The following is a 115,343-nucleotide window of genomic DNA, read 5'->3' as shown; positions in this document are numbered from 1 at the left end:
CCTGTGCGAATAGGTTTTTCTGACGCTCCATTCTATATTTCTGATATAAATCGACCTTCGGCTGATTATGATGCGCTCTCTCTGGATGATTTGCCATTTTGGCTTAGATGTCCGCCTGGGTCTGATTTGCCTGGTCAATAGCGTCTGTAAATTGAATTTTGCAGTTTCGCTCCTCAAAGCGTATCCACCAGCATTCACTTCTCACTAATCACAGTGATCACCAACTCACGATCCCGCACAGTGATGCGCAGCTTGCAGCCGATGGCGAAGCCCAACTGCTCCAGCCAGCGGCCACGCAGGCGCAGTGCGGGGACGGGCTGATGGCTGTCGGGGTAGTATCCGTAACCCATGGTGCACTGTTGCGTTGGACGCACGCGTCGCGGTGGACGTTGTTTGCGTGCAAGCTCGGCAGCATTCAGGGCCTCGGCCTGCTCGCACGTCATCATGGGGCTAGGAGTCGGTTCTACAAACTTCCATTGCAAATCGGTGCATGGTGTCGCTTTGCTTGGCGAACGCTTGTTTGTTGTCGTACTGCTGCGCGATGAAGGTTGACGCATGGCAAATGCCTCCTCGGTGTGCGAGAACCGCCGCCAACGGCAACGGGATGTCGGGAGGTTAGAAACCGCACAGAGCCGGCGGGCGTATTTCCCCGAAGGGTGTTGTATTAGCCGCCCTCCCGACGCAGGCATTGCGTCGGTTTGCACCTGCGAACAGGCACAAAAAACCCACCAGTTTGACGGAGGTGGGTACCGCTCTGTGAGGAGTTTCTACGCTCCTTGGTCGAGAGATTGCGGTCGGTTGTGTTCGATGTCAACTGCGGTGGTGGACCAACGCACGCGCAAGAGCGGGTTGCTGTCGAGCAAGACGACGACCACGCACGACGAGAGCCACGACAGCCTCGCGGTGACGAGCAGCCTGAGTGGCGACACGGTGCAGATCGCGGCGGGCAACGACCTGTTGTCGCAAGGCGCGCAGATCGTCGGCACCGGCGACGTGGTGCTGGCCGCCGGCAACAACCTCACCCTGGAAACGGCACAGAACACGCACAGCGAGGAGCACGACAGCCAGCGCAAGAAGAGCGGCCTGTTCGGCAATGGTGGCCTCAGCGTCACCTACGGCAAGCAATCGCTCAAGACCGATACCACCAGCAGCACGCTGACCCACACCGGCAGCACGGTGGGCAGCCTGGACGGCAACGTGACGCTGGTGGCGGGCAACACGCTGGCGATCACCGGCAGCGATGTGATGGCGTTGCAAGGCGACATCACCGCCAAGGCCAAGGACATCGCGATTACCGAGGTACATGACACCCGCGACAGCACGCAGAAGACGGCGTTCAAACAAGGCGGGTTGACGATGTCGGTGACCTCGGCGGCGCTGAACCTGGCGCAGGGGGCGGTGCACAGTGCGCAGGCGGGCAGCCAGGCCAAGGGCGATGCGCGGATGCAGGCGCTGGCCGGGGCGTCGGCGGCGTACAGCGCGTATGGGGCGGGCCAGGCGATGGGCAAGCTGCTCTCGGCCGATAGCGCCAAGGACGCTATGCAAGGAGCGGGCATCAACGTCGCCATCACCGTGGGCGGCAGCCGCAGTCATAGCGAGAGCACACAACACAGCGACACCAGCAAGGGCTCGACCCTGCACGCCGGCGGCAACGTCACCCTGATCGCCACCGGCGGCGGTGACGACAGCAACCTCTTGATCCGTGGCAGCGACGTCAAAGCGGGCAACAACCTGTTGCTGGCGGCCGACCACGACATCACGGTGGAGTCGGCACAGGACAGCAGCGAGCAGCACAGCCGCAGCAAGAGCGGCAGCGCGGCGATCGGCGCGGCGATCAGCTATGGCGCCAAGGGGGCGGCGATGGGCTTCACCGCCAACGCCAGCACCGCGCATGGTCAGGGCGATGGCACGGACGTGACCCAACGCAACAGCCACCTGTCGGCGGGCAACACCGCGACCATCCTCAGTGGCAACGACACCACGCTGGATGGCGCGGTGCTGTCGGCGAACACGGTGATGGCGGATGTGGGGGGCGACCTGCACATCCACAGCGAACAGGACACCAGCCACTACGCCAGCCACGACACGGCTGCCAGCGCCAGTGTCACCGTGGGTATCGGCGCAAGCGGCAGTGCGAGTTATAGCCACTCCAAGGTGGATGGCGACTTTGCCAGCGTGCGGGAACAAAGCGGCATCCAAGCCGGCGATGGCGGGTTCGACATCACCGTGCACGGCAACACCGACCTGAAGGGCGCAGTGATCGCGAGCACGCAAGCGGCCATCGACCAAGGCCGCAACCAACTGACCACCGGCACGCTGACGGTGGCCGACATCACCAACACCAGCCACTACAAGGCCACGGGCGTGAACCTGTCCGGGGGTATGCGGCGGGCGGTAGCAATGGCAAGAGCGATGGCAAAAGCGACGGCAGCAGTGGCGACACGGCCAGCAGCCAAATGCCCCCGACGGCGAACCAGGGCAGCAGTTGGTCCTGGCAGAACCAGGGCAGCGGGGCGAGGGGAACGGCCGCTGGCTACGACAGCAAGAGCGGCAGCCAGACCTCGATCACCCACAGCGGGATCAGCGGTGGCGACCTGACGATCACCGATGCAGCGGGGCAACAAGCCAAGAGCGGGAAGAGCATCGCCGACACCCTGGCCGCGCTGAACCGCGACGTGCATACCGGGGACAGCGGTAATGGATTGGTCAAGGACTGGAACGGGCAACAACTGCAACAGCAAGTGACCGCTGGTGCGGAAATCATGGCGACGTTCGGGCAGCAGGCCAGTAAGGCGATTGGGGATTACGCCGAGCACAAGACGAACGAAGCGGCGGCCATGCGGCTGCAAGCCGCTAACACCACCGACCCGGATCAGAAAGCGCAATTGATCGCGCAGGCCGACCAACTGGACAGCCAGTGGGGTGCCAATGGCACGCTGCGGGTGCTGGCGCATACGGCGGTGGGAGGATTGACCGGTGGAGTAGGCGGCGCCGCAGGCGCGGCGGCGGGCACGCTGACGGCCCCGGCGGTGGCCGATGCGCTACGCAATGCCGGCGTGACCGGGCCACTGGCCGATGCGTTGACGGGCCTGGCATCGACAGCGGCGGGTGCTGTGGCCGGTGGTGCATCGGGCGCGGCGACGGCAGGGAATGAGGTGGCGAATAATTATTTGAACCACCAGCAAATTACTCAGCTGCAAAGTGAGTTAGCATCGTGCTCAATAACCGGGGGATGCGACGAGGTAGTGCAGAAGTACGTTGCCCTCTCGAAAAGCAACGACCTCGCGCTACAGCAGGCATGTTCCCAAGACCCTTCGGGAAGCGCTTGCCAGCAGGGTGTGCGCGAGGCGCTCAGTTATGTGGGGGATCAGTCTTGGAAAAGCTATGCTTCTTTTTTAACTGGTGCGCCTTACCGTGCTCCATTGACGCAGATGGATGGTGATATTAAAGATTCTCGCAAGAGTACCTTGGATCTAGTCTTCGGTGATCGCCAAGTCTATGCGGCAATCAACGATATTATTCCGCGTGCGGATTTCTTCGGGGCGATGGCGAGGCAGACGGGGGCAGTATGGTTTGCTGTGGCTGAAAATCAATCCAGAACGAATTTGAGTGGTCCAATTTTTGGGTTGGGAGATTCTTACAACAAGTTTTGGGTAGGCACCGTCATGGAAGATTGGAGGTCTGCCGCAGGTAATGAGATTATGTCTCATGGTTATGATAGTTTCAATAAAATATATATGGATCGATCCGTCGATCCTGTTCAGTGGAGTCTTGCCCAGATAGGTAATGAACAGCGTGATCCTGTATTGCAAAAAATACACGAGAATTATATTAAAAAAATGGCCTGGCCTTCTGTTGAATTAATGCAAAAAATTGGAGGGGTTGAAAATATTTTTGACCCCGAATCCAGAGTCGATACTGGGTGCAGAAATATGGGTTTTTCAAATGGTTGCGCTGGAAAGGCTCCAGGCAAATAATTATTTAAATTGGCGCAAGACGGAGCATTTGTATATGACGGTCGGCGGATTTGGGTGGGAGTTTTTATTTTTATTTTTAGGCTTGATTGTTTCTGCTATATCTTTGATTGTAATTCCAGTATCATTTTTATTTAAATTCGATAGATTTGCCATTAGAATTTTATTTAACATCCACGGTGTTTTATGTGTGGGACATGCATATCTTTTTTTAAAAATAGTAAAAAGTTTTTTTGATGGTTATGTGAAATCTATTTTTGATTTCGTCTTTCTGTGGGCATTGGCGGGTACAGTTTATTTTTTTATTTTAATTCTTAGTTCATATTTGTATTGCAGAGGGCGAAGCACTCCAAATTTTTATTACTATATTACGTTTATTTCATGCGGCATATTTCCTTTCATGGCGATCGTGGTCATGAATTTAATTAAGATTTTTAATTAATTCCCGCTGAAAAATCTGTAGATTAAACCGTACAACAAGCTGGCGGCCACTACTCTGTTAAATGAATTTTTAACCTCGGCCTTCACGTTTCGTCCACTGGAATGCACTCCTCACCAACCACCGTAATAACCAACTCACGATCCCGCACAGTGATGCGCAGCTTGGAGCCGATGGCGAAACCCAACTGTTCCAGCCAGCGACCACGCAAGCGCAGGGCGGGCACGGGTTGATGGCTGTCGGGGTAGTAGCCGTAACCCATGGTGCATTGTTGCGTCGGGCGCGCACGTCGCGGCGGACGTTGTGTGCGTGCAAGCTCCGCAGCATTTAGCGCCGCCGCCTGCTCGCGCGTCATCATGGGTGTGGGGATTGGTTCCACAAACGTCCATTGCAAATCGGTGCATGGCGTCGTTTGGCATCGCGAACGCTTGGTTGTTGTACTGCGACGGGATGACGGTTGACGCATGGCACATGCCTCCTCGGTGTACGAGAACCGCCGCCAACGGCGACGGGATGTCGGGAGGTTCGAAACCGCACGTAGCCGGCGGGCGTATTTCCCCGAAGGGTGTTGTATTAGCCGCCCTCCCGACGCAGGCAGTGCGTCGGTTTGCGCCTGCGAACAGGCACAAAAAACCCACCGGTTTGACGGAGGTGGGTACCGCTACGTGAGGAGTTTCGAAGCTCCTTGTGGAAGAGATTGCAGTCGGTTGCGTTCGATGTCAACTGAGCGCGCGCTCAGCGGCGATGGACAAGTGCAATCCCAGGGCGATCTGGGCCTGAGCCTGCACGAGAGCCTGACCAATACCGGGCAACTGATCGCCAACGGCAATCTGTCCGTGCACACCGATGGCGATCTGCTCAACCAGGGCGTGCTGCGCGCGAACAATCTGGATCTGGCCGCGGCCAATCTCGACAACACCGCCAGCGGCGAGATGAGCAGCCAGGGCGTTACCCACGTCCAGGCCAGCGGGCAACTGACCAATCGCGGCCTGATCGACGGCGCGCTGACCCAACTGCAAGCGGCGACCGTGGACAACGTGGGCACCGGACGGGTGTATGGGGACCACGTCGCCATCGCCGCCGGCACCTTGCTCAACCGTGCCGAGAGCGTGGCCGGGGTGACCCATGCGGCCACGGTGGCCGCGCGCCAGCGGCTGGACATCGGCGTGGGCCAATTGACCAACACCGACAGTGCCTTACTCTACAGCGATGGCGATGCGGCCATCGGCGGTGCGCTGGATGGCAACAGCCAGGCCACCGGCAATGCCAATCGGGTGGACAACCTCGGCTCCACTATCGAAATCGCTGGCACGCTGGCGCTGCATGCCAGCGCGCTCAACAACATCCGCCAGAACGTGGTCATCACGCAGACCACGACCACCGCCGCGCCGGTGCGGCTGGATCAACCGAGCTGGCGCAACAACGGCCAAAATGCCCACAACGATCTGCGCTCCACCAGCAACTACAGCGCGTACGAGGTCTATTACCTCAACCCGCAGGACATCCTGCAAGACACGGTGTACACCACGCCCGATGGCTATCAGGTGCACCAAGCGACGATCCGGCTCACGGCGCAGACCAGCGCGTACTTCTTCGCTCGTGGCGCGATGTACTCGGCCACCGGCGAGCGCTCGCGGCTGGACCCGCGCACGGGCACGGTGACGATCTACTACTCCAGTCGCCAGGACAACCAGGTCAATCCGGACCAGGTGAGCAGCGGCGCCAGCGATCCCTTCGCCGCCGTGTCCGCCGACGAACCCGGCGCCCCGCCGTTCCACTACGAGAGCGACACCCTCACATACTCCAACGCGTATGGCACCTGCACGCGCAACTGCGTGCGCCTGATCGCGCAATACGCCTACACCGATCCAAACCACATCCTGAGCCATCCGCAAGGCACCGGCGGCGGCGGCCTGGACGACAACGAGCAATACCGCATCGCCACGCGCACCACGGTGCAGGACGTGCTGCAACCGGGCGCGGGTCCGGATGCGGTGATCCACTCGGGCGGCGCGATGCATATCGTCACCGACAACCTGCACAACACCTATGCGCGCATCGCCGCCGGCGGCGACCTGAGCATCGACGGCATCACCGGCGCGGCCAGCGTGACCAACCAGGCGCAGACGCTGTACCGCACCGACAGCTTCAACAACGTGTCGCACGCGTACAACGGCACCACACGGCAGTGGAGCAATCCATCGATCTCGGTGCAGACCGGCCAGATCGGCGGATCGATCACCAGCGGCGGCACGTTGCACATCGACGTGGGCAATCTGAGCAACCTCAACCAGGGCCGCGCCGCGCCCAATGTGCAGGACGGGTCGGTGCTGGCCAACCTGGGCGTGCAGGGTGCGCAGGGCGCGGTGAGCGGTGGTGGGGTCGGTCCGCTGCACGGCCCGGGCGGAGTGTCCGGGAGCAGCGCGGCGCAGGCGCAATCCAGCGGTGCCCAGCGCGCCAGCACGGGCAACGCCAGCGCCATGGGCGCGGTGAGCGGGCAGGGTGCGGTCGGCGGCAGCGTGGCGGTCAACGCAGCGGGCGGTTCGTCGGACCGCATCGTGATGGGCACGCCGAACACGCAGCTGCCCAGCGCCAGCTTGTTCAGCGTGCAGCCCAACGGCGGCCACGCACTGGTGGAGACGGATCCACGCTTCACCAACTACCGGGTGTGGCTGAGTTCGGACGCGCAACTGCGGCAACTGGGCTACAACGCCGACACCATGCAGCAACGCCTGGGCGATGGGTACTACGAACAGAAGCTGGTGCGCGAGCAGATCGGGCAATTGACCGGGCGTCGCTTCCTGGAGGGGTATAGCAGCGACGAAGCGCAATACCAGGCGCTGCTGGAGGCCGGCGCGACGGTGGGCAAAGCCTGGGGCCTGCGCCCGGGCGTGGCGTTGACGGCAGCGCAGATGGCGCAATTGACCAGCGACATCGTGTGGCTGGTGGCGCAGACGGTGACGCTGCCCGATGGGCGCACCACCACCGCGCTGGTGCCGCAGGTGTACCTGCGTTTGCATCCGGGCGATCTGGACAGCGGCGGGGCACTACTGGCCGGTGCCAATGTCGATGCACATGTGAGCGGCACGCTGACCAACACGGGCACCATCGCCGGTCGTCAGTTGGTGTCCTTGGAGGCGGGTCGGATCGAGCACCTGGGCGGCAGCATCAGCGGCAACCAAGTGGCGTTGAGCTCGGCCAGCGACATTGACATCCATGGCGCCAGCGTGAGCGCGGTGGATGCGTTGAGTGTCCGGGCGGCAGGCAACATCGACGTGGCCTCCACCGTGGAGACGCTGCAAGGCGGCGGACATCAAGAGGCGGTCACGCGCGTGGCCGGGCTCTACGTCACCGGAGCCAATGGCAGCGGCATCCTGTCGGTGGTGGGTGGCGGCGACGTGACCTTGCAGGGCGCACAGGTACGCAACGCCGGCACCGATGGGGTGACCCAACTGGTGGCCGGTCACGACCTGACCCTGGGCGCGCAGACGCTCACGCACAGCACCGACGCCACGCACGATGCACGCAACTACCAGCGCAGCAGCGAGACCACGCATGCGGTGAGCAGCGTGCAAGGCGCGGGCGACGTGGTGCTGGCGGCGGGCCACGATGTGACCTTGCAAGCGGCGCAGATCGGCGCCGGCAAGACGCTGGCGTTGCAAGCCGGTCACGACATCGACAGTCAGGCGCTGGTGGACAGCAGCACGCAGTCGAGCAGCAACGTGGGCAAACGCCACTCGCTGGTCGCCTCCAGCCACGACGAGCAGGTGCAAGGCACGCAACTGAGTGCTGGTAGCGACATCGTGATGCGCGCAGGCAACGACCTGACCCTGGCATCGACGGCGGTCGCCAGCCAGAACGGGGCCATCGCCCTGGCCGCCGGCCACGACGTGGCGCTGACGGCGACGCAGGAACAACACGACAGCGTGGTTGACGAGCAAACGCGCAAGAAAAAGTTCCTCTCCAGCAAGACGACGACCACGCACGACGAGAGCCACGACAGCATTGCGGTGACGAGCAGCCTGAGTGGCGACACGGTGCAGATCGCGGCGGGCAACGATCTGTTGTCGCAAGGCGCGCAGATCGTCGGCACCGGCGACGTGGTGCTGGCCGCCGGCAACAACCTCACCCTGGAGACGGCGCAGAACACGCACAGCGAGGAGCACGACAAACAGCGCAAGAAGAGCGGCCTGTTCGGCAGTGGCGGGGCCAGCTTCACCATCGGTGCGAGCAAGCAGACCAATACGCTCGATACCACGCAAGTGACCCACACCGGCAGCACGGTGGGCAGCATCGACGGCGCGGTCACAATGACGGCGGGCAATGCGCTGGCGATCAGCGGCAGCGACGTGCTGAGCAAGACCGGCACGGCCATCGTGGGTAAGGACGTGACCATCTCGGCAGTGGAAGACACCGTGGACACGGTGGAGACCTCCAAGCAGCACAGCGCCGGCATCAACGTGGGGCTGACCGGCGCGGTGGTGCAGGCAGCTGAAGCGGCGTATGGCATGACCCAGCGTGGCGGCCAAGTGAGCGATGACCGGCTCAAGGCGCTGTACGCGGTCAAGGCGGCGTATGCGGCCAAGGACAGCGTGGATGCTTATCAGGCTGCCACCGCGCAAGGTGGATCGATGGGGGGCGTCAGCGTGCGCATCGGCATCGGCGCCAGCAGCGCATCGAGCAAGAGCACCACGCATGAGGAGAGCACGGTGGGCAGTCGCATCCAGAGCGAGGGCAACGTCACCATCGCGGCCACCGGTGGCGACCTCAACGTGATCGGCAGCAAGATCGACGGCGAGAATGTCGCGTTAGCTGCGGCGCACGACCTGAACCTGCTGAGCCAGGAGGAACGCAACACGCAGAAGTCGGACAACAAGAACGCCGGTGGGGAGATCGGCGTGAGCGTGGGCACCACCACGGGTGTGTACGTGACCGCCTATGCGGGCAAGGGCAATGCCAAGGGCAACAGCACGCTGCACACCGAGAGCGTGGTTTCCGCGAAGGACACGCTGAGCCTGGTCAGCGGCCACGACACCACGATCAAGGGTGCGCAGGCGATCGGCAACCAGGTGCTGGCCCAGGTTGGCGGCAACCTGCTGATCCAGAGCGAGCAGGACACCGGCGACTACAAGAGCAAGCAACAACAGGCGGGCGCGACGGTGGTGTGGGGGTTCAGCGGGAGCAGCGCCAGCTATAGCCAGCAGAAGGTCAACAGCACCTACACCAGCGTCAAGGAGCAGAGCGGCATCCAGGCCGGCGATGGCGGGTTCGCGATCCATGTGGGCGGCAACACTCACCTGATTGGGGGGGCCATTGCGAGTACGGCCGATCCGGCGTTGAATCATCTGTCAACCGGGAGTTTGACGGTGGAAGACCTGCAAAACGTATCGAAGGCCAGTGCGTCCGGCACGAGCGTGACGGTGGATTCGAGCATGTTAAGCGGGAGCAAATATGCGGCGTCCAAGGGCGTGGCAAGCAACGCACTGGGGAGCGGAAGCTCCAGCGAGCATCACACGAGCACGACGCGCAGCGATATCGCCGCTGGTGCGGTGGAGATCCGCAACAATGATGATGCCGCGCTGGCTGGCCTGGCGAGAAAGGCGTCTGTCTTGGATGGTAACGGTGTTGTGGAAGTTGATCAGAAAAAGCTGCAGGAGGACGTGGAGTTCCAGCAGCAGGCGAAGCGGTTGGTTTATGATCGGGTGGTCAAGGTCACGGATGAGGCTTATGCTGATATGTTCGTCAAGGATCACACGTTATATAAAGTTGCAAAGGATGCACATAGTGAATTGGTCCCCGGGCAGGAGGTGACTGGAGATGAAAAGGAGAACCTTCAGCCTGCATCTGATGGTAGGGTGCATATTGCGGACAATGGTATCTTCAATGGAAAAAGTGGTAACGATGAACCAGCAGAGAGTTACGCAAACCAACACGATACTGCTGTAGGTCCACAATATTATATCCATTTCCCTCAGGCGGATAGCCGCTTGGCTGAGTTGTTAATTGCGGGCTACCAGAAATATTTGGAGAATGATTTTTGGGGGTTGACTAATTCCACGAAGGAAACAGAAAATTTAATGTTGAAGTATGGTGAAACAGGACTTCATTTTGATGGACATAGCCGTGGTTCAATGACGATAGGCAATGCCCTGGAGTCGATTGCAAAGATGGATGATGCAGCTGGATTGCTGAGCAAGACCACGATCTCCTTCTTTGGTCCGGCGTATAATGCCAAGAAAGCAGATGATATCTTGAGTTTCCTTCAGAATCGCGAGGCGCAGGATGATCCACAGTCCATGGTGCTGACATTGCAGAATCATATAGCTGACCCTGTCGGTCGTTTGATCGGTGGAAATCCAGCGACAGGCGGAACTATTCCTGATGGGAGTAGTTTTATTGCTGAAATGATGCGTGCGCTTGGCGGACGTGGCACATCACATAATTGCTATGGTGCTGGTTCGAACGATAGATGCTCTAAGCTATGGCAAGATGTAAATTCCGGGAAGCCAATATCTTATCAAATTAATAAAACAGGGGAGTGAGAGTGGGATGAGAAAAATTATTTTTCTTTGCGCATTTGTAATTATTTCTGGCTGTTCTGATTTTGTGCCTTTTCAGCCAAATCCTTATGAATATGAAATGTGGTCGGCGCCAGGTGTGTCTAAAATTGATGTAAAGAAAGCTATGCTTGAGTGTGGCTATCCAACTCCATTAGGTATTGCGGATAGAGATTTAAATTTATTTCCTTCTAGTAATGAGGTTGCCTTGATGGGGCGTTGCATGGAAAAAAGTGGATTTATTTATATTGATAAAAATGATAGTGCCTGTAAAGGATTTAAAGGGCTTCCTGCTTGTCGGCCAGATGCGATTATCCCGCGTCGTGAATTGAGTAGACGAATTAATAGTCTATTTTGTAAGAAATACACAGAAGCAGATGCATGCACGCCTTGATTCGTAGCGTAGGGTTGCCGAACCATCGGTGTAACCAAGGTTCTCAAAGCCCGTCTATCAGCATGTCCTATTCATCAGTAACCGCGATCACCAACTCACGATCCCGCACAGTGATGCGCAGTTTTGACCCGATGGCGAAGCCCAACTGCTCCAGCCATCGGCCACGCAGGCGCAGGGCGGGCACGGGTTGATGGTTGTCAGGATAGTAACCGTAGCCCACGGTGCATTGTTGCGTCAGACGCATGCGTCGCGGTGGGCGTTGTGCGCGTGCAAGCTCGGCTGCATTCAGTGCTTCCGCTTGCTCGCGCGTCATCATGGGAGTGAGCGTCGGTTCCACAAACGTCCATTGCAGGTCCGTGCATGGCTTCGTTTGGCATGGCGGACGCTTGGTTGTTGTACTGCGGCGTGATGAAGGTTGACGCATGGCACATGCCTCCTCGGTATACGAGAACCGCCGCCAACGGCGACGGGATGTCGGGAGGTTCGAAACCGCAGACAGACGGCGGGCGTATTTCCCCGAAGGGTGTTGTATTAGCCGCCCTCCCGACGCAGGCATTGCGTCGGTTTGCACCTGCGAACAGGCACAAAAAACCCACCAGTTTCACGGAGGTGGGTACCGCTGTCTGAGGAGTTTCGAAGCTCCTTTTCGAAGAGATTGCAGTCGGTTGCGTTCGATGTCAACCGATCATCTGCGCAATACATACGTGCGCATTGCCGCCATGGACGCGGTGAGCGGGCAGGGCGCGGTCGGCGGCAGCGTGGCGGTCAACGCGGCGGGCGGTTCGCCGGACCGCATCGTGATGGGCACGCCGAACACGCAGCTGCCCAGCGCCAGCCTGTTCAGCGTGCAGCCCAACGGCGGCCACGCGCTGGTGGAGACCGATCCACGCTTCACCAACTACTGGGTGTGGCTGAGTTCGGGCGCGCAACTGCGGCAACTGGGCTACAACGCCGACACCATGCAACAGCGCCTGGGCGATGGGTACTACGAACAGAAGCTGGTGCGCGAGCAGATCGGGCAACTGACCGGTCTACGTGATGGGCGCCGAGCGTGACAGCATGGACCGCAGCTTCGCGCAGGCTTGCGATCTGCGTCTGTCGATTCCTGGCAGTGGCGCGCTGGAGAGTCTTGGTGGAGAGTCTTAATGTCGCCGCCGCCGCTGCGGTGTTGCTGGGGACGTGGTGCGGCCTCCACTCATTGCAGACAGATCGACAGCGAGGCGTTTGAGCAAAGACGTCCGCAACATGGGCATGTATCCTTGCGTCTGGATTGTGTGACGACGCTCTCGATCATGCATTGATGTCATGCGTTGTTCAACGTCGTCGTAGCGACGGCAGCGCGTGGCATCGGCAGTTGGTGCGCGCTATGCATGAACTCATTCCAGATGATGATGTGATTTTGTGAAAGAAATCAGGATTTCGTGTTTGCACATCTTGCTATAGCGAGGTAGGGTGCAGTTGCGCGAGTCGCCTTGCAAGCGAATCTCTACGCGCTGTCAACATAGCTGTAAACGATGCAATCGCACGCCCGAAAGGGCAATTCTTTACTTTTGTGATGATGCCGTTCATGAAGCTAATGCTTACTATCAAGGAATTGCTTTCTTCCAACAAGAAGAGCTTGAAGTCCTCTGCTTGGGCTTTATACATCTCGTACTGATCGCCATTGCTGCCACTTGCAGTTGCTGCATAACGTGACAATCACCCTCCCTAAAGGGCAATCCTTTACTTCTACGATATGCGGTCGGTGAAAGGAACTTCATGTCCTTAACCAGGCATGGGGTTCCTGTTCGATGATGGTATTCATTGGGTGGTTTGCGCCGCACGTTCTGCTCTGCGTCGCTTTTTGCATGTAATACGCCCTATGTCTGTGGATGCTGAGTGCCAGGGATCGGTTTTCCCAACTAGGAGATAGTTCGGATGCCCGCCATCCTGGCTGATCGCGAGTCGCGAACGACAATCTTGCAGCCGCGTTTGCAGGCCTTGTTGCACGAGCATCTTGGGCAGGATTTATTCCGTTTGGAAACGAATATGCTCGGCGTCGCTGGTCCGACGCTGATTGATCGTGTGCTCGCGGCCCGGCCCGCGACGGAGCACGAACGCCCGACGTTCAAACCCCTGCGAGGTCGCTCGATCCCGCGCACCGAAGCATCGAAGCTGATGCAGGCGATCGGCTCCGATGTGCGCGAGGCGCTGAAACGCCCGGTTCCCGTAACGCTCGATCTGTCCGGTTCGTGGCCGCATGTCGGCCATGTCTATCTGCGCGACCTGTTGCTCCGCGTGGACCCATGGCGCTTGCGCGTGCTGATGGACAGAGCCTTGCAATTGACTCCTATGCTGACCTGGATGGTCATTGCCGCAGGTGCGGTATTGCCTCTGACGCCGCGGGAGGATGCTTCGGCGCTGGCCAAGCTGATCGCTGCCAAAGGCGCCAGTTGCTACCGCGAGCGCCGCTACGCCATGGGCCTGTACCGGCGCGCGGCTGCGTCGGTGTGCTTCGCCATCTCCACGCTTGTCGCCAACGCGCTGTGGCTCGGCTCGCCGTTCGATGCGGCGGCGTCCAATCGCAACATTCTCTACGAAGCGATGCGCTTGCTGCCCCCGTCCTGGAGTCTGATGCGCAACGCCTCGCCCGAATACGTCGCCTTGGACCCGCGCATCGGCGTTGCCGACGACGTGCTGATACTGCCCTTTCTCAGTCATCGCGACCCGGCACTGTGGGAGGATCCCGAAGTGTTCCGTCCAGAACGTTGGAATGGATTGGATCCCGATGCGCTGCCTGGCTATCTCCCGTTCGGACACGCATCCGAACGGTGTTGGGGCCGGCACATGGTCATGCCGTTGGCCGAGCATTTGCTGGAATTGCTGCGTGCCCAGGAGCTTGTGGTCAACCCGAAGCAGCGCCGTGCCAGGGTGCCGTTAGACGGGTTGCTGGGTGTGTTCGATGTCCAGGTCGTCCGTCAGGGCCGTGGATGATGCGATGCCGCAGTTGTGTGATCGCCATGGCGGTGGCTCGTTCAATGTCTTGCCGCCTCGCGCTATCGTGTGAAGGGCTGCGTTAAGTCAACACGCGTGGTCCTGCCGGTGGCGCGGTGGAGCCGCGCGACACCAGCGTATACGTCATCACTTCGTGGATGCCGCGATGCTCTACGTGACCGGAGCCAATGGCAGCGGCATCCTGTCGGTGGTGGGTGGCGGCGACGTGACCTTGCAGGGCGCACAGGTACGCAACGCCGGCACCGATGGGGTGACCCAACTGGTGGCCGGTCACGACCTGACCCTGGGCGCGCAGACGCTCACGCACAGCACCGACGCCACACACGATGCACGCAACTACCAGCGCAGCAGCGAGACCACGCATGCGGTGAGCAGCGTGCAAGGCGCCGGCGACGTGGTGCTGGCGGCGGGCCACGATGTGACCCTGCAAGCGGCGCAGATCGGCGCCGGCAAGACGCTGGCGGTGCAGGCCGGCCACGACATCGATAGTCAGGCGGTGGTGGACAGCACGACGCAGTCCAACAGCAGCGTGAGCAAGCGCCACTCGCTGGTCACCTCCACCCACGACGAGCACGTGCAAGGCACGCAACTGGGTGCAGGTGGCGACATCGTGATGCGCGCAGGCAACGACCTGACCCTGGCATCGACGGCGGTGGCGAGCCAGACCGGCGGCATCGCCCTGGCCGCCGGCCACGACGTGGCGCTGACGGCGACGCAGGAACAACACGACAGCGTGGTGGACGAGCAAACGCGCAAGAAAAAGTTCCTCTCCAGCAAGACGACGACCACACACGACGAGAGCCACGACAGCATTGCGGTGACGAGCAGCCTGAGTGGGGACACGGTGCACATCGCGGCGGGCAACGACCTGTTGTCGCAAGGCGCGCAGATCGTCGGCACCGGCGACGTGGTGCTGGCCGCCGGCAACAACCTCACCTTGGAAACGGCACAGAACACGCACAGCGAGGAGCACGACAGCCAGCGCAAGAAGAGCGGCCTGTTCGGCAATGGTGGCCTCAGCGTCACCTACGGCAAGCAATCGCTCAAGACCGATACCACCAGCAGCACGCTGACCCACACCGGCAGCACGGTGGGCAGCCTGGACGGCAACGTGACGCTGGTGGCGGGCAACACGCTGGCGATCACCGGCAGCGATGTGATGGCGTTGCAAGGCGACATCACCGCCAAGGCCAAGGACATCGCGATTACCGAGGTACATGACACCCGCGACAGCACGCAGAAGACGGCGTTCAAACAAGGCGGGTTGACGATGTCGGTGACCTCGGCGGCGCTGAACCTGGCGCAGGGGGCGGTGCACAGTGCGCAGGCGGGCAGCCAGGCCAAGGGCGATGCGCGGATGCAGGCGCTGGCCGGGGCGTCGGCGGCGTACAGCGCGTATGGGGCGGGCCAGGCGATGGGCAAGCTGCTCTCGGCCGATAGCGCCAAGGACGCTATGCAAGGAGCGGGCATCAACGTCGCCATCACCGTGGGCGGCAGCCGCAGTCATAGCGAGAGCACACAACACAGCGACACCAGCAAGGGCTCGACCCTGCACGCCGGCGGCAACGTCACCCTGATCGCCACCGGCGGCGGTGACGACAGCAACCTCTTGATCCGTGGCAGCGACGTCAAAGCGGGCAACAACCTGTTGCTGGCGGCCGACCACGACATCACGGTGGAGTCGGCACAGGACAGCAGCGAGCAGCACAGCCGCAGCAAGAGCGGCAGCGCGGCGATCGGCGCGGCGATCAGCTATGGCGCCAAGGGGGCGGCGATGGGCTTCACCGCCAACGCCAGCACCGCGCATGGTCAGGGCGATGGCACGGACGTGACCCAACGCAACAGCCACCTGTCGGCGGGCAACACCGCGACCATCCTCAGTGGCAACGACACCACGCTGGATGGCGCGGTGCTGTCGGCGAACACGGTGATGGCGGATGTGGGGGGCGACCTGCACATCCACAGCGAACAGGACACCAGCCACTACGCCAGCCACGACACGGCTGCCAGCGCCAGTGTCACCGTGGGTATCGGCGCAAGCGGCAGTGCGAGTTATAGCCACTCCAAGGTGGATGGTGACTTCGCCAGTGTGCGGGAACAAAGCGGCATCCAAGCCGGCGATGGCGGGTTCGACATCACCGTGCACGGCAACACCGACCTGAAGGGCGCAGTGATCGCGAGCACGCAAGCGGCCATCGACCAAGGCCGCAACCAACTGACCACCGGCACGCTGACGGTGGCCGACATCACCAACACCAGCCACTACAAGGCCACGGGCGTGAACCTGTCCGGGGGGTATGCGGCGGGCGGTAGCAATGGCAAGAGCGATGGCAAAAGCGACGGCAGCAGTGGCGACACGGCCAGCAGCCAAATGCCCCCGACGGCGAACCAGGGCAGCAGTTGGTCCTGGCAGAACCAGGGCAGCGGGGCGAGGGGAACGGCCGCTGGCTACGACAGCAAGAGCGGCAGCCAGACCTCGATCACCCACAGCGGGATCAGCGGTGGCGACCTGACGATCACCGATGCAGCGGGGCAACAAGCCAAGAGCGGGAAGAGCATCGCCGACACCCTGGCCGCGCTGAACCGCGACGTGCATACCGGGGACAGCGGTAATGGATTGGTCAAGGACTGGAACGGGCAACAACTGCAACAGCAAGTGACCGCTGGTGCGGAAATCATGGCGACGTTCGGGCAGCAGGCCAGTAAGGCGATTGGGGATTACGCTTCGCAAAAGGCGTTGGAACTACGTGCGCAGGGCAACGAAGCGGAAGCGGCCAAATGGGATGAAGGCGGGGCTTACCGTGTGGCGGCGCATGCGGCGATGGGCGCATTGGGCGGCGGTGTGCAAGGCGCGTTGGGCGCGGGCGCGGCCGCCAGCGCGGCGCCGAGGTTGAACGAACTGACCAAGGACCTGCCCGATGGCGTGCGTGAAGCGGTGGGTGCGGGCTTGGCAGCGGGATTGGGGTCGGTCACCGGCGGTGCAAGCGGTGCGGCGACGGCGTTCAACGAGGATACGAATAATCGGCAGTTGCATCCGGACGAAATCAAGAAAATCAATGAGAACGCAGCCAACTTCGCTGCGCTGCAATGTGGTGACTCATGCACTCCGGAGCAAGTGGAGGCAGCCAGACAACGCCTGATAATCCAGGCGATGCGTCAAACAGACAGTAGGTGGAACGAGATACTAGGCATGGGTGGGCAAGTCGCTCAGGACGGCCCTGCATTAAGCTTCCTGGACAGCATCAATCAGACAAATAGGACGTACACGGACTTCGCTGCCGACTGGGGGCAATACAACGATCACTCGATGTTTGCCGACACGCTACGTGGCACAACGGCGCTCAACCAAGTGTACGGAGCAGTGTTGAATAAAGCTGTCAGCAATGATGATGGGCGTTTCTTATTGCAAGCACTGAATCGCACGAGTAGTGGCTGGGCGAGCGATTATGTCGGCGGAGTCATGAGTCGTGATGCATGGATTGGGGCTACAACGTTCAGTGGTGATGTTGGCTTTGCGGCAGATGTGACAAAGAAGCTGGTTAATGGAAATATAAACGGCGCATTGGATAGTGTTGCCGGCGCAGTGATTCTTTCCAAGTTTGGTGAAATTGGAGGGGATGTTGCCGGAAAGGCGATAAAATCTATTAAGGAAACGCTGAATTCTTCCGGTTACACGCTGGGATTTGTGACCAAGGAGATGCGTGCTGGCGCTGCTGATGCGCAGGTATTTAAGTATGGGGGCGGATTTTATTCTGGTTCTGCCTTGGTCGATGCGGAGTCTGGCGGCTTTTCGATGTATGATCAATTCAAGAAGCCTGATGGTAGCGCTTGGGATTGGCCAGAGAATCTTGGATTTGCAGGGGAACGTGTTGAAACTACTTTGAGTGTAGGTACAAAATTGGATAGATATGGCGATCCTGAAGGAAGATTTTTATCGCCTAATGGGGTGCCTTATGAGCAAAGAGCCTTGGCGCCAGGTTCACGAAGTGGTGGATACTATGAATATGAAGTCATAGAGCCACTGCCAGTGATTCAAGGAAAGATAGCGCCTGCATTCGGTCAGCCTGGAGGAGGTGTGCAAATTTTACCGAGATTCCCTTATAGGGTTGATGTGCAATGGTTATTGGACAATGAATTCTTAAAAAGAGTAAATTAATGAAAGAAGAGATAGTAAAAATACAGAATGAATTAATTTTTCTTGGGAGGAAAATTGGTGCGCCGGAGAGTTTGCTTTTTATCAGGACGGGCCCTGGAACTGATGGGGAGAAATTTTTAATATTCGAGGATGGTAAATTTATTTGTGCGCGTGATGAGAGGGGGTGTCAAATATTTAGGAGGGAGACTTTTTCTAGTGATGAGGTCCTTCATTGGATTCTTGATGGAATTATATCTAGAATTATTACGGATTCCGAAGATTTCAGGGAGATTAATGATGTCAATTGCGGCAGGAAAAAATTTCTCATGGAAAGAATTAATTTAATGGAGCGCCTGAGTCCTGTTTGGGGTAAAAAAGCTAGAGAAGAGTCTGACGAGGAGCTTAAGATGCTGGATTCTGTAATAGCAGCCAAAAAAACAAAATCGGACACTGCATCAGTGATGGAAAGGTTGCACTCATGGCTCGTGGCAAAGGGATTGCTGCCGCGTCGTGGAAGTGGATCGAAACGCTAATTTGGTCTGTCAACTGAACTGTGTAGCCTTGGCCCTCAAGGCTCGTTCACTCGCATTTACTCCTCACCAACCACTGCGATCACCAACTCACCATCCCGCACAGTGATGCGCAGCTTGGAGCCGATAGCAAAGCCCAGCTGCTCCAGCCAACGGCCACGCAGGCGCAATGTGGGCACGGGCTTATGGCTGTCGGGATAGTAGCCATAACCCATGGTGCACTGCTGCGTCGGACGCACGCGTCGCGGTGGGCGCTGTGCGCGTGCAAGCTCGGCGGCATTAAGTGCTTCCGCCTGCTCGCGCGTCATCATGGGGCTGGGCGTCGGTTCCACAAACGTCCATTGCAGGTCCGTGCATGGCATCGCTTGGCATGTCGAACGTTTGCTTTTTGTACTGCGACGGGATGACGGTTGACGCATTGCAAAAGCCTCCTCGGTGTGCGAGAACCGCCGCCAACGGCGACGGGATGTCGGGAGGTTAGAAACCGCAGACAGACGGCGGGCGTATTTCCCCGAAGGGTGTTGTATTAGCCGCCCTCCCGACGCAGGCATTGCGTCGGCTTGCACCTGCGAACAGGCACAAAAAACCCACCGGTTTGTCGGAGGTGGGTACCGCTGTCTGAGGAGTTTCTACGCTCCTTGGTCGAGAGATTGCGGTCGGTTGGGTTCGATGTCAACTGCGGTGGTGGACCAACGCACGCGCAAGAGCGGGTTGCTGTCGAGCAAGACCACGACCACGCACGACGAGAGCCACGATAGCCTAGCGGTGACGAGCAGCCTGAGTGGCGACACGGTGCACATCGCGGCGGGCAACGACCTGTTGTCGCAGGGCGCGCAGATCGTCGGCACCGGCGACGTGGTGCTGGCCGCCGGCAACAACCTCACCTTGGAGGCAGCGCAGAACACGCACAGCGAGGAACACGACAGCCAGCGCAAGAAGAGCGGCCTGTTCGGCAATGGTGGTCTCAGCGTCACCTACGGCAAGCAATCGCTCAAGACCGATACCACCAGCAGCACGCTGACCCACACCGGCAGCACGGTGGGCAGCCTGGACGGCAACGTGACGCTGGTGGCGGGCAACACGCTGGCGATCACCGGCAGCGATGTGATGGCATTGCAAGGCGACCTCACCGCCAAGGCCAAGGACATCGCGATTACCGAGGTACATGACACCCGCGACAGCACGCAGAAGACGGCGTTCAAGCAAGGCGGGTTGACGGCGTCGGTGACCTCGGCGGCGCTGAACCTGGCGCAGGGGGCGGTGCACAGCGCGCAGGCGGGCAGCCAGGCCAAGGGCGATGCGCGGATGCAGGCGCTGGCCGGGGCGTCGGCGGCGTACAGCGCGTATGGGGCGGGCCAGGCGATGGGCAACCTCTCGGCCGACAGCGCCAAGGGCGTCGCGCAAGGAGCGGGCATCAACGTCGCCATCACCGTGGGCGGCAGCCGCAGTCATAGCGAGAGCACACAACACAGCGACACCAGCAAGGGCTCGACCCTGCACGCTGGCGGCAACGTCACCCTGATCGCCACCGGCGGCGGTGACGACAGCAACCTCTTGATCCGTGGCAGCGACGTCAAAGCGGGCAACAACCTGTTGCTGGCGGCCGACCACGACATCACGGTGGAGTCGGCACAGGACACAAGCGAGCAGCACAGCCGCAGCAAGAGCGGCAGCGCGGCGATCGGTGTGGCGGTGAACTATGGCGCGGACGGCGCGGCGATGGGGGTGACTGCCAACGCCAGCACCGCGCACGGTCAGGGCGATGGGACGGACGTGACCCAACGCAATAGCCACCTGTCGGCGGGCAACACCGCGACCATCCTCAGTGGCAATGACACGACGCTGGATGGCGCGGTGCTGTCGGCCAACCGGGTGATGGCGGATGTGGGGGGCGACCTGCACATCCACAGCGAACAGGACACCAGCCACTACGCCAGCCACGACACGGCTGCCAGCGCCAGTGTCACCGTGGGTATCGGCGCAAGCGGCAGTGCGAGTTATAGCCACTCCAAGGTGGATGGCGACTTTGCCAGCGTGCGGGAACAAAGCGGCATCCAAGCCGGCGATGGCGGGTTCGACATCACCGTGCACGGCAACACCGACCTGAAGGGCGCAGTGATCGCGAGCACGCAAGCGGCCATCGACCAAGGCCGCAACCAACTGACCACCGGCACGCTGACGGTGGCCGACATCACCAACACCAGCCACTACAAGGCCACGGGCGTGAACCTGTCCGGGGGGTATGCGGCGGGCGGTAGCAATGGCAAGAGCGATGGCAAAAGCGACGGCAGCAGTGGCGACACGGCCAGCAGCCAAATGCCCCCGACGGCGAACCAGGGCAGCAGTTGGTCCTGGCAGAACCAGGGCAGCGGGGCGAGGGGAACGGCCGCTGGCTACGACAGCAAGAGCGGCAGCCAGACCTCGATCACCCACAGCGGGATCAGCGGTGGCGACCTGACGATCACCGATGCAGCGGGGCAACAAGCCAAGAGCGGCAAGAGCATCGCCGACACCCTGGCCGCACTGAACCGCGACGTGCATACCGGGGACAGCGGTAATGGCTTGGTCAAGGACTGGAACGGGCAACAACTGCAACAGCAAGTGACCGCTGGTGCGGAAATCATGGCGACGTTCGGGCAGCAGGCCAGTAAGGCGATTGGGGATTACGCCGAGCACAAGACGAACGAAGCGGCGGCCATGCGGCTGCAAGCCGCTAACACCACCGACCCGGATCAGAAAGCGCAATTGATCGCGCAGGCCGACCAACTGGACAGCCAGTGGGGTGCCAATGGCACGCTGCGGGTGCTGGCGCATACGGCGGTGGGAGGATTGACCGGTGGAGTAGGCGGCGCCGCAGGCGCGGCGGCGGGCACGCTGACGGCCCCGGCGGTGGCCGATGCGCTACGCAATGCCGGCGTGACCGGGCCACTGGCCGATGCGTTGACGGGCCTGGCATCGACAGCGGCGGGTGCTGTGGCCGGTGGTGCATCGGGCGCGGCGACGGCAGGGAATGAGGTGGCGAATAATTATTTGAACCACCAGCAAATTACTCAGCTGCAAAGTGAGTTAGCATCGTGCTCAATAACCGGGGGATGCGACGAGGTAGTGCAGAAGTACGTTGCCCTCTCGAAAAGCAACGACCTCGCGCTACAGCAGGCATGTTCCCAAGACCCTTCGGGAAGCGCTTGCCAGCAGGGTGTGCGCGAGGCGCTCAGTTATGTGGGGGATCAGTCTTGGAAAAGCTATGCTTCTTTTTTAACTGGTGCGCCTTACCGTGCTCCATTGACGCAGATGGATGGTGATATTAAAGATTCTCGCAAGAGTACCTTGGATCTAGTCTTCGGTGATCGCCAAGTCTATGCGGCAATCAACGATATTATTCCGCGTGCGGATTTCTTCGGGGCGATGGCGAGGCAGACAGGGGCAGTATGGTTTGCTGCTGCTGAGAATCAATCTAGAACGAATTTGAGCAATTGGCTTTTTGAAGGGGGAGCTTATTACAATAAGTTTTTTGGATCTGGTAACGTCATGGAGGATTGGAGATCAGCGGCTGGAAACGAGATAATGTCCAGTGGTCATGATAGCTTTAGTGAAATATATTTCGGAGGTGGCGCAATGGATTCGAGGCAGTGGAGTATCAGGCAGCTAGGTAAAGAGCAGCGCGATCCTATTCTTCAGGAGATACATGTTAAGTATATGGGTAAAATGGTTCGCGGCACTGTTTATGGCATGGAAATTATAGGTGGAGTTGACGATATGCTTGATCCGGAGGGGCGTATTAATACTGGATGTAGGAGTATGGGTATGCAAAATGGCTGCTCTGGAAATTAATTTTAATTTAACCATGATTTTTCGCGGAGATGTGCCTTGATAATGGGAGGATTTGGGTGGGAGATTATTTTTTTCTTGGCTAATGTCCTTATTGTGGCCGCCTCGATTGTAGTCATTCCAATTTCTTTATTTTTTGGCAATCTGAGGAAGGTCGTGAGATTTTTCTTCATTTCATACGGACTTAGCTGTGTTGGTGATTTTGGGATGTTGGTAAGGACTTGCTTCCATGTTTTTTCATATGGCTGGAAAGCTAAGGACATAATTTACTATTTTTACTTCACGATCGAGTCGGTTTTATTTTTTCTGACAATAGTTGAGATTTTATTCATCTTTCGTGGACGTGCATTTTTGTCTCGATATTATTTCATTTTATTTATATTTCTTGCTGTAATTCCTTGGTCTTTAGTATTTTTTACATCTCCACGATTTCATTAAGAGTCTGTCAGGGTCTGTCAACTGAACTGCGCAACCCACTGTCTTCATGGTTCCTTTAATGGTATGCACTCTTCACTAACCAACGTGATAACCAACTCACGATCCCGCACAGTGATGCGCAGCTTGCAGCCTATGGCGAAGCCCAACTGTTCCAGCCAGCGGCCACGCAGGCGCAGTGCGGGTACGGGCTGTTGGCTGTCGGGATAGTAGCCATAACCCATGGTGCACTGCTGCGTCGGACGCACGCGTCGCGGTGGGCGCTGTGCGCGTGCAAGCTCGGCGGCATTAAGTGCTTCCGCCTGCTCGCGCGTCATCATGGGGCTGGGCGTCGGTTCCACAAACGTCCATTGCAGGTCCGTGCATGGCATCGCTTGGCATGTCGAATGTTTGCTTTTTGTACTGCGGCGGGATGATGGTTGACGCATGGCATATGCCTCCTCGGTGTACGAGAACCGCCGCCAACGGCGACGGGATGTCGGGAGGTTAGAAACCGCACGTAGCCGGCGGGCGTATTTCCCCGAAGGGTGTTGTATTAGCCGCCCTCCCGACGCAGGCATTGCGTCGGTTTGCACCTGCGAACAGGCACAAAAAACCCACCAGTTTCACGGAGGTGGGTACCGCTGTCTGAGGAGTTTCGAAGCTCCTTGTCGAAGAGATTGCAGTCGGTTGCGTTCGATGTCAACCGATCATCTGCGCAATACATACGTGCGCATTGCCGCCATGGACGCGGTGAGCGGGCAGGGCACGGTCGGCGGCAGCGTGGCGGTCAACGCAGCAGGCGGTTCGCCGGACCGCATCGTGATGGGCACGCCGAACACGCAGCTGCCCAGCGCCAGCTTGTTCAGCGTGCAGCCCAACGGCGGCCACGCACTGGTGGAGACGGATCCACGCTTCACCAACTACCGGGTGTGGCTGAGTTCGGACGCGCAACTGCGGCAACTGGGCTACAACGCCGACACCATGCAGCAGCGCCTGGGCGATGGGTACTACGAACAGAAGCTGGTGCGCGAGCAGATCGGGCAACTGACCGCCCAAGCTGTCGTGCGGGATCTGTTGGTTGTAGTCGGCCAACCAGTGTTCGGTCTGTTCGCGGACCTCGCTGAGTGTGCGGAAGATATGCATGTCCAAGACACCACGCCGGTAGCTGCCGTCGAAGCGTTCTATGAAGCCGTTTTGCATCGGACGGCCCGGCTCGATGAAGTCCAAGGCGATGCCCTGGCGCTCGGCCCACTCCGCCAAGGCCAGCGCGACAAATTCCGGCCCGTAGTACCTGTGGAAGCATGTTCGATTGGGCAGCCACCATTGAGCGGATCATCCTGAGGGTTCTCACACGCCACAGGAGATCGTCAATGATGACTGCCCGACAAGAGGTTACGCCTGCTGCCACATACGTGGCGATCGACATCGCCAAACGCACTCACGCGGTTTTGATCGAGACGTCCGACGGCAAACAGCGGCGTTTCAGGATGGCAAGCACGCACGAGGACCACCAGCGGCTGGTCGATCTGCTGCGTACCTGTCCGGCACCGGTTCGCGTCGCGATGGAGGCAACCGGCGATTACCATCGCACGCTCGCATACCGCTTGCTGCGGGAGGGTTTGGAGGTATGCCTAGTTTCTTCGATGGCCGCAGCGCGGTACCGGGAAGCCGTATTCAACTCGTGGGACAAGAACGATCCAAAGGACGCGGGCGTCATCCTGGCGTTGTTGAAGCAAGGTATCACGCAACGTTTCGTCGACCCACTGATGGCTGGACATCACGGGCTCCAGGAGCTGTCCAAGACGCACTACCAGATCAGCCTAGCGCGGACACGTTTGCAACACAGTCTGTTGACGCATTACCTGCCGCTGTACTTTCCCGAAGTCGAGCGTTACTTCTGCACCACGCAAGCGGCATGGTTCGCGCAATTCCTGCTGCGCTTCCCGACCGCCGCGTCGATCCGCGTGTTGTCGTTCGAGGCCTTCGAGCGCGAGGCCTGGGGCATCGTGGGCCGGAAGGTCAACAAACGGGCATGGATCCGGGAACTGTATGACGCTGCCTGCACCAGCGTAGGCCTACCGATCGCCGATGACGACATTGCGCTCGACACGTTCCGGTTGCAACTCCGGCGCTATCAGCAACTGATCGAGCAGCGCGACACCTTGGTCGAGACCGCACGCGGAGTACTGCAGGGTCGCACGGACTACGAAGCATAGTGTTCCCTGCCTGGTGTAGGCCCTGTGCTCGCTCTCACAATCCTCGCCGAGGCCGGCGATCTGCGGCGCTTTGCACATCACCGGCAGTTCCTGAAGTACTGCGGGTTGGACCTGGCCAAATGCCAGTCCGGTCAGTTTCGCGGTCAGGAGAAGCTCTCCAAGCGCGGCAACGCACGCTTGCGTTTCGCGTTCTGGTTCGCGGCTACGGTTGCAGTGCGTATGCGCGAGAACAGCTTCAGAGAAAAGTACGAGCGCTACATCCGGTCCGATCCGCTCAATGCTGATCGCAAACGTAAGGCACTCACGGCCGTGGCGGCCAAGATGGCGCGGGTCGCCTACAGTCTCGTCAAACACCAATCCAGCTACCGCTGCTACTTCGAAACGAGTTTACCCCCCGTGGATCGACCCCTCTCTGTTGGGCCGTCGGGACCGCTTAGGATCCTGTAGATAATGTTCGGGCCTTCCACGGGACCCCATGCTGTTTTAGGTACGGTCGAGGCCGTTCACTGGACCTCGTGTTCATTATGTTCAGATCAGGGGATCTTCTTGATCGTGGAAGCTCACGGGCGCATTTCGACAGTAGCGGATGCCGCGTGCAAAGGACGTCCGAGACGGCCTCGTTTGCTTGCGCCCGTAAGTCGAGACTTGACTCCACAGTTAGAACGTTGTCCAAACGAAGCTTGTTCGGATAACCGCGCCATGCCGCGATGCGCTCCAATGTGCGGATGACGCGGACAGCCGGGAGATTGAGGTCGACTTCGATGGCCAAGGCTTCCCGACTGAAATCGTCGATGACATTGAACGTGCGGAACCGTCGACCGTCCCACAACGTATCGGACTGAAGTCGATCGACCATCCCGCATTGGGTCGCTGTGCGCATGCCAGTGGCTGTGGATGCCGCGTCGGGACCCGGCGCCTGCTGGGACGCTGTTGATTGAGCTTCATCAGGCAATACATACGCCAGACCCTCTTGTGGTTCCACACATGTCCGCGACGGCGGATGAGCTGAAAGAGCTTTCCAAACCCACGCTCGGGAAAACGCTCCGCCAACTCGGACAGCAGCGCAATGACCTCTTCATCCCGATCAGGACGGCGCCGATAGCGTGCCGTCGAGCGAGCCACGCCCAGCACCGAACAGGCCGGGCGCTCGCTCCAGCTATGCGGCTCGATGAGCCAGGCAAGAAGCGGGCGCTTATGCGCCGGGTCTACAATGTTTTTGCGATGACATCCTTCAATGCATGGTTTTCCATCGCAAGCTCGGCATACATTCGCTTGAGCTTGCCGTGTTCGGTTTCCAGGTCCCGAAGGCGCTGCACCTCAGCAGCCTCCATGCCGCCGTACTTGGACTTCCAGACGTAGTACGTCGCCTCGGAAATGCCCAGCTCACGGCATACATCCTTGACCTGGCGACCGCCCTCCACCTGCTTCAGCGTGGCGACGATCTGGCTCTCGGTGAACTTGCTCTTGCGCATCGTTGGTCTCCTCGGTGGCTAGTGCGCACGGAGACCTCTAGCTATGGCTGGATCAATTTTACGGGAGGCTGACACACCCTTGCATGTCTTTGCGTTCCTGTCCACGATCACGGGCAGCGTTAACGCCGCGCGCGTGCCGCAGCGAGTGGCGCGGTGGAGCCGCGCGACACCAGCGTATATGTCATCACTTCGTGGATGCCGCGATGCGGTAGGCCGTTGCGGTGCTGGCGGATTTCGTCGAGCAGCAGCGTCACGGCGGTCCGGCCCATCGCGGTGACCGGTTGGTGGATGGTGGTCAGCTCGGGCCAGATCGTGGTTGCGACTGGCGTGTCGTCGAAACCGGCGATCGATAAATCCTCGGGCACGCGCAGGCGCAACCCGTGGGCCACGGCCACTGCAGCGGCGGCCATGTCGTCGTTGCTGCACAGGATTGCGCTCGGATACGGCGTTGTCTGCAATAGGTTACTCGCGGCGAGCAGTCCGGAGCGATAGGTGAACAGACCTTCGGCCAGACGTGTTGGCTCCACCGTCAGTCCGCTTGCGGCCATGGTGTCGAAGAAGCCGCGGCTGCGTAGCGCGCTCGGGGTGTGACTGGGATCGCCGCTGATGAAGCCGATATCGCGGTGGCCCAGTTCCAGTAGATGCCGGGTGATTGCGCACGCGGCTTGGTAATCGTCGATGCGCACCGAGCTGACGCCGCGCATTGGTGCGCCGGTGGCCACCGCCACGAGTGGGATGCCGCGTGCGTCCAGCGCTTCGATGGTCTGATACGCATCGCATACTGACGGCGGCAGGATCATCCCGTCGGCACCAGCGGCGAGCAGGCGCTCGGCGGCAGCGTGCTGGTGATCGCTGTCCTCGCTTTTTTCCACCAGAACCTGACTGCCCTCCAGGCTGCTTTGCTCCAATATGCCGAGCATGAACTGGTTGAGGTAGGCCGCGCTGGGATTACTGTAAAGCACGCCGATCCGCGCCAGACCGGCGGTACGTAGCGAACGTCCGGCCAGATTGGGACGGTAACCCAGCGTCTTGATCGAGGCTTCCACGCGCTCGCGCATGCTGGCGCCCACGCGCGGATGACGATTGATTACACGCGAAGCGGTCATTGGTGACACACCCGCATGGCGGGCCACATCCAGCAGCGTCACCGCTGAGCCCACGCGACGTTGTCGTGTGGTCATCAAATGTCCTTGCGTTGTTGCGAAGGGGACTTCGGTTTGTCATCTGTTGGGTATAAAAGCTTACGCCTGTGCGGCGCCGCTGTCTCGGCTTGGCGTCGACCAATTGGCTCCCTGACCGCGATTGGCTTGGTCAAATGCCTAGCCTGGGTGGCGAGGCCGTGTCGCGCAGGTTAGGCGGGTGCCTCAGTGGGGTGTCGTGTCGTGCTTGAGGGAGTCACGGATCTCGCGCAGCAATAGCACTTCCTCGCTTGGGGCCTTGGCTGCCGGCGGTTCCTTGCGGGCGATGCGGTTGACCGCTTTCACCAACATGAAGATGGCGAAGGCCACGATCACGAATTGGACGATGGTATTGAGGAAGTCCCCGATGCCGATCACCACCGCCTGCACCGGCTTGCCGGCCGCGTCCACCGTCGCCGCTTTCAACGTCAATGCCCAATGTGAGAAATCCATGCCGCCGACGAGCAGTCCGATCGGCGGCATGATGATCTTTTCCACCAGCGCGGTGACGATTTTGCCGAACGCGGCGCCCAGCACCACGCCGACTGCAAGGTCCAGCACGTTGCCACGCATGGCGAATTCCTTGAATTCGCGGATCATGCTCATCGGAGCTTCCTCTTCTTTGACGCGGGCCGGTCGCCGCAGCGCTAGCCTAGCGCAGTCGGCGGCGTGCTCCGATCACGTCGGCACAGGCGCTGCGAGGCTGCGCTGCCGGTCAGCCGACGATGGTGCCGTGGCGCTCGACCACATTTTCCAGGCGCGCGCTAAAACGGTCGCCGGGTTGCAGCGCGGCCACGCCGGCCGGCGTGCCCATGAACACGAGGTCGCCAGCGCGTAGCGCGAACAACATAGACAATGCGTGCAGGATCTCCGGCACGTCCCAGATCATTTGCTCCAGTCGCGATTGTTGGCGGATCTGGCCATTGACTTCCAGCGACAGCGTGCGTGTTTCCAACGCGCCGACTTCGCTGGCCGGGACCAGTTCGCTGATCGGCGCGGAGTGGTCGAAGCCCTTGGCGATATCCCAGGGCAGTCCCTTTGCTTTGGCCGTTGCCTGCAGGTCGCGGCGGGTCAGATCCAGGCCCACGCCGTAAGCGAGCACCAGCGCGGTGGCGTTTGCCACCGGTAATACCCCGGCTGGTGCGTTCTGCCCCAATGCCACCACCAGTTCCACCTCGTGGTGCAGCTCCTGGGTCGCTGGGGGGTAGGGGATGGTCTCGGTGCCGATCACCAGCGCATCGGCGGGTTTCATGAAGAACGTTGGCTGGCCGCGCTCGGCCTTCGTGGCCGGGACACTGGCGCCCATCTCGCGCGCATGGTCGGCGAAGTTGCGGCCGACGCAGTAGATGCGATGCACGGGGAACAGACCCTGTCCGCGCACGGGAACGCGCGGAGTCTCGGGGGCGATGAACAGGTCGCGCATGCACGAACACCCTGGCGGCGATAAGGATTGCGGCAGTGTAGCGCCGATGCTTGCGTGCAGAGCGAGGAACGAGCGCGCGCAGGGACCATGCGCGCAGCGCACGCGATGGCTATTTACAGCGGCAGTGCGGGCTTGCGCACCACGCGGTATTCGCCATCGACGACCTGATGGCGCGTGGTTGCCGGACGCTTGCCGCGTTGGCTCACTAATTTAATCGCGATGCCACCGAGGATCATGGCCGCACCCACGAACACGCTGACGAACACCAGCCCGGCCAGAATTGCCAAGCCAATCAGGCCAAGCACCAGTTTGACCAGCGGATGGCGTGGCTTACGCGGCGCGAACACCTGTCGGAGATGGTCGAAATTGTAGATGCGATCACGCATGGCAGACGTCTGTGTCAATTGGAACCGATGGCGCGCAGTATCGGCGCTGTTTTATCTGACGGAGTGAAAAATTCGTTAATAGAAAAATTAACGCTTGCCGCTCAATCGGTTGTATGTCTCGCCTGGGTGAAATGGGCACGCGGCTGCCATTGGGGTCACCATGCAAGAATGGGGGTCTTGTCGCTGCCCGCTCCACGTTCCATGTCCGATTCCCCTGCCGTGCTTGCGTCCTTGCACCATCTAGTCCCCGGCGAACTGATCGAGGTCGAGGCTAGGCTTGGCAGCGAGTCCGAGTCGCTGCTGCTGTACCGCGATGGCGACGATGTCCGGGCCTGGTTGAATGTCTGCCCGCATGCTGGACGACGTCTGGATTGGGCACCGGGTCAGTTCTTGAAAAGTCGCGAAGGCCACTTGGTGTGTGCTGCGCATGGCGCTGCGTTCGACTTGCAGGCGGGCCAATGCGTCTCTGGCCCGTGTCGCGGGGAGAGCCTGCATGCCGTGCCGGTGACCGTGCGCGCCGGGCAGGTGGTCTTGCTTTAAAGCGCGCCCCACCAGTGCATCGACATCAGGTTGACCATCAGAACCACCACTAGGGTATAGATCAGCGACAACGGCCCACCCACACGCCATAGTTCGCGCGGCTGGTAGTTGGCCGGGCCTGTGATCATCGAGATCACCGGGTTGGAAGCGGTCATGAGGTTGTTGGAGGCCGACAGCGCCACGATGAGTGCGAACGCGGTGGGATTGCCACCCGCCGCCAGCGCCAGGTTGACGGCGATCGGCACCATCACGATGGTGGCGCCGACATGGCTGATGACCAGCGAGAATGCGGTGGTGAGCAAGCCCAACGCGATTTCCAGAACCCACACGGGCATGCCCTCGGGTAGCCGCGCAATGGTGTGGCCTGCGACCCAGGCGGCGGTGCCGCTGCTGTCCATCGCCCAGCCCAGCGGGATCAGCCCGGCCATCAGAAAGATGGTCTTCCAGTTGATTGAAGCGTAGGCCTCCTCCATGCGCAGCACGCCGGTCAGCAGCATGCCGGCGACGCCGGTCATCAGGGTCAGTGCCACCGGCAGTTTGGAGGTGAGTGCGATCAAGATGGTCAAGGCGAAGATCGTCATCGCGATCTTGAATTTGTGCGGGCGATGCTCGCCCTTCGGATAGTCGGTGACCACCACGAAGTCGCGGCTTTCCGAGGCCTGTGCCAGATCCTGCCAGATGCTGTGGAATACCAGCATGTCGCCGGCGTACAGGGGCACTTTGCGGACATCCTCGCGGATCACTTGCTTGTTGCGGTTGATCGCCAATAGACTGATCCCGGCCTGCTTGCGCAGGCGCAGTTCGGCCGCGCTCTTGCCGATGAAGCGTGAGGTCGGTGGGATCACCGCCTCGGAGATGCCGGCGCGGCTGGGGTTGAATAGATCCCCTAGGTGACGCAGGCGCGAGGACATGCGCAGGAAATGGTTCTGCGCGAAATCGGTTACCTGCTGGCGCGTGCCCATGACGCCGAGCACACTGCCGACCCAGATACGCATCTCCGTCGGCGGTGCCAGCCGGGTATCGTTGCCGGTTTTCAATGCCAGTAGCAGCGGGGCGTTGTGGATGGTCTCGGCTTCGCCCAGGGTCATGCCGACCAATGGGCTGTCGGCGCTGACGATCAACTCGAACACGTCGCCCTCGATGCCGTAGGTGTGGGCGAAGTAGCTCTCGGTGCGTGCAGGAGTGACGCCGTTGTTGATTAGCTGTTCCTCTTCCGCCAGCACCTTGTCGCCGCGCATCCTGAAGTAGATCAGCGAGGCCAACAACAGCGCCACGCCGATCGGTAGCGGCGCGAACATGCGCAGTGGTTCGATTGTGGCCATGCCCGAGGGCAGGTTGTTGTTGGCCGATTGCAGCAGGTCGTTGAGCAGGATCAGTGGCGAGGTGCCGACCATGGTCAGCGCGCCTCCCATCACGATCGCCGCGGCGATCGGCAGCAGCAGTCGTTGCAGGGTCAGGCTGGTGCGTCCGGCCAGCCGCGCGGCCACCGGCAGGTACAGTGCCATCACCGATGGGTTCTGCATGAACGAGGAATTGAGTCCGGCGATGGCGGTGGTGAACAGCATCAGTCGTTCCTCCACGCCGCGCGCACGGCGCAGCAGCCACGAGGCCAGCCGGTTCAGCGCGCCGGTGCGTTCCAGTCCCGCACCGAGGATGGTGGTAGCGATGATGCTCATCACCGCGTTGCCGGAGAAGCCGCTGAACAGTTCCTCCGGCGCGATCAGGCCGGTGACGCCCAGGACCACCAAGACCACCAGGGCCACCACGTCGGCGCGAATGCGTTCGAACACGAACATTGCCATCGTGAAGCCGACTAACCCGAGAACGAGTTTCATGTCGTTGGTCAGGGTCAGCGCGGTGTCCATGCGGGGTTGTGCTCGGAGATTGTGGTCAGGCGCAATGCGACCGTAGGCGCGATGCGCATGCGGCAGTGTAGGTCGGCAGCGGGATCATGGAGCAGACGCGCGTCATACCTGTGCTGTGGCTCCTGTTTCGGCTTTGTCGTACAGCATGTCCCACACGCCATGGCCCAGGGTTTGACCACGTGTCTCGAAGTGGGTCTGCGGTCGCCAGTCCGGACGCGGCACGTGGCCGCGTGGCCCGGCGCGGTTGACCAGGCCAGGGGTGGCGTCGAGCACGTCCCACATCTGCTCGGCGTAGTCGGCCCAGTCGGTGGCGCAGTGCAGCCGGCCGCCGTCGCGCAGCTTGCGAACCAACAATTGGGCGAATGTCGGTTGCAGCAGGCGTCGTTTGTTGTGGCGCTTTTTGTGCCATGGGTCCGGGAAGTAGATGCGGATTTCGTCCAAAGCCGCGTCGTCGATTTCGTGCTGCAGCACTTCCACGGCGTCGTGGTGGTACAGGCGCACGTGCTCGGCGTTGTCTTCGTCCAGGGCATTGAGCAGGCGCCCTACACCGGGCGCATGCACCTCGATGCCGATGTAGTCGCGTGCTGGGTCGTGGCGGGCGGCATGCCGTAGCGCGGTGCCGTTGCCGAAACCGATCTCCAGCACTCTGAGGGCGTCGCGTCCGAACAGCGCCTGTAGATCGCGCGGCCGACCCTGGTAGTCCAGGCCGAAGCGCGGCCATAACGCATCGAAGGCACGCTGCTGGGCCGGGGTGAAGCGGCCCTGGCGCAAGACGAAACTCCGCACTTGGCGGCGGCCTTCCTCGACCGTGAACGGCTTGGGCGGTGTCTTGGCGCCTGCGCTGGAAAACGGATCGGTCATGCGCGTGCTTTCATCCGATCAGCCCGTCGACAGGCGAGGACGCGCTGGCGTAACGCTTGCGTGGGATACGCCCGGCCAGGAACGCTTCGCGTCCGGCTTCCACGGCCTTGCGCATCGCGCTGGCCATCAGCACCGGGTTGCGCGCCCCGGCGATGGCGGTGTTCATCAGGACGCCGTCGCAACCCAACTCCATCGCGATCGCCGCGTCCGAGGCAGTGCCGACGCCGGCATCGACGATGATCGGCACCTTGGCGTTGTCGATGATCTCCAGCAGGTTGTAGCGATTCTGGATGCCCAGCCCGGAGCCGATCGGTGCGGCTAGCGGCATCACCGCCACGCAGCCGATTTCTTCCAGGCGCTTGGCCAGAATCGGATCGTCGCTGGTATAGACCATCACCTCGAAACCCTCGGCGACCAGGATCTCGGCCGCCTTCAGAGTCTGCACCACGTCCGGGAATAGGGTGCGCTGGTCGCCCAGCACTTCCAGCTTGGTCAGGTTGTGCCCGTCGAGCAACTCGCGCGCCAGCCGACAGGTGCGTACCGCGTCTTCGGCGGTGTAGCAGCCGGCGGTGTTGGGCAGGATGGTGTAGCGCTCCGGCGGCAGCACGTCGAGCAGATTGGGCTCGCCGGGACTCTGACCGATATTGCTGCGACGGATCGCGACGGTGACGATCTGCGCGGCGGCGGCCTCGGTGGCCAGGCGGGTTTGTTCGAGATCGGCGAATTTGCCGGTGCCGGTGAGCAGGCGCGAACGATAGGGTTTGCCGGCGATGACCAGCGCATCAAGTGGGGCGTGAGCGTTCATCGGCGGATTATCGCCCATCGCACATGCGCTGCCGAGTTCGCGATGCGTCGTGCGCCATCGCGATTCAGCCGCCGCCCAGCGCGTGCACGATCTCGACACGATCGCCATCGTGCAGCACGTGGTCGGCGTGTGCGCCTCGCGACACGATCGTGCCATTGACTTCGACCGCGACCCGACGTTGTGCGAGGTTTTCCTCGGACAACAGGGTGGCGACGGTGCTGCCGGGGGACAGCGTGCGCTGTCTGCCATTCAATTCGATATGCATGTTAAGGTTTCGTAGCATGTGCTTCGGTGCGCGATTTGCGTCACGCACAGGCGCCGCGTGAGTGGCTGGATGAGGTTGAAACCACACCATTTTGCCATGCGGCTTCAATTTTCCCTCGTCCACCCTAACGACAAACAATTTAAATGTTCTTGCCCTGGAGGGCATTCATGACTTCTATCCGTCCGCTCCGTTCGTCGCTTGCCGTCGCCATCGTGCTTGCTGCCGCGCCCGCATTCGCCCACTCCACCTACAGCCGCACGGTGTTCTTCGGCGACAGCCTGACCGACGCCGGCTATTACCGTCCATTGCTGCCGGCTTCGGTTCAAGCGGTGACCGGCCAGTTCACCACGAATCCGGACTGGGTCTGGGCGCAGTACATCGCTCGCCACTACGGCACCAATGCCGCCGCCAACGGCAATGGCCAGATCGGCGACGACTATGCCGCTGGCGGTGCCCGCGTCGCTGTGGACAATCCCACGGCCCTGGGTGTGGCGCCGTCGCTGGTGACGCAGACCAGCAACTATCTGGCCGCTACCGGCGGCAAGGCTGACCCGCATGCGCTGTATGCGGTGTGGGGCGGTGCCAACGACCTGTTCGCGATCAGCGAGGACGGCGCTCCGGTGGCCTCCACCATCGCCAGTGCGGTGACGGCCGAAGTGGGCATCGTCGCCAGCCTGAAGAGCGCTGGCGCGCGTTACGTGATCGTCAACAATATCCCCGACCTGGGTATTACCCCGAGCGCCATTGCCGCTGGTGGCGATGCGATGGCACAGGGGACGGCGCTGGCCAGCGCCTATAACACGGCGTTGTTCGCCGGGCTGAAGAGTGCCGGACTGCGGGTGATCCCGGTGGATACTTTCCACTTGCTGGAGGAAGTGGTCGCCAATCCATCCGCATACGGCTTCACCAATGTCACCGGGACCGCCTGTCAGCCGCAGATCACCGCGCAGTCGCTGACTTGCAACCCGACCACCTACGTCAGCGCCGATGCCCCAGAAACGTATGTGTTCGCCGATGGCGTGCATCCGACCGGCTACACCCATGAACTGCTGGCCCAGTACACGTTGTCGATTCTGGAAGGTCCGCGTCTGCAACAGGTGCTGACGCATTCGGCGCAGATGGTCGGTCGCTCGCGCGCGGACCAGGTCGCCTGGCATGTGGATGGCCGTCCGGAGGCCGATGGCCTGCGCTGGTGGGGCAACCTGCGCGGCGACATGCAGCGTTATCAGCACGGCGACCTGTACGACGGCATGGCGCCGGCGGGTCTGTTCGGCCTGGATTGGTCGCGTGGCGAATGGGTATTCGGTGGCTTCGGTGGTTTCGGTCGAGTCGATGCCGATTTTGGCAATCGCAACGGCAAGTACACTCAGGACGATTCCACGCTGGGCGGCTTTGCTGGCTGGTATGGCGAGCAAGCGTGGGTCAACGCCCAGGTCAGCTACAGCTGGCTGCGCTATGACGTCACCCGCAATGTCAACCTCGGTCCGGCCACCATCGCGCACAAGGGTTCGCCGGATGGCAGCAATTTGACCGCCGCGCTGCAGGGCGGCTACGAGTTCGGCGTAGGTCCTTTCAAGACCGGCCCGGTGGCGGCGGCGATCTGGCAGAAGGTCAAGCGCGATGGCTACACCGAGAGCAACCCGGACTTCAGCGCACTGGGCTACAACAACCAGAGTGTCGAGTCCATGGTCGGTCGCATCGGTTGGAAGGCCAGCCTCGATGTCGGGATGGTCAAGCCATACCTGCAGGCCACCTATGACCACGAGTTCAAGAAGAACCATGAAGCCACCGCTTGGTTGCAGACCATGTCCGACCTGGGCACCTTCGCGGTGCCGGGCATCGACTTCGACCGCAATTATGGTTCGGTGGTGCTGGGCGCGCGGCTCAAGCTGTGGGGGCTGGAGAGCAACATCGGCATCGACACCACCACGTCGCAGTCGCGTGCGCACGAGACGTCGGTGTTCTTGAACCTCGGTGGCAGCTTCTGATTGGTCACCGTGTTGCTTGTCGTGTCCGTTGTTGTGTTGGACGCGATGAGGTGACTTAACGCCGTGCGTCGCGCAGACGCACGGTGGCCGCCAGGGCTCTGGTTGCGCACTTCCATGCGAGGTGGCGTGGCCGGAGCCCGTTTATTTTGGGATGTGCCGGCGTTGGATCGACGCTATCGGCGACATGTGTACTGCCTGCGCATTGCGCCGTTTTGTTGCGCAACGACTGGCCCAACGCATAGACTGCACGGGCAACGCGGGCGTAGCTCAATGGTAGAGCTGTAGCTTCCCAAGCTACTGACGTGGGTTCGATTCCCATCGCCCGCTCCAATCGCTGCAATGGTTTCGGCAAAACAGACCGCTCCGCAATTATCGGGGCGCTCCGCAATCTGCGAGTGATAGCGATCTTCCGCGCCCTTAGGCTTGAGTACGTCAATCTCTGTGCGGTCACCGACGCCGGAGCGCTCAGCGCATACAGCGGCTATAAAAAATGAATTCGCAGCATCGTGGCCAAGTCTAGGCCAAGCCAGTGAATTCGGCTGACGATCAGGACGGGCCCCATATAGGAGGTCACCAGCATGTGCTGGAATTGAGGTACATGCACAACCCGCACCAAGCCGTGCAAGATGCACGCCGCAGTACGCGGCCTAAGTCGCTAGCTTGTTAACCGCATCACCTGAGTAGGAATCGGTAGGCCATTTACAAACCACCAAGGCTCCGGTTACCAGCCAAATGGCGGTGGGCCGTAGCCCCCTCCTGGATAATAACCACGACCGAATAGCGAACCTGCACCGCGCTCGACGCTGATGCTGATGCCCATCTGCCGTGGTTTGCCGTCGTCGTTGTAGGAGGTCTTGCACATGTTCAGATTGGCCGCCTGGTAGTTGCTGTTGCCGCCCTGCTTGGAATAGCCGATGCCGGTGGCGACGCCGCCGTGGAGGTCGCCGTTGCAGCGGTCCGCTTGCGCCTGTGCCGCTTCGGCCTGTGCCCTGTTCGCAGCTGCCTTCTGGGCCGACGCAGAGGTGCCGCTGGTATCGCCGTAGTAGGCGCCTGGTGGATCGGCTTTGTAGCCGGGTTGGGAGCCATAGGTGATCGGTGGTGGCTGCGGTACGCTCAGGTCGAGCTTGCGCTTGGTCGCTTCGCTATCGTTGCCGGAAGCGGCGCTCTGGGCCAGGACCGGGCCGGCGAGCAGGGCGCTGATAAAGAGAAGAAGGCTGCGTTTCATCGGGCGTCCGCCATGGCAAAGAAAGCCGGATGGAGCCGCCACGTGCGAACTCCACCATGTGCCGACGCTACCAAGATGACGTTGAACCCGGCCTGTCGGTGGTGGTGTGGCATGGTTCGTCGGCAGTGCCGCAGAGCAGGCTGCATGACCTGCCGTGCTCGCAAGTCTGGCCTGTTGAACTCTCAGCCCTGCGCACGTACCACCTCGATCAATTGCTGGCCGTAGCGGGCCAGCTTGCTGCCACCGATTCCGCCGACACGTGCCAGTGCATCCAGGTTGGTGGGGCGTTGTTCGGCGATGTTGCGCAGGGTGCTGTCGTGGAAGATGACGAAGGCGGGCACGTTTTGTTCTTTGGCCAGGCCGGCACGCAGATCGCGTAGCGCGTTGAACAAGCCCAGATCCTGTGGCTGCACCGGCAGGCCGGTGCGCGGGCTGCCGCTGCGGTCGCCGCGGTCGCGGCTGCGACTGGGCAGTTCGCGGCGCATCATGATCTGGCGTTCGCCTTTGAGCACTTGGCGGCTGGCGTCGGTGAGGCGTAAGCCGCCGTAAGCGTCGCTGTCCACTTCCAGCAGGCCGGTGGCGACCAGTTGACGGAACACGCCACGCCAGGCGCGTATGTCCAGATCCTTGCCGATCCCATAGGTACTGAGGCGTTCGTGACCGAATTGCTTGATCTTTTCGCTTGCGTTGCCGCGCAGGATGTCGATCAAGTGGCCCACGCCGAAGCGCTGGCCGCTGCGGTAGACGCAACTGAGCGCCTTCTGCACGGCCACGGTGGCATCCCAGGCATCGGCCGGTTGCAGGCAGTTGTCGCAATTGCCGCAGGGCTGTGGGTAGGTCTCGCCGAAGTTGGCCAGTAGCACCTGGCGGCGGCACTGCAGCGATTCGCAGTAGCCAAGCAGTTGGTCGAGCTTGCGTCGCTCCACGCGTTTGCGATCCTCGCCGGCTTCGCCCTGTTCGATCATTTGCTTGAGCAGCACCACGTCGCCCAGGCCATAGCACAGCCAGGCTTCGGCGGCGTCGCCGTCGCGGCCGGCGCGGCCGGTTTCCTGGTAGTAGCCTTCCAGCGATTTGGGCAGGTCGGTGTGGGCGACGAAGCGCACGTCGGGTTTGTCGATGCCCATGCCGAAGGCGATGGTGGCGCACATCACGATGCCTTCCTCGCGCAGGAAGCGGCGCTGGTGTTCGGCGCGGACGTTGGCAGGCAGTCCGGCGTGATAGGGCAGTGCATTGAGTCCTTCCCGGACCAGGAAATCCGCAGTTTCCTCGACCTTGCGTCGCGACAGGCAGTAGACGATGCCGGCACTGCCGCGGTGTCCGCGCAGGAAGTCCAGCAATTGCCGGCGGGCATTGTCCTTCTGCACCACGGTGTAGCGGATGTTGGGGCGGTCGAAGGAGCTGACGAAGTGGCGGGCCTGGGCCAGGTCCAGGCGTTCGGCGATCTCGCGCTGGGTCGGCGGATCGGCGGTGGCGGTCAGGGCGATGCGCGGGGTCTGCGGCCAGCGCTCGTGCAGCACGGTGAGCTGGCGGTACTCCGGGCGGAAATCGTGGCCCCACTGCGACACGCAGTGTGCTTCGTCGATGGCGAACAGAGCGATGCGGCTGCGTTCGATCAACGACAGGAAGCGCGGTGTCAGTAGCCGTTCCGGTGCCACGTAAAGCAAATCCAGTTCCCCGGCCAACAAGGCGCGCTCGACGTGTTGCGCGCGTTCCGCGTCCAGGGTGGAGTTGAGATATTCGGCGCGCACGCCGACCTGATGCAGCGCCTCGACCTGGTCCTGCATCAGCGCGATCAGCGGCGAGACCACGATGCCGGTGCCCTCGCGCAACAGCGAGGGGATTTGATAACACAGTGACTTGCCGCCGCCGGTCGGCATCAGCACCAGTGCATCGTGCCCGGCAGCGACATGTTCGACGATGTCCTGTTGCGGGCCGCGGAACTGGTCGTAGCCGAAAACGCGGCTGAGCAAAGCGTGGGCGGGGGAAGGCATCTGCCTAGGATACCGCGTAGGTCAAGCAGCTCAGTGGCGCGCCGGGCGCGGTGCGTCGTTGGGCCAGCATTCCCGAAGGGCCACGCCCGTCTGGCAGACGTGGCTGTGTGCGCTTATTGCAGCAGCGAGCGCAGCATCCACGCGTATTTTTCGTGGGTCTGCAGGCGTTGCGTCAGCATGTCCACCGATGGATCGTCGCCGACGTCGTCGGCGGTCTTGAGCGCCTTGCGCGCGGTGCGGCATACCGCCTCGTTGCCGACGACCAATTGGCGCACCATTTCGCGCCAGTCGGCGCTGTCGCTGAGGCCGGCTTCTTCCGGGATCGAGGTCAGCGCGGCGTACTCCTTGTACGACCCCGGCGCATTGAAGCCCAGTGCGCGGATGCGCTCGGCGACATTGTCCAGCGCCGCCCACTGCTCGGTGTACTGGGTCTCGAACATCAAGTGCAGCGAATTGAACATCGGTCCAGTCACATTCCAGTGGAAATTGTGGGTCTTCAAGTACAGGGTGAAGGCATCGGCCATGAAATGCGACAGTCCCTCGGCGATCTTCTTGCGATCGCCGCCGCCGATCCCGATATCGATGTTGGGCGCGGACGGCGCCAGAGCCGTAAGTGTTTGTTCGGCCGTGGCTTTGCCGGGGGAGTGCTTGATCTTGTCGTGGGTCTTGCGCTTTGCCATGGTGGGATCCTCATGAGGGTTACGGAAGATATGGCGTCACAATAGACAGACTAAAGCATGCACGCTGATTCAATGTCCAATGGCATCTGATTGATGAACGCGATCGAGAAACATCCCCTGGCCGCGCGCCTGCGCGAACGCCGTGCGGCGATCGACGGCGCCCTGACCCGCGACCGTGGGCGTCTGCTCGGCCTATGGTCGCGCTGGCAGGCTGCGCCTGGCAATGCCGCGTTGGAAAGTGCGTTCGAACAGGCGCTGGACGCGTCGCGCACGCGCTGCGCGGCACGCGCGGCGGCGCAGCCGGCCATCGTGCTGGATCCGCAATTGCCGATCGCGCGCGAGGCAGAGCGGATCGTCGCGTTGATCCGCGCGCATCAGGTGGTGGTGATCGCCGGCGAGACCGGCTCGGGCAAAACCACGCAGTTGCCGAAGTTGTGCCTGATTGCCGGTCGCGGCGCCGCCGGCATGATCGGCTGCACCCAGCCGCGGCGCATCGCCGCGCGCGCGGTCGCTGCCCGGGTGGCCGAGGAGTTGCGCACGCCGGTGGGCGAAACGGTCGGCTTCCAGGTGCGCTTCAATGATCGGGTCGGCGAACAGACCCTGGTCAAGTTCATGACCGATGGCATCTTGCTGGCCGAGATTGCCAGTGACCGCTGGCTGTCCAGCTACGACACGATCATCGTCGACGAGGCGCACGAACGCAGCCTCAATATCGATTTTCTGCTCGGTTATCTCAAGCAATTGCTGCGCAAACGCCCGGAATTGAAGGTCATTGTCACCTCGGCCACGATCGACACCGCGCGCTTCGCTGCGCACTTCGAGGATGCGCCGGTGATCGGCGTGGAGGGCCGCACCTATCCGGTGGAGGTGCGCTACCGACCGCTGCAAGACGAAAGCGGTGACACCGATGCCAGCGGCGACAGCGCCGGCGAGCGTACGGTCAACGAGGCGATCTTGGCGGCGGTGGACGAAATCACCCGGCTGGACCCGCGCGGCGATGTGCTGCTGTTTCTGCCCGGCGAACGCGAGATCCGCGATGCACACCAGGCGCTGGAACGGCGCAAGTACCGCGAAACCGAGGTGTTGCCGCTGTACGCGCGGTTGTCCGCCAGCGATCAGGATCGGGTGTTCAATCCCGGCCCGCGGCGGCGGCTGGTGCTGGCCACCAACGTTGCCGAGACCTCGCTGACCGTGCCACGGATCCGCTACGTGGTCGATCCGGGGTATGCGCGGGTCAAGCGCTACAGTCCGCGGCAAAAGCTGGACCGGTTGCATATCGAGCCGATTTCGCAAGCCAGCGCCAACCAGCGCAAGGGCCGCTGCGGGCGTATCGCCGAGGGCATCTGCTACCGCCTGTATGCCGAGGCCGATTTCCAGGCACGGCCAATGTTTACCGATCCGGAGATTCGCCGCTCCAGCCTGGCCGGGGTGATCCTGCGCATGCTGCAATTAGGGCTGGGGCGCATGGAAGACTTTCCGTTCCTGGAGCCGCCGGACGAACGTGCTGTGGCCGATGGCTGGCAGCAACTGGTGGAACTGGGCGCAGTCGGCGAACCCGACCGCCACGGCGTGCGCAAGCTCACCGAAATCGGCCGCAAGATGGCGCGGTTGCCGGTGGACGTGAAACTGGCGCGGATGCTGGTAGCGGCGCAGCAGCACGCTTGCTTGCGGCCGATGTTGGTGATCGCCGCGTTCCTGGGCATTCAGGACCCGCGCGAGCGGCCGCCGGAAGCGCGCGAAGCGGCGGACAACGCGCACGCTAAATTCGCCGATGCGCGTTCGGAGTTTGTCGGCATCCTGCGCCTGTGGGACGGCTACCGGCAAGCGCACGAGGAACTGACCCAATCCAAACTGCGCGACTGGTGCGCACGGCATTTCCTCGGTTTCCTGCGCATGCGTGAGTGGCGCGAATTGCACCGCCAGTTGCACCTGCTGTGCGCCGAGCTGGGCTGGAGCGAGGAACCTGCGTCTGCGTTGCTGCAACCGTTGTTGACCGCTGCCGCCGCGCCAGCGCCGGCGCGCGATGCGGAAACCGCGGCGCGCATGACCCGAGGACAACTGCATCGTGCTGCGCGGCTGGCGCGCGAGGGACGCGGCGCATCGCAGACGCTCGCACCCACGCCGAGCGACACCCGTGCGACCGCACCGATTGGAGACGCCGAGACGCCGCGCGCCAGCGAGCGCGTGCGTGCCGCGGCCTACCAGTCTCTGCATCGCGCATTGCTCGCCGGGCTGCCGACCCAGGTCGGCCACCGCACCGAGAAAGGCGATTTTCTGGCGCCGCGGCAGCGGCGTTTCTTGTTGTTTCCCGGCTCGACGCTGGCGCGCAAGCCGCCGCCGTGGGTGCTGCCGGCGACACTGCTGGACACGCAAAAGATCTGGGGTCTGACCAATGCGGCGATCGAACCGGATTGGGTGATCGCCGAGGTGCCGCACTTGCTGGCGCGCAAGCATTTCGACCCGCACTGGTCGCGTGCGCAAGGTCAGGTGTTGGCCTCCGAGCAGATCAGCCTGTTCGGGCTGGTGTTGGCGCCGAAGAAGCCGGTGCACTACGGGCGTATCGATCCGTCGGCTGCGCATGATCTGTTCGTGCGTCAGGCGCTGGTGCCGGGCGAGATCAACACCCGCGCCAGTTTCGTCGTCGACAACCAGAAGGTGCTGGCGCAGGCGCACGAAGAAGAAGCCAAACTACGGCGTGCCGGCATCGTGGCCGACGAGGATTGGCAGGCGCGCTGGTACCTGGACCGGATTCCTGCCGAGATTCATTCTACCGCCGGCCTGGACGCCTGGTGGAATGCGCTGTCGCCCGAACAGCGCCGCGCGCTGCACTGGTCCTTGGTCGATTTGTTGCCGGGCGAGGGTAGCGCGGCCGACCGCTATCCCAAGTATTTCGCGTTGGGCGATGCGCGATTGGCGCTGCATTACCGCTTCGAGCCGGGCGCTGCCGACGATGGCGTGACCCTGGAGGTGCCGGTACACCTGCTCAACGCGTTGGACCCGGCACGGCTGTCGTGGCTGGCGCCTGGCTTCGTCGCCGACAAGGCCGCCGCGCTGATTCGCAGCTTGCCCAAGGCGCTACGGCGCAACTATGTGCCCGCGCCGGACTTTGCGCGCGCTTTTTACGAGGCGTTTGCCCAACCCAGTGCCGATGATCTACGCGGCGAACTAGCGCGGTTTCTGCAGCGCGCGACAGGCGTGCCGCTGAGCCCGCTGGACTTCGACGAAAGCGCGCTGGAGCCGCACCTGCGCATGCATCTACGTCTGCGCGACGAGACGGGCAAGGTGCTGGCCGAATCGCGCGATCTGGAGGAGTTGCGGGCGCGCTTCGGCGACCGTGCCGGGCGTGCGTTCGCGGCGCGTGCCGGTCGTGAGATGGCAGCCACCGGGCTGCGCGAGTTTCCGCTGACACCGATCCCGTTGCATGTGCCTGGCGAAGCCGGGGTGCCGGCATATCCGGCGCTGGTGGACGAGGGCGATAGCGTGGCGTTGCGCATTTTCGCCGATCGCGCGCAGGCCGAGACGGAGCACCCGCGCGGCGTGCGACGGTTGCTGGAGATCGCACTGACCGATAAGCTCAAACAGGCGCGCAAGCAATTGCCGGTGTCGCCCAAGACCAGCCTGCTGTACGCGGCGATCGAATCGCAGGAGCGGCTGCGCGGGGATCTGGTGGACGCGACGTTGAACGCGCTGCTGGAGCAGGGGCTGGACACGATCCGCGATGCCGACAGCTTCGCCCAGCGTCGCGACACCGTCGCCAAGCAGCTATTCGGCGAAGCGATGGAACGGCTGAAGCTGGCTGAGGCGATCATGAGCGCGGCGGCGGAACTGAAACCGCAGTTGGAATCGCCGCTGATGGGCTGGGCCAGCGGTAATCTGGACGACATGAGGACGCAACTGGCGGCACTGATGCCGCCTGGGTTCCTGCGCGAGACGCCCGCTCACGCGCTGGCGCAATTTCCGCGCTATCTGCGCGCGATGCTACTGCGCGCCGAACGTGCCAAACGCGATCCGGCGCGCGACCAGGCGCGGATGCTGGAACTCAAGCCCTTCGTCGATGTCCTGACGGAGGCTGCCGTGGCTGGGCGCCGTGACGATCCGCAGTGGCAGGCGCTGCGCTGGGATCTGGAAGAATTGCGGGTCTCTGTGTTCGCGCAGGAATTGGGCGCCAAGTCCGGTATTTCGGCGAAGAAGTTGGCGCAGCGCGTGGCGGCTTTGCGCTGAAGCGCAAGGTCGGCGGCATGCTTACTCGTCGTCCACCCGTTCGCCCATCAGTTCGCGCTGGCGCTTGTCCAGTTCTTCGGCATAGCGTTTGCGCACGAAGCTTTCGCTTAGCACGCCCAGTACTTTGCCTTGTTCGTCGACCACCGCCAGTTCGTCGCTCTGGGTCAGGTCGAATTGACGCATCGCGGTGACCACATCGGTGTCGGTGCGCAGGGCGACGTCGCGGTTGCCCGCATAGTCGACGATCGCCGCCTCGGTGTTTACCCCGTCGGCATAGACGGCGGCCAGGGTCACCAGTCCGGCATAGTGGCCGTGCGCGTCCTCCAGCACGACCCGGGTGCCCGATCCCAGCGGGAAGCGGCGGCGGAACTCCGCCAGCTTGGTGTTTGCAGCGAGCGGATGCACGTCCTTCCGCATCATGTGTCCGGCGTTCAGATGCTTCAGCCAGCCCACGTCGCGTGCGCTCTTGATGGTCTCGCCGCGCAGGTGCAGGCGCCAAGTGGAGAACGAGTAACCGAAGATTTGCCGCACGATGGTGTTGGCCACCAGAACCGCGACCATCACCGCGCTGGCCAGCACGAAATCATGCGTGCCTTCGAGCACCAGCATCGCCATCGTCATCGGTGCACCGATCACCGCGGCCGCCATAGCCGCCATCCCGGCGAGCGAGGCGGCGGTGCCGTCGATCAGCGCTATGCCGCTGCTCAGGTTCAACACGCCGGCGAATAAACCGCCGACCAACGAGCCCATGAACAGCGAGGCGAAGAACAGGCCGCCACGGAAGCCGAAACCGAGCGAGATACCCGATCCCAGACACTTGAGCAGCAACAGCACGCCCAACCAGCGTAGCGAGGTCGGGCTGGTCAGATCCAGATGCAGGGCGCCGTGGCCGGACGACAACACTTGCGGAGTGATCATCGCCAATGGAATCAGCAGTGCGCCACCGGCCATCGGCCGCGCCCAGCGCGGCAGCGGGCTGCGATTGATAGTCTGCTCGATCGTGGCGATCAGGCGCATCACCGCCACTGCCAGCAGCGCACACAGCACGCCCAACAGCGCATAGAGCGCATAGTCGCGCGGCTCCAGCGCCGCTGTCGCTGCTGCTGGCAGCAGGTACGGCTGTACTCCGCTCGCCTGGGCCACGAACACCGCGCCCAGCGAGGCCACCGCCACCGGCGCCAGCGCCGATGGGGAGTACGCGCCGATCACGATCTCGAATGCATAGAACGCGCCAGCCAGCGGTGCGCCGAATGCTGCGGCGATGGCCGCTCCGGCCCCGGCGCCGACCAGGGTACGGATGTCGGCGCGGCGCAGGCGCAGGATGCGGCCAAGGTGCGAGCCGGAACCCGCGCCCATCTGCGTGTACGCCGCTTCCAATCCGACCGAAGCGCCGCAGCCATTGGACAGCAGGGTCTGTGCGGAGACGATCAGGTTGTCGCGCATCGACATGCGTCCGCCGTACAGCGCATTGGCCTCGACGGCGTCGATCAACTGGCGTTTGCGCGCGCGTGCGGCCATACCCAACAGGCCGACGACCAGCCCGCCCAGCGGCAGCACCAGCAACTGGCTCGTGCTCAGCTCCGATACCGCACTGAGTCGCGCATCGGTATCCAGGCCGTACAGCCAGGCCTGTGCGCCGTGGGCCAGATTGCTCTGTAGCAGGGTCAGCAGGCCGGCGATCAGCCCGACCAGCAGCGCCAGTGCGATGAACCACACGTCGCTGGCGCGTATCCGCCGACGCAGCGCATCGGTCAGGCTGTGCGAGGCATCGGCCAGGCCAGGCGCGGAGGGCAGGCGCACGGTCCGCGTCCCTATTTCACCCGGCGGACTTTGGCCCGGGTGTTGTAGCTGTCGATCTGCAGATACCACACGCCCATGATGCCTGGGACGATTTTCACCTTCGGCGCGCTGCGGTGCACGCCGGGCAGGCTGGCCGGTTCTGTCTGTTCCCATTCCTGGCCGTTGGCCAGCAGGTAATGACGCCCTTTGGCGAAGCCAGTGAATTCGCCGGCCAGCGTGCTTTCGATCGGCTCCTTAGTGCCGAAATCGAAGAAGCCGCGATTCTTGGAAATCACTTCGCGGCGGCCTTCTTCTTTGGCATTCTCCAGCGCCACGGTGGTTTCCTTGGCGAGGTTGCCTTGCAACCATGCGTTCAGCGCGGCCAGTTCCTGTGGCGAAAGTTTGTCCAGACCGGCGGCCTTGAACGCCTGCGGCGACATCTGCGTTTGCAGGTCGCCGGATACGTTGTGCTGGGCGTGCGCCGGCATGGTGGACACGGCGAGCGCCGCGCACAGGAGCAGGGGAGTCAGGCGCACGAGGGACATGGGGAAAATCCAGCAGTGGAATGCGTTCTAGTGTAGTGGCAAGCCATGATGCGTGCGGTAGTGGGGGTGGATCGCGGCGATCGCCGACGCTGCCCCGGCTCAGTTGTCAGGCGGTCCAGGCTCAGTGCATCGGTCAGGTGCAGCCAGCGGGCGATGCCGCCTTCGCCCTTGGCGCTGCCATTCGTGGTCGACGATGCGTTGACGCCAGATCCGGCGCAGCGCCGGGTCGTCCATTCGCGCAAGAATCGCCGCGTCCTTCGGCGGGATGCAGCGCTGGTATTCGTAGCGGTTGAGCGCCTAGGCCTGGACTTGGCAGCGATTCAGGCATCCGCTGTGCAACAGCGCCTGGAACGGGTGTCGGCCGTGGGACAGGCGCGCATCGATTGCACGCAGTGACGCCTTGAGTTGATCGGGGCCCAGCAATGCGCTTATGCGCTAAGTGCAGATGTTGACGCCGTTCCGAGGATAGGCTTCCCCTGCTGCCGGGCATGTAAAATTTTCGTGAGAACGACCCAAGTCGCAAGCCGGTCACAGTGAGATTGCGGTACGTACATGCTGCCGATGTGGGAGCGGTGGCGATGGCCTTGGGCAGGGCGCAATTGTGAGAACACGGATAAGCGCGCTAGTGTAGACAGCATCGTTTGCTCAATTCTCGCCAGGCCTTGAATCACTCACCTCACGCCGGTCTGGAAGCGTTACTGCAGCGCCCGGCTGCGGCGACGCTGGCGCCTGCGTTGCGCCAGGCGTTGTTGCAAGCCTGGCAGGCGCAGTCCGAGCCGCTGCCGCGACTGCCCTGGCCGGTGTTGGGCGATACCCTTGATGCGTTGGCGTTGTTGTCGGCGGACGAGGCGGCGCTGCTGGCCGCACTGTTGTTCGATGTGCCGGCATTGCGTGCGCACTTGCCGCACTTGCCGGTCGCACCGGCGGCGCGTGCGCAGGCGGTGGCCGCCTTGCTGGATGCCCAGGATGCCGCCGACCAGGTCTGGGCGTTGCACGCCGGGCGCGAGGCGGGGCGTAACAGCGAGGGGCTGCGCCGGCTGCTGCTGTCGATCGTGCAGGACTTGCGCGTCGTGCCGATCCTGCTGGCGCGGCAGCTGGCGCAGATGCGTGTGGCCGACAAGGCGAGCGAAGAACAGCGTCGCGCGCTGGCGCAACTGACCCGCGATATCCATGCGCCGCTGGCCAACCGCCTGGGCATTTGGCAACTGAAATGGGAGCTGGAGGATCTTGCATTCCGCGACCTGGAACCGGACACCTACCGGCGTATCGCCCGCGAGGTGGACGAAAGTCGGCTGGCGCGCGAACGCTATATCGAAGCGGTCAAGAAGACGCTGTCCAAGGCGCTGGCCGTGCAGGGGCTGTGCGCGGAGATCAGTGGCCGGCCCAAGCACATTTACAGCATCTGGCGGAAGATGCAGAAGAAGCGCCTAGCCTTCGATCAACTATACGACCTGCGCGCAGTGCGGGTGATGGTCGACGATGTCGCTGCCTGCTACGCCGCCTTGGGTGTGGTGCATGCGCTGTGGGTGCCGGTGCCCAGCGAGTTTGACGACTACATCGCCCGGCCAAAGGCCAACGATTATCGCTCGTTGCACACGGCCGTGGTCGGCCCGGAAGGGCGTACGATCGAGGTGCAGATCCGTACCCACGAGATGCATGCGCAAGCCGAACTGGGCGTCGCCGCGCACTGGAAGTACAAAGAGGGGGGCAAGGGCGCGGAAAAGGCTTTCGACCGCAAAATCACCTGGATGCGGCAGTTGCTGGAGCATTCGCAGGACGGCGAGCAGGGCGGGCTGGCCGGCGCACTCGATGCCGAGTTGGTGGAGGACCGGGTCTATGCGCTGACCCCGATGGGCGAAGTGATCGATCTTCCACAGGGGGCGACCCCGCTGGATTTCGCCTATCACGTGCACACCATGGTCGGGCACCGCTGCCGTGGTGCCAAGGTCAACGCCCGTATCGTGCCGCTGACCCACAAGTTGCGCAGCGGCGACCGGGTCGAGATCCTGACCGGCAAAGAGGCCGAGCCGCGTCGCGATTGGTTGTTGCCGGCCAATGGTTACCTGGTCAGCGGGCGTTCGCGCGACAAGGTGCGCGCCTGGTTCCACAAGCTTGATCGTGCGCGCAACGTGCAGGCCGGCAAGGAGTTGCTGGAGCGCGAACTCAAGCGCCTGGGGCTGCAACACGCCGATTTGCTGCCGGCGGTCAAGAAATTCCATGCCGATAGCGTCGAGGAGCTTTATATCCAGGTGGCGTTGGGCGATGTCGGCCCCAGCCAGATCGGGCGTGCCCTGCACGAGGCCGAGCGCGCGGCGGCGCAACCGCTTGCACCGACCTTGCCAAGGCCGACCGCGCGCCGCACGGGCCTGGGCAATTCCAAGTTCACCGTGCAAGGGGTGGGCAACCTGTTGGTGCAACTGGCGCGCTGCTGCCAGCCGGTGGCCGGCGAACCGATTGTCGGCTATCTGACCCGGACCCGTGGTGTCACCGTGCACCGCCGCGATTGCGCCGCGTTCGCGCGGCTGGCCGCCAGCCATCCGCAGCGGGTGCTGCCGGTGGAATGGGGACAGGCCGGCGGCGGTTATGAGGTCGATGTGCTGGTGCGGGCGGTGGATCGGCGCTGGTTGCTCAAGGACATCACCAATCTGATCGCGCAAGAAGAGGCGCACGTGCTGGAGATCAATAGCGATAACCTGCGCGACAGCGGTCGCGCGCAATTGCGGTTGCGGCTGAAAGTCGGCGATTACGGGCAATTGTCCACCCTGCTCGGCAAGCTCGATGCGCTGCCGGGCGTGCACGAGGCGCGGCGATTGGGCTGAGTTGTTTGGCGTTGTGGGTTGGCGTAGTGCCGATTCCGATCGCGTCGCCAGCAAGCACTGTGTGCTGGCGCAGCAGCATGCATAGGCATTCCTCATCGCACCAGCGCTAAGCTTGTGTGGTGAATATGTCGCCGGATCAGCGCAGAGAGGTATCCCCACGCAGGTGGCGGTCGGTGCCGCTGTGGCGCGACCGTCGCATCTGGCGTTTGGCGCTGGCGTTGCTGCTGTTGGCGGCTGCGGCGCTGGTGCTGTTCCGGCGCCCGCTCGCCGACCTGATCTGGCCGGAAACGCGGATCCAGCAATTGCTCGACCAGGGCCGTGCCGCACTGCACGCGGGTCGGCTGACGGCGTCCGATGGCAGTGGGGCGCGCGAACGCTTCGAGGCCGCGCTGGCGCTGGACAGCGACCGGATGCAGGCGCGCAACGGGCTGGCCGCGACGGGTCAGGCGGCCTTGGGGCAGGCGCGCACGGCGCTGGCTGCCGGTCGTTATGCGCAGGCGCGCGCGGCGCTGGCATTGGCGCGCGAATTGCAAGTGCCGCGCGCTGATGCCGATCACATCGAGGCGACATTGCATGCAGGCGAAGCCGCGCATGCCGGAATCGCCCATCTGTTGCAACAGGCGGCACAAGCGCGTCGTGACGGTCGCCTGGACGGCGCGCCGGATGCGGCCCTGCCGTTGTACCAACGCGTGCTGGCGTTCGCGCCTGGGCGCACCGAAGCCCTGGAGGGCCGCGAGGATGCGCTGTCGGAATTGCTGCAGCGTGCCCGCGACGCATTGGCACATGGCGATCTGGCGGCCGCTGCGGCCCTGGTGGAGCGCGCCCGTGGTTACGACCCCGGCCACGTGGAGTTGCCGGAGACGGAGGCTGCGTTGAACCAGGCGCTGGACACGCTGCAACGCGACGCCGAACAGGCGCTGCGCCGGCAGCATCTGGACGCGGCGGCACGCGCCTTCGTGCGGTGGCGTGAAGCGGTGCCGGATGCCGCAGGCGCGCGCGATGGGATCGAGCGGGTCGCCGCAGCCTATGCGCTGCAAGCGACCCGTGCCGCTGCCGATTTCCGTTTCATCGAGGCCGAGCGCGCCTTGCGCAAGGGCGAAGCGCTTGCGCCGGACAACCGTGCGCTGGCCGATGCACGGCAGGTGTTGCGGCGGGCGTGGCAGACTCAGGCGACGCGCTTGTCCCCGACTGAACGCAATCGTCGCCTGCAACGCGTGCTGGCCGATCTGCAGGCTGCCGAGGCGCGTGGCGATTGGCTGACACCGCCCGGGGCCAGCGCCTATGACAGTTTGCGGGCGGCGCAGGTGCTGGCGCCGCGCGATGCACAGGTGCGTGCGGCCGAGCAACGCGTGTCGGTGATGTTGCGGCAGTGCTTCGACGATGCATTGCGCGGTAACCGGGTGCTGGCGGCAAGCGCGTGCTACGACGCCTGGCGCGCGTTGGCGCCCAATGGCGCGGGCGTGGCGACGGCGCGGCGGCGTTTGGCGCAGCGCTGGCTTGCGCTCGGCGATGAACGTCTCAGCAGTGGCGATGCTACATTCGCCTACGAGGCATTGCAGCATGCCCGTGCGATCGATCCGGGTACGCCGGAACTGGTTGGATTCCAGCAGCGGCTACGCAGCGTGTTTCCGCAGCGCTAGCGCCAGCAGCATGCAGCACAGACCTCAGTCGAGAAATACCTCGCGTACGGTGTCGCGCGCGGCGTCCAGTGAAAAATGCGTGGCGATGTTGCGCAGACCGTTGTCGGCCAGCGTCTGCCACAGCGTCGCATCTGTGTAGAGATGTGCGATGGCGTCGGCGAAGTGCACCGCGTCGTCGGCGATCAGGACATCCTGTCCATGGCGCAGATGCATGCCTTCGACAGCGCAGGTGGTGGCGACTACCGGCTGGCCGTGGGCCATGCTCAGATTGATCTTGCCTTTGACGCCGGCACCGAAGCGCAGCGGTGCCACCGCGATGCGCATGCCGTCCATGTAGGTGGCGATGTCCGGGACGTGACCGAGCAGTTCCACACCGGTGGTGGCCTCGCCGAGGCGGCGCAGATCCTCGGGGATATCTGCGCCGATGCAGTGGAAACGTACTTGCGGCAGGCGCGCCCGCAATAGCGGAAACACTTCCTGTAGGAACCAGCGCACCGCATCCACGTTGGGTACATGGCGGAAACCGCCGACGAACACCAGGTCGCGGCGTTGTGTCCATGGCAGGCCTGGACCGGCGACGTCGTGCAGGTTGGAGATCAGCGCAGTGCGCACCTGTGGCGCTTCGCGTTGCAGCTGTTCGCGTTCGACGGCGCTGACCAGGATGGTGACGTCCACCTGCGCCATCACCTCCAGCTCGCGCACGCGGGTGCGTTCGGCCTCGCGCTGCAAGCGCGCATCGCCGCTCAATTCGGCGCCACGCCGCTCGCGCAGGTAATGCAGGTCCACGGTGTCGAACAACCGCCGCGCTTGCGGCGCGAAGCGTTGCAGCAGGGGCAAGCAGGCGTGCGCGAGGTGATGGCGCACCAGCAGCACGCTGTGGAAACGGGTGCCGTGCTGCTGCAGGAACGTGGTCATGTTTTTCAGATACGGTGCGTACCACACCTCGACACCGAGCCGTTGCAGCGCTTCGCTGTAGCGGCTGGCGTATGTGCGGCTGCTGGGGACGAAGACCACGTGCGCGCCGTGTTGCAACAGCAGGCGGATGAGATTGAGCTGGCGCAACGAGGCCGAATCGCGATCAGGCTGCGGCAGCGCTTCGTCGAGGATCAGTACCTGGCGCTGCTGTCGGTGCAGCCGCGCCGGCGTCGGCAGTTCGCCGGGAGAGAGCTGACATTGCAGCGTTTCGGCCCACTTGGCGGCGAAGATCGCGTGGTTGCGCACCTGGTAAGCCTTGATCCCGGTGCTGGTGTCGGTGCCGTTGCTGGTGCCCTCGTCGTGCACCACCTGGCTTGCCGGTTGCACAAGGGTGCGGCGTCCGCTGGCACGGACCGCGAAAGCGAGGTCGGTGTCTTCGTAATACGCGGGCATGTAGCGGGTGTCGAAGCCGCCGAGCTCCAGGAATAGCGTGCGTTCGATCGTCAGCGCGGCGCCACTGCCGTAATCGACGTCGCGCAGATAGGCGTAGCGTGGATCTTCCGGGGATTCGAAGCGGCCGTAGCTCCAAGCGCTGCCGTCGGCGAACACCACGCCGCCAGCGTCTTGCAGACGCCCATCGGGATACAGCAGTTGCGCGCTGACCAGGCCAGCTTGCGGGATCTGTGCGAAGGTCTCCAGTAGCGCATCCAGCCAACCCGGTTGCGGTACCGTGTCGTTGTTGAGGAACACCAGGTAGCGTCCCTGCGCGCGGGCCGCGCCGTCGTTGCAGGTGGCGATAAAACCGCCGTTGCGTTCGCGCACGTGGTAGCGCAGTCCGGGCAACTGGACCAGCCATTGCGCGGTTTCATCGCGGCTGCCGTCGTCGACGACCAGAATCTCGCAGGGCACGCTGGGCGGATGCGTGGCCAGTGCACGCAGGCAGGCGAGGGTATGCGCCACGTGGTTGTAGACCGGAATCACGATGCTCGCCACCGGCGTCGGGCTGTATGGCAGCGCGAACGGTGCGAATGGCGCCGGCGTCACCCTGTACAGTGCGCGACGCGCCGGTGGCAGCGGTTGTGCGTGCACGCGCAGCCGCTGCAAGGTGCTGCGCCAGCCACGTGCGCGCAGGCTCGCCAGACCGCGCCGCAACAGCCCGCTCAGGCGGCTCAGGGCGTAGCGCGCGTTCGCCCAGGACATCGACATCCGTTGCTACTCCAAACTAAACGAAGAGGCCATCGTGCCGCGCGACCTGCTGGGCTGCGCTAGACTCGGCGGAATTTACATTCTCGCATTCCCGTGCCACGACGCTACGACGACCAAGATACCGACACCGACGATCAGCACGACGATCACGATAGCCCTGCGGCGCTGTGGCGTCGGCGTCTGCTCATATGGGGGCTGGCCGCTGTCGCATTGGCGCTGGGTTTCCTGATCCCCTATACGGCCTATCTGAACAATCAGGTCACGCAGCGCTTCGGCGAACTGCGCTGGCAGATTCCTACCCGTGTCTATGCGCGCCCGCTGGTGCTGGCGCCCGATGCGGCGATGGATGCGCCGACCCTGAAGACCGAGTTGGATGCGGCCAGCTATCGTCCCGATGCTGGGGCCATGCGTCCGGGTACCTATCAGCAGGAAGGCAGTCGCTTCGTGATCGCCAGTCGCGGCTATATCGATGTCGATGGCCGGGTGCCGCCACGGCGGGTGGAGGTCGCGCTGGCCGGCGGCCGGGTAACGCTGCTGCGCGATCCGCAGACGCACGCCTCGCTCAACGCGGCGCGCCTGGATCCGGCGCGCATCGCCACCCTGTACGGGCAGAAACAGGAGGAACGGCGTTTGGTGCGGGTGGAGGAAGTGCCCGAGTTACTGGTCACCGGTTTGCAGGCGGTGGAAGACCGCGATTTCAACTCCCACCACGGCATCGACCTCAGCAGCATGGTGCGAGCGGCCTGGGTCATGGTGCGTTCCGGCGGCAAGAGTCGGCAGGGCGCCAGTACCTTGACCCAGCAGCTCGCACGCAGCGGCCTGCTCGGCATCGGCAAGGAACAGACGCTCGCCCGCAAGTTCAACGAGATCCTGTACGCGCTGATCATCGAAGCACGCTACGACAAACGCACCATCTTGGAGGCCTATCTGAACCAGGTGTACCTGGGCCAGCGCGGTAACCAAGCGGTGCATGGCGTGGCCTCGGGCGCGGAGTTCTGGTTCGGTCGCGAACTCGATGCGTTGACCCCGGAGCAGATGGCCTTGCTGATCGGTTTGGTCAAGGGGCCGTCCTACTATGATCCGCGGCGTTATCCCGAGCGTGCGCTGGATCGGCGCAATTTCGTTCTCGGCAAGCTGCGCGAAAGCGAGCTGATCGACGAACCCACCTATCGCCGTGCGTTGCTCGCGCCGTTGGGGGTGCCGGCCAATCCCGGGCTGGTCGCGGCCAACCGCTTCTGGGCCTATGTCGATCTGGTGCGCCGCCAGTTGGCGCGCGATTACCCTGAGGGCGCGCTGCAAGGCGCCGGGCTCAGCGTGTTGACCGGCATGGCGCCGTCGGCGCAAGCCGATGCCGAGGGCGCGGTCATGCGCACCCTGACCGCATTGGCGACCAACAAGAAGCGGCCGCCGTTGCAGGCCGGGCTGGTGCTGACCGACACCCACAACGGCGAGGTGCTGGCGGTCGTGGGTAGCCGCGATGTGGCACAGCCGGGCTTCGACCGCGCGATCGAGGCGCAGCGTCAAGTCGGTTCGTTGATTAAGCCGTTCGTGTACCTGTTGGCGCTGGCTCAGCCGAACCGCTATTCCTTGGCCAGTTGGGTCGACGATGCGCCGGTCACGGTCGAACTGGGTCGTGGCAAGCGCTGGACGCCGGGCAACTCCGACGGCCACAGTCACGGAACGGTGCGCCTGATCGATGCGCTGGCGCATTCGTACAACCAGGCCACCGTGCGGGTTGGCATGCAGGTCGGGCCGGAACGGGTGGCGCAACTGGTGCATGTGCTCGCCGGCATCGAGGCTGAACCCAATCCCTCGCTGATCCTTGGCGCGACCGAGCAGAGCCCGTATGCGATGGCGCAGCTGTACCAGTTCCTGGCCTCTGGCGGCCAAATCCAGCCCTTGCATGCGGTGCGCGGTGTACTCGATCCGCAGGGCAAGTTGCTCAAGCGCTACGACAAGACCCCGGCGCCAGCGCAGGAGGGCGATTCCATCGCCGCCAACCTGGTCGGTGTGGCGTTGCAGCAGGTGGTGAGCACGGGCACCGCGCGGCAATTGTTGAGCGATGGCCTGGGCAAGCTGTCCCCGGCCGGCAAGACCGGTACCAGTAACGATGGCGTGGACAGTTGGTATTCGGGTTATACCGGCGATCACCTGGCGGTGATCTGGGTCGGCAACGATCAGAACAAGCAGACCGGCCTTTACGGCGCCACTGGCGCGATGCGGGTGTGGTCGGAGATTTTCACCCGGCTGCCGAGCGCGCCGTTGCAAGTGCAGGGCAAGGGGATGGATTGGCAATGGATGGATCCGGTAGGGTACAACAGCACCGATCCCGGTTGTCCCGGCGCGCGTCGGTTCCCGTTCGTGGTCGGTTTCGCGCCCGCTTACGCGCCGTGCACGCCAGCGCAGGCGCTACCCGAATCCGACGCGCCCGCGTCTGCCGAGGGCGAACATCCCGGTGGCGGCTGGCGTAGCTGGTTCGGCCTGGACAAAAAGAAAGACCCGCCCACCCAAGCGGCTCCCACGCCGCCCACGCATTGATTCCTGGATGCCGCTCATGACCCGACAGATCCCCGCCATCGCCGTCCTCAGCCTGCTGCTCGCCTCCTGCGTCAGTGCGCCGCCGCCGCCGCCGCCCCCGCCGCCGGTTGATACCACCACCCCGGCGCAGCGCATTGCCGTGATCGACGCCAGCGGTGGTGTCGACGACACCGAAGTGAACGTGCAGCCGCTGCGCGATCCCGCCGTGCAGGATCTACGCGACAGCGCCAAGCGCAAGCGCGCGGCTGGCGATCTGGCCGGTGCGGCGGCGGCGCTGGACCAGGCGTTGAAGTTGGTGTCCGACGATCCGGCGTTGTTGCAGGATCGTGCCGAAGTGGCGTTGTTGCAAAAGGACAACGCGCAGGCGGAGGCGTTCGCCAAGCGCGCCATCGACCTGGGCTCGCAAACCGGCCCGCTGTGTCGTCGGCACTGGGCGACCGTCGAGCAAGCGCGCTTGGCGCTTGGGCAGAAGGAGAGTGCGGCCTCGGCGCATACGCAGATCGCTGGATGCACGGTGCCGGGGATCAAGCGCTATTGAGCCCGGGACGCCGGCGCGGGATGTCCCGCGCCGGCTGAACAGTCTGATCTATGGTGTGTGTTCCAAGAGCGAGGTGTGCCGCGATCATCGTGCTTTCCCAGAGCCGCTTGATCGCGGATAGGCCGTTCCGCAACGCGGCAGCCTTGTCTGCGACCGAGGTGTCATCGAGGCCGCAGGGTTTTTCTGCGCATGCGCCGCGACGTGTTTCGTTCTCTCGCGTGACCGCGATAGGCCTGCCGATCGCCTGTTGCCGTTCCGAGTTTCCTCCCGTTCCTGCCGGTGATCCATGTCGCTCGCCCATGCCAGCACCGAAGCGCTCAGCGAAGGCGGCGCGCTTGCCCGCCAGCTCGATGCCTTCGTGCCACGTGCAGCGCAGCTGCGGCTGACCGCGGCGATCGCCGACGCATTCGCGCAGCGCGACGTGCTGCTCGCCGAGGCCGGCACCGGCACCGGCAAGACCTATGCGTACTTGGTTCCCACGCTGCTGTCGGGACTGAAGACCATCGTCTCCACCGGCACCCGCGCGCTGCAGGACCAGCTCTATCATCGCGATCTGCCACGGGTGCGGGCGGCACTGGGTGTCGGCTTGAACAGCGCGCTGCTGAAGGGACGCGCCAATTACCTGTGCAAGTACCGTTTGCAGCAAGCCAAGGGCGAGCCGCGCTTCACCGCGCGCGAGCAGGTCGCGCAGTTCCAGCGCATCGTCGCCTGGAGCGGGCGCACCCGCTTCGGCGACATCGCCGAACTGGAGGCGTTGCCCGACGATTCGCCACTGCTGCCGATGGTCACCTCGACCGTGGACAACTGTCTCGGCACCGAGTGCCCGTTCTGGGGCGAGTGCTTCGTGGTGCAGGCACGGCAGCGTGCGCAGGCTGCCGACTTGGTCGTGGTCAACCACCATTTGTTGCTGGCCGACCTGGCGCTGAAACAGGAAGGTTTCGGCGAGATCCTGCCCGGCGCGCAGGCGTTCGTCATCGACGAGGCGCATCAGTTGCCTGAGCTGGCGGCCAACTTTTTTGGCGAGGGTTTCGGCATGCGCCCGTTGCAGGAGTTGCTGCGCGATTGCCTGGACGAGAGCCGTCACGTCGCTGGCGCATTGGCCAGCGTGCAGGCGCCGTTGCAGGCGCTGGAACAGACACTACGCGCGCTGCGTGCGGCGATGGAGGGATTGCCCGCACGCGGTACCCAATGGCGCTTGCTGGTCAAGCCGCAGGTGCGCGATGGGTTCGATGCGCTGCTGGCGGATTTGGTGCGATTGCAGGAAGCGTTGGCGGTCTTGCGCGAGGCATCGCCCGGCTTCGATGCGTGCGCGGCGCGCGCGCAGGAGATGCGCACGCGGTTGGGCCGCTGGCTCGGCGACGAAGCGCCGATTCCCGATTTCGATGCGCCGCCGGAGCCACCGTCCAACGATGTGCTGTGGTACGAACTGACCACGCGCGGGTTCCGCTGCCAACGCACGCCGCTGGATGTCTCCGCGCCGCTGCGCGCGCATCGCGAGGCCTCGCATGCGGCGTGGGTGTTCACTTCGGCGACGTTGGCGGTGAAGGGCGACTTCGCGCACATCGCGACCCGCCTGGGCTTGCGCGATCCGATGACCTTGCTGCAACCCAGTCCGTTCGACTGGGCGCGGCAGGCGTTGTGCTATCTGCCGGCCTTGCCGGACCCCAATGCGCGCGGCTTCGGGACTGCGTTGATCGCCGCGCTGCTACCGGTGCTGGAAGCGTCGCAGGGCCGCGCATTTTTGCTGTTCGCTTCGCACCGTGCACTGCGCGAGGCGGCCGAGGCGTTGCGCGATGGTCCTTGGCCGCTGTTCGTGCAGGGCGAAGCGCCGCGTGCGACTTTGTTGCAACGTTTTCGCGCCTCGGGCAATGGCGTGCTGCTCGGCTCGGCCAGTTTTCGCGAGGGTGTGGATGTGGTGGGCGAAGCCTTGAGCGTGGTGGTGATCGACAAGTTGCCGTTCGCCGCGCCGGATGATCCGGTGTTCGAAGCGCGCCTGGATGCGATCCGTCGCGAGGGTGGTAACCCGTTCCGCGACGAGCAATTGCCGCAGGCGGTGATCGCGCTCAAGCAAGGCGTCGGTCGCCTGATTCGCAGCGAGACCGATCGCGGCGTGCTGGTGTTGTGCGATCCGCGGTTGTTGTCCAAGTCCTATGGCCGTACCTTCCTGGAGTCGCTACCGCCGTTCGCCAGAACCCGTGATGTGGATGAGGTGAGGATGTTCTTTGCGCAATCGGCGATGCCATCGGAGTCTGCACGCGCAACAGCGCAAGCAGACCCCGCGGCCGCGTATGACGCGCAGGATGTTCCGTGAGCATGCGACAGCTAAGCTGTTGTTGTCGTTGCGGTGATGCCCATGGCCATGGCAGGGCGGTTTTCTGCGAAATGGCGTGCGGTTTTCGGTTGACTCGTTTGAGCGTGTGCGGGCTGTCGAGAGCGGTGCGCAGTTGTGTGTTCCGTGTCGCGGCTTCGTCGTCTCGATACAATCCGCCCCCTTAGCGCTTTTCCCCGGCCACGGGGCCCGAGTTCCGGCATCCCATGAACATCCTCGCTTTCGAAACCTCCACCGAAGCCTGCTCTGTCGCGGTTCACGTCGGTGGCCACGTGCTGGAACGCTTCGAGCTGGCGCCACGGCGCCATGCCGAGCTGACGCTGCCGTGGGCCGAACAGTTGCTGGCCGAGGCGGGTATTGGTCGCCGCCAACTCGATGCGATTGCGTTCGGACGCGGTCCTGGCGCGTTCACCGGCGTGCGTCTGGCGATCGCGTTGGCCCAGGGCATCGCTTTGGCGCTGGAGTTGCCGGTGTTGCCGGTGTCCACGTTGCAGGCGTTGGCGCTGCGCGCGCCTGCGACGGCGCCACGGGTGCTGGCGACGATCGATGCACGGATGGGCGAGGTCTACACGGCCACGTATGCGCGGCAGGCCGATGGCACGCTGCAAGCGTCGACCTGCGAGCAGGTGCTGCATCCGGACGCATTCGTGTTGCCGGAGCCGGATGCGGCCTGGAGCGCTGTCGGCACGGGGCTGGGGGCGGTCGAGGCGACTTTGCAGCGGCGCTTCGGTGCGCACTGGCGCAGCGCCGACGCGCAGGCGCTGCCGCATGCCGCGGACGTGGTGGCCCTGGCCGTGGTGGCGCATGCGCGCGGCGAGGCGATCGCGCCGGAGCAGGTCGAACCGGCGTACTTGCGCGACAACGTCGCGCTGACCTTGACCGAGCAACAAGCCCAGCGTGCCGCGCGATGAACCTCACCACGCGGCGGCCGCTTCTGCCGCGCTCTGCTATGGCCGCGCTCAGTAGTCGTAACTGACGCTCAGGCGTATCGTCCGCGGATTCTGGCGCACCAGCGCCGCGCCGTACAAGGGATCGCGCTGGCCGGGGTCGGTTTCCGAATACGGGTATTTCCACAGTGGCGCTTGGCCGTTGAAGACGTTGAACACGTCCAGGGCGAAGGAGAGTTTGTGGTCGGCGGCCGCTGGTCGCCATGCCACGCCCAGATCCAGTTGGCTCAACCACGGCAGGCGTCCCTGGCTGCCGGGGGGCGCTGGCTTGCCCTGGTAATAGTGGTAGGTGATGCCATAACCGGACGGGTCGCTCTGCTGTGGGCCGTAAGAACCGAGCGGAATGAACGGCACACCCGACAGCAGCTTGAGGTTGGTCGAGAGCAGCCACTCTGGGGTGAGCTGGTAGTAGCTGTAGAACTTGAACTGGTGGGTGTGGTCGTTGCTTTGCGGACCGTTGCTGTGCTCCATCAAGGGCGCGAAATCCCAGGCTTCGGTCGTCGAGGCCGCGGTCTGGCCGATGTTGGAGAGCAACTGGCCCTCGCTGGTGCCGTAATTACGCGACCATGTGTAATCGATGCGGCCATACCAGCGCTGGTCGAAGGGATGTTCCAGCGACAGGTTGAGCGCGTAGTAGTTGCGTTTGAACTCAGGAAAGCCGAATTGCGCCTTGCTTAGCGGGACACTGACGTGATTGCCCGATGTGTCGACCAGGGTAAAGGTGTCGCTTTTGCCTGGATTGATCAGCCAGCAACTGACCGGGTTGCTGTCCAATGTCACCGTATGCCCTTGCGCGGCGGCGGCGGCGAATACGGTGGCGCTATCGCAATAGTCGTCCACGCCGCTGCGCAGGACGCGGTAGGTGGCCTTGGCGCCGTAGACCCAGGCCTCGCCCCAGGCCTTGTTGAAGCCGAGAATGAACTCGTCCTGGTAAGACGGCGCGATGCCCTGGGTGGCGACTGTCTTCGGATCGGGCAGGATGCCGTAGTAGTTGTTGCTCGAAACCGCGCCGGAGATCTGGGTCAGGCCGGTCGGTTCGCCATGCGCGTCGATGCCGCTGTAGGTGTAGTACGTCGAGGTTGCCAGGGTCGCGCCGGCGGCGTTGAACGCTGGGTTGAGCGGGAGCGCCAGATAGTAGCGGCCGGCGTTCCCGTACACCTTGAAACGCGCATCGCCATCGACGTCCCAGCTGAACCCCAGGCGCGGCGCCCACTGTCCGCTGGTCTGTTTGATGTAGGGGGCGCCGTCGCGGTTGTCGTTGGTGAACTGGTCCAGACGCAGGCCGAGACTGAGCAGCAGGCGCTCGTTGGCTTGCCAGTTGTCCTCGATGTACTGCGCGCGCTGTGCCGCGCGTACCGACGCCAAGGCGCTGTAGACGTAGCGGCGCACGTAGTAGCCGTCCTGGCCGTTGGGGTAGCCGCCGGTGGCGGGGACGCCCAGTCCGGTATTGATCGGCACCTGCGGATTGGATTGGCCATAGATCCAGTAGTAGCCGTTGCCCGAGGCCACCGAGCCGCGGTTGAGGGCGCTTGCGTTCTGGTTGTCGATACCGGCGGTGAGTGTGTGCGCGCCGATGACGTAGTTCAGTTCCAGGCGCAGGTTATCGGTGCGGTTGCCCCGGCGCGGATCGATCAGTAGCGCGGTGGTCTGCGCGTTGGTGATCGGCGTGCCGCCTGTGTACGCGGGATTCTGGAACGAAGCCCCGGAGATATAGGTCAGGCTGCCGTCATAGCTCGGATTGCCGGTGTAATCGTCGGTGTGCTGCTTGCCGTACTGGGCGCTGAAGGTCAGGCGGTCGGTGAGGTAGTTGGTGTACTTGGCGGTCCATAGATCGCCGCCGGTCTTGGTGGTGTCGGCGCTGCCGCGCAGCGCGCCGATGTCATCCCCGCTGTAACTGTAGTACGTGCCGCGGGTGATGTAACGGCTGGAGGCGCCGGTGATTTCCAGCAACTGATGGTCGCTGATGTTCCAGTCGAGCTTGGCGTACCAACTGGGCTTGCGGTACTGATAGTCGTAGTAGGACGGGTTGGGGTCGCGTGCGCCATAGAATTGGCCGCCGTTCTGGTGCTGTAATTCGTAGGATCCGAAGAAAAACAGGTTGTCCTGGATCAGCGGGCCGCCCGCGTACACGCTTTGGGTGAAGAGTGTGGTTCTGTTCTGGCTATCCGGTCGGTACAAGGCGCCATTGTCGGGGAAGGTGGCGTCGCGCTGCGCGCTGCGCAGGCCGTTGGGTTCCCAAGTCGTCTGGCCGCCGAAATGCCAGGTGTTGCTGCCGCGTTTGCCGACCGCGTTGATCACGCCGCCATCGGAGCGGCCGTATTTGGCGCTGTAGCCACCGGTGTACACCTCAAGTTGTTCGATGCTGCTGTAGGGCAGGGTCAGTCCGCCCAGCCCCCGCAGCGGATCGGTGGTGTTGAAGCCGTTGATGTAGTACGCGTTCTCCGCTGCGGAGGAGCCGCCGAAGCTGAGTAGTTGCGCGCCGTTGGGGCCGATGTAGCTTCCGTTGCCGCTGTTGCCGGCCACGCCGGGCGCCAGTTGCGCGATCGCCTCGGCGGAGTGCCCCAGCGGCAAGCGCTGCAATTGTTCGGCGTTGATCACGGTGCGCGAGTCGACGCTGCCGGTCTCGATCGTGGCGGCGGCGCGGTCGACGCTGACGTTGACGCCGGCCAGGCGGGTGACGGCGGCGAAGGACACATCGGTGACCGTGCCGACGGTCAGGCTCACGCCCTCGCGGCGGTCGAGCACGCTGCCGTCGGCCGCCTTGGCGAGGAGAGTGTAAGTGCCCAAGGGAAGTTGGCCGATGCTGTAGTGGCCGTGCGCATCGACGTCCACTTCGCGACTGAGGCCGCTGTCGTTGCGGACGAGGATGCGCTGTGCGTTGGCTGGGGCCTGGCCGGCGAGCGCACCGGTGGTGGACTGGGCCTGGACCAGCGGTGCGGTCAGGGCGGCGCTCAGCGCCAGGGCGAGCAGGGCGGGCCGACGCAGGAGGTGGGGCGTTTTCATGAAGGCAAAGGCTCGGAGGGCGGGGACGGTGACGTGTCCGCCAAGTGCCGCTCCACTCGTCTGTCGGGAGGCGTTGCACGCGGTAACGTTCTCGCATTATTAACCTTAAGACGACGCCTGTTCAGAAATGCCGCGTGGTGATATGAACGGTACGAATGGTTATCTAGGGTGCGTCATGAACGGGCGTGCCGCGCCGCGGATGGGCGGCGCAAGCGCGCAATGCCCTTCGATAAGGGCAGTCAATGAGGGTGGCGCAAAACATCGGCTGTTCCTCTGTGCTGAGTCCTGCGCGACTTCGCTGTATCCCGCATGCGTGTGCCGCTCAGCGGTCGTCGCGCAGGCTGCCACCGGGCAGAAACACCCAGGTGCGGGTCACCTGCAGGATGTCGATGTTGTCGTGGGTGTGCGGCAGCGGTGGGTATGGCTGCGCCAGTCGGACGATCCGCAGTGCGGCGGCATCGAGCATCGGCACGCCACTGGAGCGCAGGATGCGGCTGCTTTCGACGCTACCGTCGCGGCGCACGCCGACGCTGATCACCACCTGGCCGCCCAATTGGCGGCGGCGGACGTCGTCGGGATAGTTGAGGTTGCCGACGTGTTCGGCACGATCGACCCAGGCGCGCAGGTAATTGGCGTAGGCGTACTCGCGGGTGCTGGCTGACACGAATTTGCGGTTGGGGCGCTTGGCGTACTGTTCCGAGCGCAGATGAACCTCGGCGGCCAGTCGTGCCATCTCCGCGTCGCGCTGTTCGCGCTGCGCGTCCACCGGGCGCAGCGGATCGTCGGTCAGCGGTTGGGTCTGCGCCAGCGGGAGCGGCTCCTCGCTACGGACGCTGCTGACGACTCGCGGTGTCGGCTCTGGGGCCGCAGCTGCGGTTTGCGCGCGCAGCGCCTGCGGGGCCACCCCGTCCTCCTGCTGCGGTACCACGCCTGGCTGGCTCTCGCGTGGACGCTGTGGCGTGGCGTGGTCGCCGCCGCCCTGTTGATTGGCCTGGGCGAGGAAGTCCGCCTGCTTCGGGGTCAGCGGGGTACTGGTCTGGCTGAAGATCACGTCCAGCGTGGGCACCAGCGGGGCGTCGTCGTCGATCGCAAAGCCGATGCCGAGGATCAGCAGACCATGCACGATCAACGACAGCACCAGGGTGACGCCGAGCCGTTCGCGCTCGCCGATGCGCGGCGCAGGCATCGCGATCCCCGCCGTCATCGCGCCGGGTAGGCTTCGATGGCGTCGAACAGCAGTCCGGCGATGTTGAGACCGTATTGCGCGTCCAGCTCACGCACGCAGGTGGGGCTGGTGACGTTGACTTCGGTGAGGTAATCGCCGATCACATCCAGGCCGACGAAGCGCATGCCGCGCCGCTTCATTTCCGGGCCGACCTGTGCGGCGATCCAACGGTCGCGTTCGCTGAGCGAGCGGCCTTCGCCGCGACCGCCGGCGGCGAGGTTGCCGCGGAACTCGTCGCCTTGCGGGATCCGCGCCAGACAGTAATCCACCGCCACCCCGTCCACCAGCAGGATACGCTTGTCGCCAGCGCTGATGGCCGGGATGAAGCGCTGCGCCAGCGCCAACGTGCGCCCGCCGTCGGTCAGCGTCTCCAGGATCACGTTGAGGTTGGGGTCGCCGTTGCCGCTGCGGAAGATCGAACGTCCGCCCATCCCGTCCAGCGGTTTCAGCACCGCCTGGCCGTGTTCGAGCACGAAGGCTTTCAGCGCCGCCGCGTCGCGGCTGACCAGGGTCGGCGGGCAGCATTGCGGAAACAGCAGCGCGGCCAGCTTCTCGTTGAAATCACGCAATCCTTGCGGATCGTTGACCACTTGCGCCCCGGCGCGCTGCGCCACGCTCAGCACGTGGGTGTCGTAGAGGAACTGCGCATCGAACGGCGGATCCTTGCGCATCAAGACGACCTGTCCGGGGCCGAACGCCAGGTCGGCGAACGCGTCCAGCTCGAACCAGCCGGTCTTGTCGTCGCGCACCCGCAGCGGCGCGGCCTGGGCCAGGGCGCGGCCGTCGCGCAGACTGAGTCCGCCGGGACGCACGTAGTGCAGACGATGGCCGCGGCGCTGTGCTTCCAGCAGCATCGCGAAAGTCGTGTCTTTGGCAATTTTGATGCTGGCGATGGGATCCATCACCACGATGACATCGAACGGCATGGCGGCACTCGGGAGACATAACAGAGAATGGTAGCGGGTCGGTGGCGATGCCGCGCAACGACCGCTGCGCGGGTCAGTGCGCTGTTATACTGTATCCGTCAAAATGTGACGTGGTTAGCGCTGGGAATTGATTCAATGCAGACCTGTGATGGCAACCTTTACAGTCATAGCCGGTCCTGTGAAGCATGGCGTTTTGCAGCGATGCCGGATCCGATGCAGCATCGCGGTTCAGGGGCAAGTAAATGAGTGAAAACACGACTGCGGGGCGGGCGCTCGCAGGGCTTCGGGTCATGGTAATCGACGATTCGAAAACGATTCGTCGTACCGCCGAGACATTGTTGAAGCGCGAAGGCTGCGAAGTCGTCACCGCGACGGACGGCTTCGAGGCGCTGGCCAAGATTGCCGATCAGCAGCCGCAGATCATCTTCGTGGACATTATGATGCCACGCCTGGATGGGTATCAGACGTGTGCGCTTATCAAAGGCAACACGTTGTTCAAGGCGACCCCGGTCATCATGTTGTCTTCCAAGGACGGTCTGTTCGACAAGGCGCGCGGTCGCATTGTCGGATCCGAGCAGTACCTCACCAAACCCTTTACACGTGAAGAACTGCTGGGCGCGATACGTACTTACGTCAACGCCTAACCAAGGGAAAGGAAGCATGGCCCGAATCTTGTTGATCGAGGACTCACCGACCGACCGAGCGGTGTTCACGCAGTGGCTGCAGAAGGCCGGTTACGAGGTGTTGGCCGTCGACAACGCCGAGGACGGGCTCAAACTCGCCCGCGAACAGTTGCCGAATCTGATACTGATGGATGTGGTGCTGCCGGGCATGAGCGGCTTTCAGGCGACCCGTGCACTGTCGCGCGACGAAGCGACCCGGCATATCCCGGTGCTGATCATCAGCACCAAGAACATGGAGGCCGACAGGGTCTGGGGTATGCGCCAGGGCGCTACCGACTATATTGTCAAGCCGCCGCGGGAAGATGAACTCATCGCGCGCGTCAACCAATTGGTCGGCTGACGTGCGCTCCGCATTCGATATCCTCGAAGCGTACGAGCGACGCAGCTTGGCCCACGCGGTGCAAATGCCCGAGCTGGCCTTCGACGAGAACGTTTGGCGTGGCGTTGGCTTTCGCGTCGGCAAGCGCCATTTGGTATCGGATTTCCGCGAAGTGGTGGAGATCGTGCGGATGCCGCCGGTCACCCCGGTGCCTGGCGCGCAGCCGTGGCTACTGGGTGTTGGTAACCTGCGCGGCAATCTGTTTCCGGTGATCGATCTGAAACAGTTCTTGCAAGGCGAGCGTACCGCGCTGCAAGAAGGTCAGCGCGTCCTGATCGTGCGTCAGAGTGGTGGCGACGTCGCCCTGACCATCGACGAACTATTCGGTCAGCGCAGTTTCACGGCTGCGCAGGCGATAGAGCCGGGCGATCTGGCACAGGGGCGTTATGTGCATTTCATCGACCGCGCTTTCCGTAGCGACGCTCAGGACTGGGGCGTGTTCTCGCTGTCGCTGTTGTCGCGCACCCCCGAATTCCGTCAAGCCGCCGCCTGAGCGCGTGGCCTGCTTCCGCATCGAAGATTGAGGTCGCATCATGAGTAGTGCTTCGGACGCCCGCAAGGCCAGCAAGTTCGGCAGCGTAGGCACGAGTTCCTGGCTGGGATTGCTGACGTTGTCGCTGATCGTGTTCGGCGCCAATACCGGTGTCGCGACCTGGCAGAGCAATCGTCTGGCCGGCGCCAGCACCGGTGCGGCCGATTTGCAGGTGTTGTCGCAGCAGCTCGCCAACCAGAGCCGCGACGCGGTGTACGGCAACGCCGATACCTACAAGCAATTCAAGCAGACCAAGCTGCGGGTCGAGAACACCGTCGCCGAGCTCAATGCGCGTTATGCCCAGGAAGCTGGTGTGGCGGGACCGTTGCAGACGCTTGACCGCATCTGGGCGCCATTGGCCAAGAATGCGCAGCAGGTGGTGGACAGCGAACCGGCCGTGCTGGCCTTGGCCGGCAATGCCGAACGCTTCGTCGCCAGCGTGCCGCAGCTACAGGCGCAATTGAACGAAGTGGTGCGCGCGATGACCGTCGGCGGCGCCCCCGCCGCGCAGATCTACAACACACTGCAGCAGGTGGTTGTGGCCGGCACCATGGCACGCCGCGTCACCGAAATGCGTGCCGGCGGTCCCCGTGCGGTCAACGCGGGTGACGCGCTGGCGCGCGACGCGGTGGTCTTCGGGCAGATGCTCGATGGTTTGCGCAACGGGAACCAGGAATTGGGCATTGTCCCGGTGCGCAACGCCGCAGCCTTGTCCGCGTTGGAGCAGTCGCAGACACAGTGGATGGGAATGAAAAAGGATCTGGACGCGTTACTGGCGAGTTCGCGCAGCCTGTTCGCTGCGCAGGCCGCAGCCGAGGCACTGACCGACGGCTCGGATAAAATGCTGGACGACAGCAAGCAGCTGTTCGACGCCTTTTCCGCGTTCGGCTCCATCCGCGACACGCGTCTGTTTCCGAATTTCTGGCTGGGCTTGATCTCCGGCCTGTCGGTGCTGCTGTCGATCGTCGGCTTCGTCTGGACCAGCGTGCGTGGTCGTAGCCGCGAGCAGGAAATCCGCTATCAGACCCAGGTCGAATACAACAGCCGCAACCAGCAGGCGATCATGCGCTTGCTCGACGAGATCAGCTCGCTCGGCGAAGGCGACCTGACGGTCAAAGCGTCGGTGACCGAAGACATGACTGGCGCCATCGCCGACGCGATCAACTATGCCGTCGACGAGCTGCGGCATCTGGTCACTACGATCAACGACACTTCGGCCAACGTTGCCGTGTCCGCCGAGGAAACCCAGGCCACCGCGCGCCAACTGGCCGAGGCCGCAGGTCGCCAGGCCGAGCAGATCGGTTCGGCATCCGTGCGCATCAACGACATCGCCTCCAGCATCGAACAAGTCTCGCGCAACTCCAGCGAATCGGCCGAAGTCGCGCAGCGCTCGGTGGTGATTGCCGCCGAGGGCGCTGGTGTGGTCCGCCAGACCATCCAAGGCATGGACCAGATCCGCGATCAGATCCAGGAAACCTCAAAACGGATCAAGCGCCTGGGCGAATCGACTCAGGAAATCGGCTCCATCGTCGAACTGATCAACGACATTTCAGAGCAGACCAATATCCTGGCGCTCAATGCCGCTGTGCAGGCCGCCTCTGCCGGCGAGGCCGGGCGCGGTTTCGCTCTGGTCGCCGACGAAGTGCAGCGGCTTGCAGAACGTACTTCCGGTGCGACCCGCCGGATCGAAGGTCTTGTGCAGACCATTCAGGCCGACACCAACGAAGCGGTCAATTCGATGGAGCAGACCACCTCCGAAGTGGTGTCTGGTGCGCGCCTGGCCGAGGACGCGGGCACCGCGTTGACCGAAATCGAGCGCGTGTCCAACGCGCTCAACATTCTCATCAAGAACATCTCCATCGCCGCCCATCAGCAATCGGCGGCGGCGATCGACATTACCCAGACGATGGACGTGATTCGTCGCATCACCGGGCAGACCTCGCAAGGCGCCGGGCAGACCGTCGAATCGATTGGCCGGCTGGCGCAGTTGGCCGCTGATCTACGGCGCTCCGTCGCCGACTTCAAATTGCCGGCGTGAGCGGATTGGAATCGGGTGGAAGGAAGCGCACATGACGTACCGTGAACAACTCCCGCACATGGTCTCCGTCTTGATACGGCTTCGTGCATGCCGCGCTGCGGAGACACGGCAATGAGTGCGCTGCGCGATACCATGACTCATGCCGCGCTGGGCTGGGTCAAGCCGGAACTGGACGAAATCCTGCGCCAGGTGCGTGGCGAAATCGAAGCATTCGTCGAGGAGCCAAACGATACCGGGCGCATGGGCTTCTGCGCCCGCTACCTGCACCAAGTGCAGGCTACCTTGCGCATGGTCGAGCTATACGCCTCGGCGATGGTGGCCGAAGAGTTGGAGTTGCTGGCGGTCGCGGTGCAGAACGGCCACACGCTCGACCGCGACGAGGCCTGTGCCACGTTGATGCGCGGTACTGTGCTGCTGCCGGATTATCTGGAGCGTCTGCGGGACGGGCACCGCGACATTCCGATCGTGCTGTTGCCATTGCTCAACGAGATCCGCACCTTGCGCGGCGAAAGCGGCTTGGGTGAAAGCGCGTTACTGGCGTTGTCCCCGGATGCCTCTACTGCCTCCCAGGCCGAACTGGATCATGCCCGTGGCAGTATCAGCGGTCGCAACCGCGAATTGCTCGACACCGTCGGTACCGCGGTCAAGGAAGAACTGTTGCGGGTCAAGGATGCGCTCGATCTGCACCTGCGCACCGGCGCCGATATCGCCGCCTTGCAGGCCCAGGTTGCCGAACTGGCCAGTGTTGCCGATACGCTTGGAGTGATGGGGCTGGAGGTGGCCCGCAGCGTGGTGGTGCAGCAGCGCGATGCGCTGCGCAGCATCGTTGATGGCGAGCGCCAGGCCGATGAAGCCCTATTGTTGGATATCGCCGGCGCGCTGCTGTACGTGGACGCCTCGCTCGACGATCAAGTGGCCTACCTGGGCGCCAGCGTCGATGTTCATGACGATGCCAGCGCTGCCGAGGCGCGGCGCACGCTGGAAGCGCTGGCACAAGAGGCGATCGCCAATTTCGGCAACGCCCGCGAGCATGTCGTCGCATTCATCGAAACCAATTGGGACCACGAACGCCTGGTCGAGGTGCCGCGTCTGCTCGCTGAGGTTGCCGGCGCCTTGCGCATGCTGCAACTCCCGCGGCCGGCCGATTACCTGGAGGGCGTGCGTCGCTACGTTGCCATCGAACTGATCGGTAAGCGCCGCGTGCCCAGTGGCCGCCAACTCGACACCCTGGCCGACGCCATGGCCAGTCTGGAGTACTACCTGGAGGCGCTGCGCGCGCGTCGCCCTAGGCGCGAGGAGATTCTCGACATCGCCCATAGCAGTCTGGAGGCGCTGCGCTACTGGCCGTTGCCGAGTGTTGTGTCGACGCCGCAAGGTGAATCGACGCCCTCGCCCGAGCAAACGGTTGTGGAGGCTGTCACGCCGCCGTCGATATCTGCCTGGAATCTGGCCCCGGTCGTGGATACGACGGTGCCGGAGATACCGTCGTCGGTACCACAGTGGACGTTGGATGCGGCCAATGGACAGGCCGACATCGACAGCGACGTCGACAGCGGATCCGGCGTGGTCGAGGGCGTCACGCTCATGATGACGCCTGCAGACAGCGTCGATGGCAGCTCGGAGGCACTGCGCTTCGATCCGGTCGCCGCCGAGCAGGAGGCGTGGAACGGCACGTCCGAGCCGCTGCACATTGACCTCGAAACGCTGGAGTTGGAGCACGCGGCCTTCCGCCCGCAGGCCACTCCCTCGGCGGCACGCGCGGATGGGTTGTCGCTGCCGCCTGTCGTTGGCTTCGATCCGGCGGCAGCCGAATATGCCGAGCCTCCCGTCTATACGCCCGATCCCGATCTGGGCGAACAGGACGATCCGAGTCTTGTCATCGTCCAGACGCCTGTCGCCATGTCGGTGGCGACCGATCCATCCGAGGACACGCTGACGATCGAATTGGACGATGCGCTGGCTTTCGCCGACGTACCGATGGTCGCGACCGACGAGGCGTATGGGCTCGATTGGCACGAGGCGTCGCAGCCACCGGTAATCGATACGGAGGCTGGGGCGCAGCGTATTTCCGGCGACAACGCGCATGCCAACGCCGACGCCGACGATGCGGTGCCTGCGTCGCCGCACACTGTCGCCCTCGACGCGGATGAGCCGGATAAGGTCGCTGCTGCGGCTCTCGTCGATGCGGAGATCGCTCTGGCGCAGTTCGATCTTGTCACCGCCAACACTTTGGCGACGCGCGGTACCGATACGGCTCCACCAGCCGGCACGGCCGCCGAGGCGGGCAGCGCAGGCCAGTACGCGTCCGCCGCTGCCGCGACGACTGTCGATGCGGGTTTCATCCAAGCCGATGACGCCATCGACGACGACATCCGCGCTGTCTTCCTCGAAGAATTCGATGAAGAACTGGTCAATCTCGGTCAGCTCCTGCCGGCCTGGCGTGCCGCGCCAAGCTACATGGACAGCCTGCGGCCGATCCGGCGCGTGTTCCACACGTTGAAGGGCAGTGGCCGCCTGGTCGGTGCCTGCGTGCTCGCTGAGTTCAGTTGGAAGATCGAAAGCATGCTCAACCGTGTGCTCGACGGCGCCCGTCCGGTCAGTCCTGCGGTCGTGGCGATGGTCGAGCAGGCCTACGCGCTGCTACCGCAGTTCAACGCGGCGTTGCGTGGGGATGGCGTACTCCACGCCGACCTCGATGCGTTGCAGGCGGTCATCGAGCGGATCGCCGCTGGCGAAGAGGCTTACTACGTCGTCGCGTCGCCAGCCACGGCCGATGCGCCGCGCGTCGGCACGCCGGCGTCGGTGGACAGCGTGCTGCTCGAAATCCTTGATGCCGAAGTTGCGACCCATCTGGAAACGATCCACGCCTGGTTACAGGCGGCGCCACAGCCGGCGACTGAAGCGCTGCTACGGGCCGTGCACACCATGAGCGGCGCGTTCGCGATGACCGAAGTGCCGGAAATCACCGCCGTTACCGGGCCGGCTGAAAGCTACGTCAAGCGTGCGTTGGCGGCCGGTATCGTGGTCGATGCCGAAGGCGTGCGCGCGCTTGCCGATGCCGGCGATGCCATCGCCGCCACCATCGAGGAACTACAGGCACCATCGCCGCTGATTCCGCGTTTCACCGAATTGGCGCAGCGCCTGCAAGCGCTCGTGGACACACTGCCGCAAGTGCAGTGGCCGACCATTGCTGATGACGAAGACGAAGACGCACCTTCTGCGCAGCATGAAGATGGCCTGGATCCGCAGTCGCTGCCGGTGGTGGAATTCACTGCCGCCGACGATCTGTCGACGTTTCTGGACGATACCGCGCATCTGCCCGACGCCGCGCGCGTGGCCGATACGGTAGCGCACGATTGCAGTGGTGTCGCGGAAGCCGACGCGGCGCCGAGCGCGCAGTTGCAGCACACGGTTGACGTCGCACATGCACATGCCAACCAGTCGGAGCAGGACGCGCATGTCGCATCGTCGATGCCGCAGGGCGACGATGCATCCGTTGCCGCAGTGATGGCGGGAGCGCGCGGCGAGGACATCTTGCCGGTAGCGACCGTCCCCGATATCGCGGCGATGCCGGCCGGTCGCGAGGCCGGCGATCAGACCGTGTTGGTGCAGGACGACCAGCTCCACGAACCGACCGTGGCGATGCCGTTGACCGCTGGCGAAGATCAAGTGACCGTATCGCTAGCCGTCGTTGCGGAGATGGAGACGGCGCTGGAAAACGCTGCAGACGCAGACACGCCGCAGCCGGGATTGTCCGATGTTGCGCCGGCCGAGCTATCGGCTACCGATCTCGGTCCGCTGGATTTCAGCGACCTGGATCGCGAATTGGTCGATATTTTCGTCGAAGAGGGCAAGGATCTGCTCGATCACTGCGACCGCCTGGTCGCGGAGCTGCGGGCTGCGCCGCAGGACCGCGATCTGCTGGGCGGCCTGCAGCGCGACCTGCACACGCTCAAGGGCGGTGCGCGCATGGCCGGCATCAACGCCATCGGTGACCTCGGTCACGGCATCGAATCGCTGCTGGAGGCAGTTGCGGCCAACCGCACTGAGCTCGACCGTCGCGACGTGCAGTCGCTCGAGCGCGGCTTCGACCGCCTGCACCAGTTGCTGACGCTCACCGGCAATCACCGTGCGGTGGCTAAGCCCGTGGACCTGATCGACGCGTTCGCCGCGCGCACCCGCGCGTACGGCGTGATGCGGGCGTCCGAAGCCGACTATTCCGTCGCCGAAGCCGACCATGCCGCCGAGCCGGCCACTTCCACCGGCAGCCAAACGTGGTCGGCCAGCGTTGCACCTGCAGCGTTGTCGGCACCGTTGCCGCTGGAGGGCGCGCTGGAAAACGAGGCGACCATCGCGCGACCGATGCAGGAGCAGGTCCGTGTGAGCGCCGATCTGCTGGATCGCCTGGTCAACCAGGCCGGCGAAGTGGCGATCTATCGGTCGCGGCTGGAGCAGCAGCTCGGTGCGTTCCGTGGTGCGATGGGCGAACTGGAGCGCACCAACGCGCGTCTGCGCGATCAGTTGCGGCGTCTGGATCTGGAAACCGAGGCGCAGATCGTCGCCCGTTACCAGCGGGAACAGGATCAGACCCAGCAGAATTTCGACCCGCTGGAACTGGACCGCTTCTCCACGCTGCAACAGCTCAGCCGTGCGCTCAACGAATCGGCCGCCGACCTCGGCGGCCTGCAAAGCGTCCTCGACGACCTCGCGCGGCAGTACGATAGCCTGTTGCAGCAGCAGGCGCGCGTCAGCTCGGAATTACAGGATGGCCTGATGCGCGCGCGCATGGTGCCGTTCGACGGACTGGTGCCACGCCTGCGTCGCGTGGTGCGCCAGGCTGCCAGCGAAACCGGCAAGCACGTCCATCTGAGTCTGGACGGCACCCACGGCGAACTCGACCGCAACGTGCTCGATCGCATGGTCGCGCCGCTGGAGCATATGCTGCGCAACTCGGTCGCCCATGGTCTGGAGATGCCCGAACAACGCCTTGTCGCCGGCAAGTCCGAGGACGGCGAGATCGCCATCCGCCTGCGCCGCGAAGGCTCGGAAATCGTGCTGGAAGTGGCCGACGATGGCGCCGGACTCGACCGTGAGGCGATCCGCCGACGTGCCGAACAACGCGGTTTGATCGCCGCCGAAGCGGTGCTGTCCGACGCGCAACTGGATGCGCTGATCTTTGCGCCTGGATTCAGTACCTACGATCAGGTCAGCCAGTTGGCCGGCCGGGGCGTGGGTATGGATGTGGTGTGCAACGAGGTGCGTCAGCTCGGAGGCTCGGTCGATATCCATTCGGTTCGCGGCCAGGGTGTCACCTTTACTCTGCGCCTGCCGCAGACCTTGGCGGTGACCCAGGCGGTGTTCGTGCAGATCGGCGACACCACCTTCGCTGTGCCGGTGGCCTCGGTCAGCGGCATCGGCCGTATCGGTCGTGAGCGCTTCGAAGCGGCCCATGGTGGCTACCGTTATAGCGGCGAGGAATACACGCTGTACGACCTCGGTTCGTTACTCGGGCAGGCACCTGCGCGCGCCGAAGGCCTGGCGCAGGTGCCGTTGCTGTTGGTGCGCGCGGGCGATCTGCGCGCGGCGGTGGCGATCGACCAAGTGCTGGGCAACCGCGAAATCGTGGTCAAGCCGGTAGGCCTGCAGATCGCTTCGGTACCCGGCATCTACGGCGCCACCATCGCCGGCGACGGCCGCGTGGTGGTGATCCTGGACATCGCCCCGCTCGTGCGGCGTTATTTGGCGCAGCCGTTGTGGCCGTCGGTGCAAACAGCGCCGACGGCCCAGCGTCGCATGCCGCTGGTGATGGTGGTGGACGACTCGCTGACCATGCGCAAGGTCACCGGACGCGTGTTGGAGCGGCACAACTTCGATGTGGTCTCCGCACGCGATGGTGTCGAGGCGTTGGAGCTCATGGAGGAGCGCGTCCCCGATCTGATGCTGCTGGACATCGAAATGCCGCGCATGGATGGCTACGAACTGGCCGCCGCGATGCGCGCCGATCCGCGCTACGCTGCTATCCCCATCGTGATGATCACCTCGCGCAGCGGCGAAAAACACCGCCAGCGTGCCTTCGAACTCGGCGTGCAGCGCTATCTCGGCAAGCCATACCAAGAGTTGGATTTGATGCGTAACGTATACGATTTACTGGGGATCGCTCGTGTTCGCGACTGACGGCGACGCGAGCGCTCCGTCGGTTGCGTTGCTGGCGCGTCCGGGGATGGCGCGCGAACGCCTGCGCGAGGCGCTGCATCTTGCTGGCGCGGCGATCGTGCTGGAGGACGCTCCCGAGGCGGTCGATGCACAGACGCTGGCGGACGCCGCGCCTGCTGCGGTGCTGATCGCGCTGGAACCGGCGATCGAGCAGGCGTTGGAGCGACTGGAAACCGTGTTGGAGCGGCCAGGCATCACTGTGATTTTCGACGAGGCCGAATTGGCCGCGCGTCGTGAAGGCTGGGAAGCCCAGCGTTGGGTACGGCACCTGGCGGCCAAACTGCACGGCCACCAGAACGTGCTGCCGCCGGGGGGGGAGATCGATGGCGACCTGCCGCCCGAGTCGCAAGTGCCGGCGCCTGCTGTTTCGACGCAAGCGCCTGATAACGCGTCGATCCGCGTGCATCTCGAAGAATCCGCCACTCCTGGGCAGGTGCCTGACGCTGCGTCGATCCAGTTGCATCTCGAAGAAGCGGTCAGTTTTGCCGAGAGCATCCCGAGCGATGCCCTGTATACCTGGCAGCCGCCGGGCAATGCCGCACCGGGCTTCGAAGACCTGTCGTTCGCGGATAACATCGAGCCCGTCGCCGATCCTGTGCCCACGCCACCGCTGGTCCGCGCTGCGCCGTCCTCGCCCGCCGCGCCGCCGTCGGCCAGTGCATCATGGTCCTTGGTCGACCACGACACTGCGCTGGTCACGCCGCCACCGCGCCCACCCGCGGAGCGGATCGCGATCTCGACCGAAGGGCTGTCGCTGGTTGCGTTGGAAACGGAGGCCGGCGCCACGACTGCCTCCATTGGCGCTGCCGCTCCGACTAGCACTGGCACTGGCACTGAGACTCCTGCTGCAAATGTGGCAACTGCCGCGCCGGGAGCTGTCCTGGTGATGGCGGGCATCGGCGGTCCCGACGCGATTCGGCGCCTGCTTGCCGCGTTGCCATCGCATTTCCCGCTGCCGCTGCTCGTGCAACTGCGCCTGGATGGTGGCCGCTACGCCAACCTGGTCAAGCAGATCGCGCGCGTGTCCGCACTGCCGGTCTTGCTGGCCGAAGCCGACGAACCGGTTTGTGCCGGTCACGTCTACATCCTGCCCGAGGACATCGGCGTGCGCAGCGCCGACGCTGCCGGTCTGCGTTTCGTGGCCCAGGCCGCTGGCGCCTGCGTTGTCGATGGCCTGCCTGCCGCGCATAGCGCCGTGTTGCTGCTCAGCGGGAGCGACCCGCAACACGTGGACGCCGTGCTGGCGCTGGCCGAGCAAGGCGCCTGGGTGGCCGGGCAGTCGGGCGAGGGCTGCTACGACCCCACCGCTGCCACGCAGTTGATCCTTCGCGGCCATCCCGGTGGCGAGCCGGTGCAACTTGCCCAAGCCTTGTGCGCGCGGTGGGGCGGCTGAGCCGCGCCCGCGCGTTTTTCCCGGTTCCAGGACGACCTACTTCATGAGCAGCTACGCCAGCAACGACGAAATCCGCGGTGTCCTCATCCAGGTGGGCAGCGAGCGCCTGCTGATGCCCAACGCCACCATCGCCGAAGTGATGTCGCGCGCCTCGGTGCAACCGCTGGCCGACGTCCCGCCTTGGTTGCTTGGTCAGATTGCCTGGTACGGTTGGAACGTCCCGCTGCTGTCGTTCGCGCACCTGACCGGCCTCGGCGGCGAAGCGGTGGCGGCCAACAACAAGGTTGTCGTCCTCAAGGCGCTGGGCGGTAATCCCCAACTACCGTATTTCGCTCTGCCCACCGAATCTTTCCCGCAATTGATTTCCGTCCCACGCGACGGCCTGCTCGCCGACGCCTCCGAAGAAACCCTGCCTCCCGGCGTGCACATGCGCGTATTACTCGGCGAACAAAGTGCGCTGCTGCCGGATTTGGATGCGATCGAGTGGATGGTGGGGGAGCGGTTTTTGGGGGCGGGTCAATAGGGAATTGGACTCCAAACCAAGGGGCGACTCAAACTGGCGGGACGTCGACTCGCATGGCCTCCGCCCTCAGTTGTTATAAAATAACAACCATCGCCACGGCGATACGCCCATCGTCCCCACAACTCAGGACTCCCCCATGACCGCCGATGCTGGGCCTGTCGATCGCCGTTCCGCTGTTGTCGAGCGCACCGCCGCGTATTGCTTGACCGAAGCGGGCAAGGTGCTGATCTGCTGGGCCGAGACAGTGGGCCGCCGCGACATCGATGCCTTGCTTGCCTTGTACGCGCCCGATGCCATTCTGGTGCCGACGCTGTCTGACGATATCCGCGGTCGCGACGAGGATCGTCGGACGTACTTTGCGTCCTTCCTCGCGGCCGATGGGATCAGTTGCGGCATCTCCGTGCAGAATAAGCGGGTCAGCGCCAAGCTCGGCACGGTGGTGATCGGTGGGCTTTACACCTTCGTGTTCGAGCGCAACGGGGCCAGCGAGCCGGTCAATGCGCGTTTCCTGTTCACCTTCGAAGAGATCGAGGGGCGCTGGCTCATCACCGGGCACCATTCCTCGCGCTGTTCCGAGGGCGTCTAGTCAATCCTGGCGAATCATCGCGTGCGCCGCCGCCGCGCGGTCGCACGCAGCCGCTTCACTGCCAGAATCGTCCCGGTCAGGCTCAGGCACCAGCCGGTGGTCAACAGCAGCAGTTGCAGGGCGATGCGCAGACGTGGGTATTCGACCAGCCCCGGAACGCGCGTCGTGTGCAGGGCGAAGTACAGCCAGGCATAGGCTTGGCGACTGGCGTCCAGCAGCAGCAAGGGGTGGCCCGAGTGCGTGTCGATGTATAGCTCGGCGTCTTGCGGGGCCACCAGGCTGATGCGCAAGGCATCCGTTGTAATGGCATCGGCTTGGCGATACAGCGCGTCGTCGCGTGGTCTGGGCGTTGCCGCCACCGACCAAGCATGCTGGGCCGCGCTGCGGATGGCGCGCGCGCGCTCCGGCGATGACAGCAGGCGTGCATCGCCGGTATCGGCCTGGATGCCGAGCGTGGCGGTTGCGGTGCTGCCGCCATATCCGCTCGCCCAGGCCTGGCCGCCGACGACTTGGAAGTCGATCTCGCTGCTGCCGTCCAACGCGCGCAGCATGGCCGGCGTGACCTTGGTCAGCGCTGTGCGCAGGTCGGTCATCGCGTAGCGTTGCAGCGCTTGCGCCGAGGGTTGGCCGCGCGAGAACAGCCGGCCATGATCCATCGACAGCCAACCGCTGAAGATCCAGGCGAGCACGATGACGGCGCCCGCCAGGCCCAGTCCATGATGCCACTTCAACATGCCGCGGTAGGGCGACCAGCCGTCAGCGTTGCGGTGGCGATAGTGCCAACTGCGGTACAGGCCGAGTGCGGTGCCGGTCAGTGCGCCGACCAGGGCGGTCAGTCCCAGCCACCACACGCTGCGATCCCACGCGCCGAAGTCGTGCCGCAATACCGTGAAGTACACCCAGTGCGGGATGGAGCCCAGCCAGTTCCAACGACGCTCGATAGCACGGGTGCGCTGCATGACCTCGCCGGTGCGTGCCGAGATATACAGCGTCGTGTCTTGTGGGTCGTCCATGTCGACGCGATAGAACGGCCGCCAGGGATCGAAGCGTTGATGCACGATCCACTGGTCTGTTTCCAGGGGGCCGGTTAATCGACGCACCGGCGCATGCCCGAAACGCGCCGCCACGAGATGGGCCTGCGCGGCGCTCAACAGCCCCAGCGGGGCGCCGGTGCGTGCATCGAGGCTACGTAGTTGTGCGTCCTGCGCAATCACATAGCGCGGCTGCCCCGCGACGGAAAGCAAGCGCAGGCCCGCATTGCCGCCGCTGTGCGCCAGCGCCATCGCCGGCGCGATCCGGACCTGCGCCAGCGCCAGCGGTTCGCTGTGCGACCAACGCGCCGTGTCCGGCAGCGATGGAAATGGCACGAACAGCATCACCATCCCGCTGCTGAACCAGACCATGAAGGACAGGCACAGCAGCACGCCTAGCCAGCGGTGCAGCCAGGCCAGTCGTGCCCAGGCGCGCCGACTAGAATGTGGCACGCACGCTCAGCGCGTAACTGCGCGGTTGGCCCAGCATCACTTGCTGCGGATAGTAGATATCGGCCCACTGCACGTAGGGTTTGTCGAACAGATTGTCGACATGCAGGCTCAGCGTGAGCGACGGCGTGAACCGATAGATGGCGTAGGCGTCGGTGAGCAGGTAGTGCTCCAATTGCAGCGTATTGGCGAGGTTGCCCGCGCGTGCGCCCACGCGATGCAGGTCGAGCCCGAGTTCCAGTGGCAGGCCGACCACGCTGTCCACGTGGGTGCCGACGTTGAAGACGGTGCGTGGCACGTTGGGTGGACGGTTGCCCGAGACGTCGAGTCCGTTGTTGTCGATGAAATTGTGGTAACGGGCATCGGTGTAGGCCAGATTGGTATCCACCGCCCAGTGCGCGCCGAGCCGTGCCGTCAGCGACAGTTCCACGCCGCGCGAGGTTTGCGCGCCGACGTTGTCCAGCGTGTCTTGCCCGGTCAAGGTGAGGATGTTGTCGCGGCGGATGTCGTACACGGCCAGGGTGGCACTGGCGCGTTGCTCGCTGCTGGCGGCCTTGATCCCGGCTTCGTACTGGCGCGCGTGGCTGAGCCCGAAGTCCTCGCCGGCATTGACCAGGAAGATATTGGAGCCAGGCGGATCGCTGCCGGTGGTGTAGGACAGGTAGGGAGTCAGCGAGGGGCTCAGTGCATACACCAGCCCGATGCGCGCGTTGTTGGGGCGATATCGGCGAGTGAAGCTGCTCGCGGCCTGGAACTGGCCATTGGCATCGAAGTTACGCCGGTCCAGATCCAGGATTTCCCAGCGCCCGCCCAGCACCAGTTTCAGGCGTGGATCGACGTCCAGCGCATCTTCCATGAAGAGTGCGGTGTTGTTCCACGTGGTTGGACTGCGCCGCGGTTGGCGGATGCCGAACACCCCGGTTGGTCCGGGTAGTGTGGGATCGACGCTGTCTCCATCCGGGAAGCCGCGCTCGCGCACAAAGCGCAGGTGGTTGTGATCCAGCCCGACCACCAATCGGTTGGGCAGTGCGCCCAGGGGTTGGTCGAAGGTCACGCTGGTCTGGCTGCCCCACAGGTGCTGTTGGTGGAAGACGAAGAAGCGATCGCGGTCGATCTGCCCACTGGCGGGGTTGTAGGCGTAGTTCTCCGCGTCGATCCAGCGCCGCGATGCGTCGAACGCGAACAACAGGCTGCGCACGGTGATGTGTTCGCTCGGCGACCAGACCAACGTGGCCTGCGGCCAGAGTTGCCGGGAGGAAATCCGCGCATCGGTGACGTTGTAGTTGTTGTAGCGCAATGCCGCATCCACCACCCTGCCGTCGGCGCTGTGCAGGATGCCGCGCAGCGGTGCGTGGGCTGCGGCGACCGGGACCAACGGTGTGCCGAAATAGGTGCTCGGGTGATCGTTGGCGTAATCGACGGTCAGTTGCAGGCTGAGATTGTCGCGTGGCCGCCACAGCACGGCCGAACTGGCGTTGAGGACGTTCGAGCCCGTGGCATGCACGAAACCGTCGGAGGACAGTCGGCTGATGTCGGTCCGGTAGGCGAGCACGTCGTTGAGTTTTCCGCCGCTACCCAGGCCGAACTCGCGACCACCGAAACGCGATGCGCCGGCAAGCAGGTCGTTGCTGATCGGGTCAAAACGCGGTTGTTTGTCGATCACGTTGACGACGCCGCCGATCGCGCCTTGCCCATAGAGCACCGACGCGGGGCCTTTGAGCACCTCCACCGATTGCAAATTGAAGGTGTTTTGCGGGCGCGTGACCATGTCCGATGGCCCCAGATACAGGCCGTTGTGCAGCATGGTGATCTGTGCGCCGGTGAAGCCGCGCATCGACAGGTCGGACAGATCGCCCGGCGAACCGCCTGCGGTGATGCCAGGGAGCGCCAGCACCGCACGCTCCACGCTCTGCACGCCGCGCGTTTGCATGGTCTCGCCATCGATCGTATCGAGCGTGGCGGGCGTCTGTGCGGGCGGTAACCCGAGCCGACCGGCGGTCGGCAGAAACGGGGCGGTGTCCGCGCCAACGGCGCGGACATTGACCTCGTCCAGGGTCTGCAGCTTCGTGCCGGAGTCCTCTGCCGCCATCGCGATCGAAGGCAGCAGAGCGAGCATCGTGGCGAGCGCGAGACGCTGCGTGGGCATGCCAATGCAGCGGGCGGCGAGCGGAGAACCTTCAACAGCAAGGAGGCAGTCAGTCATGGGCGTGATCGGAGCGGAGGAGGTAGGTGTCGGTCGCGCATTGCGATGGTGGTGCAGTTGGCCGACGACAGTTGCAGACGGGGGCAGCGCGCTCATGGCAGCAGCAGCGGCATCCACAGCGCCTGGCCGTCGTCGTGTACGACGAGCAGCCAATGCGGTTCCGGCAGGATCGCAAGCAGCGCGACCGCTGCGTTGCCGGGGGGGCGCAGCACATGCCAACGCTCCGGTGTGGCTGGCTCGCCGAGTAGGACGCTGCCATCGGTTCTGCCGGCCAGGATGCGCGGTTGATCGGGGAGCGTGCATAGCGCGCTGACCAGATCCTGCTGTGGGGTATCGAATAAAGTCAGCGGAGCGCGTTGCATCGGGCCATTGATGCCATCGAATGGCCACAGCACGGCCGACGTCGCGCCGCTGCTGGCGAGCCAGGGCTTGGTCCCGACCCAGCACCACTGCCGCACCTTGGTCGCATAGCCGGCGATGTGCAGTTGCAATGCATCGCCCACGCGCCAGCCGTGCAGCGCGGTTTCTTGCATGCTGCTGACGACGAAGCGGCCGTCTGGCGACCAGGTGACGCCGAGATGGCTGCCACGACACGCCAGCGGCGTGGGTGTCCAGTCGCCGGGGGCGTGTGTCCAGACTGTGGCGCCGCCGTAGTGCGTCACTGCCAATCGCTGGCCATTGGGATCGAAGGCAATGCCGCCGACGCTGGAGGGGTGGTCCATGACCTGCGTGCTGCCGTCTGTCCGCCACAGGTGCACCTGACGACCGACGGCGCAGGCATAGTGGCCGTCGGCACTTGCGGCGACGTGCTCCACCCATTGTCCGGGGAAACGTGCCAGCACCTGCTGGCCGGTGGCATCTAGATGCGCGAACACGCCATCGTCGCCGCCGCTGAGCAGGCCGCCTGTCGCATCGGCCGCCAGTGTCAGGATCGCCCCATCGTGGACCTGCACGCGGTCCGGTGCTTGCTCCCTGGCGAAGCGGCGAACACTGCCATCGCCCCAGGCGGTGACCAATCGCGTGCCGCACATCACCGCGGCCACTGGCACCGCGTCGACCTGCATGGTGAAGCCGGTGGCCGACTGCGTTGGGATGGAGGTGGAGGTGCGTTGCTGCGACGGCATCTTCATGCTGTCGCGCAGGCGCTGAACCCCTCCCGCAATTGCATGCGTTCGAGGTTTCTGCCGATGAACACCAGTTTTGATACGCGCGGCTTCCCGGCCGGCCAGGCATCGAGGAAATTGCCGTCGGTCAGCATATGCACGCCCTGAATCACGTAGCGGCGCGACTCGCCGGCCAGCTCCAGAATGCCCTTGCAGCGCAATATGTCGGTGCCGTGCGTGCGCAACAGGTCGCCGAACCACAGTTCGAATCGCAACGGATCCAGCGGAGTGTGCAATTGCAGCGACACCGAGCCGATGTCTTCCTCGTGTACATGCGCGTGGTCTTCGTCGAGGAAGTCCGGTTCGATCTCCAGGACGCGCTCCAGCGTGAACGCATTCAAACCCAGGACCGCATCCAGCGGCACATCGCTGCGCTGACTGTGATGGATGCGCGCGTAAGGATTGATGCTGCGGATGCGCGCCTGCACCGCTTCCAGGTCTGCTGCCTGGACCAAATCGATCTTGTTGAGCAGGATCACGTCGGCGAAGGCAATTTGTTCGGCTGCCTCGTGTGCTTCGTCCAGATGCGTGGCCAGGTTGACCGCATCGACCACGGTGACGATCGCGTCCAGCCGGGTTTTGGCGGCGACGTCCGGGTCGACGTAGAACGTCTGTGCCACTGGCGCGGGATCGGCCAATCCGGTGGTTTCGATCAGGATGCCATCGAAATCGCGCCGCTTCATCAAGCCATCGAGAATGCGGATCAGATCGCCGCGCACGGTGCAGCAGATGCAGCCATTGTTCATCTCGAAAATTTCTTCGTCGGCATCGACGACGAGTTCGTTGTCGATGCCGGTCTCGCCGAATTCATTGACGATCACCGCATAGCGGTGCCCATGCGATTCGGTGAGGATGCGGTTCAACAACGTGGTCTTGCCGGCGCCGAGGAAGCCGGTCAATACGGTGACGGGAATTTGAGTGGCAGTCATGGGGGGGCCTAGTGGTGCAAGTGCGTGGGGGAATGGCGAGATGGCGCAGGTGCCGGGCATGGCAACCGAGCGAGGGGCGCGAACAAACTGGCAGCGTTGCGTGCGGCGATGGGCCGCAACCTACCTGCTGGAGTGCGATGACGGTGCTGGCGCACACTCGCGTTTTGTGCCTGGACGTCGGCATGACGCGCGCCGGTGGCCATGGCAATGCGAGGGGCAAGGCGAAGCGTGGCAGGACGCCAAGGACGACGCCGGCGCGTGTCATGCGCCGACGCACGGTGACAGCGTTGACGTGCGGTGCAACGTCACAAAGAGCCGGGATGGGGGCGTTGGCGGAGCGTGATACGCGCATGGATGTTATAAAATAACACAGTGTATCCAGGGCTTCGCACACCGCGAAGGGCGCATGGGCATGCCGATCCTCGTTGCCAGGAACGCGCTATGGGCGCGCCTGGCAAGGTTCAGAGCAGGGCTTTGAGCCGGTACAGCGCTTCCAATGCCTGCTTGGGGGTCAACTCGTCCGGATGCAGTGCCGCCAGGGCTTCCTGTGCGGCCGAGGGGGCCGCTGCGAACAGGCCGAACTGCTGTGGCGTGTCCAGCGCCTGTGGTGCCATCTGCACAGCATGGTGCTCGCCGCCGCGTTGCTCCAGTTCGGCCAGCCGCCGTCGCGCCTGCGCCACCGTGGCCTTGGGCAGGCCAGCCAAGGCGGCCACTTGCAGGCCGAAGCTGCGGTTGGCTGGGCCATCCTTGACCGCGTGCATGAACACCAAGCGGTCGCCGTGTTCGACCGCGTCCAGATGCACATTGGCGATGCCGCTGGGCCCGCCTTCGACCGGCTCGTCGGCCAGCGCGGTCAGTTCGAAATAGTGCGTGGCGAACAGGGTGTAGCAGCGGTTGTGCTGGGCGAGGTGGCGCGCCACCGCGTCGGCCAGCGCCAGACCGTCGTAGGTGGAGGTGCCACGGCCGATCTCGTCCATCAGCACCAACGACTGCGCGGTGGCATGATGCAGGATGTAGCTGGTCTCGGCCATTTCGACCATGAAGGTGGATTGGCCGCGCGCCAGATCGTCGCCGGCGCCGATGCGGGTGAGGATGCGGTCGATCGGGCCGATTACCGCGCGTCGCGCCGGCACGTAGCTGCCGATGTGCGCGAGCAACACGATCAACGCGTTCTGGCGCATGTAGGTCGATTTACCGCCCATGTTCGGGCCAGTGATGACCAGCATGCGTCGACCCGGATGCAGGTCCAGGTCGTTGGGTTCGAACGGTTGTTCGCGCACCGCTTCCACCACCGGGTGCCGGCCGCGTTCGATACTCAGGCAGGCGTCGCTTTGCAGTTCTGGCGGGCTCCAGTCCAGCACCTGCGCGCGTTCGGCAAAAGCGGCCAATACGTCCAGTTCGCTGAGTGCGGCGGCGGCGCGCTTGAGCGGCTCCAGGCACTCGCCCAGGGTGTCCAGCAGGCCTTCGTAAAGCAGCTTTTCGCGCGACAGCGCGCGTTCGCGCGCCGACAACACCTTGTCCTCGAAGTTCTTCAGTTCCTCGGTGATGTAGCGCTCGGCGTTGGTCAGGGTCTGGCGTCGACTGTAGTGCACCGGTGCCTTGTCGGCTTGGCCCTTGCTGATTTCGATGTAATAACCATGCACGCGGTTGTAGCCGACCTTCAGCGTGGCGATGCCGCTGCTGGCGCGTTCGCGTGCTTCCAGGTCGATCAGGAATTGGTTGGCGTTGGTGCTGAGCCGGCGCAGTTCGTCCAGTTCGGCGTCGTAGTCGGCGGCGATGACCCCGCCGTCGCTGAGCTTGAGCGGCGGCTGTTCGGCGATGGCCGAGGCCAACAGGTGTGCGATCTCCTCGTGCTGGCCCAGTTCCGCCGCCAGTGCCGCCAGCCGCGGTGAATCCAGCGGCGCCAGAATCGCGCGCACCGCCGGCAGCAGGCCGAGGCCATCGCGCAAGGTAGAGAAATCGCGTGGTCGTGCCGAGCGCAGGGCGACGCGGGTGAGGATGCGTTCGAGGTCGCCGAGTGCGCGGAATGCATCGCGCAGGTCGGTATCGGCGCCACGGTCGATCAAGGTGCCGACCGCGTGGTGACGCTGCATCAGCACCTCGCGCAGACGCAGCGGACGGTGCAGCCAGCGTCTTAGCAAGCGCCCACCCATCGGTGTGATCGTGCTGTCGAGCACGCCGAGTAGGGTGTTGCGGGTGTCGCCATCCACGCGGGTGTCCAGCTCCAGATGGCGGCGGGTGGCCGCGTTCATCGCGATGGCTTCGCCAGCGGTTTCCAGCGCGATGGAGGTCAGATGCGGCAGGCGCTGCTTCTGGGTTTCTTCGACATAGCCGAGCAGCGCGCCAGCCGCGGCGATGGCGCGTGGCCGGTCGTCGATCCCGAAGCCGGTGAGGTCGTGCAACTGGAAGAACGCCAACAACTGGCGGCGGCCGCTGTCGGCGTCGAACAGCCACGGTGGGCGTCGTCGCACACCGCGTCGCTCGCGTAGAAATGTTGGCCACTGGTCCTCGTCCGGCACCAGCAGTTCGGCCGGTTCCAGCCGTGCCAGTTCCGCTTCCAGCGCATCCTCGCTGTCCACCTCGTTGACCAGGAAGCGGCCGCCGGCCAGATCGGCCCAGGCCAGCCCGTAGCCGTGCTTGGTGCGCGCGATGGCCATCAGCAACGTATCGCGGCGTTCGTCCAGCAGCGCCTCGTCGGTGACCGTGCCAGGGGTGACGATACGCACCACCTTGCGTTCGACCAGCCCCTTGGCCAGCGCGGGATCACCGATCTGCTCGCAGATCGCCACCGACTCGCCCAACGCCACCAGCCGTGCCAGATAGCCCTCGTAGGCGTGCACCGGCACGCCGGCCATCGGGATCGGCGCGCCGCCGGAGCTGCCGCGCTGCGTCAAGGTGATATCGAGCAGGCGCGCGGCCTTGCGCGCATCGTCGTAGAACAGTTCGTAGAAATCGCCCATGCGGAAGAACAGCAACAAGTCCGGATAGTCGGCCTTGGCGGCGAAGAACTGCTTCATGAGGGGGGTGTGTTCTTTTAACTCGCTGTTCTGCATGGATGTTCTGTGAAGTGCAAAGGAGCAATCGTGCCGCGCGGACACGGTGGGGTAAGGTCGGAACACGCTGGTTCACTCAACGTGTTCATGCTGCGTGCGGTTGTCCACCGCCCAGGGCGTGGACCCCATCGGAATAAGACAATGGTACGGGAGTACGGAAGCACGAGGATGAGTCAGCGCGGATTCCCTGTGTCCGAGAGGCAGTTGTGAGTACTCAGCCTGGTCAGGCATTGGGTGCTTCGTCGGTTTCTCGGGCATTGGACGAAAAGCACGATGAAAGCGCCTGCCCTTCAGGGGCGAGAAAACGACAGGTTGCACGCTGCGTTTGACAGCGCCGCTCTACTGCCTTCTCACCCATCGCGGGCGATTGGATGCCGCAATACCCATTCAATCCCGTTCCACTCTATCGCATGATGCGCGCTTGGCCGCGCGCGATTGTCGCGTGGCGCCTGTCCACTGCTGCGCTGGAGCCGATCAATGCACGAACGTCGTCATTTCCTGAAAACCGCCGCTTTCGGCGCCCTGGCCGCCGGGGTGGGCGGTGTGTTGCCTGGGGCGCGCGCTGCGGCCAAGGCCAAGGCCGGTGTCGCGCCGCTGCCGCGCGGCGCGGCGCGGGTGATCTCGACTTGGGATTTCGGTGTGCCGGCGAATCAGGCCGCGTGGCAGGTGCTGGCCCGCGGCGGGGCGGCGCTGGATGCGGTGGAAGCCGGGGTGCGGGTGCCGGAGGCGGATCCGGACAATCACACTGTCGGGCTGGGGGGCTATCCCGACCGCGATGGCCGGGTCACGCTGGACGCCTGCATCATGGACCACACCGGCAGTTGCGGTGCGGTCGCGGCGCTGGAAGACATCGTGCACGCGATTTCGGTCGCGCGGCGGGTGATGGAGAAGACGCCGCATGTGATGCTGGTTGGTGACGGCGCGCTGCAATTCGCGCTGGCGCAAGGATTTGAGCGCACCAGATTGCTGACGCCCGCAGCGGAAAAGGCGTGGAAGGAGTGGCTGAAAACCTCGCACTATGCGCCGGAGGCCAACATCGAGAACCACGCCTATCGCCGCGGCACGCTGCCCGGCGGCAAGGACAATCACGACACCATCGGCATGCTGGCGCTGGATGCGCACGGCAATCTCTCCGGCGCCTGCACCACCAGCGGCATGGCGTGGAAGATGCACGGGCGGGTCGGCGATAGCCCGATCATCGGCGCTGGGTTGTACGTGGACAACGAGGTGGGCGGGGCGACGTCCACCGGCGTTGGTGAGGAGGTGATCCGCAATGTCGGTAGTTTTGCGGTGGTGGAAATGATGCGGCAGGGCAAGAGTCCCTCCGAGGCGTGTCGCGAGGTGGTGATGCGCATCGTGCGGCGTAAGCCGCAGCTCACGCGCGATCTGCAAGTGGGTTTTCTGGCGATGAATCGACGTGGCGAGGTCGGGGCATTCGCGATCCAGCCCGGCTTCACCTACGCGGTTTGCGACGCGCAGCGGCAGGATTTGTTGCTGCCTGGACAGAGCCATTTCGCCGAGCCGGCGGCATGAATCGGCCCACGACCCCGGGCCTGGAAGTGGCCGCCGATGCGATCGGCTCGGCGTTGGCGGCACAGGCTGGCGGGGCGATGCGGGTGGAGCTGTGCGGCGGGCTCGATGGCGGCGGCTTGACCCCATCCTTCGGCACGCTGGCGGTGGTGCGCGATCGCTTGCGGATTCCGTTGTACGTGTTGATTCGCCCGCGCGTGGGCGATTTCGTGTTCGATGCGGCCGAGGTCGAGGCGATGTGCCGCGACGTGGAGCAGTGCGTGCGGCTGGGCTGCGATGGCGTGGTGCTGGGCGCGTTGGATCCATCCGGCGAGGTGGACATGGCGACGATGCGCGAACTGATCGCCGCCGCTGGTCCGTTGGGCGTCACCTTCCACCGCGCCTTCGACGTCAGCGCCGATCCGCGTCGTGCGTTGGAGGACGTGATCTCGCTGGGCTGCGAGCGTGTGTTGACCTCTGGCGCGCGCGAGACGGCGCAAGAAGGCGCGGCTTTGATCGCCGAGTTGGTGCAGCAGGCCGGTACGCGGCTGAGCGTGATGCCCGGTGCGGGCGTCACCGATGCCAATCTGGCGCAGCTGCGCGCACGCACGGGCGCACGCGAATTTCATGGATCGGCGCGCGGGCCGCTGGCATCGCGCGCGCGCGCGACGCATCCGCATGTGCGCAGCCTGGGCGGTGATCGCCTGCAGACCGATGTGGCGCTGGTGCGGCGGATGGTGGCGTTGTTGCAAGAGACATAAGCCGGTTGAGCGGCTTGCCGGGGCGTGTGTGTTGGTGTGTTTGTTATTGGTCTTTCAGCGTTCTGGCGTGACGTCGTGGTTACGTCAACGCGGCGCGATTTAAACCAAACAGCCTCGGGAAATCCCAGGGTGTTTCGCTTTTGTTATTTTGAATTGGATATGGACGAAAGGCATAAAGAAATCCATTGGTCCGCGCAGAATGCTCTACTTGCTAGTAATGGCCGGAGCCTTAATGTTTTTTTCTGGTTTGACTATTCATCGGGGTGGTGTGGCGTATTTGATTTTTGGAGGAATGATCGGCCTTGGTGCTTTCTTGATGTTGGCAGGTTTGATGATTTCTTTCTTTAAAGAGATGCGTCAAAGAGCGGTCTGATGCGTGCGCCGGCATGCTTGGTATGCCGGCGGCTTGATCGGTGTACGGCGCGATAGTCACCCGTTGTCGGCGCTCTGCCAGGCCGCGATGTCCAAGCGCTTCGGATCCAACACCACATGCTTGATGTGGGTGCGCTTCCACGTGTAGCTGATGTGGATCTGGCCGTCGCGGGTCTGGATCACCGCCGGGTAGGAAAATTCGTCCTTGGGGCTGTTTTCCAGGGTCAACACACGGGTCCAGTGCAGACCGTCGTTCGATAAGGCGACGGCCAGGATGCCACGGCCGTCCCACCACTCCTTGCCGGCCTCGGTGGGGTTGTAGACCAGTAGCGAGCGGCCGTCGGCCAGCACCACGGCGTCGGTGCCGGAATTGGGATTGGCTAGGTTGAGCAGGGTCATCGGTTCCCAGGTGCGGCCCTGGTCGTGCGACCAGGTGCTGAACACGTGGTTTTGCCGGCTGCGGCCGACAGCCTGCACGCGCCCGTTCGCATGCACCAGCACGCTGGGCTGGATGGCGCCGATCTTGGCCGGATCGTTCATGGCTGGGCCACGGGTCCAGTGCGCGCCGTTGTCGTCGGACCATTCCATATGCGCGACCCAGCCGGCGTCCTCGCTGCTGCTGGGGCTGAGGATGCGGCCGCTGGCGAGTTGCACGGGTTTGTTCTTGATCGGGCCGAGGATGCCCGTGGGCAAACGCTCCGGTGCCGACCAGTGGCGGCCGCCATCGCTGGAGGTGATCTGCATGCCCCACCAGCCCTTCGGGTCTGGACCGACTTTGTAGAACAGCCGCAGTGGCCCCAGCGCCGCTTGGAATAACACCGGGTTCCAGGCGGGCAACGGCGGCGCGCCGTGCGCTTGCGCCCCGTCGGCCACGCGTTGCGCCGGCAGCCAGCCGTGTGCGTCGCGCCGCGCGACCCAGATGCCCACGTCGTCGGCACCTTCGTGTTGGCCGCCGAACCAGGCCGCGAGCAGGCCATCGTCGGTTTCCACCAGGGTGGAGGCATGGCATTGTGCGGTCGGTGGTTTGGCGTTGACGAACTCGCTGTACACGATCGGCGTGAGTGTGGTCACGGGGGCGGCGACGGCGTGCAGTGCGAACAGCGACAGCATGGGGAACAGCGTGCGCGATATCATGTGGTCGGTCCTGTGCCGGAGTGCGGGGATATCTATGTATCATCAATTGAACACCCTATGCTGACGGCGCTGGCAGCGTCGTTCGTCTGCTCGATGATTGTGAGGATCTGCGATGCCGTGCCGTGTGCTTTCTCCGTTCCGCTGCTTGGCCGTGCTCGGCTTGACTGCCTTGGCCGCACCGCATGCGCTGGCCGAGAACTTCGCCGAGGTCAAACCTTCGCCGCAGCAAGTGGCCTGGCAGGATCTGGAGTTCGGCGTGATCGTGCACTTCGGCACCAACACCTTCCTGGATCGCGAGTGGGGCGACGGCACCGCCAGTGCCAAGGTGTTCGCTCCGGATCGGGTGGACCCAGCGCAGTGGGCGCGCGCGTCCAAGGCGGCCGGCGCCAAGTATCTGATCCTGGTGGCCAAGCACCATGACGGTTTCGCCCTGTGGCCGACCGAGGAAAGTGCCTACTCCGTGAAGCAGAGTCCGTGGCTGGGCGGCAAGGGCGATCTGGTGAAAATGACCAGCGAGGCCGTGCGCCAGCAAGGCATGGGCTTCGGCATCTATCTGTCGCCGTGGGATCGCCACGAACCCAAGTACGCCGATCCCAAGGCCTATGACAAATTCTACGCCGCGCAGTTGGTGGACTTGGCCTTGCATTATGGTCCGTTGACCGAGTGGTGGCTGGATGGCGCCGGCAGTGCCGGTCACGTCTACAACTTCGACAAGTATTTGGAGGAGCTGCGGACCTATCAGGCCAATACCATGGTGTTCGCCGATACCGCGCTGTTCGAGTATGGCGATGTGCGCTGGGTCGGCAACGAGGCCGGCGCGATCGAGGGCGAGAATTGGAATACGATCGATCGTCACGGCGTGCTGCGCTGGCGTCCGGTCGAGGTGGATACGCCGCTGCACAAATTGCAGTGGTTCTGGCATCCCAATAGCGATCAGACGCTCAAGAGCGTCGACGAGCTGGTGCAGATCTGGGAGGACAGCGTCGGCCGTGGCGGGCAATTGGTGCTGGGCATCGCCCCGGACAAGCACGGATTACTGCCGCAGGCCGATGTCGAACGGCTCGAAGCGATGGGTCAGGCGTTGCAGGCGCGTTACGGCGCCGAACACAATTTGGTGCGCGGCCGGCTCAAGGCCGATGATGCAATTGCTGCCGCGGTCGATGGCGATCGCGATACGTTCTGGAGCGCACCCGCCGGCTCGCATCACGCCACGCTCGAACTGCAGTTCAAACAGCCGGTGACGTTCGATACCGCGTTGTCGATGGAGTGGCTCAACGATGGCCAATCGGTGCAGAAATACGCGGTGGAAGTGTTCCGTGACGGCGCCTGGGTCAAGGTGGCGCAGGCGCAGGCCATCGGCCATATGAAAATCGATCACTTCCCTGCGGTCACCGCCTCGCGCGTGCGTCTGAATATCCTGTCCAGTGTGGATGCGGCGCATATTCGCGAGTTTCAATTGTTCGAGGTTGGCGCTGCCTCCGTGCGCTGAGCCGGCAGGTCAGTTGCAGGTATTTACCAGTCTTTGTCCGGCCGTGTCCCTGGCGCCGTGTATGGCGTCGGATACGTGTTCGTGCGCGAGCCGAGTCGCATCATCCCGTTGCATGGGTTTGGCAAGATAATAACCTTGCGCATAATCGACGCCTAATTGTTGCAGCGTTTCCAGTTCGCTGGCGGCTTCGACGCCTTCGGCGACGACCTCGCTGCCAATTTCGTGCGCGAAGTTGATCAATCCCTTGGCGAGAGCTTTGCGGTTTTTGTCGTGGTCGATGGACTGGGTCAGGCTGATGTCGAGTTTGATGAAGTCCGGCTGCAGGTTGAGGATATGCCGCATGCTCGAATAACCCGCGCCGGCATCGTCCACTGCCACGCGCACGCCCAGTGCTCGCACAGGGTTCAATGCTTCCGCCAGCGCTGCATAATCGTTCACGATGTCATGCTCGGTGATCTCCAGCACGATCCGTGAAGCATCCACGCAACCCAATAGTGGCAGTAGCCTGGACGAGATGATCAGCTCCGGCGAGCAATTGAGGTTGAACGAGATGTTGTCCGGGAATCGCGCCAGTTCCTTCAATGCCTTATCGATGGCATGCAATTCCAGGTCCAGGCCGAGCCCGACGCTGTGGGCGGCGTTGAACCACTTGTCCGGTGAACGGCCGGGCTGCATGTTGAAGCGCGACAGGCATTCGAAGCCATGGATGTGCGGTTTCGCGATACCGTACACAGGCTGGAAAACGATGCTCAATGCATCGTTTTGAATGGCGGCGCGGATATCCTGGGCCACGGATTCTTGCTCGCGTTTCTGCCGCTCGACACTGTCGAAATAGAAACCTAGGAACTCGGAGAACGCACGTAGCATATCCATGTCGCGTTCGGTGAGCGAGGCGACGGGGTGGTGGCTGAAGCAGCACAGCGTCCCGAACACGCGCTTGTCTTCCAGGACGATGGGCGTGCTGAGGTGAGAGCCGATGGGGATGGCGTGCGTTTCGGGGATGGCGATGGCGGCGGGAATATGCGCTGTGTTAGGGATAAACTCCGGTAATTCTCCGTTCACCACCTTCATGCAGTAGCCCGCATCTATCGGGATGGATTGTCCGCGGTTGAGCAGTGGATATCCTTCGGAGTCGACGTGATCGAGAATCCGCGTATCGCCCTGGAAGCGCGACACGAAGGCCACGTCCATCGAAAGGTGTCGCCTGACCACCCCCAGAACCCGATCCAGTCCGGAGGCTCCCATGGAGTGTTCGAAGAAATTGGCCAGCTGGCCTGCATCGTCTGGGGGGGCAATCATTTCCATAGAACAATCACGATCAGAGGAAGTCGCTTTGCGGAAAGAAGGGAGACTGGCGATTGTGATGACGCCGTGTCATTCCTAGCCGCAGGCTATTGGAGTCTTTGAGTAACTCTATCAGTGAAAATTTTGACGCACGTCACATATGCATCACGTGCGCAGATCTGCCCGAGCAGCCAGGGCGCGGCGCTCCTGTGCGCCGTAGAGGCAGGCCCAGCTTGGATTTGAGCATGCGCAAGCTGTGCAACAGCGGTGAGCTGGTATGCCGTCCGGCCGCGGTCGGTCCCACAACGGTGGATGAATCGCAGTGCGTTGCAATCGTGGGCGTCAGCCTGTCGTGGGCCCGACCGCACGAGCGCCCATGCGGAGGAGGGGATGAGGCCGTGACGGGTAGACCGGATTCAGCCGCCTGGCTGAGTCCACACCTGGGTTTTCCCGCCGCGAACGCTCGCATGCCGGGAGGTGTCCAGATCGAACACGATCACGCTGTTGTCGCCCTGGCGCTGCCACGGCGCCGGGAAGTACAGCGCGCGCTGCGGGCCGATGTTCCAATGACGGCCAAGATTGTGGCCGTTGGCCCAGGCGAAGCCTTTGCCGAAAGCGCGCATGTCCAGAAAGGTGTCGGCCGGGGTGGCGATCTTGAGTGTGCCGCGGTGGAAAGCGGGGCCGTCCACCTTGGCGGTGGTCCAGCCGTGGAGTGTGCTGGCGTCGTCCATCGGCAGCGGGAAGGTTTGCCAGCCGGTCAGCGGCTGGCCGTCGAGTAGCACTGGGTCGACCAGACCGGCGCGACCGTCGGGCAGGTGCGTGCCGTAATTGATGCGGCCGTTGTTTTCGACCAGCACGTCCAGCGTGTGTGTGCCGGCGGGAATGTCCACGTCCACGGCAACCTGCTGTCGGCGGCGGTCGGCGCTGCCGGCGAGCGTGCGATCGACGTAGACGCGCGCATAGTCGCGCACCTCGCCCAGGTAAAGGCTGCCCTTGCGCGGGCCGGTGACGCTCGTCCGGTAGAGAATGTAGCCGTAGGCTTGGCCGTAGCGCTCCATCGGTTGCGGGATGTCGGTGGTGGCGGCTGCCGGTGGCAGGTTGTCCCAGAGCGAGGCCGATTCGCGCAGCGGGGTGTCCGGCAGGTCGGCGAAGTGCTGCGGCGCGGGCAGCGCCGGCGGCTGGATGCCGGTGACGCGGGCGATGGCGTCGCGGAACAAGGCGAACTTGGGCGTGGGACGGCCGGCTTCGTCCAGAACCGCGTCGTAGTCGTAGCTGGTGGTCTGCGGGGCGTAGTGGTCGGTGGGGTTCTTCTGGAAGTTGGCCCCGTTCATGAAGCCGAAGCTGGTCCCGCCGACGAACATGTAGATGTTGGCGGAATGGCCCTGGCGCAGGATCCATTCGAACTCGCTGGCTTGTTTGGCGGCGTTGGTGGCGGCATGTTTGTCGCCCCATTGGTCGAACCAGCCAGCCCAGTATTCGCCCACCATCTGTGGTTGTCCGGGGCGAAACTTGGCCAGGGTCTGGAAGGCGGTTTTGGCGTCGCCGGGGCCGAAGTTCACCACGGCCAGCGTATTGGGCAGGGTGCCGTTGGCGAGCACGTCGGGACCGTCGGCGGTGAACAGCACGGCCTTGTCGAAGCCGGCCTGGACGTACATGGCACGGTTTGCGCGCATGTAGGCGTGGTCGTAGTTGTAGGAGCCGTATTCGTTCTCCACCTGCACGGCGATGACCGGGCCTCCGTTGCCGTTGAGCCGTGGCTTGACCTGCGCGCCGAGCGCATCGAGATAGGCCCGGCTGGCAGCGAGGAAGCGCGGGTCCTGGCTGCGCACGCGCATGCCCGGTTCGGCGAACAGCCACGCGGGATAGCCGCCGGCCTCCCATTCGGCGCAGACGTAAGGGCCGGGACGCAGGATCACGTTGAGGCCCTGCGCGGCGGCGGCGTCGATGAAGGCGGCGATGTCGTTGTTGCCGCTGAAGTCGAACTGGCCAGGACGCGGCTCGATCAGGTTCCAGAAGACATAGGTCTCCACCGTGTTCAGGCCCATGGCGCGGGCTTTTTGCAAACGGTCGTTCCAGTAGGCGCGGGGAATCCGCTGGAAGTGGATGGCGCCGGAGATGATCTGGTAGGGCGTGCCGTTGCGGGTGAAGTGATCGCCCTGGGTGGAAAACGCGGGCCAGGCTGGCGTGTGCTTCGGTTCTGCGGAGGCCGTGAGCGACAACAGCAGCGACAGGGCAAGACTGGACAGGGAGCGACGCAGCATGTGGAGTCTCCGGCAATTGCGAAGGTGGTGTGGTAGCGCCGCGCCCGCAGTGGGGCGTCAGGCGAACGAAGGCGGTAGATCGTCCTTGGCAGCGCCGAAGGTGGTGTTGGGGGTTGGCCCCATGTCCAGTTCGAGGGTGCCGCCAGCGGCCAGATCGGCGTGGCGCAGCCAACTGCGCGTGTACGGTTTGCCGTTCCAGCGCGCGCGCTGGATGTACACATTGGCCGGGCTGTTGCCGTGGGCAATGATGCGCAGGGTGCGGCCGTGGCCGACATCCAGTTCGGCGCGTTTGAAAAGCGGGCTGCCGAGCACGTAGATGGCGCTGATCGGATCGACCGCATACAGGCCCAGTGCGCTGAGCACGAACCAGGCGCTCATCTGTCCGCAGTCCTCGTTGCCCGACAGGCCGTTGGCTGCGTCGTGGTACTGCTCGCGCAGCAACCGTCGCACCATTGCCTGGGTCTTGTACGGCTGCCCGGCGTAGGCGTAGAGGTAGGCGACGTGGTGGCTGGGTTCGTTGCCGTGCGCGTACTGGCCGACCATGCCGTCGATGTCTGGTGGCGCGTCGGCGGGCAATGCCGAACTGGTGGAGAACAGTTCGTCGAGTTTGGCGACGAAGTGGTCGCGGCCGCCGAACAGTTCCATGTAGCCGTACAGATCGTGCTGGTTGAGGAAGGTGGCCTGCCAGGCGTTGGATTCGGTGAAGTCGCGCCAGCGTTTGCTGTGGCCCATCGCGCGCGGGTCGAACGGCGTGGCCCAGTGGCCGTCGCTCAGGCGTGGCTGTACGAAGTTGCTGTCGTGGTTGAACACGTTGCGGTAGTTGCGTGAGCGTGCGCGCAGGCGTTGCGCGTCCTCGTGGGCGCCTGCGGCATCGGCCAGATGCGCCACGGCCCAGTCGTCGTAGGCGAATTCCAGTGTGCGGCTGGCGGATTCGTCGACCTTGTCGCAGGGAATGTAACCCAGTTGCCGGTACAGCCCCAGGCCATGCACATCGTCGTCCATCGCGCGCTTGCGCCACGCCGGCCATGCCGCCTTCCAGTCGATGCCGGTAAAGCCCTTGGCATGCGCTTCGGCCAGCACCACGGCGGAGTGGTAGCCGATCATGCAGTCGGTTTCCACGCCTTGCAGCGGCCAGATGCCGACGCCTTGTGGGCATTCGTTGGCGCCGCGCACCAGGCACTGCACCAGATCCGGGACGCGCTCGGGCTGGACCAGGGTCAGCAGCGGATGCAGCGCGCGGTAGGTATCCCACAGCGAATACGTGCTGTAGTTGTGGTAACCGGCAGGTGCCTGGTGGATCTGCAGATCCATGCCGCGATAGCGGCCGTCGGTGTCGCTAAACAGGCTTGGCGCGAGCAGGCTGTGGTACAGCGCGGTGTAGAAGATGCGGCGCTGTGCGTCGTCGTCGCTGTCGATGCGTACCCGTCCCAGTTCTTTCTCCCACGCGGCCACGGCGGCGGCGTGCACGTCGGCGAAATTGAAATCGGGTAATTCGCTATCCAGGTTCGCCAGCGCGTTCTCGGCGCTGACTGCGGACAGGCCGACCTTGACCAGCAACGGCGCGTCGGCGGCGTCTGGATAGTGCAATGCCAGTTTCAGCTGCGTGCCGTCGGCCTGCCGCGCGGATGCGGCCAGCGGTTTGTCTTCGGAATACAACTGCGCGGTGGCGAACGGCCGCGACAGGCGCAGCGCGAAGTAGATGTAGCGGCCCTTGGCCCATTGGTAAACGCGGCGGCCGCCGGTCACGGTCTGCGCATCGACGATGCGCAATTGCGCGTCGCTGATCCGGGTGGGGATGCCGGGTTTGTCCTGCATGCCATGGCAAAAGTCCAGCAACAGGTGCGCCGGTTTGCCCTTGGGAAAATGATAGCGGTGCAGGCCGGCGCGCGCGGTGGCGGTCAGCTCGGCGTGCACGCCGCTGTCTTTCAAGCGTACGCGGTAGTAGCCGGGCGAAGCGGCTTCGTCGGCATGGTCATAGCGCGAACGGTAGCCGGCGTCTGGATTGTCGAGTGTACCCGGCACCAGCTTGACCTTGCCGGTGGCTGGCACCAACAGCACATCGAGCATATCGCCGATGCCGGTGCCGGACAGGTGGGTGTGCGAGAAGCCCATGATCGAGCTGTCGTCGGCGTGGTAGCCCGAACACGCGTCCCACACAGCGTTGTAGGTGTCCGGGCTCAGTTGCACCATGCCGAATGGCAGTGTCGCGCCGGGGAAGGTGTGACCATGGCCGCCGGTGCCGATGAAGACATCGACGTGGCGGGTGAGTTCGGCCTTGGCGCGCGCATCGGCCGGCAGCGCGTAGTTGCCGGCGCGCGCCCGCGCCAGTCGGGCGATGCCGCTGCTGCCGAATAGAGCCAGGGCGATGGCGCCCTGCAGGAAACCGCGTCGTGTGGCCATGATGCTGTCCTTGGAGGTGTGCGGCGATGAGGAGGGGAAAGCGGATCAGGCGTTCAACAAGTGCGGCTTGCGCTGGTGCAGATCGATGATCAGTTCGCCGAACATGGTGTTGGCCCAGGCGAACCAGGAACGGGTGAAGTGCGCAGGATCGTCTTTGTCGAAGGACTCGTGCATGAACCCGCTGCCGGCGTCGGTGCTCTTCAACCATTGCAGGCACTGGCGGATCTGCGCGTCGTCGTCGCTGACCAGCGCGTATTGCATCAGCGACATCGGCCAGATCGTGTTCAGCCCGCTGTGCGGGCTGCCGACGCCCTCGGCGGCATGCCCGCGACAAAAGTACGGGTTGCGCTCGCTCCAGGCCAACGCTCGGGTGCGCAGGAACAGCGGATCGCGGCGGTCGCAGCAGTCCAGATAGGCCAGGCTCAGCAGCCCCGGTGCGTTGGCGTCGTCGATGAACAACTGGTTGCCGTAGCCGTCCACTTCGTAGGCCCAGAACGCTTGGCCGTCGGCATCGCGCATCTGCCCGAAGCGGCGTGTAGCGGTCTCGACTTCGTCGGCGAGGGCACGGCACTCCGCCGCGAAGGGGGCATCGTGGTGCAGGGCTTCGCTCATCGCCGCCAACTGTCGCAGCGAGGTCACCGCGAACAGGTTGGCCGGGACGAACAGCGGATACACGCAGGCATCGTCGGACGGACGGAACATCGAATGGATCATACCGTTGGGCCGTGTCGGTTGACCGTAGCCGTCCAGCACCAGGGTCTCGGTAGCCAGCGGCGAGGGGCGCTGGAAGCTGTACGGGCCGCGATCATGCAGGCGCTGCTGTTCGCGGAAGGTCCTGACCACCACGTGCATCGCCTCGCGCCAGTCCTCGTCGAACGGTGCGGCGTCGCCGCTGGCGCGCCAGTAGGCGTGCGCTAGGCGGATCGGATAGCACAGCGAATCCACTTCCCACTTGCGCTCGCCGACGCCGGGCTTCATCTCGGTGATGTCGGCCACCGACCACTTCAGGCGCTGGCTGCTGCCATCGGGCAGGAACGCGTTGGCATACGGATCCAGGCGGATGCACGCGGCCTGGCGCTGGATCAGACCATGGAACATGCGCCGCAGCGCCGGATCGTGCTTGGTCAAGGCGATGTATGGATGCACTTGCGCGGAGGAGTCGCGCAACCACATCGCCTCGATATCGCCGGTGATGACGAAGGTGTCCGGCTTACCGTGGCGGGTGCCGATTTCCACCGTGGTGTCGAGGGTGTTGGGGTAGCAGTTTTCGAACAGCCAGGCCAGATACGGATCGGCGATGTCGGCTTTGATGCGGTACAGATGTTTTTCCACTGTGCTGCTGACGAAGCGGCGCTTGCCCGGCGGCGGACGCTTGCTGGTCAGCCTAGTGGATGCGGTCGCGGTCGTGGCGGCAAACCCCGGTGCCACGGCACCAAGCAGGCTGGCGCCGGCAGCGCTGCCGATCAGGTGGAGGACGTCGCGGCGGGAGGGCATGATGAAATTCCTGGTGTGTTTTTGTACGAATGTGCGCAGTGCATGCGTGTCATCGTGGCAATGGCGTCGTGCCCTGAATCGAAAACGCCGCTTCACTGCCAGACACTTGCGTGTCCGGCTGACCACCGCCGACGAATAGCCGGTAGTCGCCGGCCTCGACCGCGCGCTGGCCACTGCGATCCACGTCGCTGAGCTGGCGCGGCTCCAGGGCGAAGCTCAGGGTGCGTGCTTCGCCCGGTTGCAGGCTCACCCGCTGAAAACCGACCAGCGCCCGCAGTGGCGACTGTGCACGCGGCGGATATTGCAGGTACACCTGCACCACCTCGTCGCCGGCGCGTGCGCCGGTGTTGCGCACGGTGGTGGTGACGTGCAAGGTGTCGCCGGCTTGCAGCGTCGTGCTCGACAACTGGGGGGCGGTGTAGGCGAAGTGGGTATAGCTCAGGCCGTAACCGAACGGGAACAACGCTTCGCCCTTGAAATAGCGGTAGGTGCGGCCCTTCATGTCGTAGCTGACGTAGGGCGGCAGATCCTTGGTCGAGCGGTAGAAGGTCACCGGCAGGCGCCCGCCGGGGTTGATGTCGCCGGCCAGCGCCTGTGCGATCGCGGTGCCGCCGGATTGTCCGGGATACCAGGCCGCTAGGATCGCGTCGGCGTGTTGTTTGGCCCAGTTCAGCGCCACCGCGCTGCCGCTCATCAGCACCACGATCAACGGCTTGCCGCTGGCCTTGGCGCGCTCCAGCAGCGCCTGCTGTGCCGCGGGCAGGGACAGGTCGTTGCGGTCGCCGCCGTCGAAGCCGGGCACGTCGATGCGCAGTTCTTCGCCTTCCACATCCGGCGATAGACCGACGAAGGCCACGACCGCGTCGGCCTGCGCCACCGCGTGTTCGACCTCGGCCAATTGCGCCGCTGGTGGTGCCAGCCATTCCAGGCGCAGTCCCTGGTCCTGGCCACGGTGTTCCAGTTCCAGACGGATGCGGTGTGGCTGGGTGTCGTCGAAATGCAGCACGGTTTCCACGTTGCGGCCATCGGCGTTATGCATGCCGGCTGGCACGTGTTTGTCTTCGGCGTTGCCGGCGACGACCAATTGATCGTCGATGTACAAGCGCACCGGATCGTGGCCAGCACAGTCGAAACAGCGCGCCACCCGCACCGCCAGGGTGTAGTCGCCCGGGCCGGGCGGCAGCAGTTCGCCGCTCCAGCGTACCGAGTAGCGATCTTTGTCCACGCCCTTGGCCGGCGCCACGTGGTCCCAGTTGAAGCCGATCACCCGATCCTGGCGTTGCGCGCGCGGGCGACCGGCCAGATCCAGGTTGTCGAAATATTCGCCACGCAGACCGGGCTTGCCGTCGCTGCGGAGCGCGGTCTCGGGGATCGTGCCCGGTACGCCCGCAGCCAGCGGCGCGCCCTGCGTATAGTGCACTTGCGTGGTGCCAAAGCGCGCACGCAGGCCTTGCAGTGGCGTCACTGGTGCCACCGAGGTGCCTTGGTAGTTGGCTTCCAGTGCCGCCAGTGCATCGGCATTGGGGCCGATCACCGCCAGACGCAGCCCTGGCCGCAGCGGTAGGGTGTCGTTGCGATTTTGCAGCAGCACCAGCGATTGCTGCGCCGCTTGCAGCGCCAGCGCGCGGTGCGTGGGGCTATCGATGTCTTTGGCGCCGAGTCGGGCATACGGATCTTTGCTGCGCGGCTGCAATTCGCCCAGTCGGTAGCGCGCGGCGAACAGCCGCACCAGCGAGCGGTCCAGCATGGCCTCCTCGGCCTCGCCGCGGTCGAGCGCGGTCCCGAGATCGCGGTAGGCGTAGCCGCAGTTCAGATCGTGGCCAGCCTTGAGCGCGGCGGCGGCAGAGCCGGCGTTGTCGGCGCGGTAGTAGTGGAACTGGGTCATATCGTCGATGGCGTCGCAATCGGAGACGACGAAACCCTTGAAGCCCCAGTTGCCGCGCACGCGGCCGTCGATGAGCCAGTCGGCGGCACAGGCCGGGATGCCGTGCAGTGCGTTGTAGGCGCACATCACCGAGCCGGCATGCCCCTCGACGATGGCGGCGCGGAATGCGGGGGAATACGTGGCTTCGAAATCGTGCGGCGAGACGTCCACGTCGAAACCGTGACGGCCGGATTCCGGTCCGCTGTGCACGGCCAGATGCTTGGGCGTGGCGATGGTGCGCGGATGCGTTGGGTCGTCGCCCTGCAGGCCGTGGATGAAGCCCACCGCGAGCTGCCCGGTGAGATAGGGGTCCTCGCCGTAGGTCTCCATGCCGCGGCCCCAGCGCGGGTCGCGGAAGATGTTGATGTTGGGCGACCAGATCGTCAGCCCGCCATAGCGCGCATGGTTCTTGCCAGGGCCGCCAGCGAGGTTGAATTTGGCGCGTGCTTCGGTCGAGGTGACGGTGCCGACTGCATGCAGCAGGTCGGTGTTCCAACTCGCCGCCAGGCCGATGGCCTGCGGGAACACCGTGGCCTCGCCGTTGCGGGCGATGCCGTGCAGGCCCTCGCTCCACCATTCGTAGGCGGGGATGCCCAGGCGCGGGATGGCCGGGGCATCGTTCATCGCCTGGGCGATTTTTTCTGCGCGGGTCATCTTCGCCACCAGCGCGGTGGCGCGGTCTTCGGCGTCGTCGGCATGGGCCAGCGGCGAGACGAGCAGCCCAAGCAGGCACAGCGCTTGTGGTATGTCGCGCAGGAGCGACGACAGTCGCGATCCGGCGCTGCCGGCATCGCGTCGTTGCGGGTGATCCGCTGGCGTGTGCAGTGGCGTGCGCGGCATGCTGGGCGTGGTGATCTTCGGCATCGGTATCACTTGTTTTCCATTGGTTCGGCCGGTGCGCCGGCGAGGGTGCTGGCTAGGTCGCGCACCTGCAGCGCGGCGCGCAATTGTTCCAGTGTGGCGTGGCTGCGCAGATGCACGGTCAGTGGTTCGCCGGGCAGCAGGTCGAAGGCGTTGTCGGAGAGGGTGACGTCCAGATCGCCGAACGCCAGCCACACTTCGCTGGCCAGGGTGGGGCTGCTCAGGGTCAGCGCATAGCCATCGCCATCGGCGCGCAGGTCGGTGCGGATGTCCGTGCGAGGCCATTGCAAGCGTTTGGCGGCGTCGAAGAACACCAGGTTGCGCGACAGCACGCGTTCGCCGTCGAGCAGTTCGAACACCGCCACGCTACGCGCGGGATCGGCGCGGCGCAGCAACTGCGCATCGCTGAAACTGCCGACGCGCAGGCTGGACAGCGGTGCCAGCGTCACCGGTTTCTCGCTCTTGCTCAGCACCTTGCCGGCCATGTCCATCACCCGCATGCGCCAGCGTGCAGTCAGTGGCGTGGTGCGGTCGGAGACCAGCGATACAGTGGTGTGGCCGCTGTCATCGCGCAGGGCGGCGATCAGTTCCGGTGCGTAGAAGCGCCGCGTGCGGTAGTGCAGTGCTTTCCAGCGGCCGAAGTAATCCAGGCTCGACCACGAGGCGCCCGGCCAGACGTCGTTGAGCTGCCAGTACATCGAACCCATCGCCTGCGGCCGCGCCGCGCGCAGGTGTTCGGCCGCCAGGGCGATGCCTTCGGCTTGCATGATCTGGCTCAGGTACACGAAGCTCTCGAAATCCTTGGGCTCGCCGAACGCGCGGCGGATGTACAGCAACAGACGCTGGTTGCCATTGCCCTTGTCGAACTTCTGGTGCGCGCGCATCACCGGCGATTCCGGCTGCAGGTCGCCGGGCTCGGCGAAGGCGCGGATGGTGCGCATGTCCGGGAACGATTGCAGACCGTATTCGGACATGAAGCGCGGGGTCACGTTGAGGTACTCGGTGACCGGCAGCGCCGGGCCGCCCCACACTTTCCAGTAGTGCATGTCGCCATCGTTGGGTTGGTCGGCGGCGCCATCGAAATCGGTACCGGGCGAGGTGGCCCAGTACGGCGTGTCGCTGTCGTAGTGGCGCACCGCGTCGCGTAGCACGCTGCCGAACAAGGTGGTCATGCCGCGCACGATGCGCTCGCGTTCTTCCGGGTCGATCGACTGCTTGAACTTGATCCGGTCGCCCCAGTTCTCCCAGCCGGTTTGCACTTCGTTGTTGCCGCACCACAGCACGATGCTGGGATGGTCGCCCAGGCGTTTGACTTGCGCTTCGGCCTCGGCACGGGTGTTCTCGCGGAAGGCCACGTCGTAGGGCGGGATCGCGCCGCCGAACATGAAGTCCTGCCAGATCATCAGGCCCAGGCGGTCGGCGTCTTCGTAGAAGCTGTCCGGTTGATAGTGGCCGCCTCCCCAGATGCGCAGCATGTTCATGTTGGCCTCGCGCGCCGATTGCAGGAAGCCGTGCATGCGCGCGGCGTCGACGCGGCTGGGGAAGCTGTCGAACGGAATCAGGTTGGCGCCTTTGGCGAACACGGGAATACCGTTGACCACCAGGGCGAAGCTTTTGCCCCACCTGTCCTGTTCGCGGCGCAGTTCGATGCTGCGCAGGCCGGTGACGCGCTGCGTGTCGAGGCTGTCGCCGCTGGCATCGTGCAGGTGTGCCTTGAAGGTATACAGATCCTGCCGGCCATAACCGACCGGGAACCAGCGCTGCGGCTTGGCGATGCGCACCGGCACGGTGAGGATGTTGTTGCCCGGGTCGAGGACCGCTTTCTGCGAGAACTGCGCCACCGGCTGGCCGTCGGGGCCGAGCACGTCCAGATCCAGTTGCACCGCATCGCGGTGGTCGGCTTGCACTTCCAGTTGTGCCAGCAGTTGTGCCGCGTCGGCGTCCACCCGCTGCTGGGCGATGTGCAGGCCCTCCACACGCAGGGCGTCCCAGGCTTCCACGCGCACGTCCTGCCAGATGCCGGCGGTGACGATGCGCGGACCCCAGTCCCAGCCGAAATTGTAGGGCGCCTTGCGCACGTAGGTAGAACTGTGCCGCGCCACCGGCTCGTCGCCGAAGGCCGAATCGTAGGCGCCGGGCAGCGCGTAGGGTTGTTTGGCCAGCCATGGTTGGATCTTCTTGATCGGCGAGGACAGCCGGACTTCCAACACGTTGTCGCCGCGTTGGAGCAACGGTTTGGCATCCACCCGCCATTGCCGGAACATGTTGTCGGCCGAGAGCAGTTTCTTGCCGTTGAGGTAGACCTCGGCGAAGGTGTCCAGGCCGTCGAAGACCAGTTCCACATGCGCGCGCGCCAGCAGCGCTGCGTCGGCCTTGAACCGGGTCTTGTATTCCCAGTCGCTCAGTCCGACCCACTGGATCTTGGCTTCGTTGTCGCGATAGAACGGGTCCGGGACCACGCCAGCGGCGATCAGGTCGGTCTGCACCGTGCCCGGCACCTGGGCCGGCAGCCACTGCGCGGCTTTCGGGTGAGTGCTGGCCGAGGCATCGCCCGGCGCCAAGCGGACTTGCCAGCCTTGCTGCAACGACAACGACGATGGCGGCGCTGCCTGGCCCAGCGCCGGTAGCGCCAGCGCCAGTAATAGCCCGAACCGCGCGGGAAGGCGCGTGCACGGCGCGGAGCGGAAGCGGCGATGCGACAGGGTCATGCGGGGTCTCCAGGGGTCAGTGCGCGGCGGCGGGTGGCGCCTGCGCGGCGCTGTCGATCAAATGGACGGCGCCGATGGCGTAGTAAGGGCCTGCGATCGGTGCGGTGGAGCGCAGGCACAGGTCGTGTACGCCGGTCTGCGCCGGCAGCCGCGCTTCCAACGAGAACTGCTCGCCGAGGGTCTTGCCGGCCGGCAGCGGCAGCCGCGCCAGGAGCTTGCCCTTGCAATCGCCTAGATGCACTTCGAACTCGCCATGCGTGCTCTTGGCCGGATAGCGCTTGACCTTGGTCTGGTCGTGCGCCAACCCATAATTGCGCGCCAGCCGCGCCGCATCGATGCGAATGCGGGCGATGCCGTCCAGGCCCGCGTCGGCATAGCGCCAGCAACTGGTGAACAGATCGATGTTGAATACGGGGGTGTCTTTGCCGGGCAGGTCGGGCAGCAATGGCACGCGCAGGCCCAGCGAGCCGTCTGCGCACGAACCCAGGCCCTGGGTGTCGCGGCTGAGCAGGTTGGGGCGGTCGAGGATGCGGCTGCGCGCTGCGGCGAGCACGCGGCCGTCGTCGGCGAAGGTGGCCACCCGCACCGTGGTCGGCAGGGGCACGGCGAACGGCGCGGTGTAGTGCGCCGAGTCGGCCTTGGGTTCGCTGCCGTCGGTGGTGTAACGGAAGTTGCCGAACTTGGCCTGATTGCTCAGCACGATGGTGGCCTTGCCGCTGTCGAGCGCGGCATTGTCGCCGCCCTGCACCGCGATGTCTGGTGCGAAGGCGCCGTCGCTGGCGTCGATGCCCTGAGTGCGATAGCGGTCCAGTTGTGCCGGCAGGCGTTGCAGGAAGCTGTTCCAATTACGCGCGGCCATCGGCGACCATGCGGCTTCGGCCACCGCGCTCAGCCGTGGGAACAGCGCATGGTCCACGTGCCATGCCGAGGGGATGTACTCGGTCCACAGCGCCGCTTGGGTGCCTAGCACGTGCTTGCTCTCGTCTGCGCTGAGGGCGGCCGGCACTGGATCGAAGCTGTAGACCTTCTCCAGTGGCAACACCGACAGGCGGCCATTGGGTTCGTCGTTGCGAGCGCTTTGCAGGTTGTCCAGGTACATCCAGCCGGCGGGTGCCAGGACGACGTCGTGGCCTTGCTTGGCCGCGGCGACCGCGCCTTCCACACCGCGCCAGGACATCACCGAGGCGCTCGCGGGCAGGCCGCCTTCGAGGATTTCGTCCCAGCCGATCAGGCGTCGGTTGTGTTTGGTCAGATAGTCGGCCAGTTGCGCGTTGAACCAGCCTTGCATTGCATGCGCATCCTTGACGCGGAGCTTGCGCATCTGCGCACGCACCGCCGCCGAGTGTTCCCACTGGTCCTTGACCGCTTCGTCGCCGCCGATGTGGATGTAGGTCGATGGGAAGAGTTGCAGCACTTCGTCCAGGACGCCCTGGATGAAGGTCATGCTCTTGGCGTCGGTGTTGAAGAGATAGGGGTTGACGCCCCAGTCCACCGACACCTTGGGCCGTTGCCGGGTGACCCCGACCAGTTCCGGATACGCCGCGACCGCTGCCTGCGCATGTCCGGGCATGTCCAGTTCCGGCACGATGGTGATGTGTCGGTCGGCGGCATAGGCGACCAGGTCGCGGATCTGCTCCTGGGTGTAGAAACCGCCATAGCGGTTGGGCAGGTCGTGGCTGCCGGCACCGGGCGGGGTGCGCCATGCGCCGATCTGGGTGAGCTTGGGATAGCGCTTGATCTCGATGCGCCAGCCCTGGTCGTCGGTCAGGTGCAGATGCAGGACGTTGAGCTTGTGCTGCGCCATCGCGTCGATGACGTGCTTGACCGTGTCCGGGCCATGGAAATGCCGTGCCACATCGAGCAACAGGCCACGCCAGCCGAAGCGCGGCCAGTCGCGGAGATGCACTTGCGGCACCTCCACCTCGCCCTTGTCGGCATTCGGGGTAAGCAGTTGCCAAGCGCTGATCGCACCGTAGAACAAGCCGGATTCGTCGCGGGCCTGGATCAGCATGGTGTGCGAGTCCACGTCCAGCGTGTAGCCCTCCGCTTGCGCGACCGCGGTGTTGGGGTTGAGTTGCAGGCGGATGCTGCCGTCGGCCGGGATGGTCTCCTCACGCACCTGCACGTTCAGACCGCGCGTCTTGCGCAGCAGCGCGGCCAGTTGTTGGGCCACGCGCATCGCCGCTGCGTCGTCGATGGCCACCGAGAGCGCGCTGTCGCTGTCGAAGGTCAGCGTGTCGCCGTCGCGTTCGGCCTGCGCCGGTGCCGGGATCAGCGGCAACGGTGCGTCATCGTTGTGGTGGTCCCGCGGCTTCGGTGCGGGAGCCGGTTTCGATGCAGGTTTGGGTGCGGCCTGTGGCGCAGGTGGTGGGGCGCGATCGCAGCCACCGAGCAAGGCGCCAAGCGCGAGCAAGGACAAGCGCAGCCAGGCGGTGCGGGAGGCCGCCGCGATGCGCGCGCAGGCGGGCATCGGGCGGTGCGGCAAACGGGAGTGGTCGCCCACGACGGTCATCGGTCTATCTCATACGATCCAGACGCGTATCGTAGTGGATCGCCCCTCGTGGATCAGCGCGATGCAGCCGGTAGCTCGTCCCAGACCTTGGGGTCTTCGGCGCCCAGCACCCAGCAACTGAAGCCTTCCAGGCCATATTGCTTGGTCAGGTCGTAGCGTGCGCGGAAGCTGCGTGCGTCCGGGCGGAACACCCACTCGCGCATGTCGTCGCGGTAGAAGTAGAACCACGATTCCTGCTCCACCGGATCCCATTGCACGGTGGCGTTCTGTTCGATCGCCAGCGGGAAGGATTCGTCGGCGTCGATGTAATCGGCGGTGATGTTGGAGGCTTCGGTGCCGTCGGCCTTGACCGGGTCGCCGGTGTACCAGCGGTAGCCGTAGGTGGCGATGCCCAGCGACAGCTTTTCCTTCGGCACCTGGGTCAGCGCGTACTCCAGGTGTTTCTTGATCCACGGCATGCCGTCCACCGGACCGGGCGTGGTCCAGCGGGTGTGCTGGTCGTAGGTCATCAGGCTGATCAGGTCTGCCGACGCGCTCAGTGCCTTCAGATCGTAGGCGCCACGCCAGTATTCCCACATCCACTTGGCGAAGCGTCCGCCCTCGGCGTAGCCCGGCGCGTTCGGCACCACCGCCACCGACATCTTGAAGCCGGCCTTGTGCAGTGCCTCGGCGGTCTGCTTGACCATCAGCGAGTAGGCATCGCGGTCGGTCCAGGCGATGCTCTCGAAATCGAACTGGAAGCCGTAATAACCGTGTTTTTTCCCTTGGACCAGCAGCGCGGCGATCATGCGCTTTTTCGCATCCTCGTCGTGCAGCAGCTTGTGGAAGCCATCGCGGCCTGCGGTCATCGACAGGATCGGCATCACCCGCAGTTTGTGCTGCTTGGCGATGTCGTACAGGTACAGGTTGGGCGTGCCGTTGACCAGTCCGCTCTGGTCCACGCCGTACCAGGTCGGCACGACCACGTCGATCTTGTCGAGGTGGGCCAGGAACGCGTTGGTCGACTTCTGCGTGCTCATCAGATAGAACAACGCGGTCGGATTCTTGGCCATGGCCGGAGAGCAGACCAGGGCCAGGGCGAACAGCAGCCCTGCGAAGCATTTCATCATCGGGAGGTATCCGTTGGCGGGGTGAGGGAGGGGAGATCGATGCGGAAGACGTAGGCGTGCTCGCCCACCGGTTTGGTCGGCAGACGCAGGTGCAGGCCATCGGCGCGTTGTTCGAATGGCACCGGCTTGCCGTTGGCCAGCAGGGTCACGCCGCGCACGTGGTCGGCTGGGGTCAACGAGCGAATCACCGCCTTGCCGTCGGCCGGCCAGCCCAGTTCGATCGCATACAGCGCGCCATGGCCGGTGGTGAAGCGGAAATCCTTGGCGGTGTAGGGCTTGGTCTTGGTGTCCTGAAAGGTGCCGCCGACCACTTCGGTCGGGCCTTCGCCGTAGGTGCGCCAGGGTCGGCTGGCGTAGATGGCCTCGCCGTTGGTCTTGAGCCAGGTGCCGATCGACAGCAGGATGTCGCGCTCGCTGTCGGGGATCGAGCCATCGGCGCGCGGGCCGATGTTGAGCATCAGGTTGCCGTTTTTGCTGACCACGTCCACGAGCATGTGCACGATGAAAGTAGGGGTCTTGTAGGTGTCGTGGTCGATATAGCCCCACGAGGCGTTGCTGACCGAGGTATCGGTCTGCCAGTGTGTCGGGTGGATGCCGGTGAGTTGGCCGCGCTCGATGTCCAGGGTGCCAGCGCCCTCGGGGAACGCGCCGATTTTATAGTTCACCACCACGCCACCCTTGGCGGCGCCGTGGTTGTAGTAGTACGCCAGCATCGTCGGCAGGGTGCCGCGGAAGGTCGGGTGTGCGATCCACCAGTCGAAATAGATCAGGTCCGGGTCGTAACGGTCGATCAGCTCGGTGGTGCGTGCCAGCCAGTCGTCCAGCCACGCTTGCGAGACCGGGGTCCAGTCGTTCTGTACGTCGGCGTCGTCCTTGCCGGCCAGGCGCACCTGTGCCGGGCCGTACAGGCCGGCATAGCGCGGATCGTTGACGTCCGAATCGAAATGGCGCCCGCCGTCGAAGAACCAGTCGTGTTCGGCACGGTGCGAGGACAGGCCGAAATGCATGCCTTGGGCGCGGATCGCCTTGGACAGCGCGCCGATCACGTCGCGCTTGGGGCCCATCTTGGTCGCGGTCCAGTCCGATAGTTGCGAGTCGTACATCGCGAAGCCGTCGTGGTGTTCGGCCACCGGCACCACATAGCGTGCCCCGGAATCGCGGAACAGCGTGGCCCAGGCCTGCGGATCGAACTTGGACGCGGTGAACAGCGGGATCAAATCCTTGTAGCCGAAGCGCGATTGCGGGCCGTATGTTTCCCGGTGGTGGGCATATTCCTTGCTGTCTTGCAGGTACATGTTGCGCGAGTACCACTCGCTGCCAAAGGCTGGCACCGAGAACACGCCCCAGTGGATGAAGATGCCGAACTTGGCGTCGTCGTACCAGGAGGGCGAACGGTAGTGTTTCAGCGAGGTCCAGTCGGGCCGGAAGCTGCCGCTGCGCGCGCCGGTTGCGGCCTCGCGCACCAGTCGAGCGCGTTCGGGCGCGTATTTGGCGGTGGCGTGCAGCCACTGCTGGTCGATCTGTTCCGGGCTGAGGGTGGTGGCGGTCGGCGCGGTCGGCGACGGCGCATCCGCGGCGCTGCTGGGCAAGGCGGCCAGCGCGAGCATCAGGGCCATTGCACTGGCCAAGCGCTGGCGTGCAGTTCCGGCGTGGCGGGATCGGTCCGCGCGCAGGCGGGTCTCGGACGTCATGGCACTGCACTCCTGCGTAAAAGACGATGTCGGCGCAACAATACGCAGACAAAGAAAAGCGCGCCACCGTGGAGGAACGGTGGCGCGCCGTTGTTACATCAGAACTTGAAGTTCAGCTGTGCCTGGTAGCCACGGCCGTTCTTGTACATGCCGATCGGCGCGTACTTGACCTCGTTGTACCAGTAGTACGTGGAGTCGAGCAGGTTGGTCGCGCTGAAGCTCAAGCTCAACTGGTCGTTGATCTGGTACGAAGCGGTCAGGTCCAGTTGCTTGTACGCGTCGGCGAATACCTGCGAATTCAGACGACCGACCTGGGTGAAGTACTTGGTGCGATAGCTGTAGTTCAGGCGCACCATCCACGGACCGTTTTCCCAGTAGGGAATCACGTTGTAGGTGTTCCGCGACAGGTAAGGCATGTTCAAGCCCTTGCTTGTGTTGGCTTCGGCGTAGGTGTAGTTCGCCTGCAGGCCGAAGCCGTAGCCGAACGCCTGCTGGTAGTTCAGCGACGCGCCCTTGACCTTGGCGTTGGAGGCATTCACCGGCGAACTCACCGAGTACAGACCGCTCACCCCGGAGACTGCGTCGGTCAGCTGCTGCTGCGTGGTGGTGGTGACGATGTACGAGCTGATGTCGCGGTAGAACAGTTCCGTCGACAGCATGCTGGACGGGGCGAAATACCACTCGGCAGCCAGGTCGTAGTTGGTCGATTCGTACGGTTTCAGGTCCGGGTTACCACCGCTGGCGGTCAAGTTGCCGTTGCTGCTGTTGATGGTGAACGAGCCGGCCAGATCGCCGTAGCGCGGACGCGCCATGACTTTGGCCACGGAGAAGCGCAGCACCTTGTCCTGATCCAGGTCATAAGCCAGGTTGAGGCTCGGCAGCGGCTTGTAGTACTGCTTGGTCGCCTGTGTCTGGTTGTAGGTGTTGCCGCCATCGCTGCTCTGCCAGTACAGCGACTTGTCCTTGGTGTCCACATAACGAAGGCCCAGGTTGCCGCGCCACGCACCCGATTCGAAGTTCAGCTGCGCGTACAGGTCGCTGGTGATTTCCTTGACGTCGAACGAGGAGCCGTAGTCGGTCTTGTACGGACCCTGTGGCAGTGAGTGCAGGTAGTTGATGACCGAATTGAGGTTGGCGGTCGACCAATTGGTCAGGTCGCCGCTTGCGCCCAGGCCGTCGTACAGGCCGCTCGGCGTGGTGCCGGGCCTGAAGTCGGTCAACGACACCGGGTTGGTGGTGTTGATACGGTTGCCGCGCGCATCGACGCCGTTGTCGTGGTTGATGTACTTGTAGCCGACCTGCAGCTTGTTCAGCGGGCCCCAATCGAGGTCGCGCGCCGCGTCGAACTGGAAGTACTTCTCCTTGTCCGTGCTCCGGGCGTAGTAGATGCCGCCAGCCTGCATCGCAGATTTGTCGGTGGAGCCGGGTGCCAGGCCCGCGGGTGAGCCGACCAGGCCCCAGTTCGACGCGCTGGGGTCGTCGTAGTTGACGCTGGTGTGCTTGCCGTCGTACGCGAAGTTGTAGCCGCCATTCTTCAGCAGGTACTTCATCAGGTATTCGGGATCCTTGCCGCCGGTTGCCTCGGTGGCACCCACCTGGGAGGTGAACACCCACTTGTCGCCATAGAAATCATGGCGCAGATTCAGGCTCTTGGTGGTGACGATGCTCTCACGGTAGTTGGTGTCCAACTGCGCGTAGGGCTGTTTGCCGTTGCCGGCGCCGTCGGTGACCGTGGCCTGGGTGATGTAGCCGTTGTTCACCGTGGCGCTGGTGATCTTGTCCTGGTCGCCGCAGCCCGGACAAACGTAGCGCGATTCGCTGAAGTTATTGTACTTGCCCTTGATGTAGATGCCGGTCAGATTGAGTTCGTTCTGCTCGTTCGGCTTCCACTGCAATGCGCCCTGCAGACCATTGCGCTCGCGGGTCTGCTGGAAGAAAGCGCTGTTGATACCGACCGGAATCTTGGCGGTGGCAACGTTGCTGCCATCACCGGAAATGCGGGCAGTCGGCGGAATGCCGGCGCCGGTGTTGTAACCGAAGAACTCGATACCCGCGCGGGCCAAGTCCTGCTTGTCGTGAGTGGCGGAGATCAACGCGCCGAAGGTCTCGTCGTCGTTCTTCCAGCTCCACAGCGCCGAGCCGCGCGGATTGCCATCCTTCGAACGGTCGTTGTAGTTGTAGCCGACCGAGCCGCGGATGGTGTTCTTGGGCAGGTCCAGCGGCTTGCGGGTGTTCACGATCACCGTGCCGCCGATCGAGCCTTCGTCGATGCGTGCTTCCGGGGTCTTGTAGACCTCCATCAAGCCGATGATTTCCGGCGACAGCAGGGTGTAGTTGAAGGTGCGGCCGCTGGTGTCGGTGGGGTTGCCACCCCAGTCGCCGGAGGCGATGGTTTGGCCGTTGAGCAGCACGCGGTTCAGCGCCGGATCGGTGCCGTTGATGCTGACTTTTTCGCCTTCGCCGAACTGGCGGTCCACGCTGATCCCGGGTAGATGCGCCAGCGATTCGGCGGCGTTGGTGTCCGGGAACTTGCCGATGTCCTCGGCGCTGATCGCATCGACGATGGAGTTGGCCGAGCGCTTCACCGACTGGCTCTTCTCCAGCGATGCGCGGTAACCGGTGACGGTGATCGCGTCCAATTGCTGGACGCCCTTGGAATCTGCATTGCCGGAAGCGGCAGCTTCTTGCGCAGCGGCGTTACCGGACAGGTACAGCGCGGCCATGATGCTCAGGGCTAAAGTGGTGGTGCGGCTATTCATTGGCTAAACCTCTGGGTGGGTACATGGGCAGTTAAGGTGCCGCCGATGTTCCGGTGGCTGGCCGCTGCCCGGCCTTGTGTATGCACAGTGCTCTTGCAAGCGCTGCGTGTATCGCAATCTCGATGCGCGTCGTCCGGTTGCTGACGCGAAGTGGCCGGACGGCGGCATCGAGTACGCCGTTCCTTCCTGTATTGCTGCAGCTATAACGACCAAGTTCAGCAAAAATGTAGCGTGGCCCCAGGCGGTGCTCGATCCTCACACTCACACGCCCGTGCTCGACATGCGGGCAAGAGGCGATGTGGAGTTGGTGGGGAGGCCGGACGCCGCGTCAGCGTGTGCACTGCCACAGGGCACGGGAGGAGCGGCAGTGAGTCGCTGTTGATAGGTTCCCTGAATGTGGCATGTCTTTAAGTTGTAAAACTTGTGTGAGTTGAGTCTGTCGTAGCGCTGACAGCGTTGTCAACATATTGCGACAGAGCGGTTTTATCGGGATGTACAGGGTGCCATCGACGCCTGCTGCGCGCGCTTCGAGGTGAAGCCTTGATGCACGTCTAGGTCTTTGTCTACAAAAAGAAAATTTGCATCGGATCGCGTTGATCACGATTGTCGGCGCACAGCGCGGGCCTTGCGGTCGTGACGAAACAGGGGCGATATGCGCGGCAAAAATTTGTGCATTGCGGCGAAATTTTGCGACACGTTGTGGTCTTGGCGATGCACTGCAACGACCGGGCGAAGAGATCTGCCCCAAACCATGTCGCGATGCCCGATCTCCCTTAAAATGCGATTACGAAAGTGGAGTGACAGTTCGGTGAATTCCATCGGGCGAATTCCACCTTGACAACGTTGTCAGTGTGATCAGACACTCAATTGATCACTTTGGCCGAATCGGCAGGCGCCTGCTCTGGCGCAACGGGAGAAGACGTGCCCTCAACCAATTCACAAATGGCAGCGGCTGTGCCGTGTGCCGAACCTTTCATTGCTGCCGATGTCGGTGGAACCCATGTGCGGATCGCACTGGTTGCGCGCGCCACGACCAGTGGTACGGCACCGGCGGTGGAATTGCTGGACTACCGCAAATATCGCTGTGCGGACTATCCGGGCTTGGCCGAGATCATCGGCGAATTCCTGTCCGGCGTGTCCGGCCCGATGCCCACCCGTGGCGTGATCGCCAGCGCCGGCTATGCGCTGGAGGATGGACGGATCATCACCACCAATCTGCCATGGACGCTGTCGCCGCCGGAAATCCGCGAGCGCCTGGGGATGCAGGCATTGCATTTGGTCAACGACTTCGAAGCGGTGGCGTATGCGGCCGCGTCGATGGATGCCAGCGAAGTGTTGCACCTCACTGGGCCGCGTCGTGCGCAACGCGGTCCGGCACTGGTGATCGGTCCGGGCACCGGGCTCGGCGCTGCGGTGTGGATTCCGACGGGTCGCGGCGCGGTGGTGCTGGCCACCGAGGCCGGGCATGCGGCGCTACCGGCGGGCAGCGCCCTGGAGCTGGAGCTGGTGCAGCGCTTGCTGCGCACGCGCGGCTATGTGCATGTGGAACACTTTCTGTCTGGTCCGGGCTTGATCAATCTGTATGGCGCCTTGTGCGAATTGCGTCAGGCCACGCCGGTCCACACCGAGCCGAGCGCGATCACCGCTGCGGCGCTGGCAGGCGACGATGCGCTGGCGCACGAAGCCTTGTCGACGTTCTGCGGTCTGCTCGGTAGCGTGGTCGGCGATATGGCACTGCTGTACGGAATCCACAGTGGCATCTATCTGGCCGGTGGCTTCCTGCCGCAGATCGCCGATTTCCTCGCTGCCAGTGCGTTCGTCGAGCGTTACTTGAACAAGGGCGCGATGCGTCCGGCGCTGGAACAGATCCCGGTGAAGTTGGTCGAACACGGTCGGCTCGGCGTTATCGGCGCGGCGAATTGGTTCCTGCAGCAGCAAGGATGACCGCCTGCGCAGGCGCATGCCTGTGCTTGCGATGTTGGCCTTTCCCTGCGTTGCCCTCAGTGCACCATATGCAGCGTGGCCGATGGGAACGGTCGATGAGGTGGCTACTGCGCATGCACTTTCCCGGCATGCCCGACCGATCGTGCGTGTGATGCCGGGCGCGCGGTGCATGCCGCGCGCCATGACGAACCCGTGCACAGCCGCGATGGCGGCCGCGTTTACAGGGTGACGTGCAGGCTTAGCAGATAGCTGCGCCCGTTCTTGTACAGATAGTATGGCTCGCTCGTCTGGCCGGCATAGCTGTAGTAGGTCTCGTTGAGTAAATTGCTCGCCTCCAACTGCAGCTTGATCTTGTCGGTGAACGCGTATCCCACCGAGGCATCGAGTTGGGTGAAGGCATCGGTCATCTGGTTCGCTCCCAGTCGTCCGATCTGGGTGAAGTAGGCCGAGCGCCATCCCAGGGTCACGCGCCCTTCCCAAGGGCCTTTTTCGAAATACGGGCTGAGGTTGTAGCTGTTCTTGGAGTTGTAGGGCAGGTTGTAGTTGCTTTGCGTGTCGGCCTTGGAATAGGTGTAATTGGCTGCTACGCCGAAGCCGCCGCCCAGTTCCTGCTGGTAACTCAGCGACACGCCCTTGACCTTGGCCGCGCCGGAGTTCTGCGGCAGCGTGACCTCGTAGACGTCCTGGCGATCATAAGTGTTGTTGTGCAGCGGTTGCTGTACCAGTGTTTGCAGGATGTAGTTGGAGATGTTGCGATAGAACAGTTCTCCGGCGAGGACGCTGTTGGGCGCGAAATACCATTCCAGGGATGCGCCGTAGTTGGTCGAGCGGTAGGGGTCCAATGTTGGATTGCCGCTGCTGGCGGTGAGCTTGTTGTCGTCGGCATTGATGTACGGCGTGAGGTCGGCGTAGCGCGGACGTGCGATCACCTTGGCCGCTGCCATGCGCAGGATCAACGCATCGGAAAGATCGTAGGCGAAGTTCACAGCGGGCAGCCACTGGCCGTAGGATTTGGCGTAATGCACCGGTGTGTATGCGTTGCCCGCGTATTGGTAGCCGCCGATTGCGTCGCGGGTGTTGACGTAGCGTACGCCGATGTTGCCGCGATAGTTGTAACCGGCGAAATCGGCTTGCAGATAAGCGGCGCGGTTACGCTCGATC

At 63.8% G+C, this 115,343-nt stretch carries 69 protein-coding genes, 1 tRNA gene and 7 pseudogenes (2 of these 77 only partly in view); 34 read left to right on the top strand and 43 right to left on the bottom strand.

Annotated elements, in window-relative coordinates; translation table 11 throughout:
• On the top strand, nucleotides 1–141 hold the 3' end of the coding sequence (locus XaFJ1_RS11130; protein ID WP_080931574.1) for an Imm70 family immunity protein. Its footprint begins 390 nt before the window's first position; the window shows 141 of its 531 coding nt (coding positions 391–531); its start codon lies beyond the left edge, outside the window; the stop codon is at nucleotides 139–141.
• Nucleotides 142–194: 53 nt separating this feature from the next.
• Here the strand turns inward: XaFJ1_RS11130 and XaFJ1_RS11125 are convergent, their stop codons facing one another.
• Nucleotides 195–446, bottom strand: coding sequence for a SymE family type I addiction module toxin (locus XaFJ1_RS11125; protein ID WP_045757077.1), 252 nt, complete (start codon nucleotides 444–446; stop codon nucleotides 195–197).
• A 370-nt stretch (nucleotides 447–816) separates the two neighbouring features.
• Here XaFJ1_RS11125 and XaFJ1_RS16540 point away from each other — a divergent pair.
• Nucleotides 817–3,977, top strand: a pseudogene (locus XaFJ1_RS16540) (hemagglutinin repeat-containing protein); the annotation flags it as partial.
• A 521-nt stretch (nucleotides 3,978–4,498) separates the two neighbouring features.
• Here the strand turns inward: XaFJ1_RS16540 and XaFJ1_RS11110 are convergent.
• Nucleotides 4,499–4,771, bottom strand: a complete 273-nt coding sequence (locus XaFJ1_RS11110) for a SymE family type I addiction module toxin (protein ID WP_045756955.1) — start codon at nucleotides 4,769–4,771, stop codon at nucleotides 4,499–4,501.
• A 370-nt stretch (nucleotides 4,772–5,141) separates the two neighbouring features.
• Between XaFJ1_RS11110 and XaFJ1_RS11105 the strand changes: the two are divergent.
• Together XaFJ1_RS11105 and XaFJ1_RS11100 are read left to right on the top strand one after the other, a co-directional pair.
• Nucleotides 5,142–10,094, top strand: a pseudogene (locus XaFJ1_RS11105) (hemagglutinin repeat-containing protein); the annotation flags it as partial.
• Nucleotides 10,095–10,962: 868 nt separating this feature from the next.
• Nucleotides 10,963–11,364 carry a hypothetical protein gene (locus XaFJ1_RS11100; RefSeq protein ID WP_012916766.1) on the top strand — a complete coding sequence of 134 codons (402 nt, stop codon included), beginning with the start codon at nucleotides 10,963–10,965 and terminating at the stop codon, nucleotides 11,362–11,364.
• Nucleotides 11,365–11,431: 67 nt separating this feature from the next.
• Here XaFJ1_RS11100 and XaFJ1_RS11095 read toward each other — a convergent pair whose 3' ends face one another.
• Nucleotides 11,432–11,680 carry a SymE family type I addiction module toxin gene (locus XaFJ1_RS11095; protein ID WP_045756954.1) on the bottom strand — a complete coding sequence of 83 codons (249 nt, stop codon included), beginning with the start codon at nucleotides 11,678–11,680 and terminating at the stop codon, nucleotides 11,432–11,434.
• A gap of 358 nt (nucleotides 11,681–12,038) precedes the next feature.
• On the opposite strand from XaFJ1_RS11095, the gene XaFJ1_RS11090 reads away from it, so the two are divergent.
• The 4 genes from XaFJ1_RS11090 (at nucleotide 12,039) to XaFJ1_RS11070 (ending at nucleotide 19,026) form a co-directional block, all read left to right on the top strand.
• The gene (locus XaFJ1_RS11090) at nucleotides 12,039–12,419 is read left to right on the top strand and encodes an S-layer family protein (protein WP_012916764.1); all 381 of its coding nucleotides are present in this window, start codon (nucleotides 12,039–12,041) and stop codon (nucleotides 12,417–12,419) included.
• Nucleotides 12,420–13,281: 862 nt separating this feature from the next.
• A complete protein-coding gene (locus XaFJ1_RS11080; protein WP_012916762.1) occupies nucleotides 13,282–14,337 on the top strand; it encodes a cytochrome P450 in 1,056 nt (351 codons plus the stop codon).
• A gap of 175 nt (nucleotides 14,338–14,512) precedes the next feature.
• Complete coding sequence (locus XaFJ1_RS11075; protein WP_425509577.1) at nucleotides 14,513–18,514, top strand: hemagglutinin repeat-containing protein; 4,002 nt, start codon at nucleotides 14,513–14,515, stop codon at nucleotides 18,512–18,514.
• Nucleotides 18,514–19,026 carry an immunity 63 family protein gene (locus XaFJ1_RS11070; protein WP_012916759.1) on the top strand — a complete coding sequence of 171 codons (513 nt, stop codon included), beginning with the start codon at nucleotides 18,514–18,516 and terminating at the stop codon, nucleotides 19,024–19,026. Before XaFJ1_RS11075 ends, XaFJ1_RS11070 begins: the two co-directional genes overlap by 1 nt.
• Before the next feature lie 56 nt (nucleotides 19,027–19,082).
• On the opposite strand, the gene XaFJ1_RS11065 is transcribed toward XaFJ1_RS11070, so the two are convergent.
• Complete coding sequence (locus XaFJ1_RS11065) at nucleotides 19,083–19,334, bottom strand: SymE family type I addiction module toxin (RefSeq protein WP_045756952.1); 252 nt, start codon at nucleotides 19,332–19,334, stop codon at nucleotides 19,083–19,085.
• Nucleotides 19,335–19,701: 367 nt separating this feature from the next.
• On the opposite strand from XaFJ1_RS11065, the pseudogene XaFJ1_RS11060 reads away from it, so the two are divergent.
• A pseudogene (locus tag XaFJ1_RS11060) lies at nucleotides 19,702–22,854 on the top strand (hemagglutinin repeat-containing protein); the annotation flags it as partial.
• Between the two features lie 479 nt (nucleotides 22,855–23,333).
• On the opposite strand, the gene XaFJ1_RS11055 reads toward XaFJ1_RS11060, so the two are convergent.
• Entirely contained in the window at nucleotides 23,334–23,606 is a 273-nt protein-coding gene (locus XaFJ1_RS11055; RefSeq protein ID WP_045756951.1) for a SymE family type I addiction module toxin, read from the bottom strand.
• A 700-nt stretch (nucleotides 23,607–24,306) separates the two neighbouring features.
• Nucleotides 24,307–24,552 (bottom strand): annotated as a pseudogene (locus XaFJ1_RS11050) (integrase core domain-containing protein); the annotation flags it as partial.
• Nucleotides 24,553–24,641: 89 nt separating this feature from the next.
• Between XaFJ1_RS11050 and XaFJ1_RS11045 the strand changes: the two are divergent.
• Nucleotides 24,642–25,931, top strand: a pseudogene (locus XaFJ1_RS11045) (IS110 family RNA-guided transposase).
• A 217-nt stretch (nucleotides 25,932–26,148) separates the two neighbouring features.
• Here the strand turns inward: XaFJ1_RS11045 and XaFJ1_RS11040 are convergent.
• The 5 genes and pseudogenes from XaFJ1_RS11040 to XaFJ1_RS11020 form a co-directional block, all read right to left on the bottom strand.
• Nucleotides 26,149–26,956: pseudogene (locus XaFJ1_RS11040) on the bottom strand (IS3 family transposase); the annotation flags it as partial.
• 119 nt (nucleotides 26,957–27,075) lie between these two features.
• Complete coding sequence (locus XaFJ1_RS11035) at nucleotides 27,076–28,140, bottom strand: LacI family DNA-binding transcriptional regulator (protein WP_045756949.1); 1,065 nt, start codon at nucleotides 28,138–28,140, stop codon at nucleotides 27,076–27,078.
• Nucleotides 28,141–28,320: 180 nt separating this feature from the next.
• Nucleotides 28,321–28,740 carry a large-conductance mechanosensitive channel protein MscL gene (mscL, locus tag XaFJ1_RS11030; RefSeq protein WP_012916749.1) on the bottom strand — a complete coding sequence of 140 codons (420 nt, stop codon included), beginning with the start codon at nucleotides 28,738–28,740 and terminating at the stop codon, nucleotides 28,321–28,323.
• 109 nt (nucleotides 28,741–28,849) lie between these two features.
• Nucleotides 28,850–29,557, bottom strand: a complete 708-nt coding sequence (locus XaFJ1_RS11025; protein WP_012916748.1) for a fumarylacetoacetate hydrolase family protein — start codon at nucleotides 29,555–29,557, stop codon at nucleotides 28,850–28,852.
• Between the two features lie 113 nt (nucleotides 29,558–29,670).
• Complete coding sequence (locus XaFJ1_RS11020; RefSeq protein WP_012916747.1) at nucleotides 29,671–29,943, bottom strand: hypothetical protein; 273 nt, start codon at nucleotides 29,941–29,943, stop codon at nucleotides 29,671–29,673.
• Between the two features lie 201 nt (nucleotides 29,944–30,144).
• Here XaFJ1_RS11020 and XaFJ1_RS11015 point away from each other — a divergent pair, with 201 nt between their 5' ends.
• Nucleotides 30,145–30,483 carry a Rieske (2Fe-2S) protein gene (locus XaFJ1_RS11015; protein WP_012916746.1) on the top strand — a complete coding sequence of 113 codons (339 nt, stop codon included), beginning with the start codon at nucleotides 30,145–30,147 and terminating at the stop codon, nucleotides 30,481–30,483.
• Here XaFJ1_RS11015 and XaFJ1_RS11010 read toward each other — a convergent pair.
• The 4 genes from XaFJ1_RS11010 to thiS form a co-directional block, all read right to left on the bottom strand.
• A complete protein-coding gene (locus XaFJ1_RS11010; protein WP_012916745.1) occupies nucleotides 30,480–32,348 on the bottom strand; it encodes an SLC13 family permease in 1,869 nt (622 codons plus the stop codon). The two genes, XaFJ1_RS11015 and XaFJ1_RS11010, sit on opposite strands and share 4 nt — an antisense overlap.
• A gap of 102 nt (nucleotides 32,349–32,450) precedes the next feature.
• Nucleotides 32,451–33,209, bottom strand: coding sequence for a tRNA (guanosine(46)-N7)-methyltransferase TrmB (trmB, locus tag XaFJ1_RS11005; RefSeq protein ID WP_012916744.1), 759 nt, complete (start codon nucleotides 33,207–33,209; stop codon nucleotides 32,451–32,453).
• A 10-nt stretch (nucleotides 33,210–33,219) separates the two neighbouring features.
• Nucleotides 33,220–34,014 (bottom strand): thiazole synthase, encoded by a 795-nt coding sequence (locus XaFJ1_RS11000; RefSeq protein ID WP_012916743.1) that lies wholly within the window; start codon nucleotides 34,012–34,014, stop codon nucleotides 33,220–33,222.
• A 64-nt stretch (nucleotides 34,015–34,078) separates the two neighbouring features.
• Nucleotides 34,079–34,279 (bottom strand): sulfur carrier protein ThiS, encoded by a 201-nt coding sequence (gene thiS, locus XaFJ1_RS10995; protein WP_012916742.1) that lies wholly within the window; start codon nucleotides 34,277–34,279, stop codon nucleotides 34,079–34,081.
• Nucleotides 34,280–34,446: 167 nt separating this feature from the next.
• On the opposite strand from thiS, the gene XaFJ1_RS10990 reads away from it, so the two are divergent.
• The 3 genes from XaFJ1_RS10990 to XaFJ1_RS10980 all read left to right on the top strand — a co-directional run bounded on the left by XaFJ1_RS10990 (nucleotide 34,447) and on the right by XaFJ1_RS10980 (nucleotide 36,761).
• On the top strand, nucleotides 34,447–36,267 hold the full coding sequence (locus tag XaFJ1_RS10990) for an autotransporter domain-containing esterase (RefSeq protein ID WP_012916741.1): 1,821 nt from the start codon (nucleotides 34,447–34,449) through the stop codon (nucleotides 36,265–36,267).
• 256 nt (nucleotides 36,268–36,523) lie between these two features.
• A tRNA-Gly gene (locus XaFJ1_RS10985) sits at nucleotides 36,524–36,597 on the top strand.
• A complete protein-coding gene (locus XaFJ1_RS10980) occupies nucleotides 36,570–36,761 on the top strand; it encodes a hypothetical protein (RefSeq protein WP_146084065.1) in 192 nt (63 codons plus the stop codon). The genes XaFJ1_RS10985 and XaFJ1_RS10980 overlap by 28 nt, the downstream gene beginning before the upstream one ends.
• Before the next feature lie 227 nt (nucleotides 36,762–36,988).
• On the opposite strand, the gene XaFJ1_RS10975 is transcribed toward XaFJ1_RS10980, so the two are convergent.
• The 3 genes from XaFJ1_RS10975 to XaFJ1_RS10965 all read right to left on the bottom strand — a co-directional run bounded on the left by XaFJ1_RS10975 (nucleotide 36,989) and on the right by XaFJ1_RS10965 (nucleotide 40,163).
• Nucleotides 36,989–37,492 carry a hypothetical protein gene (locus XaFJ1_RS10975; protein ID WP_012916740.1) on the bottom strand — a complete coding sequence of 168 codons (504 nt, stop codon included), beginning with the start codon at nucleotides 37,490–37,492 and terminating at the stop codon, nucleotides 36,989–36,991.
• A gap of 182 nt (nucleotides 37,493–37,674) precedes the next feature.
• Nucleotides 37,675–39,483, bottom strand: a complete 1,809-nt coding sequence (gene recQ / locus XaFJ1_RS10970; protein ID WP_012916739.1) for a DNA helicase RecQ — start codon at nucleotides 39,481–39,483, stop codon at nucleotides 37,675–37,677.
• Nucleotides 39,484–39,596: 113 nt separating this feature from the next.
• Nucleotides 39,597–40,163 (bottom strand): Dps family protein, encoded by a 567-nt coding sequence (locus XaFJ1_RS10965; RefSeq protein ID WP_012916738.1) that lies wholly within the window; start codon nucleotides 40,161–40,163, stop codon nucleotides 39,597–39,599.
• 93 nt (nucleotides 40,164–40,256) lie between these two features.
• On the opposite strand from XaFJ1_RS10965, the gene hrpA reads away from it, so the two are divergent.
• Nucleotides 40,257–44,384 (top strand): ATP-dependent RNA helicase HrpA, encoded by a 4,128-nt coding sequence (hrpA, locus tag XaFJ1_RS10960; protein ID WP_012916737.1) that lies wholly within the window; start codon nucleotides 40,257–40,259, stop codon nucleotides 44,382–44,384.
• A gap of 21 nt (nucleotides 44,385–44,405) precedes the next feature.
• Here the strand turns inward: hrpA and XaFJ1_RS10955 are convergent, their stop codons facing one another.
• From XaFJ1_RS10955 to XaFJ1_RS10945, 3 genes and pseudogenes are all read right to left on the bottom strand, one after another.
• The gene (locus XaFJ1_RS10955; protein ID WP_162836150.1) at nucleotides 44,406–46,178 is read right to left on the bottom strand and encodes a chloride channel protein; all 1,773 of its coding nucleotides are present in this window, start codon (nucleotides 46,176–46,178) and stop codon (nucleotides 44,406–44,408) included.
• Between the two features lie 17 nt (nucleotides 46,179–46,195).
• Complete coding sequence (locus XaFJ1_RS10950) at nucleotides 46,196–46,708, bottom strand: hypothetical protein (protein ID WP_012916735.1); 513 nt, start codon at nucleotides 46,706–46,708, stop codon at nucleotides 46,196–46,198.
• 89 nt (nucleotides 46,709–46,797) lie between these two features.
• Nucleotides 46,798–47,140, bottom strand: a pseudogene (locus tag XaFJ1_RS10945) (thiaminase II/PqqC family protein); the annotation flags it as partial.
• A gap of 230 nt (nucleotides 47,141–47,370) precedes the next feature.
• Between XaFJ1_RS10945 and XaFJ1_RS10940 the strand changes: the two are divergent.
• Both XaFJ1_RS10940 and XaFJ1_RS10935 read left to right on the top strand, forming a co-directional pair.
• Nucleotides 47,371–49,527 (top strand): RelA/SpoT family protein, encoded by a 2,157-nt coding sequence (locus tag XaFJ1_RS10940; RefSeq protein ID WP_045756947.1) that lies wholly within the window; start codon nucleotides 47,371–47,373, stop codon nucleotides 49,525–49,527.
• Nucleotides 49,528–49,700: 173 nt separating this feature from the next.
• On the top strand, nucleotides 49,701–51,167 hold the full coding sequence (locus tag XaFJ1_RS10935) for a hypothetical protein (RefSeq protein ID WP_307734332.1): 1,467 nt from the start codon (nucleotides 49,701–49,703) through the stop codon (nucleotides 51,165–51,167).
• A gap of 24 nt (nucleotides 51,168–51,191) precedes the next feature.
• On the opposite strand, the gene XaFJ1_RS10930 is transcribed toward XaFJ1_RS10935, so the two are convergent.
• Entirely contained in the window at nucleotides 51,192–53,288 is a 2,097-nt protein-coding gene (locus XaFJ1_RS10930; RefSeq protein ID WP_012916732.1) for a glycosyltransferase, read from the bottom strand.
• A gap of 93 nt (nucleotides 53,289–53,381) precedes the next feature.
• On the opposite strand from XaFJ1_RS10930, the gene mrcB reads away from it, so the two are divergent.
• The 4 genes from mrcB to tsaB all read left to right on the top strand — a co-directional run bounded on the left by mrcB (nucleotide 53,382) and on the right by tsaB (nucleotide 59,604).
• Nucleotides 53,382–55,826, top strand: a complete 2,445-nt coding sequence (gene mrcB / locus XaFJ1_RS10925; RefSeq protein ID WP_012916731.1) for a penicillin-binding protein 1B — start codon at nucleotides 53,382–53,384, stop codon at nucleotides 55,824–55,826.
• 7 nt (nucleotides 55,827–55,833) lie between these two features.
• Nucleotides 55,834–56,364, top strand: a complete 531-nt coding sequence (locus tag XaFJ1_RS10920; RefSeq protein WP_045756946.1) for a hypothetical protein — start codon at nucleotides 55,834–55,836, stop codon at nucleotides 56,362–56,364.
• Between the two features lie 286 nt (nucleotides 56,365–56,650).
• Nucleotides 56,651–58,675, top strand: a complete 2,025-nt coding sequence (gene yoaA, locus XaFJ1_RS10915) for a DNA repair helicase YoaA (RefSeq protein ID WP_012916729.1) — start codon at nucleotides 56,651–56,653, stop codon at nucleotides 58,673–58,675.
• A 224-nt stretch (nucleotides 58,676–58,899) separates the two neighbouring features.
• A complete protein-coding gene (tsaB, locus tag XaFJ1_RS10910; RefSeq protein ID WP_012916728.1) occupies nucleotides 58,900–59,604 on the top strand; it encodes a tRNA (adenosine(37)-N6)-threonylcarbamoyltransferase complex dimerization subunit type 1 TsaB in 705 nt (234 codons plus the stop codon).
• A gap of 48 nt (nucleotides 59,605–59,652) precedes the next feature.
• Here tsaB and XaFJ1_RS10905 read toward each other — a convergent pair whose 3' ends face one another.
• The 3 genes from XaFJ1_RS10905 to gshB all read right to left on the bottom strand — a co-directional run bounded on the left by XaFJ1_RS10905 (nucleotide 59,653) and on the right by gshB (nucleotide 64,794).
• Entirely contained in the window at nucleotides 59,653–62,643 is a 2,991-nt protein-coding gene (locus tag XaFJ1_RS10905; protein ID WP_012916727.1) for a TonB-dependent receptor, read from the bottom strand.
• A gap of 322 nt (nucleotides 62,644–62,965) precedes the next feature.
• Nucleotides 62,966–63,847: a cell envelope integrity protein TolA gene (tolA, locus tag XaFJ1_RS10900; protein WP_012916726.1), complete on the bottom strand. Its 882-nt coding sequence runs from the start codon at nucleotides 63,845–63,847 to the stop codon at nucleotides 62,966–62,968.
• Entirely contained in the window at nucleotides 63,844–64,794 is a 951-nt protein-coding gene (gene gshB / locus XaFJ1_RS10895) for a glutathione synthase (protein ID WP_012916725.1), read from the bottom strand. The genes tolA and gshB overlap by 4 nt, the downstream gene beginning before the upstream one ends.
• Nucleotides 64,795–65,036: 242 nt before the next feature.
• Between gshB and pilG the strand changes: the two genes are divergently transcribed.
• The 8 genes from pilG to XaFJ1_RS10855 all read left to right on the top strand — a co-directional run bounded on the left by pilG (nucleotide 65,037) and on the right by XaFJ1_RS10855 (nucleotide 77,141).
• On the top strand, nucleotides 65,037–65,438 hold the full coding sequence (pilG, locus tag XaFJ1_RS10890) for a twitching motility response regulator PilG (protein ID WP_045728072.1): 402 nt from the start codon (nucleotides 65,037–65,039) through the stop codon (nucleotides 65,436–65,438).
• A gap of 16 nt (nucleotides 65,439–65,454) precedes the next feature.
• Nucleotides 65,455–65,817 carry a response regulator gene (locus XaFJ1_RS10885; protein WP_012916723.1) on the top strand — a complete coding sequence of 121 codons (363 nt, stop codon included), beginning with the start codon at nucleotides 65,455–65,457 and terminating at the stop codon, nucleotides 65,815–65,817.
• Nucleotide 65,818: 1 nt separating this feature from the next.
• Complete coding sequence (locus XaFJ1_RS10880; protein WP_012916722.1) at nucleotides 65,819–66,349, top strand: chemotaxis protein CheW; 531 nt, start codon at nucleotides 65,819–65,821, stop codon at nucleotides 66,347–66,349.
• 40 nt (nucleotides 66,350–66,389) lie between these two features.
• Nucleotides 66,390–68,426, top strand: coding sequence for a methyl-accepting chemotaxis protein (locus XaFJ1_RS10875; RefSeq protein ID WP_012916721.1), 2,037 nt, complete (start codon nucleotides 66,390–66,392; stop codon nucleotides 68,424–68,426).
• A gap of 111 nt (nucleotides 68,427–68,537) precedes the next feature.
• Entirely contained in the window at nucleotides 68,538–74,600 is a 6,063-nt protein-coding gene (locus XaFJ1_RS10870; protein ID WP_012916720.1) for a hybrid sensor histidine kinase/response regulator, read from the top strand.
• Nucleotides 74,587–76,032, top strand: a complete 1,446-nt coding sequence (locus XaFJ1_RS10865; RefSeq protein WP_012916719.1) for a chemotaxis protein CheB — start codon at nucleotides 74,587–74,589, stop codon at nucleotides 76,030–76,032. The genes XaFJ1_RS10870 and XaFJ1_RS10865 overlap by 14 nt, the downstream gene beginning before the upstream one ends.
• Nucleotides 76,033–76,075: 43 nt before the next feature.
• On the top strand, nucleotides 76,076–76,555 hold the full coding sequence (locus XaFJ1_RS10860) for a chemotaxis protein CheW (protein ID WP_012916718.1): 480 nt from the start codon (nucleotides 76,076–76,078) through the stop codon (nucleotides 76,553–76,555).
• A gap of 136 nt (nucleotides 76,556–76,691) precedes the next feature.
• Nucleotides 76,692–77,141 carry a DUF4440 domain-containing protein gene (locus XaFJ1_RS10855; protein ID WP_012916717.1) on the top strand — a complete coding sequence of 150 codons (450 nt, stop codon included), beginning with the start codon at nucleotides 76,692–76,694 and terminating at the stop codon, nucleotides 77,139–77,141.
• Nucleotides 77,142–77,155: 14 nt separating this feature from the next.
• On the opposite strand, the gene XaFJ1_RS10850 is transcribed toward XaFJ1_RS10855, so the two are convergent.
• The 5 genes from XaFJ1_RS10850 to mutS form a co-directional block, all read right to left on the bottom strand.
• Nucleotides 77,156–78,625, bottom strand: coding sequence for a PepSY domain-containing protein (locus XaFJ1_RS10850; protein WP_012916716.1), 1,470 nt, complete (start codon nucleotides 78,623–78,625; stop codon nucleotides 77,156–77,158).
• On the bottom strand, nucleotides 78,612–80,768 hold the full coding sequence (locus XaFJ1_RS10845; protein WP_012916715.1) for a TonB-dependent receptor: 2,157 nt from the start codon (nucleotides 80,766–80,768) through the stop codon (nucleotides 78,612–78,614). Before XaFJ1_RS10845 ends, XaFJ1_RS10850 begins: the two co-directional genes overlap by 14 nt.
• 149 nt (nucleotides 80,769–80,917) lie before the next feature.
• Nucleotides 80,918–81,955 (bottom strand): WD40 repeat domain-containing protein, encoded by a 1,038-nt coding sequence (locus XaFJ1_RS10840; RefSeq protein ID WP_012916714.1) that lies wholly within the window; start codon nucleotides 81,953–81,955, stop codon nucleotides 80,918–80,920.
• Complete coding sequence (locus XaFJ1_RS10835; protein WP_012916713.1) at nucleotides 81,952–82,917, bottom strand: CobW family GTP-binding protein; 966 nt, start codon at nucleotides 82,915–82,917, stop codon at nucleotides 81,952–81,954. Before XaFJ1_RS10835 ends, XaFJ1_RS10840 begins: the two co-directional genes overlap by 4 nt.
• 461 nt (nucleotides 82,918–83,378) lie before the next feature.
• Nucleotides 83,379–85,970: a DNA mismatch repair protein MutS gene (gene mutS, locus XaFJ1_RS10830; protein ID WP_012916712.1), complete on the bottom strand. Its 2,592-nt coding sequence runs from the start codon at nucleotides 85,968–85,970 to the stop codon at nucleotides 83,379–83,381.
• A 477-nt stretch (nucleotides 85,971–86,447) separates the two neighbouring features.
• Here mutS and XaFJ1_RS10825 point away from each other — a divergent pair, with 477 nt between their 5' ends.
• From XaFJ1_RS10825 to XaFJ1_RS10815, 3 genes are all read left to right on the top strand, one after another.
• Entirely contained in the window at nucleotides 86,448–87,503 is a 1,056-nt protein-coding gene (locus XaFJ1_RS10825; RefSeq protein WP_012916711.1) for a glycosylasparaginase, read from the top strand.
• Entirely contained in the window at nucleotides 87,500–88,240 is a 741-nt protein-coding gene (locus tag XaFJ1_RS10820) for a copper homeostasis protein CutC (protein WP_012916710.1), read from the top strand. The genes XaFJ1_RS10825 and XaFJ1_RS10820 overlap by 4 nt, the downstream gene beginning before the upstream one ends.
• A gap of 232 nt (nucleotides 88,241–88,472) precedes the next feature.
• The gene (locus tag XaFJ1_RS10815) at nucleotides 88,473–88,613 is read left to right on the top strand and encodes a hypothetical protein (protein ID WP_155393133.1); all 141 of its coding nucleotides are present in this window, start codon (nucleotides 88,473–88,475) and stop codon (nucleotides 88,611–88,613) included.
• Nucleotides 88,614–88,669: 56 nt separating this feature from the next.
• On the opposite strand, the gene XaFJ1_RS10810 is transcribed toward XaFJ1_RS10815, so the two are convergent.
• Nucleotides 88,670–89,746 carry a sialidase family protein gene (locus XaFJ1_RS10810; protein ID WP_012916709.1) on the bottom strand — a complete coding sequence of 359 codons (1,077 nt, stop codon included), beginning with the start codon at nucleotides 89,744–89,746 and terminating at the stop codon, nucleotides 88,670–88,672.
• 124 nt (nucleotides 89,747–89,870) lie between these two features.
• Here XaFJ1_RS10810 and XaFJ1_RS10805 point away from each other — a divergent pair, with 124 nt between their 5' ends.
• A complete protein-coding gene (locus XaFJ1_RS10805) occupies nucleotides 89,871–91,235 on the top strand; it encodes an alpha-L-fucosidase (RefSeq protein WP_049887216.1) in 1,365 nt (454 codons plus the stop codon).
• Between the two features lie 9 nt (nucleotides 91,236–91,244).
• Here the strand turns inward: XaFJ1_RS10805 and XaFJ1_RS10800 are convergent, their stop codons facing one another.
• From XaFJ1_RS10800 to XaFJ1_RS10750, 11 genes are all read right to left on the bottom strand, one after another.
• On the bottom strand, nucleotides 91,245–92,540 hold the full coding sequence (locus tag XaFJ1_RS10800; RefSeq protein ID WP_045756943.1) for a sensor domain-containing phosphodiesterase: 1,296 nt from the start codon (nucleotides 92,538–92,540) through the stop codon (nucleotides 91,245–91,247).
• Nucleotides 92,541–92,935: 395 nt separating this feature from the next.
• Entirely contained in the window at nucleotides 92,936–94,780 is a 1,845-nt protein-coding gene (locus XaFJ1_RS10795) for a glycoside hydrolase family 35 protein (protein ID WP_012916706.1), read from the bottom strand.
• A gap of 57 nt (nucleotides 94,781–94,837) precedes the next feature.
• Nucleotides 94,838–97,180, bottom strand: coding sequence for a GH92 family glycosyl hydrolase (locus XaFJ1_RS10790; RefSeq protein ID WP_012916705.1), 2,343 nt, complete (start codon nucleotides 97,178–97,180; stop codon nucleotides 94,838–94,840).
• A 45-nt stretch (nucleotides 97,181–97,225) separates the two neighbouring features.
• Nucleotides 97,226–98,674, bottom strand: a complete 1,449-nt coding sequence (locus XaFJ1_RS10785) for a glycoside hydrolase family 125 protein (protein ID WP_012916704.1) — start codon at nucleotides 98,672–98,674, stop codon at nucleotides 97,226–97,228.
• Nucleotides 98,675–98,723: 49 nt separating this feature from the next.
• Nucleotides 98,724–101,438 carry a glycoside hydrolase family 3 C-terminal domain-containing protein gene (locus tag XaFJ1_RS10780; protein WP_012916703.1) on the bottom strand — a complete coding sequence of 905 codons (2,715 nt, stop codon included), beginning with the start codon at nucleotides 101,436–101,438 and terminating at the stop codon, nucleotides 98,724–98,726.
• Nucleotides 101,439–101,467: 29 nt separating this feature from the next.
• On the bottom strand, nucleotides 101,468–104,167 hold the full coding sequence (locus XaFJ1_RS10775) for a beta-mannosidase (protein ID WP_012916702.1): 2,700 nt from the start codon (nucleotides 104,165–104,167) through the stop codon (nucleotides 101,468–101,470).
• Nucleotides 104,168–104,183: 16 nt separating this feature from the next.
• A complete protein-coding gene (locus XaFJ1_RS10770) occupies nucleotides 104,184–106,637 on the bottom strand; it encodes a family 20 glycosylhydrolase (RefSeq protein ID WP_187388447.1) in 2,454 nt (817 codons plus the stop codon).
• A 95-nt stretch (nucleotides 106,638–106,732) separates the two neighbouring features.
• Entirely contained in the window at nucleotides 106,733–107,788 is a 1,056-nt protein-coding gene (locus tag XaFJ1_RS10765; RefSeq protein WP_012916700.1) for a glycosyl hydrolase family 18 protein, read from the bottom strand.
• Nucleotides 107,785–109,479: an alpha-L-fucosidase gene (locus tag XaFJ1_RS10760; protein ID WP_012916699.1), complete on the bottom strand. Its 1,695-nt coding sequence runs from the start codon at nucleotides 109,477–109,479 to the stop codon at nucleotides 107,785–107,787. Before XaFJ1_RS10760 ends, XaFJ1_RS10765 begins: the two co-directional genes overlap by 4 nt.
• A gap of 98 nt (nucleotides 109,480–109,577) precedes the next feature.
• The gene (locus XaFJ1_RS10755) at nucleotides 109,578–112,238 is read right to left on the bottom strand and encodes a TonB-dependent receptor (RefSeq protein ID WP_012916698.1); all 2,661 of its coding nucleotides are present in this window, start codon (nucleotides 112,236–112,238) and stop codon (nucleotides 109,578–109,580) included.
• A 597-nt stretch (nucleotides 112,239–112,835) separates the two neighbouring features.
• A complete protein-coding gene (locus tag XaFJ1_RS10750) occupies nucleotides 112,836–113,057 on the bottom strand; it encodes a hypothetical protein (protein ID WP_155393687.1) in 222 nt (73 codons plus the stop codon).
• A gap of 123 nt (nucleotides 113,058–113,180) precedes the next feature.
• On the opposite strand from XaFJ1_RS10750, the gene XaFJ1_RS10745 reads away from it, so the two are divergent.
• Nucleotides 113,181–114,182, top strand: coding sequence for a glucokinase family protein (locus XaFJ1_RS10745; RefSeq protein WP_162836143.1), 1,002 nt, complete (start codon nucleotides 113,181–113,183; stop codon nucleotides 114,180–114,182).
• 218 nt (nucleotides 114,183–114,400) lie between these two features.
• Here the strand turns inward: XaFJ1_RS10745 and XaFJ1_RS10740 are convergent, their stop codons facing one another.
• On the bottom strand, nucleotides 114,401–115,343 hold the end of the coding sequence (locus XaFJ1_RS10740) for a TonB-dependent receptor (protein WP_425509556.1). It continues 1,613 nt past the right edge of the window; the window shows 943 of its 2,556 coding nt (coding positions 1,614–2,556); its start codon lies beyond the right edge, outside the window — the gene reads right to left on this strand; its stop codon occupies nucleotides 114,401–114,403.

The sequence above is a fragment of the Xanthomonas albilineans genome (assembly GCF_009931595.1).
GTDB lineage: Bacteria > Pseudomonadota > Gammaproteobacteria > Xanthomonadales > Xanthomonadaceae > Xanthomonas_A > Xanthomonas_A albilineans.
Note: the sequence above shows the minus strand (reverse complement) of the source record. Positions and strands in the feature narration are given on the sequence as shown.

Excerpts from the sequence above, each read along its gene's own strand:
- XaFJ1_RS10800 (WP_045756943.1), bottom strand. The coding sequence starts at position 92,540 with ATGGAAATGATTGCCCCCCCAGACGATGCAGGCCAGCTGGCCAATTTC.
- XaFJ1_RS11100 (WP_012916766.1), top strand. The coding sequence starts at position 10,963 with ATGAGAAAAATTATTTTTCTTTGCGCATTTGTAATTATTTCTGGCTGT.
- XaFJ1_RS11070 (WP_012916759.1), top strand. The coding sequence starts at position 18,514 with ATGAAAGAAGAGATAGTAAAAATACAGAATGAATTAATTTTTCTTGGG.
- XaFJ1_RS10905 (WP_012916727.1), bottom strand. The coding sequence starts at position 62,643 with ATGAAAACGCCCCACCTCCTGCGTCGGCCCGCCCTGCTCGCCCTGGCG.
- XaFJ1_RS11000 (WP_012916743.1), bottom strand. The coding sequence starts at position 34,014 with ATGAACGCTCACGCCCCACTTGATGCGCTGGTCATCGCCGGCAAACCC.
- XaFJ1_RS10795 (WP_012916706.1), bottom strand. The coding sequence starts at position 94,780 with ATGCTGCGTCGCTCCCTGTCCAGTCTTGCCCTGTCGCTGCTGTTGTCG.
- XaFJ1_RS10770 (WP_187388447.1), bottom strand. The coding sequence starts at position 106,637 with ATGCCCGCCTGCGCGCGCATCGCGGCGGCCTCCCGCACCGCCTGGCTG.
- XaFJ1_RS10750 (WP_155393687.1), bottom strand. The coding sequence starts at position 113,057 with ATGGAATTCACCGAACTGTCACTCCACTTTCGTAATCGCATTTTAAGG.
- XaFJ1_RS10965 (WP_012916738.1), bottom strand. The coding sequence starts at position 40,163 with ATGGCAAAGCGCAAGACCCACGACAAGATCAAGCACTCCCCCGGCAAA.
- XaFJ1_RS11020 (WP_012916747.1), bottom strand. The coding sequence starts at position 29,943 with ATGCGTGATCGCATCTACAATTTCGACCATCTCCGACAGGTGTTCGCG.
- XaFJ1_RS11090 (WP_012916764.1), top strand. The coding sequence starts at position 12,039 with ATGTCAACCGATCATCTGCGCAATACATACGTGCGCATTGCCGCCATG.
- XaFJ1_RS11065 (WP_045756952.1), bottom strand. The coding sequence starts at position 19,334 with ATGATGACGCGCGAGCAGGCGGAAGCACTTAATGCCGCCGAGCTTGCA.
- XaFJ1_RS10950 (WP_012916735.1), bottom strand. The coding sequence starts at position 46,708 with ATGTCCCTCGTGCGCCTGACTCCCCTGCTCCTGTGCGCGGCGCTCGCC.
- thiS (WP_012916742.1), bottom strand. The coding sequence starts at position 34,279 with ATGCATATCGAATTGAATGGCAGACAGCGCACGCTGTCCCCCGGCAGC.
- XaFJ1_RS10755 (WP_012916698.1), bottom strand. The coding sequence starts at position 112,238 with ATGAATAGCCGCACCACCACTTTAGCCCTGAGCATCATGGCCGCGCTG.
- XaFJ1_RS10820 (WP_012916710.1), top strand. The coding sequence starts at position 87,500 with ATGAATCGGCCCACGACCCCGGGCCTGGAAGTGGCCGCCGATGCGATC.
- XaFJ1_RS10745 (WP_162836143.1), top strand. The coding sequence starts at position 113,181 with ATGGCAGCGGCTGTGCCGTGTGCCGAACCTTTCATTGCTGCCGATGTC.
- recQ (WP_012916739.1), bottom strand. The coding sequence starts at position 39,483 with ATGCCTTCCCCCGCCCACGCTTTGCTCAGCCGCGTTTTCGGCTACGAC.
- XaFJ1_RS10840 (WP_012916714.1), bottom strand. The coding sequence starts at position 81,955 with ATGAAGATGCCGTCGCAGCAACGCACCTCCACCTCCATCCCAACGCAG.
- XaFJ1_RS10845 (WP_012916715.1), bottom strand. The coding sequence starts at position 80,768 with ATGCCCACGCAGCGTCTCGCGCTCGCCACGATGCTCGCTCTGCTGCCT.
- XaFJ1_RS11110 (WP_045756955.1), bottom strand. The coding sequence starts at position 4,771 with ATGATGACGCGCGAGCAGGCGGCGGCGCTAAATGCTGCGGAGCTTGCA.
- XaFJ1_RS11055 (WP_045756951.1), bottom strand. The coding sequence starts at position 23,606 with ATGATGACGCGCGAGCAGGCGGAAGCACTTAATGCCGCCGAGCTTGCA.
- XaFJ1_RS11080 (WP_012916762.1), top strand. The coding sequence starts at position 13,282 with ATGCCCGCCATCCTGGCTGATCGCGAGTCGCGAACGACAATCTTGCAG.
- XaFJ1_RS11015 (WP_012916746.1), top strand. The coding sequence starts at position 30,145 with ATGTCCGATTCCCCTGCCGTGCTTGCGTCCTTGCACCATCTAGTCCCC.
- XaFJ1_RS10990 (WP_012916741.1), top strand. The coding sequence starts at position 34,447 with ATGACTTCTATCCGTCCGCTCCGTTCGTCGCTTGCCGTCGCCATCGTG.
- mutS (WP_012916712.1), bottom strand. The coding sequence starts at position 85,970 with ATGCAGAACAGCGAGTTAAAAGAACACACCCCCCTCATGAAGCAGTTC.
- XaFJ1_RS10875 (WP_012916721.1), top strand. The coding sequence starts at position 66,390 with ATGAGTAGTGCTTCGGACGCCCGCAAGGCCAGCAAGTTCGGCAGCGTA.
- XaFJ1_RS10855 (WP_012916717.1), top strand. The coding sequence starts at position 76,692 with ATGACCGCCGATGCTGGGCCTGTCGATCGCCGTTCCGCTGTTGTCGAG.
- pilG (WP_045728072.1), top strand. The coding sequence starts at position 65,037 with ATGAGTGAAAACACGACTGCGGGGCGGGCGCTCGCAGGGCTTCGGGTC.
- XaFJ1_RS11095 (WP_045756954.1), bottom strand. The coding sequence starts at position 11,680 with ATGATGACGCGCGAGCAAGCGGAAGCACTGAATGCAGCCGAGCTTGCA.
- XaFJ1_RS10760 (WP_012916699.1), bottom strand. The coding sequence starts at position 109,479 with ATGACGTCCGAGACCCGCCTGCGCGCGGACCGATCCCGCCACGCCGGA.
- XaFJ1_RS10920 (WP_045756946.1), top strand. The coding sequence starts at position 55,834 with ATGCCGCTCATGACCCGACAGATCCCCGCCATCGCCGTCCTCAGCCTG.
- trmB (WP_012916744.1), bottom strand. The coding sequence starts at position 33,209 with ATGACCGATCCGTTTTCCAGCGCAGGCGCCAAGACACCGCCCAAGCCG.
- XaFJ1_RS10815 (WP_155393133.1), top strand. The coding sequence starts at position 88,473 with ATGTTTTTTTCTGGTTTGACTATTCATCGGGGTGGTGTGGCGTATTTG.
- XaFJ1_RS11025 (WP_012916748.1), bottom strand. The coding sequence starts at position 29,557 with ATGCGCGACCTGTTCATCGCCCCCGAGACTCCGCGCGTTCCCGTGCGC.
- XaFJ1_RS10825 (WP_012916711.1), top strand. The coding sequence starts at position 86,448 with ATGCACGAACGTCGTCATTTCCTGAAAACCGCCGCTTTCGGCGCCCTG.
- XaFJ1_RS11125 (WP_045757077.1), bottom strand. The coding sequence starts at position 446 with ATGATGACGTGCGAGCAGGCCGAGGCCCTGAATGCTGCCGAGCTTGCA.
- XaFJ1_RS10785 (WP_012916704.1), bottom strand. The coding sequence starts at position 98,674 with ATGCCCTCCCGCCGCGACGTCCTCCACCTGATCGGCAGCGCTGCCGGC.
- XaFJ1_RS10975 (WP_012916740.1), bottom strand. The coding sequence starts at position 37,492 with ATGAAACGCAGCCTTCTTCTCTTTATCAGCGCCCTGCTCGCCGGCCCG.
- gshB (WP_012916725.1), bottom strand. The coding sequence starts at position 64,794 with ATGCCGTTCGATGTCATCGTGGTGATGGATCCCATCGCCAGCATCAAA.
- mscL (WP_012916749.1), bottom strand. The coding sequence starts at position 28,740 with ATGAGCATGATCCGCGAATTCAAGGAATTCGCCATGCGTGGCAACGTG.
- tolA (WP_012916726.1), bottom strand. The coding sequence starts at position 63,847 with ATGACGGCGGGGATCGCGATGCCTGCGCCGCGCATCGGCGAGCGCGAA.
- hrpA (WP_012916737.1), top strand. The coding sequence starts at position 40,257 with ATGAACGCGATCGAGAAACATCCCCTGGCCGCGCGCCTGCGCGAACGC.
- XaFJ1_RS11010 (WP_012916745.1), bottom strand. The coding sequence starts at position 32,348 with ATGGACACCGCGCTGACCCTGACCAACGACATGAAACTCGTTCTCGGG.
- XaFJ1_RS10790 (WP_012916705.1), bottom strand. The coding sequence starts at position 97,180 with ATGGCCACACGACGCGGTTTCCTGCAGGGCGCCATCGCCCTGGCTCTA.
- tsaB (WP_012916728.1), top strand. The coding sequence starts at position 58,900 with ATGAACATCCTCGCTTTCGAAACCTCCACCGAAGCCTGCTCTGTCGCG.
- XaFJ1_RS10765 (WP_012916700.1), bottom strand. The coding sequence starts at position 107,788 with ATGATGAAATGCTTCGCAGGGCTGCTGTTCGCCCTGGCCCTGGTCTGC.
- XaFJ1_RS10860 (WP_012916718.1), top strand. The coding sequence starts at position 76,076 with ATGAGCAGCTACGCCAGCAACGACGAAATCCGCGGTGTCCTCATCCAG.
- XaFJ1_RS10870 (WP_012916720.1), top strand. The coding sequence starts at position 68,538 with ATGAGTGCGCTGCGCGATACCATGACTCATGCCGCGCTGGGCTGGGTC.
- XaFJ1_RS10780 (WP_012916703.1), bottom strand. The coding sequence starts at position 101,438 with ATGCCGCGCACGCCACTGCACACGCCAGCGGATCACCCGCAACGACGC.
- XaFJ1_RS10930 (WP_012916732.1), bottom strand. The coding sequence starts at position 53,288 with ATGTCGATGTCCTGGGCGAACGCGCGCTACGCCCTGAGCCGCCTGAGC.
- yoaA (WP_012916729.1), top strand. The coding sequence starts at position 56,651 with ATGTCGCTCGCCCATGCCAGCACCGAAGCGCTCAGCGAAGGCGGCGCG.
- XaFJ1_RS10775 (WP_012916702.1), bottom strand. The coding sequence starts at position 104,167 with ATGACCCTGTCGCATCGCCGCTTCCGCTCCGCGCCGTGCACGCGCCTT.
- XaFJ1_RS10835 (WP_012916713.1), bottom strand. The coding sequence starts at position 82,917 with ATGACTGCCACTCAAATTCCCGTCACCGTATTGACCGGCTTCCTCGGC.
- XaFJ1_RS10885 (WP_012916723.1), top strand. The coding sequence starts at position 65,455 with ATGGCCCGAATCTTGTTGATCGAGGACTCACCGACCGACCGAGCGGTG.
- XaFJ1_RS10810 (WP_012916709.1), bottom strand. The coding sequence starts at position 89,746 with ATGATATCGCGCACGCTGTTCCCCATGCTGTCGCTGTTCGCACTGCAC.